The 114,360-nt window shown below is 58.3% G+C and carries 101 protein-coding genes, 5 tRNA genes and 2 pseudogenes (2 of these 108 running past the window's edge); 58 read left to right on the forward strand and 50 right to left on the reverse strand.

The annotated features are described in order from the left end of the window. The 6 genes from aceE to BQ9846_RS09285 form a co-directional block, all read left to right on the forward strand. On the forward strand, positions 1-211 hold the 3' end of the coding sequence (gene aceE, locus BQ9846_RS09260; RefSeq protein WP_075880700.1) for a pyruvate dehydrogenase (acetyl-transferring), homodimeric type. The gene continues 2,462 nt to the left of window position 1, outside the view; 211 of the gene's 2,673 nt are visible here — the last part of the coding sequence; its start codon lies off the left edge, out of view; its stop codon occupies positions 209-211. Positions 212-267: 56 nt separating this feature from the next. After that, positions 268-2,310, forward strand: a complete 2,043-nt coding sequence (gene aceF / locus BQ9846_RS09265) for a pyruvate dehydrogenase complex dihydrolipoyllysine-residue acetyltransferase (RefSeq protein ID WP_075880701.1) — start codon at positions 268-270, stop codon at positions 2,308-2,310. A gap of 282 nt (positions 2,311-2,592) precedes the next feature. Next, on the forward strand, positions 2,593-3,249 hold the full coding sequence (gene adk / locus BQ9846_RS09270) for an adenylate kinase (RefSeq protein ID WP_075880702.1): 657 nt from the start codon (positions 2,593-2,595) through the stop codon (positions 3,247-3,249). 118 nt (positions 3,250-3,367) lie between these two features. Further along, a complete protein-coding gene (gene tsaB, locus BQ9846_RS09275; protein WP_075881717.1) occupies positions 3,368-4,066 on the forward strand; it encodes a tRNA (adenosine(37)-N6)-threonylcarbamoyltransferase complex dimerization subunit type 1 TsaB in 699 nt (232 codons plus the stop codon). Continuing rightward, positions 4,063-4,767: a class I SAM-dependent methyltransferase gene (locus tag BQ9846_RS09280; RefSeq protein ID WP_075880703.1), complete on the forward strand. Its 705-nt coding sequence runs from the start codon at positions 4,063-4,065 to the stop codon at positions 4,765-4,767. Before tsaB ends, BQ9846_RS09280 begins: the two co-directional genes overlap by 4 nt. 38 nt (positions 4,768-4,805) lie before the next feature. Then, positions 4,806-5,930, forward strand: coding sequence for a phospholipase D-like domain-containing protein (locus BQ9846_RS09285; RefSeq protein ID WP_075880704.1), 1,125 nt, complete (start codon positions 4,806-4,808; stop codon positions 5,928-5,930). Positions 5,931-5,932: 2 nt separating this feature from the next. Here BQ9846_RS09285 and BQ9846_RS09290 read toward each other — a convergent pair whose 3' ends face one another. Continuing rightward, positions 5,933-6,589 carry a UPF0149 family protein gene (locus tag BQ9846_RS09290; protein ID WP_075880705.1) on the reverse strand — a complete coding sequence of 219 codons (657 nt, stop codon included), beginning with the start codon at positions 6,587-6,589 and terminating at the stop codon, positions 5,933-5,935. A 119-nt stretch (positions 6,590-6,708) separates the two neighbouring features. On the opposite strand from BQ9846_RS09290, the gene BQ9846_RS09295 reads away from it, so the two are divergent. From BQ9846_RS09295 to BQ9846_RS09305, 3 genes are all read left to right on the forward strand, one after another. Next, a complete protein-coding gene (locus BQ9846_RS09295; RefSeq protein WP_083651606.1) occupies positions 6,709-7,221 on the forward strand; it encodes a SprT family zinc-dependent metalloprotease in 513 nt (170 codons plus the stop codon). 163 nt (positions 7,222-7,384) lie between these two features. Further along, positions 7,385-9,334, forward strand: coding sequence for an acetate--CoA ligase (acs, locus tag BQ9846_RS09300; RefSeq protein WP_075880707.1), 1,950 nt, complete (start codon positions 7,385-7,387; stop codon positions 9,332-9,334). A 257-nt stretch (positions 9,335-9,591) separates the two neighbouring features. After that, positions 9,592-10,254 carry a response regulator gene (locus BQ9846_RS09305; protein ID WP_075880708.1) on the forward strand — a complete coding sequence of 221 codons (663 nt, stop codon included), beginning with the start codon at positions 9,592-9,594 and terminating at the stop codon, positions 10,252-10,254. A 113-nt stretch (positions 10,255-10,367) separates the two neighbouring features. Here the strand turns inward: BQ9846_RS09305 and BQ9846_RS09310 are convergent, their stop codons facing one another. The 4 genes from BQ9846_RS09310 to BQ9846_RS09325 all read right to left on the reverse strand — a co-directional run bounded on the left by BQ9846_RS09310 (position 10,368) and on the right by BQ9846_RS09325 (position 17,171). Further along, positions 10,368-14,333, reverse strand: coding sequence for a hybrid sensor histidine kinase/response regulator (locus BQ9846_RS09310; RefSeq protein ID WP_075880709.1), 3,966 nt, complete (start codon positions 14,331-14,333; stop codon positions 10,368-10,370). Positions 14,334-14,469: 136 nt separating this feature from the next. Beyond that, positions 14,470-14,979, reverse strand: coding sequence for a hypothetical protein (locus tag BQ9846_RS09315; RefSeq protein WP_075880710.1), 510 nt, complete (start codon positions 14,977-14,979; stop codon positions 14,470-14,472). 128 nt (positions 14,980-15,107) lie between these two features. Beyond that, a complete protein-coding gene (locus BQ9846_RS09320; RefSeq protein ID WP_075880711.1) occupies positions 15,108-16,904 on the reverse strand; it encodes a sodium:solute symporter family protein in 1,797 nt (598 codons plus the stop codon). 6 nt (positions 16,905-16,910) lie between these two features. Further along, positions 16,911-17,171 (reverse strand): DUF4212 domain-containing protein, encoded by a 261-nt coding sequence (locus BQ9846_RS09325; RefSeq protein ID WP_075880712.1) that lies wholly within the window; start codon positions 17,169-17,171, stop codon positions 16,911-16,913. Positions 17,172-18,015: 844 nt separating this feature from the next. Here BQ9846_RS09325 and BQ9846_RS09330 point away from each other — a divergent pair. The 3 genes from BQ9846_RS09330 to ttcA all read left to right on the forward strand — a co-directional run bounded on the left by BQ9846_RS09330 (position 18,016) and on the right by ttcA (position 21,501). Next, the gene (locus BQ9846_RS09330) at positions 18,016-19,836 is read left to right on the forward strand and encodes a putative nucleotidyltransferase substrate binding domain-containing protein (protein ID WP_075880713.1); all 1,821 of its coding nucleotides are present in this window, start codon (positions 18,016-18,018) and stop codon (positions 19,834-19,836) included. Further along, positions 19,833-20,507, forward strand: coding sequence for a 3'-5' exonuclease family protein (locus tag BQ9846_RS09335; RefSeq protein WP_235818946.1), 675 nt, complete (start codon positions 19,833-19,835; stop codon positions 20,505-20,507). The genes BQ9846_RS09330 and BQ9846_RS09335 overlap by 4 nt, the downstream gene beginning before the upstream one ends. Before the next feature lie 76 nt (positions 20,508-20,583). Next, a complete protein-coding gene (gene ttcA, locus BQ9846_RS09340; RefSeq protein ID WP_075880714.1) occupies positions 20,584-21,501 on the forward strand; it encodes a tRNA 2-thiocytidine(32) synthetase TtcA in 918 nt (305 codons plus the stop codon). Here the strand turns inward: ttcA and fnr are convergent. The 11 genes from fnr to ccoN all read right to left on the reverse strand — a co-directional run bounded on the left by fnr (position 21,488) and on the right by ccoN (position 32,601). Next, entirely contained in the window at positions 21,488-22,240 is a 753-nt protein-coding gene (gene fnr / locus BQ9846_RS09345) for a fumarate/nitrate reduction transcriptional regulator Fnr (protein ID WP_075880715.1), read from the reverse strand. The genes ttcA and fnr overlap by 14 nt on opposite strands. A 93-nt stretch (positions 22,241-22,333) precedes the next feature. Beyond that, on the reverse strand, positions 22,334-23,761 hold the full coding sequence (hemN, locus tag BQ9846_RS09350; RefSeq protein ID WP_075880716.1) for an oxygen-independent coproporphyrinogen III oxidase: 1,428 nt from the start codon (positions 23,759-23,761) through the stop codon (positions 22,334-22,336). A gap of 143 nt (positions 23,762-23,904) precedes the next feature. Then, on the reverse strand, positions 23,905-24,603 hold the full coding sequence (locus BQ9846_RS09355) for a sulfite exporter TauE/SafE family protein (RefSeq protein WP_075880717.1): 699 nt from the start codon (positions 24,601-24,603) through the stop codon (positions 23,905-23,907). Then, on the reverse strand, positions 24,600-24,848 hold the full coding sequence (gene ccoS, locus BQ9846_RS09360) for a cbb3-type cytochrome oxidase assembly protein CcoS (RefSeq protein ID WP_075880718.1): 249 nt from the start codon (positions 24,846-24,848) through the stop codon (positions 24,600-24,602). The genes BQ9846_RS09355 and ccoS overlap by 4 nt, the downstream gene beginning before the upstream one ends. Continuing rightward, the gene (locus tag BQ9846_RS09365; RefSeq protein WP_075880719.1) at positions 24,845-27,325 is read right to left on the reverse strand and encodes a heavy metal translocating P-type ATPase; all 2,481 of its coding nucleotides are present in this window, start codon (positions 27,323-27,325) and stop codon (positions 24,845-24,847) included. Before BQ9846_RS09365 ends, ccoS begins: the two co-directional genes overlap by 4 nt. 11 nt (positions 27,326-27,336) lie before the next feature. After that, a complete protein-coding gene (locus BQ9846_RS09370; protein WP_075880720.1) occupies positions 27,337-27,843 on the reverse strand; it encodes a FixH family protein in 507 nt (168 codons plus the stop codon). 4 nt (positions 27,844-27,847) lie between these two features. Further along, positions 27,848-29,287, reverse strand: coding sequence for a cytochrome c oxidase accessory protein CcoG (ccoG, locus tag BQ9846_RS09375; RefSeq protein WP_075880721.1), 1,440 nt, complete (start codon positions 29,285-29,287; stop codon positions 27,848-27,850). Between the two features lie 111 nt (positions 29,288-29,398). After that, positions 29,399-30,328, reverse strand: coding sequence for a cytochrome-c oxidase, cbb3-type subunit III (ccoP, locus tag BQ9846_RS09380; protein WP_075880722.1), 930 nt, complete (start codon positions 30,326-30,328; stop codon positions 29,399-29,401). Further along, on the reverse strand, positions 30,325-30,543 hold the full coding sequence (locus BQ9846_RS09385; protein WP_075880723.1) for a cbb3-type cytochrome oxidase subunit 3: 219 nt from the start codon (positions 30,541-30,543) through the stop codon (positions 30,325-30,327). The genes ccoP and BQ9846_RS09385 overlap by 4 nt, the downstream gene beginning before the upstream one ends. Before the next feature lie 3 nt (positions 30,544-30,546). Further along, entirely contained in the window at positions 30,547-31,155 is a 609-nt protein-coding gene (gene ccoO, locus BQ9846_RS09390) for a cytochrome-c oxidase, cbb3-type subunit II (protein WP_075880724.1), read from the reverse strand. An 18-nt stretch (positions 31,156-31,173) separates the two neighbouring features. After that, positions 31,174-32,601, reverse strand: a complete 1,428-nt coding sequence (gene ccoN, locus BQ9846_RS09395; protein WP_075880725.1) for a cytochrome-c oxidase, cbb3-type subunit I — start codon at positions 32,599-32,601, stop codon at positions 31,174-31,176. A gap of 577 nt (positions 32,602-33,178) precedes the next feature. Here ccoN and BQ9846_RS09400 point away from each other — a divergent pair. The 5 genes from BQ9846_RS09400 (at position 33,179) to BQ9846_RS09420 (ending at position 33,776) form a co-directional block, all read left to right on the forward strand. Beyond that, positions 33,179-33,254: transfer RNA gene (locus BQ9846_RS09400), tRNA-Val, on the forward strand. 108 nt (positions 33,255-33,362) lie between these two features. Then, positions 33,363-33,439, forward strand: a tRNA-Asp gene (locus tag BQ9846_RS09405). Between the two features lie 41 nt (positions 33,440-33,480). Continuing rightward, a tRNA-Asp gene (locus BQ9846_RS09410) sits at positions 33,481-33,557 on the forward strand. Positions 33,558-33,575: 18 nt separating this feature from the next. Further along, positions 33,576-33,651 (forward strand) — tRNA-Val (locus tag BQ9846_RS09415). 48 nt (positions 33,652-33,699) lie between these two features. Continuing rightward, positions 33,700-33,776 (forward strand) — tRNA-Asp (locus BQ9846_RS09420). Positions 33,777-33,950: 174 nt separating this feature from the next. Here the strand turns inward: BQ9846_RS09420 and BQ9846_RS09425 are convergent. The 6 genes and pseudogenes from BQ9846_RS09425 to BQ9846_RS09450 form a co-directional block, all read right to left on the reverse strand. Beyond that, complete coding sequence (locus BQ9846_RS09425) at positions 33,951-34,355, reverse strand: GlcG/HbpS family heme-binding protein (protein WP_075880726.1); 405 nt, start codon at positions 34,353-34,355, stop codon at positions 33,951-33,953. Positions 34,356-34,421: 66 nt separating this feature from the next. Further along, positions 34,422-35,671, reverse strand: a pseudogene (gene glcF / locus BQ9846_RS09430) (glycolate oxidase subunit GlcF). Positions 35,672-35,700: 29 nt separating this feature from the next. Continuing rightward, on the reverse strand, positions 35,701-36,801 hold the full coding sequence (gene glcE, locus BQ9846_RS09435; protein ID WP_075880727.1) for a glycolate oxidase subunit GlcE: 1,101 nt from the start codon (positions 36,799-36,801) through the stop codon (positions 35,701-35,703). An 18-nt stretch (positions 36,802-36,819) separates the two neighbouring features. Then, the gene (glcD, locus tag BQ9846_RS09440; RefSeq protein WP_075880728.1) at positions 36,820-38,319 is read right to left on the reverse strand and encodes a glycolate oxidase subunit GlcD; all 1,500 of its coding nucleotides are present in this window, start codon (positions 38,317-38,319) and stop codon (positions 36,820-36,822) included. A 212-nt stretch (positions 38,320-38,531) separates the two neighbouring features. Next, positions 38,532-40,211, reverse strand: a complete 1,680-nt coding sequence (gene dld, locus BQ9846_RS09445; protein WP_075880729.1) for a D-lactate dehydrogenase — start codon at positions 40,209-40,211, stop codon at positions 38,532-38,534. A gap of 260 nt (positions 40,212-40,471) precedes the next feature. Continuing rightward, positions 40,472-42,175: an L-lactate permease gene (locus BQ9846_RS09450; protein ID WP_075880730.1), complete on the reverse strand. Its 1,704-nt coding sequence runs from the start codon at positions 42,173-42,175 to the stop codon at positions 40,472-40,474. 366 nt (positions 42,176-42,541) lie between these two features. On the opposite strand from BQ9846_RS09450, the gene BQ9846_RS09455 reads away from it, so the two are divergent. The 19 genes from BQ9846_RS09455 (at position 42,542) to BQ9846_RS09540 (ending at position 61,903) form a co-directional block, all read left to right on the forward strand. Then, positions 42,542-43,243, forward strand: coding sequence for a glutathione S-transferase family protein (locus BQ9846_RS09455; protein WP_075880731.1), 702 nt, complete (start codon positions 42,542-42,544; stop codon positions 43,241-43,243). Between the two features lie 161 nt (positions 43,244-43,404). Next, complete coding sequence (locus BQ9846_RS09460) at positions 43,405-43,797, forward strand: phasin family protein (protein ID WP_075880732.1); 393 nt, start codon at positions 43,405-43,407, stop codon at positions 43,795-43,797. Between the two features lie 166 nt (positions 43,798-43,963). Continuing rightward, positions 43,964-45,445 carry a pyruvate kinase gene (gene pyk / locus BQ9846_RS09465; protein WP_075880733.1) on the forward strand — a complete coding sequence of 494 codons (1,482 nt, stop codon included), beginning with the start codon at positions 43,964-43,966 and terminating at the stop codon, positions 45,443-45,445. Between the two features lie 22 nt (positions 45,446-45,467). Next, a complete protein-coding gene (gene modA / locus BQ9846_RS09470) occupies positions 45,468-46,256 on the forward strand; it encodes a molybdate ABC transporter substrate-binding protein (RefSeq protein ID WP_075880734.1) in 789 nt (262 codons plus the stop codon). Between the two features lie 27 nt (positions 46,257-46,283). Continuing rightward, a complete protein-coding gene (gene modB / locus BQ9846_RS09475; protein WP_235818947.1) occupies positions 46,284-46,964 on the forward strand; it encodes a molybdate ABC transporter permease subunit in 681 nt (226 codons plus the stop codon). Continuing rightward, a complete protein-coding gene (locus BQ9846_RS17335; RefSeq protein WP_268874676.1) occupies positions 46,957-47,469 on the forward strand; it encodes an ABC transporter ATP-binding protein in 513 nt (170 codons plus the stop codon). Before modB ends, BQ9846_RS17335 begins: the two co-directional genes overlap by 8 nt. Further along, on the forward strand, positions 47,363-48,103 hold the full coding sequence (locus BQ9846_RS17340) for an ABC transporter ATP-binding protein (RefSeq protein ID WP_268874677.1): 741 nt from the start codon (positions 47,363-47,365) through the stop codon (positions 48,101-48,103). The genes BQ9846_RS17335 and BQ9846_RS17340 overlap by 107 nt, the downstream gene beginning before the upstream one ends. A gap of 15 nt (positions 48,104-48,118) precedes the next feature. Beyond that, a complete protein-coding gene (locus BQ9846_RS09485; RefSeq protein WP_075880736.1) occupies positions 48,119-48,649 on the forward strand; it encodes a DUF192 domain-containing protein in 531 nt (176 codons plus the stop codon). Between the two features lie 116 nt (positions 48,650-48,765). After that, on the forward strand, positions 48,766-49,767 hold the full coding sequence (locus BQ9846_RS09490) for a DctP family TRAP transporter solute-binding subunit (RefSeq protein WP_075880737.1): 1,002 nt from the start codon (positions 48,766-48,768) through the stop codon (positions 49,765-49,767). Positions 49,768-49,842: 75 nt separating this feature from the next. Beyond that, complete coding sequence (locus tag BQ9846_RS09495; RefSeq protein WP_075880738.1) at positions 49,843-50,322, forward strand: TRAP transporter small permease; 480 nt, start codon at positions 49,843-49,845, stop codon at positions 50,320-50,322. Further along, entirely contained in the window at positions 50,312-51,619 is a 1,308-nt protein-coding gene (locus tag BQ9846_RS09500) for a TRAP transporter large permease (protein WP_075880739.1), read from the forward strand. The genes BQ9846_RS09495 and BQ9846_RS09500 overlap by 11 nt, the downstream gene beginning before the upstream one ends. Before the next feature lie 91 nt (positions 51,620-51,710). Beyond that, entirely contained in the window at positions 51,711-51,950 is a 240-nt protein-coding gene (locus BQ9846_RS09505; RefSeq protein WP_075880740.1) for a DUF2798 domain-containing protein, read from the forward strand. A gap of 167 nt (positions 51,951-52,117) precedes the next feature. Then, positions 52,118-53,506, forward strand: coding sequence for a KamA family radical SAM protein (locus tag BQ9846_RS09510; protein WP_075880741.1), 1,389 nt, complete (start codon positions 52,118-52,120; stop codon positions 53,504-53,506). Positions 53,507-53,863: 357 nt separating this feature from the next. Further along, a complete protein-coding gene (locus BQ9846_RS09515) occupies positions 53,864-54,841 on the forward strand; it encodes a TAXI family TRAP transporter solute-binding subunit (protein WP_075880742.1) in 978 nt (325 codons plus the stop codon). Positions 54,842-54,977: 136 nt separating this feature from the next. Continuing rightward, positions 54,978-57,572 carry a TRAP transporter permease gene (locus BQ9846_RS09520; RefSeq protein ID WP_075880743.1) on the forward strand — a complete coding sequence of 865 codons (2,595 nt, stop codon included), beginning with the start codon at positions 54,978-54,980 and terminating at the stop codon, positions 57,570-57,572. Positions 57,573-57,585: 13 nt separating this feature from the next. Next, complete coding sequence (locus BQ9846_RS09525) at positions 57,586-58,014, forward strand: universal stress protein (protein ID WP_075880744.1); 429 nt, start codon at positions 57,586-57,588, stop codon at positions 58,012-58,014. Between the two features lie 238 nt (positions 58,015-58,252). Continuing rightward, a complete protein-coding gene (locus tag BQ9846_RS09530; protein WP_075880745.1) occupies positions 58,253-59,074 on the forward strand; it encodes a DUF2189 domain-containing protein in 822 nt (273 codons plus the stop codon). 122 nt (positions 59,075-59,196) lie between these two features. Further along, positions 59,197-59,712, forward strand: coding sequence for a putative pterin-binding protein (locus BQ9846_RS09535; protein ID WP_328585367.1), 516 nt, complete (start codon positions 59,197-59,199; stop codon positions 59,710-59,712). Beyond that, positions 59,702-61,903: an ATP-binding protein gene (locus BQ9846_RS09540; protein ID WP_075880746.1), complete on the forward strand. Its 2,202-nt coding sequence runs from the start codon at positions 59,702-59,704 to the stop codon at positions 61,901-61,903. Before BQ9846_RS09535 ends, BQ9846_RS09540 begins: the two co-directional genes overlap by 11 nt. A gap of 66 nt (positions 61,904-61,969) precedes the next feature. On the opposite strand, the gene betT is transcribed toward BQ9846_RS09540, so the two are convergent. Together betT and BQ9846_RS09550 are read right to left on the reverse strand one after the other, a co-directional pair. After that, a complete protein-coding gene (gene betT, locus BQ9846_RS09545) occupies positions 61,970-64,021 on the reverse strand; it encodes a choline BCCT transporter BetT (protein ID WP_075880747.1) in 2,052 nt (683 codons plus the stop codon). A 204-nt stretch (positions 64,022-64,225) separates the two neighbouring features. Continuing rightward, the gene (locus BQ9846_RS09550; protein ID WP_075880748.1) at positions 64,226-64,657 is read right to left on the reverse strand and encodes a hypothetical protein; all 432 of its coding nucleotides are present in this window, start codon (positions 64,655-64,657) and stop codon (positions 64,226-64,228) included. Positions 64,658-64,830: 173 nt separating this feature from the next. Here BQ9846_RS09550 and BQ9846_RS09555 point away from each other — a divergent pair, with 173 nt between their 5' ends. Further along, on the forward strand, positions 64,831-65,790 hold the full coding sequence (locus tag BQ9846_RS09555) for an alpha/beta hydrolase (RefSeq protein ID WP_235818948.1): 960 nt from the start codon (positions 64,831-64,833) through the stop codon (positions 65,788-65,790). A 3-nt stretch (positions 65,791-65,793) separates the two neighbouring features. Here the strand turns inward: BQ9846_RS09555 and BQ9846_RS09560 are convergent, their stop codons facing one another. Both BQ9846_RS09560 and BQ9846_RS09575 read right to left on the reverse strand, forming a co-directional pair. Then, on the reverse strand, positions 65,794-66,486 hold the full coding sequence (locus tag BQ9846_RS09560; RefSeq protein ID WP_075880749.1) for a response regulator: 693 nt from the start codon (positions 66,484-66,486) through the stop codon (positions 65,794-65,796). 1,710 nt (positions 66,487-68,196) lie between these two features. Further along, positions 68,197-68,949, reverse strand: a complete 753-nt coding sequence (locus BQ9846_RS09575; protein ID WP_075880750.1) for an SDR family NAD(P)-dependent oxidoreductase — start codon at positions 68,947-68,949, stop codon at positions 68,197-68,199. Between the two features lie 181 nt (positions 68,950-69,130). On the opposite strand from BQ9846_RS09575, the gene BQ9846_RS09580 reads away from it, so the two are divergent. The 5 genes from BQ9846_RS09580 (at position 69,131) to BQ9846_RS09600 (ending at position 72,643) form a co-directional block, all read left to right on the forward strand. Next, positions 69,131-69,901: a 5-oxoprolinase subunit PxpA gene (locus BQ9846_RS09580; protein ID WP_075880751.1), complete on the forward strand. Its 771-nt coding sequence runs from the start codon at positions 69,131-69,133 to the stop codon at positions 69,899-69,901. Next, entirely contained in the window at positions 69,898-70,641 is a 744-nt protein-coding gene (gene pxpB / locus BQ9846_RS09585) for a 5-oxoprolinase subunit PxpB (protein ID WP_210433184.1), read from the forward strand. Before BQ9846_RS09580 ends, pxpB begins: the two co-directional genes overlap by 4 nt. Further along, a complete protein-coding gene (locus BQ9846_RS09590) occupies positions 70,641-71,576 on the forward strand; it encodes a 5-oxoprolinase subunit C family protein (RefSeq protein ID WP_075880752.1) in 936 nt (311 codons plus the stop codon). Before pxpB ends, BQ9846_RS09590 begins: the two co-directional genes overlap by 1 nt. Positions 71,577-71,687: 111 nt before the next feature. Then, on the forward strand, positions 71,688-72,128 hold the full coding sequence (gene trxC, locus BQ9846_RS09595; protein WP_075880753.1) for a thioredoxin TrxC: 441 nt from the start codon (positions 71,688-71,690) through the stop codon (positions 72,126-72,128). A 128-nt stretch (positions 72,129-72,256) separates the two neighbouring features. Then, a complete protein-coding gene (locus BQ9846_RS09600) occupies positions 72,257-72,643 on the forward strand; it encodes a thiol-disulfide oxidoreductase DCC family protein (protein WP_075880754.1) in 387 nt (128 codons plus the stop codon). An 85-nt stretch (positions 72,644-72,728) separates the two neighbouring features. On the opposite strand, the gene BQ9846_RS09605 is transcribed toward BQ9846_RS09600, so the two are convergent. From BQ9846_RS09605 to BQ9846_RS09620, 4 genes are all read right to left on the reverse strand, one after another. Continuing rightward, positions 72,729-72,947, reverse strand: coding sequence for a hypothetical protein (locus tag BQ9846_RS09605; protein ID WP_075880755.1), 219 nt, complete (start codon positions 72,945-72,947; stop codon positions 72,729-72,731). A gap of 128 nt (positions 72,948-73,075) precedes the next feature. Then, a complete protein-coding gene (ftsH, locus tag BQ9846_RS09610; RefSeq protein WP_083651547.1) occupies positions 73,076-75,061 on the reverse strand; it encodes an ATP-dependent zinc metalloprotease FtsH in 1,986 nt (661 codons plus the stop codon). Positions 75,062-75,167: 106 nt separating this feature from the next. Further along, positions 75,168-77,195 carry a CocE/NonD family hydrolase gene (locus tag BQ9846_RS09615; RefSeq protein WP_075880756.1) on the reverse strand — a complete coding sequence of 676 codons (2,028 nt, stop codon included), beginning with the start codon at positions 77,193-77,195 and terminating at the stop codon, positions 75,168-75,170. After that, a complete protein-coding gene (locus BQ9846_RS09620) occupies positions 77,192-78,496 on the reverse strand; it encodes an ATP-grasp domain-containing protein (protein WP_075880757.1) in 1,305 nt (434 codons plus the stop codon). Before BQ9846_RS09620 ends, BQ9846_RS09615 begins: the two co-directional genes overlap by 4 nt. 164 nt (positions 78,497-78,660) lie before the next feature. Between BQ9846_RS09620 and BQ9846_RS09625 the strand changes: the two genes are divergently transcribed. Continuing rightward, positions 78,661-78,870 (forward strand): zinc ribbon domain-containing protein, encoded by a 210-nt coding sequence (locus tag BQ9846_RS09625; protein ID WP_075880758.1) that lies wholly within the window; start codon positions 78,661-78,663, stop codon positions 78,868-78,870. Positions 78,871-78,968: 98 nt separating this feature from the next. Here BQ9846_RS09625 and BQ9846_RS09630 read toward each other — a convergent pair whose 3' ends face one another. Next, on the reverse strand, positions 78,969-79,457 hold the full coding sequence (locus tag BQ9846_RS09630) for a pyridoxamine 5'-phosphate oxidase family protein (protein WP_075880759.1): 489 nt from the start codon (positions 79,455-79,457) through the stop codon (positions 78,969-78,971). A gap of 222 nt (positions 79,458-79,679) precedes the next feature. Here BQ9846_RS09630 and BQ9846_RS09635 point away from each other — a divergent pair, with 222 nt between their 5' ends. Further along, positions 79,680-80,645, forward strand: a complete 966-nt coding sequence (locus tag BQ9846_RS09635) for a zinc-binding metallopeptidase family protein (protein ID WP_075880760.1) — start codon at positions 79,680-79,682, stop codon at positions 80,643-80,645. A gap of 87 nt (positions 80,646-80,732) precedes the next feature. Then, the gene (locus BQ9846_RS09640) at positions 80,733-81,659 is read left to right on the forward strand and encodes a YihY/virulence factor BrkB family protein (RefSeq protein ID WP_075880761.1); all 927 of its coding nucleotides are present in this window, start codon (positions 80,733-80,735) and stop codon (positions 81,657-81,659) included. Here BQ9846_RS09640 and BQ9846_RS09645 read toward each other — a convergent pair. The 5 genes from BQ9846_RS09645 to BQ9846_RS09665 all read right to left on the reverse strand — a co-directional run bounded on the left by BQ9846_RS09645 (position 81,656) and on the right by BQ9846_RS09665 (position 86,570). Next, the gene (locus tag BQ9846_RS09645) at positions 81,656-83,437 is read right to left on the reverse strand and encodes an ABC transporter transmembrane domain-containing protein (protein WP_075880762.1); all 1,782 of its coding nucleotides are present in this window, start codon (positions 83,435-83,437) and stop codon (positions 81,656-81,658) included. The two genes, BQ9846_RS09640 and BQ9846_RS09645, sit on opposite strands and share 4 nt — an antisense overlap. A gap of 416 nt (positions 83,438-83,853) precedes the next feature. Continuing rightward, positions 83,854-84,195 (reverse strand): carboxymuconolactone decarboxylase family protein, encoded by a 342-nt coding sequence (locus BQ9846_RS09650; RefSeq protein ID WP_075880763.1) that lies wholly within the window; start codon positions 84,193-84,195, stop codon positions 83,854-83,856. 93 nt (positions 84,196-84,288) lie between these two features. Continuing rightward, positions 84,289-84,885, reverse strand: coding sequence for an ankyrin repeat domain-containing protein (locus tag BQ9846_RS09655; protein ID WP_075880764.1), 597 nt, complete (start codon positions 84,883-84,885; stop codon positions 84,289-84,291). Further along, positions 84,885-85,220, reverse strand: coding sequence for a hypothetical protein (locus tag BQ9846_RS09660; protein WP_075880092.1), 336 nt, complete (start codon positions 85,218-85,220; stop codon positions 84,885-84,887). Before BQ9846_RS09660 ends, BQ9846_RS09655 begins: the two co-directional genes overlap by 1 nt. Positions 85,221-85,238: 18 nt before the next feature. Further along, the gene (locus BQ9846_RS09665) at positions 85,239-86,570 is read right to left on the reverse strand and encodes an FAD-dependent oxidoreductase (RefSeq protein ID WP_075880765.1); all 1,332 of its coding nucleotides are present in this window, start codon (positions 86,568-86,570) and stop codon (positions 85,239-85,241) included. Between the two features lie 449 nt (positions 86,571-87,019). On the opposite strand from BQ9846_RS09665, the gene BQ9846_RS09670 reads away from it, so the two are divergent. Genes BQ9846_RS09670 through BQ9846_RS09680 form a run of 3 tightly spaced genes read left to right on the forward strand, consistent with a single transcriptional unit; the run spans position 87,020 to position 89,313 of the window. Next, the gene (locus tag BQ9846_RS09670; RefSeq protein WP_144049407.1) at positions 87,020-87,445 is read left to right on the forward strand and encodes a hypothetical protein; all 426 of its coding nucleotides are present in this window, start codon (positions 87,020-87,022) and stop codon (positions 87,443-87,445) included. Further along, a complete protein-coding gene (locus BQ9846_RS09675) occupies positions 87,442-88,560 on the forward strand; it encodes a GGDEF domain-containing protein (protein WP_235818949.1) in 1,119 nt (372 codons plus the stop codon). The genes BQ9846_RS09670 and BQ9846_RS09675 overlap by 4 nt, the downstream gene beginning before the upstream one ends. A 57-nt stretch (positions 88,561-88,617) precedes the next feature. Then, a complete protein-coding gene (locus BQ9846_RS09680) occupies positions 88,618-89,313 on the forward strand; it encodes an aspartate/glutamate racemase family protein (RefSeq protein ID WP_075880766.1) in 696 nt (231 codons plus the stop codon). 34 nt (positions 89,314-89,347) lie between these two features. On the opposite strand, the gene BQ9846_RS09685 is transcribed toward BQ9846_RS09680, so the two are convergent. The 3 genes from BQ9846_RS09685 to BQ9846_RS09695 all read right to left on the reverse strand — a co-directional run bounded on the left by BQ9846_RS09685 (position 89,348) and on the right by BQ9846_RS09695 (position 91,396). Beyond that, entirely contained in the window at positions 89,348-90,040 is a 693-nt protein-coding gene (locus tag BQ9846_RS09685; RefSeq protein ID WP_075881725.1) for a DUF6064 family protein, read from the reverse strand. A gap of 15 nt (positions 90,041-90,055) precedes the next feature. Next, positions 90,056-90,985: an aldo/keto reductase gene (locus BQ9846_RS09690; protein ID WP_075880767.1), complete on the reverse strand. Its 930-nt coding sequence runs from the start codon at positions 90,983-90,985 to the stop codon at positions 90,056-90,058. A 144-nt stretch (positions 90,986-91,129) separates the two neighbouring features. Continuing rightward, positions 91,130-91,396, reverse strand: coding sequence for a hypothetical protein (locus BQ9846_RS09695; protein ID WP_075880768.1), 267 nt, complete (start codon positions 91,394-91,396; stop codon positions 91,130-91,132). 220 nt (positions 91,397-91,616) lie between these two features. Between BQ9846_RS09695 and BQ9846_RS09700 the strand changes: the two genes are divergently transcribed. Both BQ9846_RS09700 and BQ9846_RS09705 read left to right on the forward strand, forming a co-directional pair. Further along, a complete protein-coding gene (locus BQ9846_RS09700) occupies positions 91,617-92,576 on the forward strand; it encodes a GlxA family transcriptional regulator (RefSeq protein WP_075880769.1) in 960 nt (319 codons plus the stop codon). Positions 92,577-92,776: 200 nt separating this feature from the next. Beyond that, positions 92,777-93,658, forward strand: coding sequence for an ABC transporter substrate-binding protein (locus BQ9846_RS09705; protein WP_144049439.1), 882 nt, complete (start codon positions 92,777-92,779; stop codon positions 93,656-93,658). 3 nt (positions 93,659-93,661) lie between these two features. Here BQ9846_RS09705 and BQ9846_RS09710 read toward each other — a convergent pair whose 3' ends face one another. Genes BQ9846_RS09710 through BQ9846_RS09725 form a run of 4 tightly spaced genes read right to left on the reverse strand, consistent with a single transcriptional unit; the run spans position 93,662 to position 96,795 of the window. After that, complete coding sequence (locus BQ9846_RS09710; protein WP_075880771.1) at positions 93,662-94,480, reverse strand: alpha/beta hydrolase fold domain-containing protein; 819 nt, start codon at positions 94,478-94,480, stop codon at positions 93,662-93,664. Then, on the reverse strand, positions 94,473-94,934 hold the full coding sequence (locus BQ9846_RS09715; RefSeq protein WP_075880772.1) for a thioesterase family protein: 462 nt from the start codon (positions 94,932-94,934) through the stop codon (positions 94,473-94,475). The genes BQ9846_RS09710 and BQ9846_RS09715 overlap by 8 nt, the downstream gene beginning before the upstream one ends. Further along, on the reverse strand, positions 94,934-95,890 hold the full coding sequence (locus BQ9846_RS09720; RefSeq protein ID WP_075880773.1) for an L-carnitine dehydrogenase: 957 nt from the start codon (positions 95,888-95,890) through the stop codon (positions 94,934-94,936). The genes BQ9846_RS09715 and BQ9846_RS09720 overlap by 1 nt, the downstream gene beginning before the upstream one ends. Further along, positions 95,887-96,795, reverse strand: coding sequence for a beta-keto acid cleavage family enzyme (locus BQ9846_RS09725; protein WP_075880774.1), 909 nt, complete (start codon positions 96,793-96,795; stop codon positions 95,887-95,889). Before BQ9846_RS09725 ends, BQ9846_RS09720 begins: the two co-directional genes overlap by 4 nt. A gap of 284 nt (positions 96,796-97,079) precedes the next feature. Here BQ9846_RS09725 and BQ9846_RS09730 point away from each other — a divergent pair, with 284 nt between their 5' ends. From BQ9846_RS09730 to BQ9846_RS09740, 3 genes are all read left to right on the forward strand, one after another. Beyond that, positions 97,080-97,487: a YidH family protein gene (locus BQ9846_RS09730; protein WP_075880775.1), complete on the forward strand. Its 408-nt coding sequence runs from the start codon at positions 97,080-97,082 to the stop codon at positions 97,485-97,487. Positions 97,488-97,704: 217 nt separating this feature from the next. Next, positions 97,705-99,843 carry a PhoX family protein gene (locus BQ9846_RS09735; RefSeq protein ID WP_075880776.1) on the forward strand — a complete coding sequence of 713 codons (2,139 nt, stop codon included), beginning with the start codon at positions 97,705-97,707 and terminating at the stop codon, positions 99,841-99,843. Between the two features lie 148 nt (positions 99,844-99,991). Further along, positions 99,992-102,028 carry a TonB-dependent receptor domain-containing protein gene (locus BQ9846_RS09740; RefSeq protein WP_075880777.1) on the forward strand — a complete coding sequence of 679 codons (2,037 nt, stop codon included), beginning with the start codon at positions 99,992-99,994 and terminating at the stop codon, positions 102,026-102,028. A gap of 42 nt (positions 102,029-102,070) precedes the next feature. Here the strand turns inward: BQ9846_RS09740 and BQ9846_RS09745 are convergent, their stop codons facing one another. Both BQ9846_RS09745 and BQ9846_RS09750 read right to left on the reverse strand, forming a co-directional pair. Further along, positions 102,071-105,337: an efflux RND transporter permease subunit gene (locus tag BQ9846_RS09745; RefSeq protein WP_075880778.1), complete on the reverse strand. Its 3,267-nt coding sequence runs from the start codon at positions 105,335-105,337 to the stop codon at positions 102,071-102,073. Beyond that, complete coding sequence (locus BQ9846_RS09750; protein WP_075880779.1) at positions 105,337-106,347, reverse strand: efflux RND transporter periplasmic adaptor subunit; 1,011 nt, start codon at positions 106,345-106,347, stop codon at positions 105,337-105,339. The genes BQ9846_RS09745 and BQ9846_RS09750 overlap by 1 nt, the downstream gene beginning before the upstream one ends. 166 nt (positions 106,348-106,513) lie before the next feature. On the opposite strand from BQ9846_RS09750, the gene BQ9846_RS09755 reads away from it, so the two are divergent. The 3 genes from BQ9846_RS09755 to BQ9846_RS09765 are packed head-to-tail and all read left to right on the forward strand — an operon-like array spanning position 106,514 to position 108,692. Beyond that, entirely contained in the window at positions 106,514-107,113 is a 600-nt protein-coding gene (locus BQ9846_RS09755) for a GbsR/MarR family transcriptional regulator (protein WP_075880780.1), read from the forward strand. Further along, positions 107,100-107,780, forward strand: a complete 681-nt coding sequence (locus BQ9846_RS09760) for a cysteine hydrolase family protein (protein ID WP_075880781.1) — start codon at positions 107,100-107,102, stop codon at positions 107,778-107,780. The genes BQ9846_RS09755 and BQ9846_RS09760 overlap by 14 nt, the downstream gene beginning before the upstream one ends. Positions 107,781-107,810: 30 nt before the next feature. Continuing rightward, on the forward strand, positions 107,811-108,692 hold the full coding sequence (locus BQ9846_RS09765) for a glycine betaine ABC transporter substrate-binding protein (RefSeq protein ID WP_075880782.1): 882 nt from the start codon (positions 107,811-107,813) through the stop codon (positions 108,690-108,692). Between the two features lie 169 nt (positions 108,693-108,861). On the opposite strand, the gene BQ9846_RS09770 is transcribed toward BQ9846_RS09765, so the two are convergent. The 3 genes from BQ9846_RS09770 to BQ9846_RS09780 all read right to left on the reverse strand — a co-directional run bounded on the left by BQ9846_RS09770 (position 108,862) and on the right by BQ9846_RS09780 (position 111,409). Beyond that, on the reverse strand, positions 108,862-109,752 hold the full coding sequence (locus BQ9846_RS09770; RefSeq protein ID WP_075880783.1) for a DMT family transporter: 891 nt from the start codon (positions 109,750-109,752) through the stop codon (positions 108,862-108,864). Positions 109,753-110,000: 248 nt separating this feature from the next. After that, positions 110,001-110,393 (reverse strand): hypothetical protein, encoded by a 393-nt coding sequence (locus BQ9846_RS09775; RefSeq protein ID WP_075880784.1) that lies wholly within the window; start codon positions 110,391-110,393, stop codon positions 110,001-110,003. A 503-nt stretch (positions 110,394-110,896) separates the two neighbouring features. Next, positions 110,897-111,409 carry an Hsp20/alpha crystallin family protein gene (locus BQ9846_RS09780; RefSeq protein ID WP_075880785.1) on the reverse strand — a complete coding sequence of 171 codons (513 nt, stop codon included), beginning with the start codon at positions 111,407-111,409 and terminating at the stop codon, positions 110,897-110,899. A gap of 341 nt (positions 111,410-111,750) precedes the next feature. Between BQ9846_RS09780 and BQ9846_RS17010 the strand changes: the two are divergent. Next, positions 111,751-112,281, forward strand: a pseudogene (locus tag BQ9846_RS17010) (transposase); the annotation flags it as partial. A 202-nt stretch (positions 112,282-112,483) separates the two neighbouring features. After that, complete coding sequence (locus BQ9846_RS09790; protein ID WP_075880787.1) at positions 112,484-113,002, forward strand: hypothetical protein; 519 nt, start codon at positions 112,484-112,486, stop codon at positions 113,000-113,002. A gap of 22 nt (positions 113,003-113,024) precedes the next feature. Here the strand turns inward: BQ9846_RS09790 and BQ9846_RS09795 are convergent, their stop codons facing one another. Next, complete coding sequence (locus tag BQ9846_RS09795) at positions 113,025-113,837, reverse strand: metal ABC transporter permease (RefSeq protein WP_075880788.1); 813 nt, start codon at positions 113,835-113,837, stop codon at positions 113,025-113,027. Next, positions 113,827-114,360 carry the 3' portion of an ATP-binding cassette domain-containing protein gene (locus BQ9846_RS09800; protein ID WP_075880789.1) on the reverse strand. Its footprint extends 228 nt past the window's final position, so only the last 534 of its 762 coding nucleotides appear in the window; its start codon lies beyond the right edge, outside the window — the gene reads right to left on this strand; it ends in the stop codon at positions 113,827-113,829. The genes BQ9846_RS09795 and BQ9846_RS09800 overlap by 11 nt, the downstream gene beginning before the upstream one ends.

Genomic DNA, 114,360 nt, shown 5'->3' on the forward strand with positions numbered 1-114,360 from the left:
CACCGATTACAGCGTGCTGGGTACCGATGGTTTTGGCCGCTCGGACACCCGCGAGAAGCTGCGCTACTTCTTTGAAGTGGATCGCTACTTCGTCACCGTGGCGGCGCTGAAAGCGCTGGCGGATCGGGGCGATCTTGAGCGTAAAGTAGTGGGCGAGGCGCTGAAAAAGTACGGTATCGATCCGAGCAAGCCCAACCCGCTGACCAGTTGATTCGCTATCCGGCGGGGAGGCCCGCCGGTGTGTGACGAGTTGAGAGGAGCGCGACCTTGAGTAGCGAAATCATCAAAGTCCCCGATATCGGCGGCGACACCGATGTCGAAATCATCGAGATTGCGGTGTCACAAGGCGATGTCATCGAGGCGGAAGACACCTTGATCACGCTGGAATCCGACAAGGCCAGCATGGATGTCCCGGCGCCTAAGGGCGGCAAAATCATCAAGGTGCTGGTCAAAGAGGGTGACACCGTCTCGGAAGGCGACGACATCGTCGAGATCGAAGCCGAAGGCAGCGGTGAGACAGACTCATCCGAATCAACGTCAGAGCCTGAGTCTGCGTCTGAGCCGGAGAAGTCGTCATCGCAAGAGTCGTCATCGTCCAAGCAAGAGGCGCCCAAGAAGGCTGCCGGCGGCGGGGGTAAAAAGACCGTGGACATCAAAGTCCCCGACCTTGGTGGCGCGGAAGACGTCGAGATCATCGAAGTGGCCGTCAGCGAAGGCGATGAGGTCAGCGCGGAAGACCCGCTGATTACGCTGGAGTCTGACAAAGCCTCGATGGACGTACCCAGCCCCCATTCGGGCAAGATCGTGTCGTTGACGGTTAAAGAGGGCGATACCGTCTCCGAAGGTGACGTCATCGGCCAGATGGAAGTCAGCGGCGAAGGCGGCGATAGCGAGCCAGATGATAGCGCAGAGAGTGAGGCGCAAGCGTCCGATGACCAGCGTCAGGATGCCGAGCCGCAGGAGCCAGAAGAGGAAGAGGCTTCCAGCGGAGAGCCGGAGCGTAAGGAGATTCGCGTGCCGGATCTTTCCGGCTCCTCGGACGTGCCGGTTATCGAAATCGGCGTGGCCGAAGGCGACGAGGTCGATGAGGAAGACCCGCTGATTACCTTGGAGTCCGACAAGGCGTCGATGGACGTGCCAAGCCCCTATAAAGGCAAGCTTCTGGAACTCACGGTGAAAGAGGGTGACACCGTCTCTGAAGGCGATGTCATCGGCTACATCGAAGTGGCCGGGGCCAAGAAAGCGGCACCCAAAAAGTCCACGTCGGAGAAGTCGGCCTCCTCGGGTGCCTCGTCAGCTAAAAAGGAATCATCGACACCGGCAAGCAGTGGCGGCACACCGAGCCCCGAAGCGCAGATGGCGTCGCATAAGCCGCGCGATGGTAAATTGGTCCACGCCGGCCCCGCGGTGCGGATGCTCGCCCGCGAACTGGGTGTGGATCTTGCGCTGGTCAAGCCCAGCGGCCCCAAGGATCGCGTGCTCAAAGAGGACGTGCAGAACTACGTCAAACAGGCGCTGGCCGATAAAGGCAGCACCCAGGCGGCGGCCCCCGCCGCGGCGGCGGGGAGCGGTGCCGGTATTCCGCCGGTGCCGGAAGTCGATTTCAGCCAGTTTGGCGAGATCGAAGAGAAGCCGATGGGCCGCTTGCTCAAAATGGGCGCGACCAACCTGCACCGCAGCTGGCTCAACGTGCCGCACGTCACGCAGTTCGACGAGGCGGATATCACCGAGCTTGAAGCGTTCCGCAAAGCGATGAAAGCCGAAGCGGAAGCCCAAGGGGCCAAGCTCACGCCGCTGCCGTTTTTGGTGAAAGCGTGCGCCTTTGCGCTGAGGAAGTTCCCGCAGTTTAACGTCAGTCTGAAAGGCGACGGTGAAACGCTGGTATGGAAAAAGTACGTCCATATCGGCATCGCCGTGGACACGCCGGACGGTTTGATGGTGCCGGTGCTGCGCGACGCGGATAAAAAGTCGCTAATCGAGATCGCCAAGGAGATGGCGGAGCTGGGCAAAAAGGCGCAGAGCAAAAAGCTCAAGCGCGACGACATGACCGGCGGCTGTTTCACTATTTCGAGTCTCGGCTCGATCGGTGGCACGGCGTTCACGCCGATCGTCAACGCGCCGGAAGTGGCGATTTTAGGGGTCTCCAAGTCGCAGATGAAGCCGGTATGGGATGGCACCGAGTTCCAGCCGCGCTTGATGATGCCGCTGTCGCTCTCCTACGACCACCGCGCGATTAACGGTGCCGACGCGGCGCGCTTCACGGCCTTCTTGGCCGATGTGCTGACCGACATCCGGCGTTTGCTGCTGTAATTCGGTCTGGCGTAAAAGCCTCTATGCACGAGCTCAACGGCGCCTTCGGGCGCCGTTTTCTGTTTGCCCGGCGAAGCCGAGCAGAGGAGCGCGCCTGTGGATGAAGAGAGGGCGTCACCAACAGCACAGCGACGAAAGTGCAAGGCAGGAAACAGCGTGTTGTTTTAGCGGCAAAAAACAGAGAAAAACCGCTCTCTCAGGCTTTTGGGGAGTTGTGTCGCCTGATTGGCGCGGGTATTGTCGTGAATCTTATTTTTTCTTTTTCATTCAAGGAGCAGTGCCATGCGTTTGATCCTGTTAGGCGCCCCGGGCGCAGGCAAGGGGACTCAGGCTCAATTTATTTGCGAGCAGTACAACATCCCGCAAATCTCCACCGGGGATATGCTGCGTACGGCAATTAAAGAGGGTAGCGAGCTCGGCCTTAAGGTCAAAGAGATCATGAACACGGGTGGCCTGGTCTCGGACGATATCATTATTGACCTGGTGAAAGAGCGTATTAGCCAGCCGGATTGCGAGAATGGCTTTTTGTTTGATGGTTTCCCCCGCACCATTCCCCAAGCGGATGCCATGAAAGAGGCGGGCGTTAAGCTCGATCACGTACTGGAAATCGCCGTACCCGACGAAGAGATCGTCAGCCGTTTGGCCGGTCGCCGCGTTCACCCAGCCTCGGGGCGCGTCTACCACGTGGATTACAATCCGCCCAAAGAGCCGGGTAAAGACGATGTGACCGGTGAGCCGCTGATCCAGCGCGAAGACGATCAAGAGTCTACCGTGCGCAACCGTTTAGCGGTTTATCATGAACAGACCGCGCCGTTGGTGGATTACTACCGCCAGTGGGCAAAAGAGGACCCGGAAGCCGCGCCGAAATATCATCGCGTGGAAGGGGTGGGCAGCGTCGACGAGATCACGCGCCAGGTAAAAGAAGCGCTAAGCGAGTAAGTCGCGACACTCCGTTGCAAGCGTTAGCGTTTGATCGATGGCCCGCCTTGTGCGGGCCATCGTCGTTAAGCGCTGGCGCGGGTATAATCGCGCTTATTTGCTTTCACTGGGTAATCGAATGTCGTTACATCTATTGGCGCTAGACGCCTCTTCCAGCGCGTGTTCGGTGGCCTTGCTGCGCCGTGAAGGGGAGCACGAAAGCTGCCTTGCACGCTTTGAAATGACGCCCCGCGCGCATCCCCGCCGCTTAATGCCGATGGTCAATGACGTGCTGTTTGAGGCGGGGGTGACGCCCGCTCAGCTTGATTCCGTCGCCTTTGGCCGCGGGCCTGGCTCTTTTACCGGGCTGCGTATCGCGGCGGGTACCGCGCAGGGCCTGGCCTTTGGCTTGGCGTGCCCGCTTGTTGGCATTTCCACGCTACAAGCGCTCGCGCTGCAGGCACACCGCCGCTTTCATTGCCGGTACGTCGTGACCGCGCTGGATGCTCGGATGGGCGAAATTTACGCCGCCACCTGGCACTGCGCCGATGGCAATGTCGTGGCCCAAAGCGATGAAGCGGTACTGCCGCCAGCGCGCTTTTCGCTACCGGGTCACGATACCGACTGGGTCGGCGTGGGGTCGGGCTTTACACTCTGGGAGCAGTTTAACCCGGACGTGCAGGTGGCGATGTCGCAGCACCTAAGCGATTTAGAGCCTCGCGCTGAAGAGATGGCGTGGCTCGCCGCGCGCGACATTGACGCGGGGCTTGGGCAGGCGGCGCATGAGGCCCAGCCGATCTACCTGCGCAATGACGTTGCCTGGAAAAAGCCCGCATGAGCGATAGCGACATCCCATTACCGCCTGGGCTTGCGCTTGAGCCGCGCGAAGAGGGCCTGGTGCTGGTGGGCGATGAAGCTCGCTACGGCAAGCCGCTGCAAGTGGATTTTGTCGGCGGTAAGGCCGGACATCGGCGTCGGTTTGGCGGTGGCCGCGGCCAACTGGTGGCGAAGGCGTGTGGCTTGGTCAAAGGCGTGACGCCTAACGTGGTGGACGCCACGGCAGGGCTTGGCCGTGATGCCTTCGTGTTGGCCAGCCTAGGCGCGCCGGTACTGCTCATTGAGCGCGTGCCGGCCATTGCGGCGCTGCTGGCTGACGGCTTGGCGCGTGCGCGCGAAGACGCGCAGACCGTCGACATTGCCACGCGTATGCAGCTATGCGCAGGCGATGCCACCCAAGAGTTGGCGGCTATCGTGGCCCGCGCCGGTTTTACCCCCCATGTGGTTCATCTCGATCCGATGTTTCCCCACCGTGATAAATCGGCGTTGGTAAAAAAAGAGATGCGTATTTTTCGCGAACTGGCCGGTGACGACGCCGATGCCGGTGCGCTTTTAACGGCAGCGTTAGCAGTGGCCACTCACCGGGTCGTGGTCAAGCGCCCGCGCAAAGCGCCGCCAATCGACGGGCCGGCGCCTCATCACACCCTCGAAGGCAAGACGAGCCGCTATGATGTGTATGTACACCGTTCGTTATGGCGCTAAGTTGACGAGCGTTCGCCAAGAGGGGTCGGGAGCCCGCTATGCGCCACCGCTGGCATGTGCATAACCACTTTACACTGCTGCCGGAATCCAAGCGGTTTTTACCCGCCATGTTTACCGCGATTGAGCAGGCGCAGCACTATGTGTTGGTTGAGCTTTATCTCATGGAGTCGGGAGACTTGGCCGACCGGTTTATCGACGCGCTGATTCAAGCCGCTCACCGTGGCGTGTGCGTGGCGCTGTTGCTGGATGGTTACGGCGCGATGGGGCTTTCCAGCGCCGATCGCAGGCGGCTACACGCCGGTGGCGTGGCGCTGCGCTTTTTTAATCCCCTTGGGTTTCATTCACTGGCGCGGAATTTGAGCCGCGATCATCGCAAAATCCTGGTGGTGGATGGCGACAGCGCCTTTATTGGGGGGTTTGGCGCGGTGGATGCGTTTTTAAGCGCTTGGTATGAAATCGCCGTGCGCGCCGAAGGCCCCGTGGTGGCGGATTGGGAGACGCTGTTTCGCCAGCTTTGGGCATCGCGCTTAACCCGCGATTACGACAGCGACACCCCCGCCATGACGCTTCCGGCATCGCGTGAACAAGCGCAACGCCCGATGGGCGAGATGCGCGGGCGCGCTATGGCCGGGCGTGGCTATCGTTATCAGGCGATTCGCCGCTCGCTGCATAAACGCGTGGATAGTACCTCGCAGCGGTTGTGGCTCTGCACGCCCTATTTTGTTCCCACCTTTACCCTGCGACGGCGTTTGGCCAAGGCTGCCCGGCGCGGCGTGGATGTACGCTTACTGCTACCGGGCAGGCTGCATGACCACCCGGGCGTTCGCTATGCGGGGCAGCGTTTTTATCACGCGCTGCTGAAGGCAGGCGTGCGCATTTATGAGTTTCAGCCGACCTTTATCCATGCCAAATTTGTCTTGGCGGATACCTGGAGCAGCATTGGCTCGTGCAATTTTGATCACTGGAATCTGCACTGGAATTTAGAAGCCAACCAGGAGGTGGATGATCCGTACTTCGCCGAGGAGGTACGCGATCTTTTCCAGCGTAACTTCGCCACCAGCGCAGAAGTGGATGCCGCCGCATGGGCGGCGCGCCCATGGGCGCAGCGCGCCAAAGAGTGGTTATTCGGCACGCTCGATGGGTGGGTAACGCGACTTAAATAGCGTTAGCGCTTTTTGCCCTTGGCCGGGGTTTTCTTGCGCGGTTTAGGCTTGGGGGTTTCGGGGGGGACGCGGTAATGCAGGTAAAGGTCAAGCAGCAACTCGGGCAGTTGCGCCACCAAGGTTTCCTGGCGCGCGGTGTCGCTTGCAAGCTCGGCCATGTCGGGCTCGTTGTCAAACAAGCCGGAGAGCAGCATAAACGGCAGCAAAAGCGTGGCGGCGGCTTCCTCATCGTCGGCAAACCAGGCACTCTCATCGCAGAAGACGCCTTCCATGAAGCCCGCGCACCAGTCGCCAATGGGCGTTTCTTCCGCGGGAAGGCCGTCGAGGGTGAGTTCAAACGGAAGCTCCGGCAGCCCGCCCTGTTCAAGCACGGCCATGGCGTTTTCGCGCAGGGCATTGAGTAGGCCGATGATCTCGTCGCGCTCGGCATCACTGGCGAAGCGCGGTTCGCCTTGAAAGAGTTCGGCGAGCCATTCGGCATCGGGCAACTCACTGGGGGCCACGGCAAGCGCAACCAAAAAACCGTGGGCGGAAATCAGGTCGAGGGCGTCCTCATCCACCTGCTCGGAGTCGAGAAAATCATCGAGCCGGTCGAGCTGTTCGTCATCGAGCAGTGGCTGTGGGGGCGTCGCTTCAGGGGCGGTGTCGCGCGGTGACATACAGAGCCTCAATCGCAGGAAAATCCAAAGGGTAGGGTGTGAGCAGTTTATCATCAAATGGCTATGATCAAGCCAAAGCAGCGCCGTTGCCTCCCTGGCCGGAAGCGTCGCTTACCGCCATGAGTGAGCCGGCCCTTATCGAGGCGGCGAAAGCGCGGGTCGATCAAGCGTGGCAGCGCTGTCGCGAGGTCTATCCGGCGTTGCCACCGCCCAAGGTGTGGTTTGATCTAAAAGGTGCATCCGCCGGGCAGGCGCATTTGGGTCGTGGCGGGCTGCGCTTTAACCCCGTGCTGCTCAGTGAGAACCGCGCTGCGTTTTTTGATCAGGTGATTCCCCATGAAATGGCGCACTGGTTGGTCTTTCATCTTCAGGATGGTCCACGACTGAAACCGCACGGGCGGGAATGGCAAGCCGTGATGCGCGACCTTTTTGGCTTGTCGCCCGATGTCACCCACCGCTTTGATATAAAACGCGCCCAGCGCGCGCCTTACCGCTATGCGTGCGCGTGTCGCGAGCATGCCTTTACCGCCAAGCGCCACGCGCTTGCCTGCGGTGGGCGGCACTATCGCTGCCGTCAATGCGCTCAGACCTTGGTCTACAGTGGCTGCGAAACGCCTGAAAATCCAGTATAAGTCTTTGTTATTTAAATAAAAAATGTTAATACCAATGTCTAAAGGGAAGGGCGTGCCGGGAGGTTTATGCTAGGGGTACATTCATCAGTGGTACCGGTGCAATAAATAAAAATACCGGCTACATTCCTATAGAGAGTGCATTTCCACGGACAGAGGCAATTTCATGAGTGAACAACAGAGCGTCTATCCGGTGCGCGAAGATATCGCCGCCACAGCCTGGGCCGATGAAAAAACCTACGCGGCCATGTACCAGCGGTCGATCGACGACCCGGAAGGCTTCTGGGCCGAACAGGCCAAGCGTCTTGACTGGATCAAAGCCCCTAACAAGATCAAAAGCACCTCGTTTGACCGTAATAACGTGGATATTCGCTGGTTTGAAGACGGTGAGTTAAACGTTGCGGCCAACTGCTTGGATCGCCATCTGGAAAAACGTGGCGATCAAACCGCGATCATTTGGGAAGGGGATGACCCGGACGACGCTAAGCACATCACCTACCGTGAACTCTACGAGCGCACCAATCAGTTGGCGAACGCGCTCAAAGAGCTGGGCATTGACAAAGGCGATACCGTCACGCTCTATATGCCCATGATCCCCGAAGCGGCCATGGCGATGCTGGCCTGCGCCCGTATTGGCGCGGTGCACTCGGTTGTGTTTGGTGGTTTCTCGCCGGATGCCGTGGCGCAGCGCGTTATCGGCGCCAACTCCAAGCTCGTCATCACCGCCGATGAGTCGGTACGCGGCGGTAAGCACGTGCCGCTTAAAGACAATGTCGACGCGGCGCTGACCCGCGATGGTACCGACGTGTGCAAGAACGTCTTGGTCGTTAAGCGCACCGGCGGCGATATCGATTGGAACGAGAGCCGCGATCTGTGGTTCGAGGATGTGGTTGATAAGCAGTCCACCGAGTGCGAGGCCGAAGCGGTGGGCGCGGAAGATCCGCTGTTCATTCTTTACACCTCGGGCTCTACCGGCGCGCCGAAAGGCTTGAAGCACACCACCGGCGGGTACCTCACCTATGCCGCCATGACGCATCAGTACGTGTTCGACTATCAAGAGGGCGAAGTCTACTGGTGTACCGCCGACGTGGGCTGGGTGACCGGGCACAGCTATATCGTGTACGGCCCGCTCGCCAATGGCGCCACCACGCTGATGTTTGAGGGCGTGCCGAGTTATCCAAGCCACGGCCGGATGGGCGAGATTGTCGACAAGCACAACGTCAATATTCTCTATACCGCGCCAACCGCCGTTCGGGCGCTGATGGCCCACGGCGACGACGTCATGAGCACCAGCACGCGCGAAAGCCTGCGCATCCTGGGCTCGGTGGGTGAGCCCATCAACCCAGAAGCGTGGGAGTGGTTCTACCGCGTGATCGGTAACGAGAAGTGCCCGATCGTCGATACCTGGTGGCAGACCGAAACCGGCGGCATCATGATTGCGCCCCTGCCGGGCGCCACGCCGCTGAAGCCGGGTTCCGCAACCAAGCCGTTTTTCGGGGTCAAGCCCGCGCTGGTGGATAACGAAGGCAACAAGCTTGAAGGCGCCACCGACGGTAACCTAGTAATTCTCGACTCCTGGCCGGGTCAGGCGCGCTCCATTTGGGGCGATCACGACCGCTTCGTGCAGACCTACTTCTCCACCTACGACAACATGTACTTTACCGGTGACGGCTGCCGTCGTGACGAAGACGGCTACTACTGGATTACCGGCCGTGTGGACGACGTGCTTAACGTCTCGGGGCACCGCATGGGCACCGCCGAGATCGAGTCGTCGCTAGTGGCGCACGATGCGGTGGCCGAAGCTGCCGTGGTGGGTTACCCGCACGATATCAAAGGTCAAGGTATCTATATCTACGTCACGCTTAACGATGGCGTTGAGCCCACCGACGAGCTAAAGAAAGAGCTGACGAAGTGGGTGCGCAAGGATATCGGCCCGATTGCCTCGCCGGATGTGATCCAGTGGGCACCGGGTTTGCCGAAAACCCGCTCGGGCAAGATTATGCGCCGTATTCTGCGCAAAATCGCCGCCAATGAGTGCGATGGCTTGGGGGATACCAGTACGCTGGCGGACCCCAGCGTGGTCGACGAGTTGATCGAGCACCGGGTGAATAAGTAACCCATGCCCAAACGCCTTATCGTTTAGCGAGAAGGCGTTCAGCAAGACATCGTTGCGAACGTCAGTGTGCCGGCTATCAAGCCGGCACACTTGTTTCTGTTCTATCTCAGTTAATGTGACAAATTGTGCACGCGAGGCTTGGGAATAGAGAAGGGCATGGGGTACCATGCTGCCAATGTATACGTTGCAAGCGTATGCCCTAGCGTCGCGGCGGGTAGCGTGTTGTGACTGCTGCTTAAGGAACCGGAGGAACATCCATGGCAATCGCCCACAAATTTATCGTCGCAGACGACCATCCCCTGTTTCGTGCTGCGTTGACCCAAGCGTTGCGTCAACTAGCACCACAGGCGGAAATTGTTGAAGCTGACACCATGGAAGCGACGACGGAAGTGGTGAACCGTCATCCAGACGCCGATTTGATTCTTCTGGATTTGCACATGCCCGGCGCTCATGGCTTTTCGGGCCTAATTCAGCTGCGTGGCCAGATGCCTGATATTCCTGTTGCTGTGGTCTCCGGTAGCGACGAGCCCTATGTGGTGCGTCGTGCGATCGATTATGGTGCCTCGGGCTTTATTCCCAAGTCCTCCTCACTGCAATTGATCGCCGAAGCGGTCGGCGAAATTTTAGACGGAGAAGTCTGGTTGCCGGAGGCGCTCGCGGGCGTGCTTGAGGAGACCAACGAAGAAGAGACGCGCTTTGCCGAGGCGATTGCGTCCCTTACGCCGCAGCAGTTTCGCGTGCTGAACATGCTCACCGAGGGGCTGTTAAATAAGCAAATTGCCTACGAGCTGAGTGTCTCCGAGGCGACCATCAAAGCCCATGTGACGGCCATTCTGCGTAAGCTCGGCGTGCATTCGCGCACCCAGGCCGTGATCGCAGCGCAAAAGCTTGAAGTGGAGCCGCCCAAGGTGGAATCCTGAGCGGCGCCGCCGCTGGCCGCTTTAAGAAACCCCAAACGGCGCACCCTGAGCTTGGTGTACGGCAAGCCGATATGGAAAACCGTTCACCCTGAGCCTGTCGAAGGGTGCCCTCCTTAAGGCTCCTGACGCCCCGAGTCCTTCTGCGCTGCCCGGTTGGCTTGCAACGTGCGTGTCAGTAGGGCACGCAGCGCCGCCGGGCGCACCGGCTTGAGCAGCAGCTGGTAGCCGGCGCGCTTGACCTCCTCGGCGACCGCCTCCGTCCTATCGGCAGTGATCACGATGCCTGGTACCGCCCCTTCCAACCGTTCACTTAGCGCTTCTAGCGCCATTAACCCCGTCACTTCGTTATCGAGGTGGTAGTCGGCGAGAATGGCGTCGGGGTCGCCGTCCATATTACGCAGAATCGATTTAGCGCCGCCGATGCTGGTCGCGGTAAACACTTCGCAGCCCCAGCCGCTGAGCATTGCCGTCATGCCTTCCAGTATCAGTGTCTCGTTGTCGATGCAGACAATACGCGTGCCGGCGAGTTTGTTGCTGGCGCGGCGAGCCTTCGGCTCCTGCTCAGCCTCGCTGATTGCTTTGGCCGCGACGATGGGCACGCTGACCGCAAAGACGGTGCCAACCCCCTCCCACGAGCGCACTTTGATCGGGTGATCCAGCACACGGCTCATACGGTCAGCAATCGATAGGCCAAGCCCCAAACCTTTCTCGCTCTCTTTATGCCGTGAGGCTTGATCCAGGCGCCGAAACTCCTGAAAGATTTCCGAGAGCTTGGCTTCAGGAATGCCGGGGCCTGAGTCCCACACCTCGATGCTCAAGCGATCGCCACGGCGACGACAGCCAAGCAGCACGCGTCCCTCTTGGGTGTAGCGCAGCGCGTTAGAGAGGAAGTTTTGAATAATCCGCCGCAGCATTTGCGGGTCGGAATCGACCCACTGCTGGGTCGCGACCACATCCAGATCCAGTCCGCGGTCATCCGCCATGACGTCGAACTCTGCGCGCAGCGGGCGGAATAGATCGGCCAGGGCGAAGTGGCTGCGCCTTGGTGTTAGCGCACCGGCATCGAGTTTGGAGATATCCAGCAGCGTGCCCAGCAGTTCTTCGGCGGCTTGCAGCGAGTTATCGATGTGGCCAATGGTGCGCTGATGGTTTTCGTCGCCCATGTTGTGCAGCAGTGCCGAGGTGAATAGCCGCGCGGCATTGAGCGGCTGGAGTAAGTCGTGGCTCGCGGCGGCGAGAAAGCGGGTTTTCGATGCGTTGGCATCCTCGGCCACCTGCTTGGCTTGGCGCAGGGCCTGCTCCGCTTCAGCGCGCACGCGGTTCTCCTGGCGCAGCGCCGCGTTGGCTTCCGAGAGCGCTTGGGTGCGCTCGCGCACGCGCTCTTCCAGCGTTTCGTTAGTCTCTTTTAGCGCGATTTCGGCCTGACGGCGTTCGGTGATGTCCTGATAGAGCGCAAAAAAACCGAGAATCGACTGGCTATCGCCAAAGTGCGGCGTGTAGGTCACCAGCATGTAGCGCATGATGCCGTTGATGCGCAGCGAAACCTCGAAGCTGACGCGCTCGCCTTGCAGGGTTCGCGCCACCCACGGTGCGCGCTCCTCGGCTTGTTGCAGGGGGAGGACGTCTTCATAGCGCTTGCCGATCACCGCGTTGCGGTCAATATTGAAGGCCTGCTCGTAGGCGCGGTTGGTGAACAGGTAGCGACACTCTTTATCGAAATAGGCGATCAGCGCCGGTACGTTATCGGTGTAGATCCGGATGTTGTTTTCCGAGCGAATCAGCGCCTCTTCGATGCGCTTTTGCTGGGTAATATCCTGGTAGGTATAGACAAAGCCACCGCCCGGCATCGGGTTGCCCTGCACCTCAAGCACGCTGCCATCCTGACGGTAGCGCACGTAGCGGTGGGGCTGACCGTCGCGGATATTATCCAGCAGTAGTTGCACGTGCTCTTCCGGGTCGCCGGGGCCGTATTCGCCGTTGTGGGCGTTGTAGCGGAAAATGCGATCCACCGGGGCGCCCACGCGAATCAAGTGATCGGGAAAGCGGAACAGCTCCAAATAGCGCTGGTTCCACACGACCAGGCGCAGGTTTTGGTCGACCACGCTGATGCCCTGATTGATGTTCTCGATCGTGGCTTGCAGCAGCGCACGGTTGAACTCAAGTACCTGGGAGGCCTCGTCAACGATCGAGATCACATCCGAAATGCCAATGCCGCGCCCCTGAAGGGCTGAGTTGACCACGATGCGAGCGGAGGAGGCGCCGAGCACCGAGGCCAAGAAGCGCTCGGTAAACTGGATGATGTCGATAGAGGCGCGCGTGCTCTCCTCCAGGGGTTTGCCGATGCGCCTGGCATAGTCATCGAAGGCGCGCTCCACCTGGCCGGCGCCTAGAAAGCGCTCACACAGCACTTTCAAATCGCCCACCGTTGTTGCCCCCGTCCACGGGCGATTCACCGAGGTCTGGCGCGTCTCCACGCTGTCGACAAACAGCGACGCCTGAATGCGCTCAATGACGCGCTGGGAGGTTACCTGGGAGACGAAGATATAGCAGAACAGATTGACGCCCAGGGAGAGCATCACGCCGTGGGTGAAGCTGTCGCTCAGATTAAGGCCAAACAGCGATGTTGGGGTCAGCCACGTTAACCCCAAAGGCCCGCCGTTCAGCCAATCGCTGGGCAGTACCCCGGCGTTAATCATGGCGGGCATCAACAGGCTATAGGCCCAGATGGCAAAGCCGGCGTTCATTCCCGCGATGACGCCCAAACGGTTGCCGCGCTTCCAGTAAAGTCCGCCGATGATGGCGGGAGCGAACTGCGCTGCCGCGGCAAAAGAGAGCATGCCGATAGACGCAAGCGAGGTGAACTCGGCGATTAGTTGATAGAAGCCGTAAGCCATCGCCAGCACGGCGATAATAGTCAGTCGCCGGGCGCGTAGCACCAGGCGACCGTAGTCGCGCGCCTTGGTGTCAAACCAGCGCAGGCGAAATAGCGCCGGGATCACGATCTCGTTGGAGATCATGATCGACACCGCGACCGCTGCCACAATCACCATGCCGGTGGAGGCGGAAAAGCCGCCGATAAAGGTTAACAGCGTGAGCCAATCGTGGCCCGAGGCCATGGCCAGCGAAAGGACGTAGGCGTCGGGTTCCACCGCCGTGTCGGCGAACATCCAAAGGCCCGCCGAGGCGAGCGGCACGACAAAGAAGGCGATCGCGACCAGATAAAGCGGGAAGAGCCAGCGCGCTTTGCTGGCGTCGTCCGGATGAGTGTTCTCCACCACGGCGACATGGAATTGACGCGGCAGGCAGAGAATCGCCAGCATGGCGAGTAGGGTCTGCGCCCAGAAGCCTTGGCCGAAATCCTGATTGGCCAGCTGGCGCTGAAGCTCCAGCTGGGTTTCGGCGAAGCCCATCAGCTCGCCGAGTCCGCCAAACATACCCCAGGTGACGAATGCCCCCAGCACCAGAAACGCCACGAGCTTAACCAGCGACTCAAAGGCCACGGCGTGAATCAGCCCTTCGTGATGTTCGGTGGCATCGGTATGACGCGTGCCGAAAAGAATCGCGAAGGCCGCCATGACGATGGCGATGTAAAACGCCGTATCGCCGAAAAGCGGCGTATGGGTGACGTCCGTGGCTTCGGTCAACACGTTAAAAGAGGTGGAGACGGCTTTTAGCTGTAGAGCGATGTAGGGCAGGGTGCCCACTAAGGCAACGAGACTGGCGAAGGCGGCAAGCGACTGGGTTTTACCGTAGCGCGAGGCGATGAAGTCGGCGATGGACGTCACGTTCTGGTGTTTGGCGACGCGGATCATTTTGGCCAGCACTGGCCAAAAGAGTAAGAAGGTGAGAATGGGGCCGACAAAGATGCTGGCAAACGACCAGCCTGCCGTCGCGGCCTGGCCTACCGCGCCGTAAAACGTCCACGACGTGCAGTAAATAGCCAGTGCCAAGCTGTAAATAATTGGCCGGCGGCGGCTAGCACCGTGGAGGCGTGCCCGGCGGTCCCCGTACCAAGCGATGCCGAAAAGCACCGCAATGTATAAAAGCGATACCGCGACCAGTAGCCCACCATGAAACATAAGACGCTCCCGCACAAAGCCTTACCGCAATCGTTTGCGTTGCCGTTTGCCGCACAAAAAGGCTTATTCTAGGGCAAATTGCCCCAAGCGTCAGCGGCGGGGCGGAGGCAGGGCGTCAGCGTGTGGTGGTTGAGGGCTAAGCGTTGCAAATGAAGGTATAAATGCCTGAGTCGCGACGCAGCGTGCGCATGGCCTCGACATCGGGCTCATTGGTTTCGCTATCAAGCGGCAGCATTTCGCGTGAACGGCAGTTGAGCACATAGGCTTGCGGGGTCACCACATCGGCGTGATGGCGCTCAAAGTGGTAGAGCATGAATTCGGCCACGGGGGGTGTGCTCTCGCTCATGCGCACGCTATCACGGTCGATCACGGTAAACTCTTTGGTGATCGGGAAGGCAAAGGTCCAGGGGCGCCACACCGCGCTACTCGTTTGGCTGGCGACAACCTCCGCCGATGCCGGAAGCTGCTGCTGTTTGTGCTCAAACCAGCTGTATTCGGTGTAAATCTGATAGCTGAGCATCCCCAGTCCGCCAAACACTGGCACGATCCATTTGGGTAGCCGCTTAGCGCTTAAGGTGCGTAGCAATAGGCCTATCCCTGCGGCGGCGAGACCAGCAAAGACGGCGGCAATTAAGTGCCAGATCATACTCTATCCTTTCCGAGTGGGGCTTTCTGAAAGCAATCGGGCCTCCCTAGGGAAGCCCGAAGCGTTACCGAACCGGCGCGGTATATATACCGCGCCGGCTACGTTGGTGGCGAGGTCACTAAGGTGAATTAGTGATCCACGGCCACACCAGCACCTTTCGGATAGCGAACGCTTTCCACCAGGTCCTGAATCTCTTGCGGAGGCTCTTCAGTGGCATTGGCCACGGTGAACGCTACCGCGAAGTTGATGATAGCACCGATCGCACCGAAGGAGAGCGGCGAGATGCCGAACATCCAGTTGTCCGGTGTGTTGGGCAGCATGTTGGTTTCCGGAATAAAGAACCAGCCCAGGTAGGTGAAGATATACAGCAGGGTGGTCAGCAGGCCAGCCAGCATACCGGCAACGGCGCCCTTGTTATTGATGCGCTTGGAGAAGATACCCATCATCAGCGCCGGGAAGAGCGAGGCACCGGCGATACCGAAGGCAAGCGCTACGGTTTGCGCGGCAAACCCGGGTGGGTTGAGGCCAAGGTAGGTTGCCAGCAGGATCGCACCTGCCATGGAGATACGCGCGGCCAGCATTTCGCCTTTCTCGCTGATCTTCGGATTGATCATGGTCTTGATCAAATCATGGCTGACCGCCGAAGAGATCGCCAAGAGTAGACCGGCAGCGGTTGAGAGCGCGGCGGCGATACCACCGGCGGCAATCAAACCGATCACCCAGCCCGGCAGGTTAGCGATTTCTGGGTTGGCGAGTACGAGGATGTCGTTGTTGACGGTCAGCTCGTTGCCTTCCCAACCACGATCTTCAGCGGTAGCGGCAAAGTCTTCGTTGCCTTCGTTGTAGATCTGTACGCGACCGTCGTTGTTCTTGTCCTCAAATTGGATCAGGCCGGTTTCTTCCCAGGTGCGGATCCAGCTGGGACGCTCTTCGTAGACCAGTGCCTCACGCGCGGCGGCATCGTAATCTTCCACTTGGCCCGCCATTTCCGGGTAGACCGTGGTGGCCAGGTTCAGGCGCGCCATGGAGCCAACCGCCGGGGCGGTGAGGTAGAGAAGCGCGATGAACACCAGTGCCCAGCCTGCTGACCAGCGTGCGTCAGCCACTTTCGGTACGGTGAAAAAGCGAATGATCACGTGCGGAAGACCCGCAGTACCTACCATCAGCGACAGGGTAAACAAGACCATGTTGAGCTTGTTGTCCACGTCGGCGGTGTAGTCGCGGAAGCCAAGCGCATTCACCACGTCATTCAGCTTGGTCAGCATCGGAACGCCAGATTCCGTGTGCGTGCTGAACATACCGAACATCGGGATCGGGTTGCCGGTCAGCTGCATGGCAATGAACACGGCCGGAATGGTGTAGGCAATGATCAATACGATGTACTGCGCTACCTGGGTGTAGGTGATGCCCTTCATGCCACCGAATACGGCGTAGAGGAAAACGATCAGCGCGGCAATCCAGATACCAGCGGTGTTGGGGACTTCCAAAAAGCGCGAGAAGGCAACACCGGCACCGGTCATCTGACCGATAACGTATGTAACCGAAGCCACGATCAAGCAGATAACGGCCACCAGGCGCGCGGTACGGCTGTAGAAACGGTCGCCGATAAAGTCGGGAACCGTGAACTTGCCGAACTTACGCAGGTAGGGCGCGAGCAGCATCGCCAGGATGACGTAGCCGCCGGTCCAGCCCATCAGGAAGGTTGAGTTGGCATACCCCCCAGAGGCGAGAAGACCCGCCATGGAGATAAACGACGCCGCGGACATCCAGTCAGCCGCGGTGGCCATCCCGTTGGTGATCGGGTGTACACCGCCGCCGGCGACATAGAAGTCTTTGGTTGAGCCGGCGCGCGCCCACACGGCAATGCCGATGTAGAGGGCGAAGGATGCGCCGACGAACAGTAAGTTAATTGCAAACTGACTCATGTTGGCTTACTCCCCCAGTCCATATTTTTCATCGAGTTTGTTCATCTTCCAGGCGTAGAAGAAGATCAGCACGATGAACGTCAGAATGGAGCCTTGCTGAGCAAACCAGAAGCCCAGATCGGTTCCCCCGACAGGGATGCCAGCGAGCAGCGGACGAAACAGGATGGCACAGCCATACGAGACAAATGCCCAGACGGCTAGGCATCCGAGGATCGTGCGGACGTTAGCCTTCCAGTATTCAGCAGCATTAGATTTATCGTCTGCCATTGTGTTGCTCTCCACTTGTGATTTTTAAGGTTTGGAAAGTTAACCCAAAATAGCGTATGACCCACCAGGGCAATCGCACGTTTGGAAGTCACTCATTGATCACATCAACTGCCGGCGTGTCTCCGCCAATGGCTTTTTACGTTCAGTCTGATGGCACCGAGGTCGTTAGTGACGTGCGATTACCCTGAATGACTCAGGAATCATAGTGGGCAATAAATACTCAAATTAAATCCCAGACTTTGGTATCAAAGTGGAGGTGAAGACGGTTGTTGTTCAATAACATCATGAAAAATATTGATTTTTGTTATTTTTGCCGCGATGACACAAGGGCTTGTTAGCACTATGGGATAATAGCTTTTTGGGCACGTCTAGGCCCATTGTTGCTGTACCCGCTGTGCATGGGAGTTTTTAAAGTTTGTCTCAAGGCTTTCAAGCCATCGGGCGACTAACATTGTACTTTTGTTTTATTGCGCTCCGTTGTTTTGTTTCTTGTTGTCTTCAAATTGCCAGGCGTTAGTGCGGCTTTCATGTATTCAACGTTAAGCGAAACGAAAGGATAATAGCGCAAGGTATAAAGGAATTAGGCTTGCCTAGTGCAAGATAAAGTCGGTATACCCCTAGTATCGGGGTCAATACCGTGTTGGCATCAATGTCGCACTGCAACATCTCGCCTCATAAAAGCAATAACTAGGCGCTGAGTTGATCTCCTGAGGGAAAACCCTGTCACTCTCTCGTTTCGGATGGCGTTAACAAGCGCACGAAAGAGCGTATGAAAGAGCGAATTAAAGAGAGTGTAAAAGCTACCACGCGCTAACTGCAGCGCGCTAAATAAGAGGTGACCGCCATGGTCGAAGTGGATCTTTCACAACCCCCGTTTACGCTGCTCGATGAAGCGGGTCGGGAGCACGTGCGTCGCGGCATGGACATGGCGTACTTCGACCGCGACGAAGTGATTCTGGAAACCGGCCAGGCGGGTGAGTATGTATTTTTGATCCACAAAGGCGAAGTGGCGGAGGTCGACCCGACGATGCCGTCATCGACCGCGCGCATTGGCCACTACACGGCTGGCGATCTGTTTGGCGCGATCAGCATTATCAACGGTAAAAGCCGTTACCGCTTTATCGCCGAGCAGGAGTGCCTGTGCTATTTACTCCCTAAAGTGCTGTTTCAGCAGTTATGCCGCACCTACCCCGAATTTAACGACTTTTTCCGTCAGTCGCTTGCGCACAAGGCAAGGCTGCTGACGGAAAAACGCGCCGAAGGGGGCGTGACCATGGCGGGCTTTATGCTGGCGCGGGCAAGCGAGTGCATGCGTGAGCCGCTGTTGATGGAGGCTGACACCGACATTGCCGGCGCCGTACGCGAGCTAAATGCCAGCCACGCTGACAGCCTATTGGTTCGCCGTGACGATGCCTTGGGGGTAGTGACCAAAACGGATCTGTTAAATGCCTTGGTACTCGAAGGCTTGCCGCAAGACTGCCCGGTCGTGGATATCGCCCACTTCTCTCTCGTCACCGTGACGCCGATGCAGTACTTGTTCGAAGCGCTGGTGCAGATGACGCGGCATAAAGTTTCGCGGGTGGTGGTGATGGAGCGCGAGTCGGTCAAAGGGGTCGTCGAACTCACCGATGTGCTGAGTTACTTCTCCAGTCGCAGCTATGTGGTAAGCCTGCAAGTGGAGCAGGCCAATGACCTTGAAACCCTCTCTGCCGCGAGTCATCGCACGCCGGAGCTTGTCGATGCACTCATGGCCCAGGGGGTTAAACTGCGCTTTGCGATGGATCTACTGGCGGCGCTCAATGGCCGCATCATCAACAAAGCGTGGCAGTTCACGGTGGACGAACGCTATTTTAGCGACAGCTGCATGATGGTGATGGGCAGTGAAGGGCGCGGCGAACAGATTCTGAAAACCGACCAAGATAACGGCCTGATTCTCGATGATGACCTGGAGTGGCCCAGTTTACACAACGACATGCAGCAGCTCACCGACACCCTGGTGAAGCTGGGGTATCCGCCCTGTCCGGGCAATATTATGGTGTCAAACCCTGAGTGGGTCGGCACCGTGAGCCAGTGGACTCAGCGCATTGCACGCTGGGTAGAGGTACGCGATGGCGATAGCTTGATGAAGCTCGCGATTATGCTCGATGCCCACGCCGTGGCCGGCAATCCGGTACTGCTGGAGCGCGTGCGTGATGCCCTGTTTGAGTACGCCTCAAAAGATGAGCTGTTGCTCTCGCTTTTCGCGCGGACGGCGCTACGCTTTTCCACCCCGCTGACGCTCTTTGGCTCGTTGAAAAAGCCCCAGCACGGTATCGATATCAAAAAAGGCGGGATTTTTCCCATTGTTCACGGCGTGCGGACCATGGCCTTGGAGCGGCGCATCAAGGCCACGTCAACGTTGGACCGCTTGGATGCCCTGGTGGAAGATGGCCGCTTAAAGCGCCGTTTTGCCGATGATTTAGGCGAAGCGCTGTCGCTGTTCACCGAGCTGCGTCTCAAGCAGCAGTTAGCTCAGAATGAGAGCGCGAGCGTGGGCAAGCGCTCGGATCGCGTGGTGGTGCAGGAGCTCTCATCGTTGGAGCGCGACCTTCTGCGCGAAGCGCTGCACATTGTTAAAGATTTCAAACAGCGGTTGTCGCATCGCTACCACCTGGAGTATTCATGACAGGGGCGTTGATGGGCCATGTTGCCTTGCTGGATCGGCACGTGCCATTTTTTAGTGGCTCGCTGCGCACGTTTTTGCGCCGCGAAAGCGATCGCCGCCGCTGCGCCAACTCTCCCTATGCGTGGCTGTTTCAGCCCTACATGGGCGAAGAGACCATTGCGCTTGCCTGCCATATCGATCAAAGCGGCGTGTTCAGCGTTGCGGCCGTACCCTTTTCACCGCAGGCGATCAAAACCAGCGCCGCCTACGTGATGACGCTGCTGCCGGCTAAGGAAATCACGCGTCAAGGTTCTCTTACCTCACCCCAGCGCCAGCATCGGCTCCAGCACGCCCCGCAGGGCGTAAAGCGTGTGGATGAAGCCAGCCTCAGCGAGCTTGTCGCGCACATAGGTAACCGCCCACTACTCGGCTGGGGGTTACCCCGTCAGCTTGAGGTGCTCAATCGCGCGTTAAACCACCACCTGGGGTTTGCCTTGCCCAATGCGCAGGTTGATCTTGGCCTGCTTTGTCAGCGCGAGTGGCGCCGCCGCCAGCCCTTCATTGACCCGCCCGTTAGCCTTTGCCACGCCGCGGCGCGCTGGCGCATCCCCCTTAGCCCCTTCAGTGGCGTATTGGATCAAGCTACCGCCAGTGCCCTGCTGTATCAACGCTTGCAGCGTCTGGCGGATTAGCCGCTAACGCCTGCGTTTGGCGTTGAGTGCTGTTAGAATAGCGGCCGCTTTCTTCCCATCGGCGGTGCTATCGCTTATGCAACACGTTGACCATTTTGATCCGACCGTTTCCGCGACGCCCTTAAAAACGCCCCCGGTGGCACTGGGCGAGCCCACTGTGGCGGACGCCAAGCAGAAGCGTGAATTCAATAAGCTACAAAAGCGTTTGCGCCGCGAAGTCGGCAACGCGATTATCGATTATGGCATGATCGATGAAGGCGATAAGGTCATGGTGTGCCTAAGCGGTGGTAAGGACAGCTACACCATGCTGGAGATTTTGCGCAGCCTGCAGCGCAACGCACCGGTTAACTTCTCGCTGGTTGCGGTGAATCTGGACCAAAAACAGCCCGGTTTTCCTGAACACGTCTTGCCGGATTATTTGGATCAATTAGGCGTTGATTACCATATTTTAGAGCGCGATACCTATTCGGTGGTCAAGGAAAAAACCCCCGAAGGCAAAACCACCTGTGCGCTCTGCTCACGGCTGCGGCGTGGCTCGCTGTATGGCTTTGCCGAAGAGATCGGCGCGACCAAGGTCGCTTTGGGGCATCATCGCGAAGATATTCTGGAAACGCTTTTTTTAAATATGTTCTTTGGCGGTAGCCTCAAGGCCATGCCGCCGAAGCTATTGTCCGACGATGGCAAAAACATCGTGATTCGCCCGCTTGCTTACTGCAAAGAGGCCGATATCGCCGAGTTTTCCCGCTTGATGGCGTTTCCGATTATTCCCTGCAATCTTTGCGGCTCGCAGCCCAATATGCAGCGTCAAATCGTCAAGGAGATGCTCGCCGAGTGGAATAAAAAACATCCGGGCCGTTTGGAGAGCATGTTTAAGGCAGTGACGAACGTGGCGCCTTCTCAGCTTGCTGACCGTGAGCTATTCGATTTTACCGGCTTGGAAGCGAAGCAGGCCGACCTAATGGCCGACCGCATTCGCGCTTTTAATGTGAGTTAGCTTCGACCTCTTCTTCCTCGGAGAGGCTGATCAAACGCGGCATGTCGAGAATATTCACCTCGCGACCCGAGACGGCGACCACGTTTTGGCTCTGAAAGCGGCTCAAAATGCGGCTGACGGTTTCTACGGCAAGTCCTAAATAGTTGCCGATATCGGCCCGCGACATCGACAGCCGAAAGCTATAGGGCGAGTAGCCGCGGCGGCGAAAGCGCTCGGACAGCGTAATCAAAAAGCTGGCTAAACGCTGGTCGGCGGTTTTGCGCGAAAGCAGGCGCATCATGCGGCGATCGTCGCGCAGTTCCTTGCTCATGCTGCGATAAAGTTGGCCCCGCAGTTCCGGCAGCTCTTCTGAAAGTAAATCCAAGCGGTCGAAGGGGATTTCGCACACCGTGGTGGTTTCCAGCGCCACCACGCTGCCGGGATAGTGCTCCTCGTCGATACCGTCTAGCCCAACGAGCTCGCTGGGTAGGTAAAAGTTGGTGAGTTGATCGTTGCCTCCACCTTCCGTGGTGAGCTGTTTGAGGCTGCCTGAGCGAACGGCAAAAACACTGGTAAAAGTATCGCCTTGACGAAATAGCGGTTCGCCTTTTTTGAGCGGAGCCCGGCGTCGGATGATGGCGTCGAACTGATCGATATCATCGAGCTCAAGCGATAGGGGCAAACACAGCGAGCTCAGGCTACACGTTTGGCATCGCGCCTCATGTAAAACGGGGCGCCGACGGCTGATGGATTCCGGCATGTGTTCCTCCATGAATGGTGACCTGCCTCATTATGGGAGGAACAGCCTGCCGACGACAAGCGTAATCCGTGAATCGCCGGTTCCGCATATCGTCTATAGAATTCGCGAGTAGCGCTGAGTGGCATCGCTTGGCAAGTGTGCGTCAAACGCCATGGCGAGGTGGCGAATCAACAGACGCCCGATAGGGGTGGCCCGCAGCATATCGCCCTCTTGTACTACCAAGCCGTCGCGCTGCGCGCCTTTCAAGCGCGCGAGCGCATCAGCGAAGTAGCGCGGCGCATCGATCCCCCAGCGCTGGCTGACAGCGGCAAAGTCGATCTGCATGTCGCACATCAAACGCTCAATGACGTCGCGACGAATTAAATCGTCCTGGCTTAAGCGCAGCCCTTTCACCGTGGCGAGCTGCCCCGCATCGAGTGCTTGCTCATAGCGGGCAAGGTCGGTGGGGTTTTGTGCGTAGACATCGTTGACCCGTGAAATGGCTGAGACGCCAAGGCCCACTAGGTCGCACTGGGCGTGGCTGGAGTAGCCTTGGAAGTTGCGCTGCAGGGTGCCTTCGCGCTGGGCAATGGCGAGGCTATCGTCCGGACGGGCGAAGTGATCCATGCCGATATGCACATAGCCGGCCTGGGTCAGCATGTCGATAGTGGTGTGCAGAATCTCAAGTTTCTCTTCCGCGCTTGGCAGGTCCGCGTCGTTGATACGCCGTTGCGGGGCAAAGCGCTGGGGCATGTGGGCATAGTTAAACACCGAAAGGCGTGCGGGATTTAACTCAATCACCTGCTGCAGCGTGTCGGCAAAGCTCGCTTGCGTTTGATGCGGCAAACCGTAAATCAAATCCAGGTTCAGCGAACGAAAGCCCAGTCGATGCGCTTCATCCATCAGCGTTTCGGTGAGAACGCGCGGCTGAACGCGGTTGATGGCCTTTTGCACCGTGGGGTTTAGGTCTTGAACCCCGAGACTGATGCGATTGAAGCCCAGCGTCTGCAAATGGCGCAGGGTGAAAACATCCGCTTCGCGCGGATCGATTTCGATGGCGTAGTCGCGATCGGGCGAGGAGGAGAGACCAAACCGGGCGTCTAACCGGTCGATCAAGTCGCTCATCTGATCCAAGGTCAAAAACGTAGGCGTCCCGCCGCCCCAGTGCAGCTGCTCAACGCTACGCGACGTATCAAGATGGCGCGCGGTGAGCACCATTTCGCGATCAAGGCGCGAGAGATAGGGCTCGGCTAGCTGGGTATTTTTGGTCGCGATTTTGTTGCAGGCGCAGTAGAAGCAGATTTTGCGGCAAAACGGGACGTGGACGTAGAGCGACAGCGCGCGATCGCTCTGGTTGCTGCGCTCAAGCGCGGCGGTAAACTCCTCGGTGCCGAACTGCTCATGAAACGAGAGCGCCGTTGGGTAAGACGTATAACGCGGGCCGCTTTTATCATAGCGGCGCAATAACGCTTCATCCCAGGCAGCGTGTTGGGGCGCTGCGGTGTCAAAAGGAGAAGAAGCAGCGTGAGCGTGAACGGCCATGAAGAGGCTCCAGTGCAGGGTAGTAACGATAGCGTTATCCTAGCGCTGCCCCGCCATGAAGGAGTTGAGCCACGTCAAAGAAGCGTTGAAGTGCAACGTCTTTACACACGCTCGCGTACGCTTTGGTGAGCGTTGAGACGCGGCTAATGGGCGCTACCCGGCGTATAAAGGGTAAACAGTTGCCACAAGGCGAACGCTATAATGCTTAGCGCGGCAATGGTGCGCGTGGTGGGATGGCGGATCAAATCTCTTAGCTGGCGCGCGGCAAGGCCGGTGGCGAGCAGCGCGGGAAGTGTGCCGACGCCAAACGCCCCCATTAGCAAGGCGCCGCGTAGCGGGTCTGCGATGGCAAGGCTCCACGCCAGCATCGAATAGACCAGCCCGCACGGCAGCCACCCCCAAATCGCCCCCAGCGCAAACGCCTGTGGCAATTTGACCACGGGCATTAAACGCCGCCCGAAAGGCTCGATAAAGTGCCAAAAACGCCGCCCCACCGCTTCCACTTTAAGTAGGCCCTTCCACCAGTTGGCGATGTAGAGCGCCATTAAAATCAGCATCACCGCAGCAAACGCTTGCAGCGCCACGCCGGCGCCAGGGGAGAGCGACAGGAGCGTGCCGAGGGAGGCGACCAGTGCACCGGCGAGCATATAACTCATCACGCGGCCAACGTTATAGCTTAAAAGCAGCCCGCCTAAACGCGCCGGATGACGCATGCTCGGGGGGACGGCAAATGTCAGCGCGCTCATGATGCCACCGCACATGCCGATGCAGTGCGCTCCGCCCATCAGGCCGAAGACGAAGGCAGCGAGCAGCGGCGGCAGGTCAAGGCCGGTGGGGTTCATCGGGTGTCGCTATCGTTATGGGAGGCATCGTCATCGGCGGCTGTTGTGGTTTTTCGCTCGCGGGCCTGCTGGCGGCGCTGGCGCTCTTCGGGTGGCAAGTCGTTCTCATCTTCATCAAACAGGATGCGGTGCGCCGGTCCCTCTAAATCATCGAACTGATCATTTTTGACCGCCCAGAAAAAGGCCCATACCGCGAGGCCCAGCAGCACCAGAGAGAGCGGGATTAGCAGATAGAGAATTTTCATACGGACACCGGTTTAGCGGTTGGAGCCTTGACGGTGGCGCCTGCTCGGCGCTTCCAGCGGGTTAAGCGCAGGGCGTTGGTCACCACCACCAGCGAGCTAAACGACATGCCTATGGCGGCCAGCCAAGGCGGCACCAAGCCCAAGGCCGCCAAAGGCATGGCGGTGAAATTGTAACAGACCGACCAGATCATGTTTTGGCGCATCACGCGCCGTGTCGCGCGGGAAATTTCCACCGCGTCCGCGATACGGGTCAACCTCGGGCTAAGCAGGACCGCATCAGCACGAGTGCGGGCGAGGTCGGTGGCGCTGTTCATGGCGATGGCCACATCCGCGCCGGCGAGCACCGGCACATCGTTAATGCCATCGCCCACCATGACAACGCATTCACCTTCGGCCTGGAGGGTTTGGATCCGCGCGAGCTTGCCTTCGGGGCTGGTGCCCGCATGCCATGTCGTAATGCCAAGCTGCTGGGCAAGCTCTTCAACGGCGTCGGGGGTATCCCCCGAGAGTAGCTCAACCGCCAAGCCGCTCTCCCGCAGCGCCGCAATGGTCTGCGCAGCATCGTCGCGCACGCCATCGTGCAGGCGAAACCAGGCGCGCGGCGTGTCATCCTCACTCAACAGCAGCCACTGGCCTTCGCCCGGGGATGCCGGCGGCTGCGAACAGGCGAAGTGGGGTTTACCCAGGCGCCAGCGTTTACCCATTAACGTGCCTTCAAGCCCTTGGCCGGTCACGCTACGCAGCGCTCGCGCCTGAAGCGTGGCATCGCGAAAGGGACGAAACGCACGGGCGATAGGGTGCTCGGAGTGGGCTTCAAGCGCTGCCGCTATCGCGCGGGCACGTTCGGCGCTTAGGGTGCTGTCAAAGGAGTGGGTGTCGATCAGCTGCATCTCACCCCGAGTGAGGGTGCCCGTTTTGTCAAAAATGACTCGGGTGGCGTTCGACAGCGACTCCATGGCATCGGCGCGGGTAATCAGCACGCCGCGCTTTCTTAGCTGCCCGTGCCCGGCGGTGAGCGCGGTGGGCGTAGCAAGCGCCAGCGCGCATGGGCAGGTGACGACTAACACAGAGAGCATCACCCATAGCACCCGCGATGGGTCAATCCACCACCATACCGCCGTGACGCAGACCGTGACGATCAACAGGCGCAGCACAAAAAGGTGCGCCATGCGGGCGGCCATCTGGGCCAGGCGCGGGCGGCTGGCGAAGGCGCGGTCGGTGAGGTCGACAATATTGGCCACCCGAGCGTCATTGCCCGCATGGGTAACGCGCATGACCAGCGGGTTCTCCATGTTTTGGCTGCCACCGACAATGCGCTCGCCCACGCCACGGGTAACGGGAAGATACTCGCCGGTGAGCATTGATTCGTCCAGGCTGGACTGGCCATCCTCGATCACGCCATCGGCGGGGACACCGTGCCCCGGTTTGATCAAGACGCGGTCGCCGGCATGCAGTTCGCTGGCCGGCAGAATGCGTTCGCTGCCGTCGTCATCCAAGCGGGTCGCGTAGACCGGCAGCACGCCGCTCAAAGCGTTGCCGCTCTGGCCGTTTCGCCGCCGCGCGCGGGCTTCGATATAGCGGCTAAAAAGCAGAAAGAAGGTGAACATCGCCACCGAGTCGAAGTACACCTCGCCGACATTAAAAATCACCGCGTAGGCACTGGCGGCATAGGCGCAGCCAATCGCCAGCGATACCGGGACATCCATCCCGAGCATGCCGGATTTCACATCGCGCAGGGCGTTGCGGAAAAACGGCAGCGCGGAAAAAAACACCACCGGTGTGGCCAGTGCAAACGAGAGCCAGTGGAACAGGGCGTAGAAATCCTCCGACATGCCCTCTGGCCCCGCCACGTAAATGGGGATCGAGAACATCATCACCTGCATCATGCCGACGGCGGCGATAATCAGGCGCCGCACGTTCATGCGCTCTTCTTGCTGCAAGCGGGCTTGGGCTTTATCCGGCTCGTAAGGCTGCGCGGTATAGCCAATTGCCGCTAGTTCGGCGAGAAGCTGGGAAAGCTTGATCACTGCTGGGTCCCAGCTGATACGCACGCGGTGGTGGGTGAGGTTGACGGCGCTAGATTCCACCCCGTTTAGCGCATTGAGGCGGTGCTCGATCAGCCAGGCACAGGCGGCACAGGTAATGCCGTCAACTGCAAGGGTGGCGTGAACATGGCCGCTATCGCCCTCGGGATGCACAAATTTGGCTTGCAGCCCCGGGTCATCGAAGACTTGCCAGGTGTCGGCATTCGCGGCTTGGCGTTCATCCGGGCGCTCAGGCAGTTCGGTGCGGTAGCGGTAGTAGCTTTCAAGGCCGCCTTCGACGATCGCGTGGGCAACCGCCTCGCAGCCCGGGCAGCAGAGAGGGTGCGACGTATCGTCAATCTCAATGCGCCACGGTGCCCCAGAGGGCACCGGGTTGCCACAGTGGTAGCAGAAGGTGGGCGTTTGGGAGACTGCTGCGGTGTTCGCGCTCATCTGTCAGCGGCCTAAATGCCGGGAATCAAGTTGGCTTTCTCCTCGCTAGGGAAGCGCGCCTCGCCGGTGAGGCGCCACTCGGCTTCGTCGCCGGCCTCAGGCTGTAGCTGCAAGTACCAGCGATACTGCAGCGGTTCTTCCAGGGTGCCGACATAGCGCCCATTGCGGACGTGATTGAGCGTTAACTCGCGATCAAAGTCGCTGTCGGTAGGAAAAATCAGCGCCAGGTGTAGCGTGTCTGGCTGGCGCTCGCCGGCCAAGTCAATCACCACGTCACCGGTGAGATTGTCGACCATCAGCGTCGCCGATAACCCCAAGTCGCTGGCATGCTCCTGTTTAGCTAACTGCTCGTTGATGCCCAAGCCGCGCTCATAGTAGTCCCCTGAAATCGACCCGTCGTAGTGGCGAATCGAAAAGAACAAAAAGAGCATGCTAAACGCGATGGAGGAAAACAGCAGCCCAAGTAAAAACCAGGGCCAGAACTGCTTATACCAAGGTGTCACCGAAGAGGATGACATAGTGCTATCTCCTAATATCGCCGATAAAGCGCGAATCGCGCTCTAAGCGAATGCTGTTGTCGAGTTCAGACTCAATGGTTAATACGATTTCATGGCTGGGTTGGGTAATCGAGTCAGCGTCAGCTGTCACGGTGATGGCCTCGGAGCGCGACTCGCCCGCCGGCACGCTAATAGTGTCTTGATCTAAGCGCAAGCCCTCAAGGCCAGAAGCACTGATACGGTAAGTGTGATCGCGGTTATCGAGGTTGCGCACCGTCAAGTTGTAAGCGTTGCTAATGCGGCCATCGCGGGTGACTTGGTAGAGCTGAGTACGCTCACGCTCGGCTTCGACATCAAGCGGCATACGATCGTTCACCGCCCAAGCGAAGGCGCCAATCATTATGATCAGTGCGGCAAAATAGCCCATTAAACGGGGGCGAAGAATATGCGTCGGTTTACCCTCCAGGGCATTTTCCGTGGTGTAGCGAATCAATCCGCGTGGATACCCCATTTTGTCCATCACGCTGTCGCAAGCGTCAATACAAGCGGCGCAGGTGATGCACTCATACTGCAGGCCATCGCGGATATCGATGCCGGTAGGGCAGACTTGTACGCAGAGGTCGCAATCGATGCAGTCGCCATGTCCGGCGGCGCGCGCCTCTTCATGGCTTAGGCTTCTTTTGCGCTTGCCGCGCGGCTCCCCACGATTGGCATCGTAGGAAACGATAAGAGTGTCGCGGTCGAACATCACCGACTGGAAGCGGGCGTAAGGGCACATGTAGATGCACACCTGTTCGCGCAGCCAGCCAGCATTCAGGTAAGTGAAGACAGTAAAAAAGCCGACCCAAAAATAGGACCAGCCGTTAGCTTGTAGAGCGGCCAGGTCGGGGAGCAGTTCTCGTATAGGCGTAAAGTAGCCAACAAAGGTGGCCCCTGTGGCGAATGCGATAAATAGCCACGCTGCGTGCTTTGCACTCTTGCGCGCGAGCTTCTCTTTTGTGAGGGGCTGTTTGTCGAGCTTGATACGCTTGTTGCGCGGGCCTTCGATACGGTGCTCAAGCCAGATAAACAGAAAGGTCCAGACGCTTTGTGGGCAGGTGTAGCCGCACCAGACACGCCCGGCGAACACGGTGATTAAAAAGAGGCCGAAGGCACAAATAATCAGTAGCCACGACAGCAGCACAAACTCCTGGGGATAAAACGTCGTGGTAAAGATATGGAACTCACGGCCGGGGAGGTCGAACCAGATCGCTGGTCTTCCGCCAATATTGATCCAAGGGAGCAGAAAAAAAGCGAGCATCAACGCCCAGTTGGCGCTGCGCCTTACCTTCTGAAAGAAGCCCTTAATTTCGCGCACGTAGATATGCTTACGCTCGGCGTACATATTTTGGGTGACGGCTTCACCTTGATGGGAAGACTGTTTTTTCGGCTTAGGCGTGACGTCTTTGCTGGGTATCTTTTCCATAGCGAAATCGCAGCTCAAGGAAGCGGGAAGGGGCTACAGTTTAACGGTTCGGCCGTCAAAAAAGGGTGCGGCCTGCGGCCGCACCCTTATCAGCGCTGCTTAGGCTAACGCTTAGTCATCAAAGCGTAAGCTGTAGACATACGCGGCGACAAGGTGAACGCGCTCTTCACCGATGTAAGCCGCCTGCGCCGGCATGTGGCCATTACGGCCGTTACGCAGTGTTTGGCGAATAGAGTCAGCCACCGTCTGGCCTGGCGCCAAGTAGAGCCAAGTATCGTTGGTCAAATCAGGCGCCCCCAACGACGTGTTGCCCGTGCCTTGTGGCGTATGACATGCCGCACACACGGACATAAAGGTGCTTTCACCCTGCTCGGCACGCGCTTCGTCATGCTCTAAATCGGAAAGAGCGAGAACGTATTGGGTGAGATTTTCGATGTTGTTTTCACCCAGCTGCTGCCAAGATGGCATTAAACCGTTACGGCCATTGTTGAGAGAAGTGAGGATGTTCTCCGGTTCGCCGCCGTACAACCAGTCGTCGTCGGTGAGGTTGGGGAAGCCGTAGCCGCCCTGAGCGTTAGAGCCGTGACAAACCGCACAGTTGTTCTGGTAGATACGCTCAGCGACTTGCATGGCCTCCTGGTTTTTGGCCAGCTCAGGAATGGGAACTTCCTGGTACTGGGCAAAGATAGGTGTAAAGCGCTCCTCGGCCCGCTCGACTTCCTCTTCCCACTGCGACTCTTGCGACCAACCCAGCACGCCGGCAAAGTTGCCAAGGCCAGGATAGAGAATCAAGTAGCCGATAGAAAAGATTACCGTGGCCACAAACAGTTGGAACCACCATTTGGGTAGCGGGTTGTCATACTCTTCAATTTCATCGGCAGCGTGGCCAGTGGTTTCTACATTGCCTTCGGCATCGGGCGTTTTATCGGTGCGACGGTTCGCGAATAAAAGCCAGGTGCTGATGGCAATGGTGCCGAGTGTGATAACAATGATCCAGGCACTCCAAAAGCTGGATAAGGAGTCGCCCCATAAATTATTCATGTGTTTTTATCTCCCCTGTCGTGGCGGGAATCTGCTTCATCTTGCGATGAAGCAGGCTTGTCACGGGACGGTTGCTCATCGTCATCGGCGAAGGGCAGGTTGGCTGCTTCATCGAAGTCCGGTTTGCGACGCTTCGAATAGGCCCACCAAGTGATCCCTAAGAAAGCGATAAGCAGTACCAGCGTAATGAGACCGCGAAAAGTTCCCGTATCCATAACTTAACGAGTGCCCTCGAGCACGGTTCCTAACTGCTGCAAATAAGCGATCAGGGCAGTAATTTCCTGGGTGCCGCGTACTTCAGCCGTTGCGTTGTCGATCTGCTCATCGGTGTAGGGTACGCCTAAGCTTTTTAGCGTGCGCATCTTAGCGGGCGTATCTTCACCGGTGAGGGTGTTCTCGAACAACCAAGGGTAAGCCGGCATGATCGACTCGGGGACGACATCGCGCGGGTTGTACATGTGCGCGCGGTGCCAGTCATCGCTGTAACGACCGCCGACACGGGCAAGGTCCGGGCCGGTGCGTTTGGAGCCCCACAGGAAGTTGTGCTCGTAGACTTGCTCGCCGGCTACGCTGTACGGCCCGTAGCGTTCGGTTTCCGCACGGAAGGGGCGAACCATCTGCGAGTGACAGCCAACGCAGCCTTCGCGACGATAAATGTCACGCCCTTCAAGCTCCAGCGCAGAGAGAGGCTTAAGCCCATCAACGGGTTCCGTGGTCTGCTTTTGGAAGAACAGCGGAACGATTTCGGCCAAGCCGCCAAAACTGATCACTACCAAGATCAATACGGCAAGCAGGCCAACGTTTTTTTCGACAATCTCGTGTTTCATTGGTCTCAGCTTCCCTGATTAAGCGGCTTGTGGTGCCGGCTGCTGGCTAACAGCTTCGCGGCGTTGCACAGTCTGATAGACGTTGTAGGCCATAATCAGCATGCCGGTGACCCAGAATAGTCCACCGATCAAGCGAACAAAGTACCCTGGTGCACTGGCTTCAACCGCTTCAACGAAGGTGTACATCAGTGTGCCGTCGGGGTTGATGGCGCGCCACATCAGGCCCTGGAGGATACCGTTGACCCACATGGAGGCGATGTACAGCACGGTGCCGATCGTGGCCAGCCAGAAGTGAACCGCAATCAGATTGACCGAGTGCATTTCCGTGCGGCCGAACAAGCGTGGAATCAGGTGATACATGGAGCCGATGGTGATCATGGCTACCCAGCCGAGTGCGCCAGAATGCACGTGACCAATCGTCCAGTCGGTGTAGTGCGACAGGGCGTTGACGGTTTTAATCGCCATCATGGGGCCTTCAAACGTCGACATACCGTAGAAGGAGAGGGCCACGACCAGGAAGCGTAGCGTCGGATCGGTGCGCAGCTTATGCCAAGCGCCGGAGAGCGTCATCATGCCGTTGATCATGCCGCCCCAGGAGGGAGCCAGCAGGATGATCGACATGATCATGCCCAGCGACTGTGCCCAGTTGGGTAGCGCGGTGTAGTGGAGGTGGTGCGGGCCGGCCCACATGTACACCATGATCAGCGCCCAGAAGTGGACGATAGAGAGGCGGTAGGAGTACACCGGGCGCTCTGCCTGCTTCGGCACGAAGTAGTACATCATGCCCAAAAAGCCTGCTGTGAGGAAGAAGCCCACCGCATTGTGGCCATACCACCACTGAACCATCGCGTCGATGGTGCCGGCGTAGATGGAGGTGGAGTACATCGCGGTGACCGGGATAGCGGCATTATTGACGATATGCAGCACGGCAACCGTGAGAATAAAGGCGGCAAAGAACCAGTTGGCAACGTAAATATGCGAGGTTTTGCGCTTCTTAATGGTCATCAAGAAGACCAACGCATACGTGACCCACACGACGGCGATCAAAATGTTGATCGGCCACTCCAGCTCGGCATATTCCTTGGTTGTGGTATAGCCCAGCGGAAGTGTGACCACCGCGGAGAGGATAACGGCTTGCCAGCCCCAGAACGTAAAGGCCGCGAGCTTGTCACCCCAAAGACGGGTCTGACAGGTACGCTGCACCACGTAGTACGAAGTGGCGAAAAGTGCCGAGCCGCCAAACGCGAAGATAACGGCGTTAGTGTGGAGAGGGCGTAAGCGCCCAAAGCTAGTCCAAGGCAAGTTCAGGTTGAGTTCCGGCCATACCAGCTGTGCGGCAAGGATGACACCCACGGTCATCCCGATGATGCCCCACACAACAGTCATGATCGCGAACTGCCGAACTACCTTGTAATTGTAGGTCGGGTGTTCAAGTGCTGTGCTCATTTCATGTTCCCATCGAACGCGGTTTAGGGGGTAACCCGAGCCAATTCTGCCCGGGTGCGGCCACCCGCTTGATGATGCAGGTCAAGATCCGGCTAGGATTCTAGCGCAGCCAACGCCTAAGCTGAACACACCAATTGGTTTAGCTCGTATCGCTGCGGGATCCCATGCGCCATTAGGCCTAGCAAGGTTACGCTGAAATTGAGCGTACTGCATTCCTTCGAGGCCCTCTTGAAGGGGGTAGTGCGGCGTTTTATGTCCAAGATCATGCTCCTACGCGCTTTCTCTCTTTAGTCATCAGATATTTACTACCCGCCATGCTCGCAACGCGCTTCCATGCGTCAATTTGTCACCATCCTGGTCGCCTGCGGTGCTCACGTACGCTGCCGGTCAAAGCGTTAAGCGCGGCACTAGCACCCGATATGTCAGCAAGTTTTCATTGACGCGCCGTGTCACTTGGGGCATTCTGCCGTCCGCGCTGAACGAGGCGGTCTGCGGTGGATGAGAAATCCACTCCTCGATAAGAAATAGGGTTGACTTATCGAACCGCTTAGGTAGAATGCAGCGCCACGTGACCAGCGGGTGGTTAGCTCAGTTGGGAGAGCACCAGCCTTACAAGCTGGGGGTCACTGGTTCGAACCCAGTACCACCCACCACATCAAGTGGCCCACTGATCGCGTAAGTCTCTGAAAAGAGACGTTAGAGAAAGATGCAGTAAAGCTGCAATGGCAGTTAGAGAAAACAAACGCCGTTGATGTATATGTGGACCGGTAGTTCAGTTGGTTAGAATGCCGGCCTGTCACGCCGGAGGTCGCGAGTTCGAGTCTCGTCCGGTCCGCCAACATCAGATGCGCATTGTTATTTCTCACCTTATCGTTACGTGGACCGGTAGTTCAGTTGGTTAGAATGCCGGCCTGTCACGCCGGAGGTCGCGAGTTCGAGTCTCGTCCGGTCCGCCACGATAATCTGCATACCCTGGGTGGTTAGCTCAGTTGGGAGAGCACCAGCCTTACAAGCTGGGGGTCACTGGTTCGAACCCAGTACCACCCACCACTTAAAAGCACACCGCTTGCTTTTAAGTCGCAACAAACGCTTTTCTGCGGACCGGTAGTTCAGTTGGTTAGAATGCCGGCCTGTCACGCCGGAGGTCGCGAGTTCGAGTCTCGTCCGGTCCGCCATTAAGCACTATCAGCCTTGCTGAAAAATTTCTAAAACCCCAGGCACTCGCCTGGGGTTTTGCGTTTGTAGTGCCTATGTTTGTAGTGCCTATGTTTGTAGTGCCTATATAGTCCCTTAGTCTTCATGCAAAAGCGGCCCGCAGGCCGCTTGTCTCAAGGGTAACCATCAAGGGATCAGCCGGTAATAGCGCTGACCGCCGCCTTGGCCACCTGGACATCCTGGTCGGGCTTGACGCCAGAAATGCCCACGGCGCCGATAACATAGCCATCCAGGGTGACGGGAACGCCGCCCGAGAGCAGGCCTTGCATCGGCGCGGAAACAAAGGCGGTGCGGCCGCCGTTGATCATCTCTTCAAACACCTGGGTCTCCTTACGCCCCATCGCGGCGCTGCGCGCTTTTTGCGTGGCAACTTCCGCAGTGAAGGGGGCCGCACCATCAAGACGACGCAGCGCCAGCAGATGGCCGCCGTCGTCGGTCACGGCAACGGTAATCGCCCAGCCCTCGCGCTCGGCTTCTTGTTGGGCGGCATCCAGCAGTTTGGTAACGTCGGCTTGGGCTAGGATAGCTTTGGTTTGCATGGTGATGTCCTCTTTTGGGGTTTCAGGGGCTTGGTTAATGTTCAGGGTTAATCGAGGTTGTTGATATCAGGTCAGCGACGCATCCACGACTTCGATCCAGTGGCGTACCGGCGTGCGGTTGGCGCCGGCCAGATGGGTCTGACAGCCGATATTGGCGGTCACGATCATTTCGGGATTGCCGGCTTCCAGCGCGTTGAGCTTGTTGTCGCGAAGCTCGGTGGCAAGCTCTGGCTGCGTGATGGAGTAGGTGCCTGCCGAGCCACAGCATAGGTGCGCATCCTGCACTGGCGTTAAGGCGAAGCCGAGCTGGGTGAGTACCCCTTCCACCGCGCCGTTGAGCTTCTGGGCGTGCTGTAGCGTGCATGGGCAGTGAAAGGCCAGGCGCTGGCTGGACTTGATCTGCAGCTCGTCGAGCGATTCGTCGCGCAGCACTTCGACCAAGTCTTTGGCCAGAGCGCTGATTTTTTCTGCCTTCTCGGCGTACTCAGGGTCGTCCTTGAGCATGTGGCCATACTCTTTGACGAAGGCGCCGCAGCCGCTCGCGGTCTGCACGATGGCTTCGGCGCCCTGTTCGACGTGGGGCCACCAAGCGTCAATGTTGGCACGAATGCGCTCGCGGCCCTCTTCCTGGGCGTTCAAGTGAAAATCAATCGCCCCGCAGCAGCCGGCTTCGGGCACCGGTGTCACGCTGATACCCAAGCGGTCAAGTACTCGGGCCGTCGCGGCGTTGGTGTTGGGCGAAAGCCCGGGCTGCACGCAGCCTTCCAGCATCAATACCTGGCGGGTATGACGCTTAGCGGCGGGGCGCTTGCCCGCGTCCACGGGGGCGGGCGGCATCTTGTCGCGGCACTTACCCGGCCCGAGCGGCTTAAACGTTTGGCCGAGCTTTAGCAGCGCGGCGAAGCGCTTCGGCTCCACCAGCATTTTGCGCAGCCCCTAGCCTCGCTCTTTTTAACACCTCGATGTGGTTTAGAAAAACGCGAACGAATGCTGACCCCGATTTCGGCGCGGCCAATATTGAGCAGCTTGTGGTACTCCACCCCCGAGGGGCAGGTGGTTTCGCAGTTCTGGCACGTCAGGCAGCGGTCGAGGTGCAGCCGCGTCTCTTCGGTGACCTGGTCATTGTCTTCGGCGCTTTCTAACAGCTCCTTCATCAAGTAGATGCGCCCGCGCGGGCCATCGCGCTCGTCGCCCAGCAGCTGATAAGTGGGGCAGGTGGCGTTGCAAAAGCCGCAGTGTACGCAGGTGCGTAGAATGCGCTCCGCTTCCTGAATATGCGGCTTCTGGCGGTCGGCGTCGGTAAAGTTCGTCTGCATGTCAGCTCTCCTCAGTAAAGCGCGCGGGATTAAAACGCCGCATAAAGACGACCGGGGTTGAAGATGCCGTGGGCATCAAGCTCCGCCTTCAGGTTGCGGTGGTACTTCTCCACCACCGGGTTGAGCGGGGTGAAGGGGTTGGCCGCGCCGCCGTAGGCCGCGGGCGTATAGCAGGTGGCATGACCGCCTGCCTGTTGGCACGCCTGGCGCAGTGTCTCGGCGTCGAGCGAGGTTTTGACAAAGCGTTGGCTGCCGGCCCAATCGTAGAAGATATCGCTTTCGGGGATATCCAGCGCTAGCGGCGCGGTGTTGGGGGGCAGCGACAGCCGCCATAGTGCCTTGTCGTTATTCTGGGTAAAGAAGGCGTGCTCCAAGTCGCGCAGCTCCTGCCAGAAGTCCGCGTCGAGCGCTTCACCACCCAGCCGGTCGCGGGTTGCGTTGACCGAGCTTTTGCCGCCTTCCAGGCGCAGGAATAACTCGCCATCGTGCCAGGCGGCGGCGGTAATCGGCAGCGGCTGGCGGCCGAGTTCCGCGAGTTTTTTAAGCGCATCGTTCAAGGGCAGCGAAAGCTTCAGACTGTGGCTCGCGGTGGGCTTGGGCAGCACCTTAAAGGAGATATCCGCCAGCACGCCAAGCGTGCCCTGAGCGCCAGCCATCAAGCGCGACATATCGTAGCCGGCGACGTTTTTCATCACCTCGCCGCCAAAGCGCAAGAGCTTGCCTTCTTGGGTGATCACGTGGGAGCCGAGAACGAAATCGCGCACGGCGCCGGCCCAGGGGCGCCTAGGGCCGGAGAGGCCGGTGGCCACGGCGCCGCCGATGGTGCTGGCTTCGCCAAAGCGCGGCGGCTCAAAAGCGAGCATCTGATGATGCTCGGCGAGCGCGGCGTCTAGCGCGTTGATGGGGGTGCCGGCGCGCACGGTCACCACCAACTCCACCGGGTCGTAGTGCACGATGCCGCGATGCTCGGCGATGTGCAGAGGCTCTCCCTCCACGGGGCGGCCGTAGAAAGCGCGGGTGTTGCCCCCGACGATGCGCAGCGGCGCGCGCTCGGCGTGCGCCTTTTTTACCTGCTCGCACAGCGTCTCGGCGATGTCGCGATCAGCGGTTTCAGTCACGGTGTTAGTCATACTCTTTCCTACGGCCAGTCAGAAGCGGGGCAGTTCCGGGTGCGGAAGCTCATTATTATGGACGTGCATGGCACCAAATTCGGCGCAGCGGGCAAGCGTGGGGATATTCTTGCCGGGGTTCAGCAGGCGATCCGGGTCAAACGCCGCCTTCAGCGCGTGGAACACGGTGAGTTCATCGGGTTGGAACTGGCTGCACATCTGATTGATCTTCTCGCGGCCAACGCCGTGTTCGCCGGTGATAGAACCGCCGGCGGCCACGCAGAGTTCCAGGATCTTGCCGCCGACGTCCTCCGCGAGCGCCAGTTCGCCTTCGCGGTTGGCGTCAAACAGAATCAGCGGGTGCATGTTGCCATCGCCGGCGTGGAAGACGTTGGCCACCGGCAGGCCGCTCTCCTCCGATAGCGCGGCGATGCCTTTGAGCACGCGGGGCAGCTCGCGGCGCGGAATCGTGCCGTCCATGCAGTAGTAGTCTGGCGACATGCGGCCCACCGCGGGGAAGGCATTCTTACGCCCGGCCCAGAACTTGGCACGCTCGGCCTCGTCGCGGGCCTGCTGAATATCGGTCGCGCCGGCTTTTTCCAATACCGCGCGAACGGTGTCGCAGTCGTCGTCGACGTCGGCTTCAACGCCGTCAAGCTCGCAGAGTAGAATCGCCTCGGCTTCGACCGGGTAGCCCGCCTTGACGAAGTCCTCAGCCGCTTTGATCGCGAGCTTGTCCATCATTTCCAGCCCGCCGGGAATAATGCCCGCGGCGATGATGTCGCCCACGGCGCGGCCGGCTTTCTCGACGTCGTCAAAGCTTGCCATCAGCACCTTGGCGGTTTCCGGCTTGGGCAGCAGCTTCACCGTGATCTCGGTGACCACGCCGAGCATGCCTTCCGAGCCGTTCATCAGCGCCAGTAGATCGAACCCCGGGGCGTCGAGTGCTTCTGAACCCAGCGTCATGGTCTCGCCTTCGATGGTGACGATATCCACACGCATGACGTTATGCACGGTAAGGCCGTACTTCAAACAGTGGACGCCGCCGGCGTTTTCCGCCACGTTGCCGCCGATCGAGCAGGCGATTTGCGAGGAGGGATCCGGCGCGTAGTAGAGCCCGTAAGGGGCGGCGGCCTCGGAGATCGCCAGGTTGCGCACACCGGGTTGAACGCGCGCCACGCGGGCGTCCGGGTCGACGCTTAAAATCTGCTTGAAACGGGACATCACCAGCAGCACACCGCGTTCAAGCGGCAGCGCGCCACCGGAAAGGCCCGTGCCGGCACCTCGGGTCACCACCGGCACGCCGAGGGCATGGCAGCGTTTGAGCAGTGTTTTTACCTCGTCGAGGGTTTCCGGTAGCGCGACCAGCATAGGCAGAATGCGGTAGGCGGCAAGGCCATCGCACTCGAACGGGTGCAGGTCCTCTTCGCGATGCAAAAGCGTCAGTGGCGGTGCCGCCTCTTGCAGATCGCGTAAGACGTCGGCTTTTTCAAACGCTTGCAACTCGCCGTCAAGGCGCTCGTCGTAAAGAATGTTCATAAAAGCTCCCGAGGAGGTAAAGGGCAAAAAAACGCCACTGCGATAGATTCTATGGAAAACGTTTTCATAAATCTATTCTCACGCTGTAAAAGCCGTTTTTTCACCCGAGTGATGTGCCATGGCTGCCTATAACATAGCTGTTTTTTGACACTGCTGTTTTTGGCACTGCTTTTTTGCGACATGGCCACTTGTAAATAGCTACTTTTAAATAACTACTTGTAATAAGCCGTGCGTGGCATCTTGCCGATGCCCGGGTTAAAGCGGTTGGTGGGGTCCAGTGAGCGATAAAACGCCGCCAGGTCTTGCTTCGCCGGATACAGATGGCCGACATTGTGCTCGGCGGGGTACTCCGCGCCGCGCTGATCGAGAATGTTCAGCATCGCCTTCTTCAGTGCAGCGACATCGGCACCGCGGCGGAAGATGTAGTCCTGATGGAAGACGTGGCAGAAAAAGTGGCCGTAGTAGAGCCGGTGCACAATATCCTTCGCCACGCTTTCCGGTAACTGCTCAAACCATTCGGGATCGTTGCGGGCCAGGGCGATATCCAGCGCCAGAATATCCTCCACCTCCTTGTGGTGAATGGTGCGGTAGCGCACCGCCGCGCCAGCCGCGGCAAAGCGGTGCAGCATGGCGCGTTCGGCCTCATCCGCGGTGCAGCGAAACCAGGCGTCGTGGTCGAAGCACGCATCCAAAAAGCGCTCGGTCTCCTCGACCATGTCGCCATTGACGCGAATGATCAGATGATGCTCATAGGCATCGCGCCACGCATGCAGTCGCTTGGGCAGCGGCGAGGGGAGGAGTCGCGAACATGCCTGCAGCACGTGATCGGTGATCGGGGCTGGCAGCAGCGGCAGCTTGCGAAAGGCCGCGTCAATGCGGTTTTTGAGCCGGAACGCCGCCGGCAGCCGCTGCGTACCCAGCCATTTGATCAGCAGGAAACTGTCCTTGCCGTAGCGTTTGGCGACGTCGAACAGATCGCGATGGAGATACTCCGTGGTAATCGGTAACCGCGTGGCCTCGCTGAGGAAGCGAAAGCGAAAATCCGCGAGCGCTTGGGTGTCATTGGTACCGACGTAATAGGTGGTGACATCCTGCTCCTGTTCGAAGGTGTCCAGGCGAACGGCAAAGACCACCACCTTGCCGGCACTGCCGGACGCGCCAGACAGCAGGCGTGGGTCGTTGTTGTAACGCGCGGGGCTCGACTTATCCACCCCGCGAATGATGTTGTGATAATCATCATCGGAGGCCTTGCCGGCATCATGGTGCACGCTATCGGCGGGGAAGTGACCCTTTTCCACGCGCGGCAATATCTCTTCGGGCGTCTCGCCCAGATCGATGCCCAGCTCGTTAATGAGTTCGAGTTCATCGTTTTCATTGATGCGGGCGTAGAGGGCAAGTTCGGTATACGCCGGCCCACGTCGGCACAGCGCGCCACCGGAGTTGTTGCACACACCGCCGATCACGGTGGCGCCGATCGAGGTCGAGCCGATGACCGAGTGCGGCTCGCGGCCGATGGGCGCGAGCTCCTGGCTGAGCTCGAAAAGGGTGGCACCGGGGAGGGCGACGACCTGGCGGCCTTCATCCAGCAAGTGCAGGCCTTTTAAGCGCATGGTGCTCAAAATGACGGCCGGGCGCGAATACTCGTCTTTGGGCGTCGAGCCCTCGGTCAAACCGGTGTTGGCCGCTTGCGCAATCATGATGGCGTCGTGCTGATGACACGCTTTAAGCGTCTGCCATAGCGCCAGCAACGTCTCGGGATAAACCACCGCGGCGGCCTCGCCGGATCCGGAGCGATACCCGATTTCGTGAGGCCGTTTGGCGACCGTATCGGTGACGACATTGTTCGGTCCTACCGCAGTAGAGAGCGCATCAATGAGGGAAGAAGAGGGCATAGCAAGCTCCTGGGTCTACCGGTCAACGCTGTATCGCAAGGGTCGTCGAGTGGGCAGAAGAAGTTGTTGAACGAAGGAAGTATGGCAAGGAATGCCGGATGAGGCGAAGAGCAGCACCCAAGGCGGTAAAGCAGGAAAGTGTCGAAAGCGATGGGTCGGCGATATGGGTGCCATTGCGCGAGTACCTGTCGCAGCATGCCTTCGGTACGGTAACGACTTTCGCCGGGATTGCCCCGGCGAAAGGGTTCGATAGGCGAGGTTTATCCGCCCAGCGCGGCGACAAGCGGATCGCTAATGCCGATGACATAGAAGCCAATCAGTGCGATCAAGCCGGCTGCGACAAGGTAGTAGATGGTCGGCAGGATCGTTTTGCGAATAGTGGTGCCTTCGCGGCCCAGCAGGCCAACCGTTGCTGACGCGGCCACCACGTTGTGAATGGCGATCATGTTACCGGCAGCCGCACCCACGGCTTGCAGCGCCACCATAAAGGCGGTGGAGACACCGAGCTGATTGGCGACGTTGAACTGGAAGTCCGACAGCATTAGGTTGGAGACGGTGTTCGAGCCGGCGATAAAGGCCCCTAGGGCACCCACCATCGGCGCGAAGAACGGGTAGACACCGCCGACGCCTTCAGCCACGAATCGCGCCATTGCCACTGGCATGGAGACAAGGTCCGAGCCGTTAACGCCGGAGTTGATCAAGATACGCACCATCGGAATGGTGAAGATCAATACAAAGCCGGCGCCTAAAATGGTTTTTGACGAGTCGCTGAACGCCGCTTTGAGTTCGCCAAGTTTCATGCGGTGGAGTAACGCGGTCACCAATACCACGGCCAGCAGGATGCCGCCCGGTAGGTAAAGCGGCTGAATGCTACCGCCAATGCCTTCACCGAGGATGTCACTCCAGCCAAACGCAAACGAGGTGAGGGCGTTTTTCAGCGGTTCGATCACGCGCGAGGCGACCAAGAAAACCGCGAGCAGTACATACGGCAGCCAGCCCATGAAGGTGGAGATCGGCGCTTTACCGGCGATATCGTCCATCTTGATTTCGAGCTTGCCGATCCACTCATCCGGCCAAGACGTCGACTCGGGGAAGTCCCAGGTATCTTTGGGGATCAAGAAGCCACGACGCGCGGCTGGCACGACAATAGCGAGGCCGACCATGGCGCCGATCATCGACGGGAATTCCGGCCCTAGCAGCACGCCCGCCAGCATGTAAGGCACGACGAAGGCCACACCGGCGAACAGGGCGAAGGGCGTGATCGAAAGGCCTTCTTTCCAGGAGCGGTTAGCGCCAAAGAAGCGCACCATGATGACGACCATGATCAGCGGCATCAACACGCCCACAAGGCCGTGGATCACCGCCACTTCACCGGCGACCAGGCGGAAATACTCCATCCAGGTGTAACCGCCGGCTTCCAGCGCCTCGGTAATGCCGTTGCGGTCCAGGCCGCCAGTGACACCCACGACAATCGGCGTGCCGACCGCACCAAAGGAGACCGGGGTGGACTGAATCATCATGCCCACGACCACCGCCGCCAGCGCCGGGAAGCCCAGTGCCACCATTAGCGGTGCGGCGACAGCCGCCGGGGTGCCAAAGCCCGAAGCCCCTTCGATAAAGCAGCCAAACAGCCAGGCGACGATAATCGCTTGCACGCGACGGTCAGGGCTGATGCCCGAAAAGCCTTTACGGATAGCCGTAATGCCGCCGGAGTGCTTAAGCGTATTCAGCAGTAAAATGGCCCCGAAGATAATCCACAAAATGGAAACCGTCAGGATGAGCCCTTGGAACGTTGACGCCAAAACACGCGAAAACGTCATGTCCCAAGCGAGCAGGCCGATCAGCGCTGTGACCACAAAAACAATCGGCATGGCCGTTTTAGCCGCCATCCGAAAGCCGATCAACAGCACGCCTGCCAGTACCAGCGGCACGAAAGCAAGAAGTGCAAGTGTTGTTTCATTCATGGGAGGAACTTCCCCTGGTGATTGATGATGTGCTCCAGAAAGACCTTTGGCCGCCAAGGCGGCACGAATGTCGCAGCGAAAGATACGGAGTCGTTGTGGGATTGACCACTGTTGGAAAATTGGTCTTACCAAAACATAGGCAGAAAAAATCGCGGCGTCTGCAAGTGAAACTGCGCTAATAAATTGTTTCTTAAAAGTATTCGGTCAGTCACGGAAAATGATAGTGAGCGAACCCGTTAGACTAATAGATAAGCTTGGGTCATCGCGCTACACAGCGAGCGGGCCAAGGTATACGCGGCACTTGCTAACCCTGCCAACTGCGGCCATGGTAATGCCGTCACTGACAAGAGCGATAAGGATACCGTGATGACCCGTACTCTCTACGATTTGTATGGCCGCGACGAGCGGTTGCGTTTTTCCCCTTACTGCTGGCGCGTACGTATGGCGCTGGCGCACAAGGGCCTGGATGTCACGCTGAAGCCCTGGCGTTTCAGCCAAAAAGAGGCGCTCGCCTTTGCCCATCACGACCAAGTGCCGGTGCTGTGCGACGGCGATAAGGTGGTGACCGACAGTTTCGCGATCATGCGTTACCTGGATGACGCCTATCCCGAAGTGCCGGTTTTGGGTGAGGGCGTGAGCTATCAACGGGCGCTATTTTTTAAGCATTTTGTCGAGCGTAGTGTCGCGCCTTCGCTATTTCGCATCGTGGTGCTGGATTTGCTCGCCGCGATTCATCCCGGTGATCGCGACTATTTTCGTGAAACCCGTGAAGCCCGCTTTGGCTGCACGCTGGAGGAGTTTCATCAGCCCGAACAGGGGCGCGAGGCGCTGCAGAAAACCTTGGCTCCGGTGCGCGGTGTGCTGCGCGAAACGCCTTTTCTTGATGGCGAGACACCCAGCGGCGCCGATTACCTGCTATTTGGCAGCATGATGTGGGCGTACTGCGTCTCCAAAGAGACCCTGGTGCCGCCAGACGATGAGGTCGCGCACTGGTTTGAGCGCATGTTGGCGCAGCACAATGGGCTCGCTGCGAACGCTTTCACCGTGCGGGACTTGCCGGCAGAGTAAGCGATGAGAAAAATCATGTTGCACTGCACAATAAGCCCTGCTAGCTTTCGGGTGAATAGAGGTCAGTGCCGTTGAAAGCGGCTAAGGCCTCTTAATACCGTTAGCAGCCGCTGCTGCTAACGTCATTAACTTGGCCCGACTGCAAAAGCAGGAGAAATATCATGACAAAAGCCGCTGAAAAGACGTCCCAAGAGCTCAATACCATATTTGTTAACCCCATGCGCAGCTATGCCACCGCCGCGCTTGATTACTACGATCAGGTAGTGGGCGCGCAGATCGATGCTGCACGTGCGTACTCCGATATGTCGGTAGCACAGATGCGCACCTGGCTGGATGTCAATGACGCCGACAGCTTGAAAAAAGCGGTGGATCGCCAGCAAAAAACTGCCAGCGACATGCTTGAGCGCTTTAAAGGCGATGCAGAAAAACTCACCACCCTGGGGCAAACGTTCATGCAGGAGAGCCAAAAAATGGCCGAGCAGAACATGCAAAACGCCACCGACGCGACACAGAAAGCCGCTAACGAAGTGACGCAAAAAATTGTCAAACAGTAAGCGACTTCGCGAGTCCCTTGACGCCACGGCAACCGCCGTGGCGTTGTTGTTTCAGGCGTATGGATTTTGGCGCACACAAATATCCTACCTCTGACTGTCATGTAACGCGCCGTATACTGTTAAGCTGTTAAGACCGTTACGTTTACTTGTCTGGCCTGGGAGCACTATGAACGCACTGCACTACTCTTCCATTCGTCGTACGAAAATTGTGGCCACCCTTGGCCCCGCCAGCGACCGCGAGGGCGTACTCGAAGCGATGCTGGCGGCCGGGGTCGATGTGGTGCGTCTTAACTTCTCCCACGGCACGGCCGAAGACCATCGCCGGCGCTTGAACGCCGTGCGCGAAACCGCCGCCAAGCTCGGGCGTAGCGTTGCCGCGCTGGGGGATTTGCAAGGCCCTAAAATTCGCATTGCCCGTTTTAAAGAGGGCGCGGTAACCCTCAAGGAAGGGCAAGCGTTTATTTTGGATATGACGATGGATGCCGAAGCCGGCGATGCCGAACACGTGGGGTGCGACTATAAAACGCTCGCCAATGACGTCGTGGCGGGCGACCGCCTGCTGCTCGACGATGGCCGCGTGGTACTCGATGTCACCGGCGTTGAAGGGCAGCAGGTACACACCAAGGTGGAGGTGGGGGGCAAGCTCTCCAACAACAAAGGCATCAATAAGCAGGGCGGCGGCCTCTCGGCGCCGGCACTGACCGAAAAAGATAAAGCCGATTTGAACACCGCCGTCGATATTGGCGTGGATTATCTGGCAATCTCCTTCCCGCGTAACGCCGAGGATATGTGGGAAGCGCGGCGCCTGCTGGGTGATGCCGGCAAAGAGATCGGGTTAGTGGCCAAAATCGAGCGCGCCGAAGCGGTGGCCGATGAGGCGACCATGGATGCGATTATCGAAGCCTCGCAGGCGGTGATGGTCGCCCGCGGCGATCTTGGCGTGGAGATTGGCGATGCCAAGCTCGTCGGCGTGCAGAAGCGTCTGATCAAGCGCGCACGCACGCTCAATCGCGCTGTGATTACCGCCACCCAGATGATGGAGAGCATGATTACCGCGCCACTCCCCACTCGGGCAGAAGTGTTCGACGTGGCCAACGCCGTGCTCGACAGCACCGACGCGGTGATGCTCTCCGCTGAGACGGCCGCGGGGGAGTACCCGGTGGAAACGGTGGAGGCGATGGCGCGTATCTGCCTGGGCGCCGAGCGCGAAAAAGTCGCCCAGGAGTCCGGTCATCGCATCCATGAAGGTTTTACCCGTCCCGATGAAACCATCGCGCTCTCGGCGATGTACGCCGCGAATCACATGGAGGGCGTGGCCGCTATCGCGTGCATGACCGCTTCCGGCTACACGCCGCTTATCGCCTCGCGCATTCGCTCGGGTTTGCCCATCGTGGGGTTGGCGCATAACCCCATCGCTCAGCGCCGCATGGCACTCTACCGGGGCGTGGTCTCGCTGCCGTTTGACACCTCCGACCTCACGGCGACCGAGCTTAACGACTGTGCGCTGGCGCTGCTCGTGGAGCGGGGTATCGTCGCGCCGGGGGATCACGTGATGCTCACCCGTGGTGATCACATGAACGCCCACGGCGGCACCAATACCATGAAGATAATGACGATTACCGAAAAGCACGCAAGCCGTGTCGCGTAACCGCGCCACCAGGGAGTCAGGCATGCGCATACTGCGCTGGCTAGGCGCGTTCGCGCTAAGCACCGTATTAATGAGCAAGGCGCTCGCCTCCGCGCCGGTGGTGGCGGCGGCGTCGAGTTTGCAGTTTGCATTGACCGAGGCCGCCCAGCAGTTTGAGCAAGAGACCGGTGAGCGCCTCCGGCTTAACTTTGGTTCATCGGGTAACTTGCAACGCCAAATTACTCAGGGCGCGCCCTTTGAGCTGTTTCTGTCCGCCGACGAGGCGAATGTGCTCGCGCTCGCCGCCGAACAGGGTGTCGTCGCCGGTAAGGGCGTGATTTATGCCACCGGACGGTTGGTATGGCTGCAGCCGCAAGGCGCTGGCCCGCTGCCGAGTGAAGACGCGCCGTTAGCGGCGGTAAAAGCCGCGATTGCCGCGCACGCCTCGGGTGAGCGCCAGCGTATCGCCCTGGCCAACCCCGAGCATGCGCCCTATGGCATAGCCGCCAAGCAAGCGCTGGCGCGCGCCAACCTGTGGCAAGCGACGGCGCCGCTACGGGTGCTGGGGGAGAATGTCTCCCAGGCGGCACAGTTTGCGCTCTCAGCGGATACCCGGGGCGGGCTAGTGGCGTATTCACTCGCGTTAGCGCCGGGGCTTGCCGAGCGCAGCGAGTACGTACTCATTCCCGCAAGCTGGCACGCGCCACTCAATCAGCGCATGGTGCTGACACACAGCGCCGGCGAAACGGCCACCGCCTTTTACCACTGGTTGCAGGGTGACAAGGGGCGTGCCATTTTGCGCGACTATGGTTTTGATGTACCCGGGTTTTAATCTATCGAGCTTTAACGTACCGGAGCCGTGACAGCACTCATGGATTGGGCAGCGCTTTGGGTTTCATTGCGCCTGGCGACGTTGACCTGTTTGGTTCTACTGCCGTTGGGCATCTGGGTAGGGCGCACGCTTGCCTATGCCCGTTTTCGCGGCAAAGGGCTTTGCGAGGCGCTGGTCGCGCTGCCGCTGGTGCTGCCGCCCACGGTGCTGGGCTTTTATCTCTTGATCAGCTTTAGCCGCGATGCCCCGGTCGGCGCTGTCTGGGCCGAGCTGACCGGCAGCGGGCTGAATTTTACCTTTAGCGGCATTTTAATTGCCTCGTTGATCGCCAATATCCCCTTCGCCGTGCAGCCTATTCAGCGCGCGTTTGAAAGTGTGCCCCGTAACCTGCGTGAAGCGGCGTGGTGCAGTGGGCTGGGCCCGTGGCAGACGCTTTGGCGCATTGAGCTGCCGCTGGTGTGGCCGGGGCTGCTCTCGGCGTTTGCGCTCACCTTTGCCCATACGTTGGGCGAGTTTGGCGTGATCCTGATGGTAGGGGGCTCGATTGACGGCGAAACCCGCACCCTGGCCATTGCCATTTACGATCGCATGCAGGCGTTCGATGAACAGGGCGCGGCGCTGATGTCGGCGGCGCTGCTGGCGGTGTCGTTTATCAACCTGGGCATCGTGTATGGGCTGGCCGGTCGCCGGCGGGGGGCACATGGCTGATTTGCGCGTTGAGCTCGCCCAACGCGGGCCGATTCCGCTGGCCGCGGACTTTACCTGTCGCCGTGGCGAGCTGCTGGCGCTGGTGGGCCCTTCCGGCAGTGGCAAAACCACGCTTTTACGCGCCATCGCGGGGCTCTATCAACCCGCGCAGGGGCGTATTCGTTGTGGCGAAACCGCGTGGTTTGACGCCGAACGTAAGCACTCGCTTTCGCCGCAAAAGCGCCGCGTGGGCATTGTGTTTCAGGACTACGCGCTATTTCCGCACCTGACGGCGCTGGAGAATATCGCGCTCCCCCTGCGCCATCTTCCTAAGCCGACGCGGCGCGACCGCGCCGAGCAGTGGCTTTCGCGGGTGCGCCTAGAAGGGCTTGGGCAGCGCTACCCCGATGCGCTCTCCGGTGGCCAGCGCCAACGCGTGGCGCTGGCGGCTCTCCGGTGGCCAGCGCCAACGCGTGGCGCTGGCGCGTGCCCTGGCGCGCGACCCCCAGGTGCTGCTGCTGGATGAGCCGTTCTCCGCGGTGGATCAAGTCACTCGTCGGCGCCTGCAGCGCGAGCTGGCGGTGCTGCGCCAGCAAATCGCCATTCCCATTGTGCTGGTCACCCACGACCTGGAAGAAGCCACGGCGCTCGCCGACCAAATTTGCGTGCTGCATAACGGCGAAAGCCTGCAACAAGACCGGCCGGAACGGCTCTTTCGCCAACCCGCCACGCCGGCGGTGGCCCGCCTTCTGGACCGGCATAACCTGTTTAACGCCAGCGTCGTCGCAAGCGGCGGGCAGCGCTATTTGCAGTGGGGGCGTTTTCAGCTTGAAGTGGCCGAAAGGCTTGACGACCTAGCCGTCGGTGAGCCAGTCACCTGGTACCTGCCCCCGTCGGATATCGTCCTGCACCGGCGCGATCGCCCCTCTAAAGGCGAGCGCGAAAACCCAATTCCCGCGCTGGTCAGTGAAGTGGTGGCGCTGGGAGGGATAACGTCGGTGACGCTGCGCGTGGCGCACGGCGATATGCTACGTTTTGATATGGCCACTCACGCCGCCCGACGTAATCATCTCGCGCCCGGCGCCATGGTGACGGTATCGCTACTCGCGGCCGGAATTCATATCATGCAAGGAACCCACGCCCTGCCGCGTGCCGATTAAAAGAGGGAATTAGCCATGAACACAACGCGTCGCGCGCTACTCACCGCTTCGCTGGCACTTCCGCTGGTGGCGCTAGTGCCTTTCGCTTGGGTGAACAAGGCGCTCAGCAGTGAAGAGGAAACACCGCCTTTAAAGCGGGTTTCGCTTGCCGTTCACAGCGCGCAAGGCCCCCACCGGCTGAGCGTGGAGGTAGCGCAAACCCATGCGCAGCGGCAAAAGGGCTTGATGGGCCGCGCCGTGCTGCACGCCGATCACGGCATGCTGTTTACCTATGAGCACGAACAGTCCGCCTATCATGGGTTTTGGATGTATCGCACGCTGATTCCGCTGGATATCGCCTTTATCGACGGCGAGGGTGTCATTGTGGCGATCAAGACGATGCTACCCTGTGAATCCTCTTCGCCCAGCGCCTGCCGCTCCTATGCCCCAGGCAAGCCCTACCGCGCCGCCCTTGAAGTTAACGCCGGTTACTTTGCAAAGCGCGGCATCGCGGAGGGCGACTGCGTAACGCTGCCCGGCGTCGCGGGGGCTTGTCGTTCGTCGTAGCGTTCGCAACGCACATCTTTCTTTAACGGTCGCGACGCGCCTAGAATGGAGCGCCGAGCTTTTTGGGCTCGCTTGGCTTAGGCCATCAAAAAAATGATAACGCAATAGGACTTGTTATGACGCTGACACGCCAAATGGTTCATATCGCCGCCGGTGCGGTACTGCTTTCCGCTGCCTTCTCCGCGCAAGCGCGCGAACTTTCGGTCTCCACCGTGCTTTCCGATGCCTTCCCCTGGGGGCAAGCGGCAGAAAAGTGGGCGGAACTGGTGGAGGAGCGTAGCGATGGGGAGCTCACGCTGCGGGTTTACCCCAACTCGCAGCTGGTCTCCGGCGATCAAACCCGCGAATTTTCCGCCATGCGCTCGGGCTTGATCGATGCCGCCGTGGGCTCAACGATCAACTGGTCACCCCAGGTGCCGGAACTCAATCTCTTCTCGCTGCCGTTTTTTATTCCCGATGAAGCCGCGGTGGACGCGGTCACCGGCGGAGAAGCCGGAGAAATGGTGTTCGAGGCCATTGAGTCGCGCGGCGTGATTCCCCTTGCCTGGGGCGAAAACGGCTTTCGCCAGCTCTCCAACTCCCAAGGGCCCATCAGCACGCCCGCCGATTTAGAGAACCTTAAAATCCGTGTGGTGGGCTCACCGCTGTTCCAAGATACCTTCAGTGCCCTCGATGCCGATCCTACGCAAATGAGCTGGGCCGATGCCAAGCCGGCGCTCACCACCGGCGCGGTGGACGGCCAGGAAAACCCGCTTTCGGTGTTTGACGTGGCGCGCATTGATCAAGTCGGGCAAGAGTACTTGACGCTTTGGAACTACATGAACGACCCGCTGATTTTTGCTGTGAACCAGCAGGTGTGGCAGTCGCTAAGCGAAGACGAGCGTAGCCTACTGCGGGAAACCGCGGTGGAGGCCGGCGAGTGGGAGATCGCCATGACCCGCGAACAGGAGAGCGAGCGCCTCGCCGCGATTAAAGAGCGTGGGGTGACGGTGACCGAGCTAAGCGATGACGAGTACCAAGCGTTTGTCGACGCGACCCAGTCCGTCTACGAAAAGTGGGCGCCGCGGATTGGCGATGAGCTGGTAGAAGCGGCGCAAGTCGCTATCGACGCGCGTTAAGTCGACATTCGCCGTTGTGATCACCGCCCTTGAAGAAGGGCGGTGACGTTTGTTGGTTCATAAAAGGTACGTCAGATGCAAGGTACGCCCGATGCGCGCCCAGAACGCTGGCTGGGGGCTGTCGCCCTGGTCATTATCGCCTTGATCAGCTTGGCGAACGTGGTCACGCGCTACGTGACCGGCGGTTCGTTCTCGTTTACCGAAGAGTTCTCGGTCTTTCTTCTCGTGGTGCTCACCTTTGCCGGCGCGTCGGTGGCCATGCGGCGTAACCGTCATATACGCATTGGCCTTTTAGAGCGTGCCCTGCCGCCGGGGCCGCGCAAAGCACTGATCGTCTTTCAAGCGCTGTGCGGGGTGATCGTGCTGGGGCTTATTACCGGGTATGGCGCTAAGCTTGCCTGGCAGGAGTATCAGTGGGAGTCGCTGTCGCCCGGGCTTGGGTTACCGCAGTGGTGGTATATCGTGTGGCTGCCGCTGCTGTCCGCTGCCATGCTGTGGCGCCTTATTCAGCAAACCCGCGACCGTTTGAGCGGGAGACTCACCGATGAGCCCTGATCTCTGGATGATTCTGGCCTTTGCTGGCTTTCTGATCGCGGGCGTGCCAGTGGCATTTTCGCTCGCGCTCTCGGGAGCGGTGGGCATATTGGCCGGGCTGTCGCCGGATATGCTGGCAACACTCGGCACCAATACCTACAACAGCATTGCCAAGTACCCGCTGATTGCGATTCCGCTGTTTATTTTAACGGGGCTGATTTTTGAGCGCGCCGGGGTGGCGCTGCGCCTGGTGCGCTTCGCTCAGGCGCTGATTGGCCCGCGCCACGGTGGGCTGGCGCTGGTGGCGGTGCTGGTGTGCATGATCATGGGGGGCATGAGCGGCTCAGGCCCGGCGGATGCCGCCGCGGTGGCGATGGTAATGCTGCCGAGCATGACCAAGGCGGGGTATCCCAAGCCGTTTTCGGCCACGCTGATCGCCGCCTCCGCCTCAACCGCCATTCTCATTCCCCCTTCGGTGGCGCTGATTCTCTATTCGATTGTGGTGCCGGGGGTGGATTTGCGCGCGCTGTTCGCTGCCGGTCTGTTTCCCGGTGTGCTGGCGGGGCTCGCGCTATTAGTGCCGGCGCTGTGGGTTTCCAAACGCTACGGCTGGGGAGGGGGGGTTCAGGGGGAGGGCGCTGCCGAACGGCTGAGCGTGCGGGGTACGTTTAGGCAAGCGCTACCGGCGCTGTTTGCCCCGGGACTGATACTGGGTGGGCTGCGCTCGGGGCTATTTACCCCTACCGAGGCGGCCGTGGTCGCGGTGGCCTACGGGGCGCTGGTGGGTCTTTATCTCACCCGCGAGCTATCGTGGCGTGGTCTGTGGCAGCTTCTGGGCGAGGCGGCCATTATCTCCGGCGTGGTCATGCTGATTATCGCCTTGGCGGGTATTTTTGCCTGGGCCGGCACCCTGTTAGGCACGTTTCGCCATTTGGCCGAGTGGATTATTGGCTTAACCGACAACGGTGTGCTGCTGCTGGTTTTCGTCATGCTGGCGGTGCTGGTCGCGGGCATGCTGCTGGATGCCATCTCGATCTATTTGATCATGATGCCGATCTTGATTCCGGTGATGCAGCACTTTGAGTGGAACCCGGTGTGGTTTGGCATTCTGCTCGCCATGAATATTGCCATCGGGCAGTTCACTCCGCCGGTGGCAGTTAACTTGATGGTGACCACCGAAGTGGCGAAAATTCGCCTGGAGCACACGCTGGGCTGGGCGCTTGTGTTTGTGGTCGCGATGGCGTGCGCACTGGCGCTGGTGGCGGTTTTCCCCGCGATAGCGCTGTGGCTACCCACGGTGCTGGGCTACAACGTCTAAGCCTAGCCGTTAGCATTGCATTTTGCGCATGGATAGGTAGATTAAGACTTAATATATTCTTTTAAGTTATTTTCTGCTTCTGGAGTTCTTTATGCTGTTTCCGCCGCGTTACGCTCGCTGGGTGTTTGCCGTGTTGATGTCCATTTACATGGTGACGCTGATGACGTTTGTGATCACCTGGGCGAATACGGGCCTTTCGCCCGGTTTCGGTGGGCGCTGGTGGCGTGCCTTCTACATCGCTTGGCCGATTGCGTTTTGCTTGATTTTGATTGGTGCGCCTAGGTTGCAAAAAGTCACCGCTAAGCTGCTCAAAGAGCCCAGTGGCAGTTGAACCGTTTGTTTCGATGTCTTTTGTTTTTGGCGACGATCGTTGCAAATGGCGACGAAAACTTGCAACTCCCGCCCTAGGTCTGTACCAATAGCCATCCCTTATTTCCCGTGCATGCAGGCTCCGCTCCCTTGGCGCCTGCGCTAGCGGGCCATGTCGAGGAGATGGTTATGAATCAGCGTGTCAATATTGAGCTGGGCGATCCCGGTGCCGAGGCGTTTGAAGCGCGCCAATTCAAGGTCTACACCCATCGCCAGCTGGACAAGATCGAGGCGCTACAGTCTCTGCCTGAGGACCTGCAGTTTGATATGCGGGTGGTCAGTCAGGTGCTGCCGTTTCGCGTTAACGAGTACGTGATCGACGAGCTTATCGACTGGAATAATATCCCCGCGGACCCGGTCTTTCAGCTCACCTTTCCCCAGCGTGGCATGCTGCTCCCGGAGCACTATGACGAGGTCGCGGCACTGGTGCGCCAAGGCGCCTCAGCCGCCGAGATGAAGCCTGTCATCGAGCGCATTCGCAGCGAGCTTAACCCGCACCCGGCGGGGCAGATGGATCTCAACTTGCCGCTGCTCGACGGTGAGCCGCTGCCGGGCATGCAGCACAAGTATCAAGAAACCGTGCTGTTTTTCCCCAGCCAAGGCCAGGTGTGCCACAGCTACTGCACTTTCTGCTTCCGCTGGGCGCAGTTTGTGGGCGACAAGGACCTGAAGTTCGCTTCCAGCGAAGCCGATTCACTGCACCGTTATCTCGCCGAGCACACCGAGGTCACCGATCTTTTGATGACCGGCGGCGACCCCATGGTGATGAAGGCCAAGCACCTGCGCATGTACCTGGAAGGGCTGATGCAGCCCGAGCTGGATCATGTTCAGGATATTCGTATCGGCTCCAAGAGCTTGACCTTCTGGCCCTACCGCTTTGTCACCGACCCCGACGCCGAGGAGATTCTTGCGCTGTTCCGCGAACTGGTCGCCGCCGGTAAGCATGTGGCTTTTATGGCGCACTTCAACCACTGGAAAGAGATGGATACGCCGATCTGCCGCGAGGCGATTCGCCGCATCCGCGCCACCGGGGCGGAGATCCGCACCCAGGCGCCGCTTTTAAAGCACATCAACGACGATGCCGCGCAGTGGGCGAAAATGTGGACGCAGCAGGTGCGTTTGGGGATGATTCCGTACTACATGTTTGTCGAGCGCGACACCGGCGCGCGCCACTACTTCGAGGTGCCGCTGGTGCGCGCCTACGAGATCTACCGTGAGGCGATGAAGCACGTACCGGGCTTGGCGCGTACCGCCCGTGGGCCGTCGATGTCCGCCGACCCGGGCAAGGTGGAGATTCAGGGCGTTGCCGAGATCCACGGCGAGAAAGTCTTTGTGCTGCGCTTTATTCAAGGCCGCGACGCCGACTGGATTCAGCGCCCCTTCTTCGCCAAGTACAACGAAGACGCGACCTGGCTGCACCATCTTGAGCCGGCCTTTGGCGAGAGCGAATTCTTCTATGAGGCCGAGTTCGCCGCCATGAAGGGCGAAAAACAGCAATTGATCATGCAGGCGTCGTGATATTTCAGGCCCAAGCTCCGCGCGAGTAAAGTGTGGAGGCGTACTTGGGTATGCCTTATGTCATTTGCGTATAGTCGTAAACGCCTCCTAAACGCTATTAGCCGCTAGACTGCTTGAACGTTGTTTATTAAACGTTGCTAAGCACTAGCGGCTCTTTGCGTTTGGGCAGCGAAGCGTTAAGAATAAACAGCGGCACATTTCGCTAATACACGTTTTTTTCGCTAAAGTAGGGAATGCGTGTAAAGGATTGTCTTGAAAAGGCTTTGGTGCCCTAGCTGGGAAAATCCTACCGATAGGCATTGCTAACGGTTACCCGGCGCACAGCGCTCATAACATCCAGATAAAAGAGGTGTATCCATGAATCGTCATGTATTTTCTACCGCGGCTTTCTCCGGCGCGTTGTTGGCGGCTGCCAGCTTTGCCTCGCCGGCCATGGCGCAGGACGAAGAGTTCATCACCATCGGTACCGGTGGCCAGACGGGTGTCTACTACGTGGTAGGCCAGTCGATCTGCCGTTTGGTCAATCGCCTGGAAGACGCCAACATCAAGTGTAACGCGCCCTCCACCGGCGGTTCGGTGGCTAATATCAATGGCATCAAGTCCGGTGAGCTGGACATGGGCGTGGCCCAGTCCGACGTTCAGTATCAGGCCTATAATGGCACCGGTAACTTCGAGGGGGATGCCTATGAAGACCTACGCGCCGTTTTCCGTGTCCATGGCGAGCCGCTGACCCTGCTGGCCCGCGCCGATTCAGGCATCGAAGAGCTTGACGACCTAGAAGGCAAGCGCGTCAACATCGGTAACCCGGGCTCCGGCCAGCGCAACACCATGGAAGTGGTCATGGACGCTAAGGGCTGGACCGAAGACACCTTTGCGCTGGCGTCTCAGCTGGATGCCGCCGAGCAGGCCGCCGCCCTAGCGGACAACAACGTCGATGCGATGGTCTACGTCGTGGGCCACCCCAACGGCTCCATCCAGGAAGCGACCACCACCGTCGATGCGCGCTTGATTCCGCTGAACGACGAGGATATCGAGGGCATCGTTGAAGAGTATCCCTACTACTCCAAGTCCGTCATTCAAGGTGGCCTCTACAAAGGCAACCCCGATGACGTCGAGACCTTTGGTGTGGCCGCGACCTTTGTGACCACCGCCGAGGCCGATGATGAAATCATCTACCAGACCGTTAAGGCCGTGTTCGACAACTTCGATCGCTTCAAGCGTCTGCACCCGGCCTTTGAGAACCTCGATCAGGAAGAGATGGTTACCTCAGGCCTGTCAGCACCGCTGCATGAAGGTGCCGCGCGCTATTATCGCGAGCAGGGTTGGATTGAGTAAAACGGCTCTTCTGAGGTGAATTCACCTCGGTGAAGAATGCGCGGTCACCTGAGGGGGCCGCGCATTCTGGTTTGGGGTGTCGGATGGCATCACCCAAGGGAACCCTAGGTCAAACGTTACAGAGCAGAGCACGCTTATGACTGAGGATAATAAGAAGGCCTCGGGATCGGAGATCGATCTAGAGGATATGGTCGCCTCGACCGATTCGGGGGCCCGCAAGCCGGCCGGTATGCCCGGTAAAATATTGGTAAGTATCGCGGCAGCGTGGTCACTCTTCCAGCTGTGGATCGCTTCTCCAATACCCTTTACGTTGGGTTTTGGGGTGTTCAGCGCCACCGAAGCCCGCTCTATCCATCTCGCCTTTGCACTTTTTCTCGCTTATATGGCCTACCCGGCCCTCAAGCGTTCGCCGCGCGACCGTATCCCTCTTCAGGATTGGATTCTGGCTGCTGCGGCCGCTTTCTGCGGCGCCTATATATTCATGTTCTATGAGCAGCTATCCCAGCGTCCCGGCGCGCCGATTCTACAGGATGTGATTATTGGCGTAGCCGGGATTCTGCTGCTGCTAGAGGCCACGCGTCGAGCCCTGGGGCCGCCGTTAATGATCATCGCCTCAATTTTTATTCTTTATTCCCTTGCCGGGCCCTATATGCCGGGCATCCTGTCCCACCGCGGGGTCAGCCTCTACGGGCTCATCAATCACCAGTGGCTGACAACCCAAGGGGTCTTCGGTATCGCGCTGGGGGTTTCGACCAGCTTTGTGTTCCTGTTTGTGCTCTTTGGCGCCCTGCTCGACAAGGCCGGCGCCGGTAACTACTTCATCAAGGTCGCCTTCTCGATGCTAGGCCACTACAAGGGCGGGCCGGCCAAGGCCGCCGTCGTGGCCTCGGGTATGACCGGTTTGATCTCGGGCTCCTCTATCGCCAACGTGGTGACCACCGGTACCTTTACCGTGCCGATGATGAAACGCGTGGGTTTCTCCTCCGAGAAGGCGGGTGCCGTCGAAGTGTCGTCATCGGTCAATGGCCAGATCATGCCGCCAGTCATGGGGGCTGCGGCCTTCTTGATGGTTGAGTACGTGGGCATCTCCTATGTGGAGGTCATCAAGCACGCCTTCCTGCCGGCGCTGATCTCTTATATTGCCTTGATCTACATTGTCCACCTTGAAGCCCTCAAGGCCAACTTGCAGGGGCTGGAGAGCAGTAACCCGCCAAAGCCCCTGGTGCGCAAGGTGATTGGCTTTCTCGGCGGCCTGTTATTGATGATGGTGACCGCCTTGGTGGTCTACTACGGTCTCGGCTGGCTCAAACCGGTGCTAGGCAGCGCTACGCCATGGGTCATCGCGGTCGCGCTGTCGGTAGTTTATGTGGCGCTGCTCAAACTGGCAGCGGGTTATCCCGAGCTTGAACTCGACGACCCCGACACTCCTATCTATAAGCTCCCCGAGACGCGGCCCACAGTGCTGGTGGGTCTGCAGTACATCCTACCGGTGATTGTGTTGATCTGGTGTCTGATGGTTGAGCGTCTCTCCCCCGGGCTCTCTGCCTTCTGGGCCACGGTGTTCATGATTTTCATTATTTTGACGCAGCGTCCCATTACCTCGATCTTTCGGGATCGCAGCGACATGGCCGCGGATCTGCGTGAAGGGGCGATGGACCTGTGGAACGGCTTAGTCACCGGTGCCCGCAACATGATCGGCATCGGTATCGCTACCGCCACCGCCGGCATTATCGTCGGGGCCGTATCGCAAACCGGCGTAGGGCTGGTACTGGCGGATGTGGTGGAGATTCTCTCCATGGGCAACCTGATGCTGATCCTGCTGTTCACCGCGGTGCTCAGTTTGATCCTTGGCATGGGGCTGCCCACCACGGCCAACTATATTGTGGTATCGGCACTACTGGCCCCGGTCATCGTACAGCTAGGCGAGCAAAATGGCTTGCTGGTGCCCTTGATCGCGGTGCATCTGTTTGTGTTCTACTTCGGCATCATGGCGGATGTCACACCGCCGGTGGGGCTGGCGTCCTTCGCGGCGGCAGCGGTGTCGGGTGGCGACCCGATTCGCACCGGTTTCCAGGCGTTTTACTACAGTCTGCGCACCGCGGCGCTACCGTTTTTGTTCATCTTCAATACCGACCTGCTGCTGATCGATGTCACGCCCCTGCAGGGCATACTGATCTTCGTGGTATCGACCATTGCCATGCTGATTTTCGCCGCGGCAACCCAGGGCTTCATGATCACCCGTAACCGCTGGTACGAGTCTATCGTACTGCTGCTGATCGCCTTTACGCTGTTCCGGCCCGGGTTCTGGATGGACATGATTCACGACCCATACGAGTCCGTTCCTCCAGCGCAAATCGTCGAGGCCCTAGGCGAGGTCGATGATGATAGTACGCTGCGTCTGCAGATCAGCGGTGAGGATGATTTCGGCGACCCGCTGACTACCTACATGACCCTGCCCGTCCCGGAGGGTGAAACCGGAGAGGAGCGCCTGGCGAACCTGGGTCTGGAGTTGATCATCGAAGATGAGCGGGTTGTGGTCGACATGGTGACCTTCGGCAGCCGGGCCGATGATCTCGGCTTCGACTTCGACCAGGAGATCATCGAGGTATTGGCCCCGGTGGACCGCTGGACTAAGGAGCTTATGTGGATTCCGGCCTTTTTAGTGTTTGGTCTGATCGTAATGATGCAACGCCGGCGGCGTGATCGCAGTGCCGCGACGGCATCGGCCTAAAGGAGAGCGCGTCATGTATCAAAAAATCATGTTGCCGGTGGACCTAAACGAGGAGGCGTCGTGGGAAAAAGCGTTGCCCACGGCGATCACCCTGTGCCAGACCTTTGGCGCTTCGCTGCACGTGGTCACCGTGCTGCCAGACTTTAAGATGCCCATCGTGGGCGCTTATTTTCCCAAAAATTTCTCGCAAAAGGCCCACGAAAGCATCAAAGAGGCGCAGCATGAGTTCATTAAAAAGCACGTACCGGAGGATATTCAAACCCAGAGCGTGATTGTGGATGGCTCTCCATGGGAGGCGATTATCAAAGCCGGCAAGCAGCTTGATGTTGATCTTATTGTGATGGCTTCGCACAACAAGCGTAAGTTCGTCGACTATGTGATCGGCCCAAATGCCGAACACGTGGTGCATCACGCCAAGATGTCGGTGATGATTGTGCGTTAACGCAACGCGCTACATCAGCGTTACTCACGCTTTAAAGCAACACACGCAAAACCCCAGGCCTTGCCCTGGGGTTTTTTACCTTTTTCTAACGCATCAATTTTATTGTCGCGAATGCCCCGTCTGGTGGATTTTTTGTACGCAAGGTGCTCATCAGCCTTTTTGCCTGACATAAGTCAACTACAGTAAGAAAAAGCCGAGATTAAGGCAGCATTACGGCGCTGACAGAAGGAGTCATGCGATGAGCACCGCAACAACAAAAACGCGCAAACCTGTGGCTGATTTACCTACGGTGAAAATCAGCATCAACCAGATAGGCATGGACCGCCCCAAAGCATGGCTAACCGCCGGCATTGAGGACTTTCGCCGCGCCCCGGTGGTTAGCCTTACCTATGGTCTGTTTTGGGTGGGCTTAAGTATTGCCGTCACCATCGGCGCATTAAGATTAGGTTACTGGCACTGGTTATTGCCGCTGATCGCCGGCTTTATGTTTATCGGCCCGCTTGTCGCGGTGTGCTCTTACGGTGTCAGCCAGGCAATTGAAAAAGGTCGCCCGCCCCATTTGGGTGATGCGTTTGCGAGTTGGCAGCCACACGCAGGGCAGTTGGCGATGATGGGCGTGATGATGATGATCTTCTTTCTCGCCTGGATTCGGCTAGCGACGCTGCTCTTTGCGCTGTTTTTTGGCATGGAAGCCCCGGGGGCTGACGTGTTCTACGCCTCGCTGCTGACAACCTCTGAGGGGCTCGGCATGCTTGCGGTGGGCACGGCCGCCGGGGCGGTATTGGCGTTTGGCGCCTTTGCCATTAGCGTGGTGGCGATTCCGACGCTGATGGACCAAGACCTAACCTTTATGGAAGGCATTGAAGCGAGCGTTCGCAGCGTGGCACGCAACTTCCGCCCGATGCTGCTGTGGGCGATGATGCTCACCGGCTGTGTAGTCCTCGGCGTGTTGACCTTCTACATTGGCTTAGCCTTAATCTTGCCGGTGCTGGGTTACGCCAGTTGGCACGCCTACGGCGACTTGGTGCGCTGCGAATCGACAGAAGCGCCCGATCACTGATTCCCTCGCTCAACGAATCACCCTATTATCTAACTGAATTGAATCACGAGATGGCGTACGCTTAACGCCATCTCGTTTTTTTATCGTTAGCTCGTTGAGCATCAAGAGTGGGGGCGTTGGTGGTGAAAGCGTTATGGATTGGGGTCATGGTGGTGCTGTTCAGCATTTTTCAACTGGGGTTGGCAGGCGAGGGAAGCGACATGCTTGCGCAGCCTCGGGGTCCGGTTATTTTAAAAATGGGCGGTGCGATAACCCGCACCAATGTCGGCGACGAGGCGCATTTTGACCGCGCCATGCTTGAGGCGCTGCCCCAGCACGAGGTGCGCACGGGCACGCCGTGGACCGATCACCCCCACGACTATCGCGGCCCGCTAATGCGCGAACTCTTAGCGCATGTGGGTGCCCAGGGCGAGTATGTGCATGTGGTGGCGCTGAACAGTTACGAAGCGGAAATCCCCATTGAGGATTTTGTCGAGTACGACGTACTGCTGGCGATGGACCGCGACGGCGAGGCGATGCCGATCCGTGAATATGGCCCGCTCTGGGTGCTTTACCCCTTTGATCATGACGAGGCACTCCTAAGCGAAAAAATGCGCTTTCGTGCGGTATGGCAAGTCATGAGGATTGATGTTCACTAACGCCGCTCTCCCGCGCTCGGCCAAACTGTTACGCTACCCACGGCGATTAACCGTCGTGGCGGCAGTCGCTGTGCTGCTGCTGGCCTCCGCGCTGGTGGTCGCCACCCTCGCGGCATGGCGCCAGGACAATTTGACCCAGAGTTTGCGCGAAGATACCTCCTGGGTCGTCTATAAGCTCGACCGCGATACCATGCAGCTGTTGAATCAGCTGCTCGCCTCCACGCGCGGCCCACTGAACCCGGAAGCGCAAGATGCCCTTAATCTTCAGTTTGAGCTGCTTTACAGCCGCTTAAAGGTGCTCGAAGAGGGCGAGGCCGGCGAGCTGCTGAATCAAATACCCATCGCGCGCGAGCTGCTAAACCGCATTCAAGCGCAGCTTGATGTGCTGGACCCCATGGTCGAGCCCCATGAGCGCAGCGCGCAGCTCCCAATAGTGGCCATTGAGGAGGAGCTGCAGGTCCTCTCGCATCTGACCGAGCGGCTTGTGATTAACATCAACGGTTACTTGGCCGAAGCCGCGACCGAAGAGCGCGCCCAGCTTAGCCAGCTTTATCCGCTACTGCTGGCGCTTATTGTCGGGATGAGCTTGGCGGCGCTGCTCATCATCCTTTTTTTAGTGCGCGAGATGCGCGAGAGCACCGCGGCGCGGCGCGAGCAAGAGCAGCTAAGTCGCCAGCTTGAAGTGACGGCTAAACAGGCCCAGTCAGCCAACCAGGCTAAGTCCGATTTTCTGGCCATGGTCAGCCATGAGATCCGCACGCCGCTTAACGGCGTGCTGGGTATGAGCGAACTGCTGTGCCAGCCGTTGCCCCGACCGCAGTTAGCAGACTACGCGCGCACCATTCACGATAGCGCCAACCAGCTTTTGGAGATGATCAACGAGATCCTCGACTTCTCCAAAATTGAAGCTGGCCACCTTACCCTTAGCCCCGCCCCGACCGAGCTGGCCGCGCTGGTGGATGGCGTTGTGGCACTCTTCGCGCCGCGAGCCAAAGCCAAGGGAGTGGCGCTTAAAACGCATATTGCCGCTGATGTGCCCGCCTGGATCCACATCGATGCCGCGCGGTTACGGCAAATACTGCTCAACTTAATCGCGAATGCGGTCAAGTTCACCGACCAAGGCAGCGTGACGGTTGAGATCGACGCCACCTACCAACGCTTATTCATCCGCGTTATCGATAGCGGCTGTGGCATCAGCCGCGCGCAGCAGCAGCACCTGTTTGAGCCGTTTCAGCAAGCCGATGCCAGCGTGGCCCGGCGCTACGGCGGCACCGGGCTCGGGTTGGCGATTTGTAAACGGCTTTGTAAAGCGATGCAGGGGCGCTTAGGCGTTGAGAGCGCCCTCGGCGCGGGCAGCACCTTCTGGTGCGAGCTGCCGCTGTCGCCCGCCACCCCGGTGGATGTGGCCATGCCGGCCGCTCCTCGAGATAACTTTAGCGGCTTGCCGCTTCTGCTGGTGGAGGACAACGCCGTCAATCGCAAAGTCGCCGTCGGTATGCTGCAGCATTTGGGCGCCGAGGTGCGCTGTGCCGAGAGCGCCGAGCAGGCGCTGGAGCAGGTGGAGCAGGGCGGCGGGGTCGCAGCGATTTTGATGGATATTCAGCTGCCCGATCAGGATGGCATATCGCTCACCCAGGCCCTGCGCGCGCGCGGCGGCTGGCTAGCCGAGGTGCCGATTGTGGCGATGACCGCGGGCGGTATGCAGGGCGATCGCCAGCGCTGTTTAGCCGCAGGTATGGATGACTACCTCACCAAGCCGTTAACCCTTGACGCCTTAAGCCAGATGCTCAAACGCCATGTGAGCGATGACACCCACTCAGACGTTGACGAAAGTCCACCCCCGCGCCGTGAATCACCCGCTTCGCCGCTGGTCGATGAGCCGATTCTCGCGCAGCTAGAAGCTACCCTTGGGCGGGAGAGCGTGGTGCAACTGGTGGCGCTGTTTCAAGATCAGGCCAATGCGTATCTGCAACAGCTTCGCGCCTCGCTGGATAATCCTCCCCGAGTGGCGCACTTAGCCCATCAGCTTCGCGGCGAAGCCGCAAGCATCGGGGCAAAGGCCCTGGCCGACGCCGCCCTGGAGCTTGAGCGACAAGCGGTGGCGCAAGCCCCCCTCACCGCTGTTTGGCAAACGCTGTCCCGCCTCGCCACCCAGACCCGAGACGCCCTGGCGAGGCGGTACGAAGGATAAAAAAATCCCGGCTTTTTAAGCCGGGATGGTCAGTTTTAAAAGCGGCTTTCGTGTTCGTAAGCCCCCTTATATCGGCTGCGCCTGTTCGGGGGGCTCGCCGATGGTGCCGGGCATGGCTTGGATGCTCCCTAGCTGCTGACCCGCTAGCGCCAGAAAGTGCAGATGGCGCTCGTACTCAGCCACCAAATCGCCGATGACTTGCCCGCGCGTGTAGCCATTGAGGTCTTTATCCTGGCCGCCTTCGGCGAGATGCACATCCAAACGTACATAGAAGTCATCGTCGGCGGGGATAAAGCTCGGCGTGCGCATGCGGTGCGGGCATATCTGGTAGACGAAGCTGGCGGCCTCTTCTAGATCCACCTGCAGGGTTAAACGCGGCAGCGGCTCATTTTCCAGCCTCTCTTCGGTAACGCTGGCGCTCTGGCCGCGGCTCTCGAGCTCCTGGGCGAACTGCTTCATCGCCGGGCGAATCGCATGTTCGATGGTCGCTTCGGCACCGGCGCGCGAGGACGTATCCAGCGCCCGATCCAGCCGCTCGCGCCAGTCGCCACCCGGGGCGCTCCCGGCGATCATACGCCGTGCATCGGCTTTGCTGCCCTCAAGCTTCAGTGCCTTGTACATGCCCACCATGATGGCGAAAATCACCACGGAGAAGGGCAGCGCCGTTATCACCACCGCGCTTTGCAGCGCGGCAAGCCCGCCGGCCATCAGAAGCGCAACGGTGATCAAGCCAATCACCGCCGACCAGAAGATCCGCAGCTTCACCGGCGCATCGTGGTTCACATCGCTCAAGATGGAAGTAAAGTTGGCCAGTACCAGCGCGCCGGAGTCAGCCGAGGTAATAAAGAACACAATCCCCAACACCGTGACCACGGCGGCGGTGATAGAGACAAACGGGTAGTACTCCAGCAAGGTATAGAGCGTGGTTTGCGGCGTGTTCAGCGCTTGTTCGCCGAGTTCGACAACGCCGTGATTGGCGACAAGATCGATCCCGCTGTTACCGAATACCGACATCCACACCATCATAAACGCCAGCGGAATGAACAGGGCGCCCGCCACGAACTGGCGAATGGTGCGACCCCGCGAGATACGCGCGAGGAACAGGCCCACAAACGGCGTCCAGGCGATCCACCAGCCCCAGAAGAAGATCGTCCACCACATTTTCCACTCCTGGGCACCTTCATCGGCAAACGCGTAGGTGTCGAAGCTGGCGGCGACAAAACCGGCAAAGTAGTCGCCGGCGTTGTTCACGACTTTATCCAAAAGCCCCAAGGTGTTGCCGGAGAAGAGCACAAACAGCATCAGACAAAGCGCCAACAGCATGTTGAACTCCGAGAGGCGACGGATGCCCTTCTCGACGCCGCTCACCACCGAAATCGTCGCCAGTACCACCACCAGCGCGATCAGAATGATCTGCACGGTGAGGTTTTCCGGCACGTCAAACATGTAGTTCAAGCCGTAATTGAGCTGCATCACGCCGATACCCAGGCTCGTCGCGATGCCGAAGACGGTCGAGATCACGGCGGTAATATCCACGGCGTTGCCGATCGGCCCGTGAATGCGCTTGCCCAGTAGCGGATAGAGCGCGCTGCGGATCGCCAGCGGCAGGCGGTGGCGATAGCTGAAGTAGGCCAGCGCCATGCCCATCAGAACGTAGAGCCCCCAGCCGGAAAGCCCCCAGTGCAGGTAGGTTTGCACCACGGCGTTACGCATCGCGGCTTGGCTTTCCGGCGGGAGATCCGGCGGTGCCAGGTAGTGGGCCACCGGCTCGGCGACGCTAAAAAACAGCAGGTCAATGCCGATACCGGCGGCGAACAGCATCGCCGACCAGGAGAGCAGCGAAAACTCCGGCCGCGCGTGGTCCGGCCCCAAGCGGATGCTGCCAAAGCGCGACATGCCGATGAGCGCCACAAACACCAGGTAAGCCACAATCGCCAGCATGTAATACCAGCCGAAGGTTTTACTGACCCAGGCAAGGCCCGCATCAAAGAAGGCCCCCGCCTGCTCGGTGAAGAGCATCGTGAGAACCAAAAAAACCAGGATCCCCGCCACGCTGCCGTGGAATACCACGGGGTTCAAGCGATCGCGTGCGGGGAGTGTTGACGTGTCGTGCGCCATGAAAGGCGGCCTCCTTTAAGCCCAATACGTTTGCGAATCTATTTTTGAATGAACGTTCAAATAAAATACGCGGTTTACGCAGGCGCTTCAAGTGGCGATAGGCGGACACGCGCCGGACAAAAGCCAGGATTGGGCGGACATTAAACGCAAAAACGCCCGGAAAACCGGGCGTTAGTTAAAGACGAAGCGAGAAGTGAAACGCGATTACTCGGCGGCTTCAGGAGCCCGGTTATCGCCGTGATAGCCACGATGCCCCTGTTTACCGCGATACGTTTCGTGCATGTCACGCATGGCCTCTTTTATCGCGGTTTGCTCTTCCTCGGTGAGAATCTCCTGCATCCGCGCGTAGTGATCCTCGCGCAGTTCGCGCATCGCATTGAAGTGTTCGTCGCGGGCAGCGTTGATCTCGGCCTGCTTCTCTTCGCTGATGCCCGCCTGCTCGTAAACCGCTTGGCGGCGCTCTTGCATGCGCTCTTGCAGTTGTTCCGACTTATTGCTGTATTTGCCGGCGTTACCGCCGTGGTGGTCGGCCTGCGCGGTGGCAGCGAAAGAGAGCAGAGATGCTGCAAGCAGCGTGCTGGTGAAAAGCGTGTTGTTGAAAAGAGGGCTGGCAAAAAATCCGCGTGTCAGTTTCATGGGGCATCTCCTAGGTGTTGACGCTGACAGTATTGCCGACAGAGGTGCAAACCCTTTGCAGAGAGTGTGCAACAAACGTGACCTTACGCCCGTCGACCGTAAAGGTGACGCCAGGGTTCCCGACATGGATACTGGCTGTCAGGGGAGGGGGAACGATTCAGGAGTCGAGACGGATGAAACATCACCATAGTCCCATGGCGTTAGTGAGCGCAGCGCGGAATGCCTGGCGGTGCCTACGCCGCTATATAAGCCTTGGTGCGCTTATGCTGGCGCTTAGCGGCTGCGGCACGACCCATCGGGTTAGCGAAGGAGAGCCGGCGGTGACAACGGATGCCCTGCGCGAGCCTATTGGCTTTAGCCGCCACCTGGGCCAGCGCTATACCCCTGAAGACTGGCCGGAAGTGCTGCGTGCCGATGTCTACCTGCCGCAAACCGCGGGCATGGAAAAGCGTCCGGCGGCGCTGGTGGTGCACGGCGGTGGCTGGCGCAATCCCGGTCGCGACGACATGACGGCGATTGCCGAGAAACTCGCCGCGCAGGGCTACGTCAGCGTTAATATCGAGCACCGCTTTGCCCCCGATTATCGCTTTCCGGCGCAGCTCCACGATCTTCAGCAAGCGATGCGCTGGATTCACGCCAACGCCGAGGATTGGCGCGTGGATACCGATCGTATCGCCGGCGTCGGCTTCTCTTCCGGCGCGCATCTGGTGAGCTTACTCGCCTTGGCAGGGGCCGAAGGGCCGCTGGCCAAGCCCCATGGCGGCGAGCATGCGCGGCTTGCGGCGGTGCTGGCAGGTGGGCTGCCGAGTGATTTGCACAAGTTCGACGATGGCCGTTTGGTGGTGAATTTCATCGGCGGCACGCGGGCGGAAAAGGGAGACGCCTACGCGCTGGCCTCTCCCGCGCGGCATGTCACGGCGTCGGCGCCGCCGCATTTTCTCTACCATGGCACCTGGGATCAGCTGGTGCCGGTGGATCACGCCACCGATTTCTATGCTGAGCTCATCGCCCACGGCGTGGAGAGCGAGCTTTACCTGCTGCACGGGCGCGGGCACTTCGCGAGTTTTTTGCTCGACGGGCGCGCCATCGAGGCGGGTATCGCCTTTCTCAATCGAGCGCTTTATCACCCCTAAGCGTCACGCTTCGGGGTGGTACTTGTAACCCACGCCGTACACCGAGCGGATAATGTCGCGCTCGGGCAGCGCGTCGGCGATTTTCTTGCGCAGCTTCTTGACGTGGCTGTCGACGGTGCGCTCGGAGACGATGCGGTTATCGCGATACATGTGATCCATCAGCTGTTCGCGGCTAAAAATGCGCCCCGGCGCGTGCATCATCACGCGCAACAGCTGAAACTCCACGGCGGTCAGGCCGATGTCTTGCCCGTTAACGAGCGCTTGCCAACCGTCGTCGTTCAAGGTGACCGGCGCCGGGTTTGTCGGTGCATCGGCGTCGGCCGCTTGAATGCGCCGCAGCACGGCCTTGACGCGGGCGACCACCTCTCGCGGGCTGAACGGTTTGCAGATGTAGTCGTCGGCGCCGAGTTCAAGCCCGAGTAGCCGGTCCACCTCTTCCACCTTGGCGGTGACCATGATGATGGCGATGTGCGGGTAGCGCTGGCGGATTTCGCGGCACAGCGTCAGGCCATCAACGCCGGGCAGCATTAAATCGAGCAGAATCAGCGCGGGCGCGTGCTGTTCAAGCCAGGGCATCGCCGCCTCGCCATTCTCCAGGGTTGTCACTGCAAAGCCGTGTGTTTGCAGGTAATCCGCCATCAAGCGGGCAATCTTGGGCTCGTCTTCGACAATCAACAAAGAAGCATCGTTGGGCATACGGGGTGTATCTCTATGGCGATAAAAGCGGAAAGCGCAGCGTCCAGCGCAGCCCGCCAAGCGTTGATGCGCTGGCCTCAAGCGTGCCGCCGTGGGCGTGAACCAAAGCGCTGGCAATCGAGAGCCCCAGGCCGCTGCCGCCGCTGGCGCGATTACGCGAACCCTCTACCCGGTAGAGACGCTCGGTAAGGCGGGAAAGTTCGCGCTCCGGCACGCCGGGGGCGCTATCCTCCCAGGTGAGCACCGCCTGCTGCCCGCACTGTTTCAGCGTGATGCGAAGCGCGCCAGGTGCCTCGGTATAGGCGCAGCTATTGTCCAACAGATTACTCCATAGCTGGCGCAGACGCTGGGCGTCGCCTTGGATCATCACGCCGCTTTCCAGCTCGGTGGTTAGCCCAAGCCCCTTGTCGTTAAGCCAAGGCTCGGCGTTGGCAAGGCGTGTTTGTAAGTGCTCGCTTAGCTTCAGCGGCGCCAGGTGAATGTCCAGCGCCCCCGCGTCGCTTTGCGAGAGCAGGCGCAAATCAGCCACCAGTCGCTCTAGCTGCTCGACTTCCTGGGCGAGTGAGTGCAAATTTTCCTGGTTGAGCGCTCGGATGCCATCCTGCATGGCTTCGATCTCGCCGCGCAGCACGGCGAGTGGCGTGCGCAGTTCGTGGGCGGTGTCCGAGACCCAACGGGCGCGGGCGTCGCGGCTGGCTTCCAGCGTCGCGGCGAGGACGTTAAAGTCCCGCGCCAAGCGAGATAGCTCCTGTCTCTTATACACATAGATCGGAAGAGCACACGTCTGAACTCAGTCACAGTTCCGTATCTCGTATGCCGTCTTCTGCTTGAAAAAAAAAACAAACCACACTCTACCGTGCCGTCCGCACTCCTACGGTGTTAGCCCCTGTCCCTGATACACAGCTCTAGCCACCAGGAGAGCCCGCCGGCGAGCAGTAGCGACGCAAGGCCCAGCGACACCACAATCATCAACAGGTTACGCTGCTGGCGCTCCAAAAAACGGCTCTCCATGCGCTCCATCATCTGTTGAGGCGGGCGAAACCCCAGCGTGCCGATCACGCGCTCCTCCGCTGTCAGCGGCATCCAGTGCCAGTTGCTGGGGGCGCCACGCCGACGTTCGGGGGAGACAATAAAGCGGCCATCGGGGGCGCGTAAGGCAAAATCCCGCGCCTCTCCCAGCGGTGAAGGGCGGTCGCGGTGCGATTGCCCCAGCGCATGGCGCACCACCGCCGGCCAGCGCTCGGGCTCGCGCTCTAGCCACTGCCAGCCTTGATGGTACTGCCAACGGTCAACCAGCCCTTCCGCCAGCACCCGGGCGCGGCGCTCCTGCGCTTGGTTCAGGTAATCCAGAAAGCCGCGGTCGATGCTGTAGGACGCGGCCAGGAAGACACCTGCGGAAATCGCCACGTTGACGCTTAAAATAATCGCAAAGAGTTTAAGCCCGAGCCGTGTCGGGCGTGGCAGCGCGAATCTCCAGGCACTTTTGCCGCTCATGGAGTGACATCAATGGTGTGGCAAGTGCGAGGCGAGCGAGCGTCGATCATGAACGTGGCGAGGTCCCCATGGCGTCAACCTAAGTTGGCTAAAAAGCGCGCGATGCGCCGCGCAAGAGTCAAAGCATAGCATCGCGGGTTCTAGCGCAGCGATTGGGCACGCAATGTGCAAAGTGTGTGCAATTCACGCCGCCCCGCCGCCAAAATCAAAAGAAAATTAGGATTTTCCGGCGGTAAAGCCTCCATCGACGAGCAGGTGAGCACCGGTGACAAAGCTTGCCTCGTCGCTGGCGAGGAAGAGAAACGCGTTGGCGATCTCCTCCGGCCGGCCGAGACGCCCCATGGGGTGTAGCGCGATTAGCCCCTGAAGCATCTCGTCGTCGAGTTCATCAAGCAGTGGCGTGTCGATATAACCGGGGCCGATGGCGTTCACGCGGACGCCCTTGGGGGCGGACTCAATGGCGAGGGTACGCGTCATATTGACCACACCGCCCTTGGCCGCGGTATAGGCGGCGGTTTGCGACTGCCCGAACACACCGAGAATAGACGCGCAGTTGACGATGCTGCCGCTGCCCTGGCGGTACATTACCCTCAGCGCGGCACGCGCGACGCGAAAAACGCCGTTTAAGTTGATGTCGATAATGCGCAGGTAGTCATCGTCGCTGAGTTCATCGGAAGGGCATAGCCCGCCGATGCCGGCGTTGTTGAACACGGCATCGACGCTGCCAAGCTCGGCTTGTGTGTCGTTAAAGAGCGTATCGACCTGGGTCGTATCGGTGACATCGCAGACCTTGAACAGGCAGCGGCCGCTGTGTTCGGCGTCGAGCTTTTGGGCGAGGGCCGCGCCGTCGCTCTCTTCTATATCGGCGATCACCACATTGGCGCCCTCTTCCAGGCAGCGTTTAACGCTTGCCAAACCAATACCGCTAGCGCCACCGGTCACGATGATATTTTTATCTTGTAGTCGCATATCGGGTCTCCTGCCCATCAGAGAAGGCGTTTTACATTGGTAAAAGGGTACTTATCAGCATAGACAACACAGCATTTGTACGCTTCGCTATTTCAAGCGCTGTCTTGATGCACGAATTTTCACGATAGGCGGTATTGTGGTGCTATTTTTGAAACCGTGAGTTCAAGACTAGGAGATCCGTATGCCCTCACGTTCGTTACTGCTCAATGCCGACATGGGGGAGAGCTTTGGCCCCTGGGTGATGGGAATGGACCACGAGGTGATGCCGCATATCGATCTGGCCAACGTGGCCTGCGGCTTTCACGCCTCCGACCCCGATGTGATCCGTATGACGGTACGCCTGGCGCGTAAGCACGGTGTTACCGTGGGCGCACACCCGGCGTATCCGGATATGGTCGGGTTTGGCCGCCGCTCGCTGGCATGCTCGGCGGATGAAATCGAAAACCTCGTGCTCTATCAGCTTGGGGCGCTTGCGGGGGTCTGCCGCGCGGAGGGGATCTCGGTGGGCTACGTCAAACCCCACGGCGCGCTCTATAACGACATGGCCCGCGACCCAGAGGTCATGAGCGCGGTGATACGGGCGATTCTGGCCTTCGATGCGACGCTCCCTTTGATGACCATGGCAACCCGCGAGACGCACGCCGTTCGTTCACTGGCTGCGGAACACGGCGTCACGCTGTGGTTTGAGGCGTTTGCCGACCGCGCCTACGACGAAGAGGGGCGCTTGGTCTCTCGGCGCGAAATGGGCGCGGTACACCACGACCCGGACGTGATTGTCGATCAGGCGGTGCGTATCGCCCGCGGGCAGCCATTAATCGCTCGCGACGGCAGCGAACTGATACTCGAGGCGGATACGCTCTGCGTTCACGGCGATAACCCCGAATCCATCGCCGCCGTGAAGGCCATTCGCCAGGCGCTCACCGATCACGCGCATCAGGAGGCCGCCCAGTGAGTGTTAACGCTCCCCCCTTGCCGCGTATTGAAGCGGCGGGCCTGGATGGCTGGATGGTGCGGCTGTTCGAGCGTATCGATGAGGACAATCTCGCCTGGATCAGCGCGCTTTCGCGCGAATGCGAATCGGCTTTCGGCGCAGCGCTTATCGATCTGGTGCCGTCCTACACCACGTTGCTCGTGGTGTTCGACCCCTTGCAGCTCACCCCGCAAGCCGCACGGCAGCGGCTCTCTGAGCGACTTCACCAACTGCAACCCGATGAAGCGGCGCTTGCAGGCGAAGTACATGAACTGCCGGCCTGGTACGACACAAGCGTCGGGCCTGACCTTGCGCGCGTCGCGGCGCATGCGGGATTAAGCGTTGAGCAGGTGATCGAGTGCCACGCAAGCGTCACCTATCGCGTCTTTGCGCTGGGTTTTGCGCCCGGTTTCGCGTTCATGGGGCTTTTGGATGAAAAACTCGACGTGCCGCGACTCGATACCCCGCGTCAGCGCGTGCCGGTGAACAGCGTGGCGATTGCCGGACGTCAGACGGCGGCGTATCCCACGGCCACCCCCGGCGGCTGGAATCTGCTCGGGCGCACGGCAGCCAAGCTCTTCGATCGTGAGCGCGAGGGGTTTAGTCTGCTTAACGTCGGTGATCGCGTGCGCTTTGTGCCGGTGGAACGGGATACCTTCGTCAACGAGGGCGGCGACACCACGCCCGTGAACGACACCACGACGACCCGGGAGGCGAGCTAATGAGCGTTGAGGGGTTGCGTGTTGAGCGCGCCGGCCCGCTGGCGCTGTTGCAGGATGCCGGGCGTTTCGGCGTGCGCCGATTGGGGGTGACTCAAGGCGGCCCCGCCGACCTGCATGGCTGGGCTTGGGCCAACCGCCTGGCGGGAAACCCTTGGGGGGCTGCCGCGCTTGAAATCACCTTTGGGGGGATGACGCTGTCAGCGGTACGCGATGTAACCCTCGCGGTGGCCGGCGCCGACCTGGGGGCGACCCTCGATGATACACCGCTTCCGCTTTGGCAGCCGGTTGCCGTGCATGAAGGGCAAACGCTGCGTTTTAGCGCTCCCGTGAACGGCCTGCGCGCCTATTTGGCGGTGCACGGCGGCTTTCAGGCCGAGCCGGTGCTCGGTAGCGTGAGCTGCGTGGCTCGCGAGGGGCTCGGCGGCTTCGACGGACACGGCCACAAACTCGCCGCTGGCGATCGTTTAACGGTGGGCGACGCGGCCAGCAAGAGTGTAGAACCTTTCCAGGCGCCTGAGATCGAGCGCATCGACTACCGCGCACCGGCAACGCTTTCACTACTGCCCGGCGCGCAGGTGAGTGATTTCACCGGCACAAGCCTCTATGCCGCGTTCAACCAGGCGTGGCAGGTGGACGACCGCGCCGACCGCATGGGCGTGCGCCTTACAGGCCCGCGTTTGGAATGCCGCGTGGGGTCGATGATCTCCGAAGGCATTGGCCTCGGGGCCGTTCAAGTGCCGCCGGATGGCCAACCGATCGCGCTGCTCAACGACCGCCAGACCATCGGCGGTTACCCACGCCTAGGCGCGCTGACGCCGCTTTCCGCCGCGCGCTTGGCGCAATGCCTTCCTGGTCAGGAGGTGCGTCTCAGCGCGACCGCTAGCGAAAGCGCACTGAGGGCCTATCGGTATTTCAGGAGCCACTTCGATGTGTAGACGAACTCGCAGCGCATGAATTGACACCGTATTTGCATTTGGGTATATGTTTATTCATTTTTTATCGGTCCAGCTCCTGGGTTTTGGGGCGGTATGCATGTGGAGGTTGTTATGTCTGAAGCGCTCACGCTCGGTTGCCCAAACTGCCTAGCCATCAACCGTGTTAATCCCACACGGCTGACGGATAACCCGGCGTGCGGGAAGTGTAAAACTGCGCTTTTCACCGGTGAGCCAATTACCTTGACGTCGGCCAACTTCCCCGCGCTGGTCGAGCGCAGCGAAATGCCAATTGTCGTGGACCTATGGGCGAGTTGGTGTGGCCCGTGCAAAATGATGGCGCCGATTTTTGCTGAGGTCGCCCGCGAACTGGAACCGCGCATGCGTTTTGCCAAGCTCGATACCGAAGCGGAGCAAGCCCTTGCCGGACGCTTCAATGTTCGCAGCATTCCTACGCTGATCGTCTTCCAGAATGGTCGCGAAGTGGCGCGCCAAGCGGGTGTAATGCAGCAGGCTCAGTTGCGTCAGTGGCTAACCCCGCATCTTGTTGGGTAGGCTTGGAGACGTACGCTCGTTGCCGGCGATAACAGGGAAATAAGCTACCCTAATACGGAGCACTGCCTGGATGTTCGTCTCATCTAGGCGGTTTTACATTCGTTTGCAACGAAAAGGGTCGTGACGATATGCCGGAAGAGTCCCGCTTAAAGGTCTATTACGATGGCGCCTGCCCTAGCTGTCGGCGCGATCGCGCCCGCTATGAGCAATGGGCGGGGGAGGTCGGTCGTCAGGTGGCGTGGTGCGATCTCAATGAATACCAAGATACCTTGCGCGCCAAAGGTATCGACCCTGAAGCGGCGCTGCTTTCCCTGCACGTGGAAAATGAGCGGGGCGAAATACGCGAAGGGATAGACGCCTATATGGCCTTGATGCGCCGTGTGCCCCGGTTGAAACCGCTTGCGTGGCTGATGGGGCTGCCGGGGCTTAAGCAAGTGCTGCGGTTTTTCTACGATAGCTGGGTAAAAAAGCGGCTCAAGCGCCAAGGGCGCCTACCGGGAGACGAGGGTAAATAGTGGGCAACGGAGAAAAGTAAGGTGGTGTAAGAGGTGAGGGGCGCGGCGCTCTCGGCGCTGCGCCCACGTGGTTAAGGCCTTCGACTTAATCTTGGTAAGGCTTAGCCTCAACGTTATCGGGTTCATGGCGATTGAGGATCTCTTCCGCCTCACGCTGACCAGGGTCGGGAACGATCACCTTGACCACGTTGGTATCCCTATCGAGGAACAGCTTCTCCCGGGGAAAGTCCTTGGAGATAAGCTCGTCATAGGCGTTAACGGCTTTCATGCTGTCGTTGTAAGTCGCGGTAACGGTTTGGGTCATGGCGTCCTCCACTGGCATTGATATTGTAAGAGCTGCTATCCACACAGCCTGGTTGTTAATGGCGGCAGGGAGGCGTGGCCTCCCTGCCTATTTTTAGCGTAGTTCAAGTTGCAAAAGCCTGCCTAAACTCAGCTCTCGTCCTTTTGGTGGTGGTCCCTTTCGGTGACTAAGTCTTTGAGAACCTCACGAATTTCGTCGGTTTCCAAGGTCTCGCGCTCTTCAAGGGCCGAGGCCAGCGCATCCAGCGCCTTGCGATTTTCTTTGAGCAGTTTGCGTCCGCGATCTTCAAGGCTATTGAGCAGTTCGCGGATCTCTTCATCGACAAGACTCGCGGTGGCATCGCCGAAATCGCGCGACTGCGCGATCTCTTTGCCCAAGAAAACATGCTCCTGGCTCTGGGCGAACGTGACAGGGCCGATTCGCCGGTTCATGCCCCAGCGGCCCACCATGCGACGCGCGAGCTGAGTGGCCTGCTGAATATCGTTTTCAGCACCGCTTGAGACTTCGTCAAACACCACCGATTCGGCGAGACGGCCGCCGAACATGACGGTAATCCGATCGCGAAGGTAGGCTTCGCCCATGTTGTAGCGCTCTTCGTTGGGCATCTGGGCGGTTACCCCCAGGGCTTGGCTACGCGGCAGCACCGTTACCTTTTCCAGAGGGTCGGCCTTGGGCAGCAGGTAGGCGAGCAGGGCGTGGCCCGCTTCGTGATAGGCGACGATGTGGCGCTCCTTGTCGGATAGGCCTACGTCCTTGGCTTCGCCCAGTAGCTCGCGGTCGCGGGCATCCGAGAAGCACTCCCAGTCGATTTTCTCCTGTTTGCGCCGGCCTGCCTGCAGGGCGGCCTCGTTAGCTAGGTTGGCGAGATCGGCGCCAGAGAAGCCCACGGTCATCTCGGCAAGGCGCTGGAGATCCACGTCGTCGTCGAGTGGCATGTTGCGGGTATGCACCTCAAGAATCTTCTTGCGGGCATCGCGGTGGGGGTTCTCCAGGGTGACCTTGCGATCAAAACGACCCGGGCGTAGAAGGGCTTTATCCAGCACATCGGGGCGGTTGGTGGCGGCGAGCACGACGACCGACTCATCTTTCTCGAAGCCGTCAAGCTCGGCGAGAATCTGGTTGAGGGTCTGCTCGCGTTCGTCGTGGCCGCCGCCCATGCCCGCGCCGCGTGAACGGCCGATGGAGTCCAGCTCGTCGATAAACACCACCGAGGGCGCCTGCTTCTTGGCTTCTTTGAACAAGTCGCGCACCCGAGAAGCCCCCACGCCAACGAACATCTCGATAAATTCGGAGCCGCTGATGGTGAAGAAGGGTACCCCGGCCTCGCCGGCGACTGCCTTGCCTAGCAAGGTTTTACCCGTACCCGGTGGCCCCATCATCAGCACCCCTCGGGGAATCCGCGCGCCCAGTGAACGGTAGCGATCGGGCTTTTTGAGAAAGTCGATCACCTCGGTGACCTCGCGCTTGGCGTTCTCGGAGCCGGCCACGTCATCGAGGCGGACATCGCTGTCCTCGCTTTGCACCTCGCGGGCTTTGGATTTGCCCATGTTAAGCATGCCGCCACCGCCGGCCATCATGCGCTGCTGCATGCGTCCCCAGAACCAGAACAGAAGCCCCAGAATCAGTATCCAGGGGAGGGCGCTGATGAGCAGTTCTTGCCACCAGGGCGGCTCTATCGGGCGGGCGGATATGTGTACGTCGTGACGCTCTAGGTGCTCAAGCAAGCGGACGCTCTCGATATCCGGGCGCGTGGTTTCGAAGGTGTCGGCTTCGCCCACGTCGAGTGCCTCACGGCCGGACTCGGTAAAGCGCCCCTCAACCGATTGTCCACGCAGCGTTACCTCATTGATGTGGTCGTTTTCCACCGCCTCAATGAAATCGGTGTAGGCCAGGTCGACTTGAACCTGCTGCTCGATGTCCTGCAGGTAGTAGAACACCAATAAAATGGCGAGCGTCATCCAGAGAAACATCACCCATTTATTTGGCTGGGGCGTCTGGGGTGGCTTGCGCACGGAGAAGGGGTCTTTCGAGCGGTTGGCGTTATCCGAAGAGCGGTTGGCATCGTCGGATGAGTGACTTGAGGTAAGGTGTGAAGCAAGGTTGGGTCGGGTCATCGCGAGCTCGCATTAAAAAGTGTGGTGCTTTTCAAGGTGGGCCCATCAGTGGCTGATTGCAAGGTTGCCCCTGAGCCAAGCTCAGGGGGCCTTTCATTTGACGTTGCTACACCAGTCGCCGGGGAATGGTGTAGTTCCAGGTGTTGCAGAAGACACGCTTGCAGCCCTCATAGGCATCCAAGGTGGCGTGGATATAGAAGTTCTCGGTATCCGAGGTGAGCACGGTATACGTCACCGTACTGATCTCCCATTCGCCCCGCTTGAGCGACCTATCCCAACGAGTCTCGCCGCGGATGGATTCGAAGTCGTCATCCCAGGAGCTGTAGCGCTCCTCGGCCCGGGTTTGCACTTCAAGCCCTGAATCCTCAAGCCGTATACGCCCCGCATCGTTAATCACCTCAAGCGTCGAGACATCCTCGGCAAGATCCCGGTGCACGTACCAGTTGTGGTGCGCGGGCTCCAGGCGGGTGGACTCGATGGGGGGCGCGCCTTCCGGCTCTTCGAAGGGGCGCACATCGGTATCCTCGGCTCTTGGCTCGCGCACGGGCAGGTTGAGCGCACTGCCGCGATCTTTGATCGAGAGGCGCACGTGCTCGGGTGATGGCCAAGCCATGGGCCAGTAAGAGGTCGAGAGCGACAGGCGTAGCCTATGCCCTTGGGGGAACACTTGCGCCACGTCGTTGAGCTGTACGCGCACGGAGTAGAACTGCCCGGGCTCCAAAGGCTCGGGATTCTCATGTCCGTTGCGATGGGTCAAATTGAGCAGACCGTAGGTCACCCGGGTGGCCTTGCCATTCGGTGCCACGTCGGAGAGCCGAACGGCGATCATGGCCACCGGCTTATCCGCGGCGATTTCGAGGTTGACCGCTGGCGCACCCATCATCTCAATGTCTTGCTCAAGAGGCAGGGTATCGAAGGTCAGTGCCCCGCCGTCCTCCTCGCGTTGATCGTGGGCAAGGTCGGGGCCGGCGGCATAAGAGCACCACTTACCGGCGTAGAGGCCGCAGCTAAGCGGCGACTGCACGTTCATGATCAGCGGCTCGCTGTCGTCGGCGGGGGCCTCTTTCAGCAGCTGCCCCGGTGCTAAGGGAAGCCGCCAGGTGTGAATATTAGGCGACGGCCAGGCGGGTTCGGTGACCCAGCGGCCCGGCCGCCTGGCATAGCGGGTGGTGGGCGGCACGCTGTCTTGCATCCATACCCGCAGGGCGGGGTCATTCTTCACCCCGGTATCCTTACCTTTGAGCCACTGGTCCCAAAAGCGCAAACACTCCTGCAAAAAGCCGATGGCCGGCCCCGGCTCGCCGATGTGGGGATATTTATGGCTCCAAGGGCCAATCAGCCCCTTGCACGGCCCGGGCAATTTCTCCACCAAGCGCGTGACAGCGTTGGAGTAACCATCGGCCCAGCCGCTGGCGGCGAGCACCGGTACCTTCACCCGGGAGATATCCTCGCATACCGAGCCGTGCTGCCAGTAGGCATCGCGGTGCGGGTGCTCAAGCCAGGTGGCAAGCCAGGGGCGTAGGCCCTCAAGGCGCTCCTGCCACATGGCCCGCCAGCGGTCGCCCACGATGGTGGGGTCTGGCGGCAGAGAGTTGTAGGCGAACATGGTCGACGCCCAGGAGAGGTTGTCACCCAGCATGCAGCCGCCCATGTAGTGGACATCGTCGGTGTAGCGGTCATCTGTCGAGCAGATGGTGACCACCGCCTTGAGCTCGGGGGGCTGACGATAGGCCATTTGCAGGCCGTTGAAGCCACCCCAGGAGATGCCGATCATGCCCGCACTGCCGTCGCACCAGGGCTGGTCGGCAAGCCAGGCCAGGATGTCCTCGCCATCTTGCAGCTCCTGCTCGATGTACTCGTCGTGGAGCACCCCTTCGGAGTCGCCGCTGCCGCGGATATCCACTCGCACCGAGGCGTAGCCGTGGCCGGCGAAGTAGTGATGGTGAATGGCATCGCGCAGGGCCGAGCCATCGCGCAGGCGATAAGGGATGTACTCAAGAATGGCCGGTACCGGCGCTTCATCGGCGCCCTCCGGCAGCCAGATACGGGCATTGAGACGGGTGCCGTCGCGCATGGGTATCCATACCGGATCAATGCACTCCACGGCATGGGGAAACTCGCTCACTACGTTCATGATGTCTCCTCGTCTATCGGGTCGATGTCAAAGGGCAGCATCTCAAGGCAGCGGTCGATATTGTCGTCGAGCTGCGCTTTGTCCTCGCCGCCGATAAAAACCACGGCAAGCTCATAGGAGAAGGAGTCCTGGAAAAGCAAATCGGAGAGGCGGTCGCCTTCTTTTACTTCTAGGTTCACTTTCGTGCCGGGGAATGTCTCTTCCACCTTGCGAATCTCTTCCTCGTTGGGCACCCGCTTGACGATGCCATCTTTCTCAAATACCCGGATCATCTTTTTGGCGGCGATGTTATAGCGCCCTTCGCCTTTAGGCATGCGCGTTTCGATACCCAGTGCCACATCCACCATCACTTGGAAGTGGGGCGCGCCGTCGACCAGCTGGAAGATGGCCGCATGCGAGCGCGACAGCCGTGAATTGACCTCGAGCAGGCGCAGCGTGTCGTTATCGGCGTGGTAGTAGTACTCGATGTTGAACGGCGAGTCGTCGAAGCCGAACTGGCGCATCACCTGGGTGGAAAGCGCTAATATGCGCTCCTGCACTTTCTGCGGCAGCCGTGAAGGGTAGTGGTATTGCATCAGCACCGAGCGGTGTTTCTCGTCGCGCACGGTGTCAATCAGCCCCGCCATGTGTACCTCGCCATTGTGCACGTAGCCCTCGATGGTGCACTGCTCGCCTTGGGAGATAACCTGCTCGGCGATGCAGTGATACCCGGTCACCTTGGCGATCTCCTCGGGTGGATCAGCGTAGGCCATGACCTCTTCAAAGGGCCTTGCGAAGCTGCCGATCTTTTCGCGAATGGTGGGGATGACCTTGCGTAGCTGATCGGCGTTCTCGATCATAAACCCCAGGTGCGAGGAGTGGGCCTTGATGGGCTTGAGCCAGAAGGGGTAGTCAATGTGGATCTGCGCCACCGGGTCGTCGGCAAAAGGGTCCACGGCCTGAAAATCCGGCACGCACTCGGGCACGACCTTGGCTTGCTCGACCCGGCTCCAGTATTTGTGCTCGCACTTGAGCACGGCTTCAAGGCTTGGCCCCGGCAGGTTGAAGCGCTGACGTAGTACCGGCGCCAGGGCGGTGGTGGGAAAGTCCCAGTAGCCGACAATGGCGTCTGGCGCGACCTTGGCGTCGTTGATCTCCTTCACCGCATCCTCCACCAGCTGGTCAAAGTGGTAGTCGCGGGCATAGACCACCTCGTCGAGGGGGAGCAGAGGGTAAAACGTGTAATCATCCACGTACTTGAAGTCGGGAAATAGCCGCTTACCCAGATCGTCATAACCGATCACGAATACATTCCAGCTCATGGGAGTGCCTCCTTTGGACTCGCTTCTAAACAAAAGGTGGTTGATGAGCGTAAATGCATCAAGTCGTGTCGCGAGATGGCGATACACCGCAGCGCTGATAGCCTGCTAGAGTGTAAGGTGGAAGCTTGAACTGACTCGTTTCACCGCCGTTTCAAGGAGACCACATGGACGATGATGCGTTGGTTCCCTACGACTTTCACTGCCCCTATTGCGACAGCCCTTTGACCTTTCTGATCGACACCTCGCAGGGCAGTCACGTCACCTGGGAGGACTGCCATCAGTGCTGCGCGCCGATTCAAGTCGCCGTCGATATTTCACCGGTTAGCGGTGAACTGGAGAGCGTGCGTACTGGCAGCGATGACGATGTGCTCTAATCATGACAACCGGTATGCCGTTCGCTAGCGGTATTACCTAAGCGTATCGACAAAAAAGCCGCGCCCTCTCAGGGCGCGGCGCCTTCTTAGCCATCGACTCAGCCACCAAACTTTTCATTTTCACCCAAATCGGGGGTGGCATCCTTCTTGATGTTGGCTTTGGCGAACTCATAAATCTGGAAGGCCTTGCTCTTCTTCGCTTTCCAGTGCTCGCCCATCTGTACCTTGACTTCCAGCATCGCCACGTCGGGGTCGTCCTTGCCTTCGGGGAACCAGGCGGCGATGAAAGGGTTCCAGTATTTCTCGATCAACTCCTGGTCATCGGTGACGTTGGCCGTGCCCGAGAGCGACACGTAAACCCCCTCTTCTTGATCGGAGAAGCTGATGCAAACGTCGTGGTCCTGGTGGGTTTCTGAGACTTTTTCGGCGCTGCGGCGAGTGAAGAACCAGAGCGTGCCGTCGTACTCATCCTGAACCAGGTGCATCGGCCGAGCACGTGGCATATCGCCGTCGAGCGTCACCAGCATGCCGACTTTGATGTCCTTGATCATTTGCCAGATTTTCTGCTTATGCTCAGGGCTGGACATGGTTTTAAACTCCTTGAAATACGCCATGGTGAAAATGACGGTGCGAATGTCCTAATGTGCATCTGCCCGTATCAGCCTAGTTACCATGGCCAACATCGGCAAACGCATGATGGCTTAGCCACACAGAGAGCCTTGTTCTGGCGCCAGCCGTGAAAGCTCCTGGACTTTCCACGGCTGGCGCCCCCAAACTGAGGTGACATATCTGCTGGGAGTGTCTGGCTTATGCGCGTTTTTACCAATCCGGTCGGTTCCGGTTCACTCTGGTTTGATAACCTCGTGACCGCCGATGGTTTCCCGGTTGCTTACGACCCACAGGCACGGGCCTTTCTGCCGATGCCGCCTTTCTGCGTCAACCGCGAGGTGATCGGTTGCAACTGGATCGCGCCCGAGCAAGGCGCCTTCTGCCGCTCCTGCGCCATGACCGCGCTGGCCCCGGATCCCGCCATCCAGAACGCGATTCCCAACTGGTCCAAAACCGAAGCCGCCAAGCGCTGGGTGATCGATAACCTAGGGCGCTGGCACTGGTTTCGGCCGGAGGACCCCGGTGCGCCTCCGGTGTTCCACATGCTCGCCGAGGGAGCGACCCCGGTGCCCATGGGCCATGTGGGCGGCGTGGTGACCATCAGCGTGGCCGAGGCCGACCCAGTGCTTCGCACCATTCGTCGCGAGGCGCTGGAAGAGCCTTATCGCACCATGATCGGGCATATGCGTCATGAAATCGCGCACATGCTATGGTGGCGCCTGAGTCTGCGCGACGATTTTCTGGAGGCGTTCAGGGGGATGTTCGGCGATGAGCGCGCGGACTACCCCACCGCCTTGCAGCGCCACTACCACGATGGCCCGCCGCAAGACTGGCGACAGCGCTTTTTAACCACCTACGCTTCTGCTCACCCCCATGAGGATTGGGCGGAAACCACGGCACACCTGCTGCACCTGACCGACATTACCGATAGCTGTGTGGCCGCCGGCCTCTCCACGCCCGAGTTGCCGCATCCCGGCTGGGATGCTTACGCCGAGCCCGATGCCGAGCGCCTGATTCACATCGCTGCCTCGCTGGTGGCCGGGGTCAACCATGTCAATCGCTCCATGGGGCTCTCAGACCTTTACCCCTTCGCGCTGTCCGATGCCGCACTAAAGAAGCTCGCTTTTGTGCATGACTGGCTGCGTCGCGGGGCGCAGGGGCGTTAGGCTGAGACGTCAGCGTACAAACTCTTGGCGGCTTTTGAGACGTCCGGTTAGGGTGGCGCAATAAGCGAACAAGGAGAGTGGCCTGCCATGATGGACAAAACCGCGTTACGTAGCGCCTTGTTCTTGCTGATGCCGCGACTGGCTCGTTTTGCTTGGCGCGTACTGTGCCAGTTCCTAAAAAACCGCGGCATTCTGCTCGCCGGCGGGGTGGGGTACAACATTCTGCTCTCCATCGTGCCGCTCTTCGCGCTGCTGGTGGTGCTATTAACCCAAGTGGTGGATGAGCAGCATCTTCTTAGTGTGCTGTCGGTACAGGTGCGCCATTTGGCCCCGGCTCATGCCGAAGTGCTGCTGGAGTCTGTTCGTGGCCTTTTGGACACCCGCGATGTGATCGGTATCTTGAGTTTTCCCGTGCTGCTGCTCTTTAGCTCCTTCGCCTTTCGCATGCTCGAAGACGCCTTGGCGATTATCTTCCATGCGCCGGAAACCCCGCATATCAAGCGCAGCGCCTGGGTATCGGTGATGCTGCCTTACGCCTTCATGCTGGTGTTAGGGGCGGGGCTGATGGTGTTGACGCTGGTGGTCACCCTGGCCAGTTCGCTCAATACCCTGGTGCTGGCGATTTTCGAACGTGAACTGCCGCTGGCGGGGTTTTCCGAGCCGGTGCTTAATCTGGCCAGTTTTGGCGGGGTTTTCCTTCTCTTCAGCGCCATTTACAAGGTACTGCCGGTGGTGCGCATCGCCTTGCGCCGTGCGGTGGTGGGTGGTTTCGTGGCGGCGCTTTTGTGGGAGGGCGTGCGGCTTTTGCTGGTCTACTATTTCGCTAATCTCTCCTTCGTCAATGCTGTCTACGGCTCTTTGGCGACGCTAGTGGTGGTGCTGCTGAGCCTGGAAGTGGGCGCGATTATTTTGCTACTGGGCGCCCAGGTCATTGCCGAACTAGAGCGCAATACGCGCTTGGGCCTGCCTTGGCATGCCGATCCCAACCACCAGGCGGTTACCCGCGTTGATTAAGCCCCTGTGTCGTTGGGCGCTTCAGCGTCAAACTGTAAGGCCGCTAGGTGACGATAAAGCGAGCTGCACTGGATGAGCTCAGTGTGGGTGCCCGAGGCCACGAGTTGCCCCTCTTTTAGCACTAGCAGACGGTCGGCGCTGATCACGGTGGCCAGGCGATGAGCAATCACGATGCTGGTTCGTCCGACCATCAACCGGTCTATCGCCTTTTGCACCAGACGCTCGCTTTCGGCATCCAGGGCGCTGGTGGCTTCATCCAGCAGCAGCACGGCGGGGTCTTTCAACAGGGCACGGGCAATGGCCAGGCGCTGGCGCTGGCCCCCCGAAAGTTGTACGCCACCCGGCCCAAGGGGAGTGTCAAAGCCTTGAGGCAGGGCGTGGATAAAGTCGAGCGCGCTGGCGTCCCGGGCGGCGGTGCGCAGTGTGTCGATGCTCGCCTCGGGGTCGCCATAGCGCAGGTTATCGGCTACCGAGCCGCTAAATAACACGGGCTCCTGCGCCACCAGCCCCATGGCATTGCGCAGGGCAGCGAGATTCAGCGCACGGATATCCACGCCATCCAAAGTGATGCGCCCCTGGTCCGGGTCGTAGAAGCGCAGTAGCAGCCCTAATAAAGTGCTTTTGCCCGCCCCAGAAGGCCCGACAACGGCGACCCGCTCTCCGGCGCGAATGTTGAGGTCAAAACCGTCGAGCGCTGGCGTGGTACGGCCCGGGTAGGTAAAGCGTACCTTTTCCAGCGTGATCGTGCCTCGGGTGGGCTGTGGCAGTGCTAGCGGTTTAGCGGGAGATTGAATGGTCGGCTGGGTATCCACTAGCTCAAGCAGCCGCTCTGCGGCACCGGCGGCGCGCTGCACATCGCCCGCGACTTCCGCCAGGGTGGCGACCGCCCCCGCCGCCAGCAAAGCGTAAAAGATAAACGCCGTGAGCTCGCCGGGGCTTAAAGTGCCCGCCAGGACCGCTTGTCCGCCTTGCCAGAGCATTACCCCTACTGCACTGAACACCACTAAAAGTGCCACGCCGGTGAGCCAGGCACGCTGGCGCGTACGCGTCACGGCGCTGGCGAATGCCTGTTCGACGCGCTGGCGATAATGGTGTTTATCCACCGCCTCGTGGGAAAAGGCCTGGAGTGTCTGGATGCCGCGAAGCGCCTCTTCGGCGTAGCGACCCAGCTCGGCTACGCGGTCTTGGCTCGTGCGTGAAAGCCGCCGCACCCGGCGCCCGTACCACACAATGGGGAGAAGCGTGGTCGGGATGCCGATCAATACCATGGCCGAGAGCCACGGCTGGGTGATTAACATCAGCGCCACGGCACCCACCAGCATCACCAAGTTGCGCAGTGCTAGGGAGATCGACGAGCCGAACAGGCTTTGCAGCACGCTGGTATCGGCGGTCAGGCGTGACGCGATTTCGCCTGCCGCCCGGCCTTCGCTGGCGCTTTCGAAAAAGCTCGGCTCCAGCGTGAGCAAGTGGTCGAATACCCGCTGGCGTAGGTCAGCGGCCAGGCGTTCGCCAATCCAGGTCACTTGGTAGTAGCGCAGCGCCGAGGCCATGGCCAGCACTGTCACCACGCCCAGCATGAAAGCAAGTAGGTTGGCCAGTGCTTGAGCATCTTCGGCGAGAAAGCCATTATCGATGACCAGACGCAGCCCGTTACCTAGCGCCAGCACGCTACCGGATGCCAGCAGCAAGGCCAGCCCCGCCAGGGCGAGGCGTAGACGATAAGGCTTTAGCAGTGTCGATAACCTGAATAGGACGCGGTGGTTAGGGCGTGGGCTCATGGCGTATCCGCTCTCCTGGCTGGTGCATCGCCTTAATGGGTAATAGCACGTTCGACGCGGTAAAAGCGTAAAAGGTATAAAACCAGCGTCAGTTAGTGCAGAGTCGGATGGTGTAACATAGGGTGCAACAATAGATAGTCCAGCGTCTCAAGGATGGCGTTACGCGCAACGCTCCAATGGCGGCGTCATCTTCTTGATACTCAAGTTTTCTAATTATGATGCGAGATGACCATGCCCACCAAGCCCACACCCCCTTCACAATCAACGCGTTTACCCTGCCGTGGCTGCACGGCCGACTGTAAAAACTACCCGACATGCGAGGGTAAACCTTGGAGATAGTGCGATAGTCGCGGATGGAGGGGGAGGGTAGGCACTCCCCCGACGATGCGATAGGAACAGCTTTTGAGTATTAGCTCTTATTTTTGGAAGCTATCAAATGCTTCAAGTGCTTGGGCAGCGTAGGTAAAAGAGGGGCCGCCTCCCATATAGACACACACGCCTAGCATTTCCATCACCTCTTCACGGGTGGCGCCAAGTTCAGCAACCGCCTTGGCATGAAAGGCGATACAGCCATCGCAGCGGATGCTGATGCCGATAGCCAGTGCCATCAGCTCCTTGTGCTTATGGGATAGCGCGCCTTCCTGGTTGGCCCCCTTTGCCATCTGAGAAAACCCTTTAGTGACATCGGGAATGTTCTTGCCGATCTCCTGCATGAGCGCAGAGAGGTCTTGCGTGGTTTTTTGCCAATCTTTATGCATGAAAAAGGTCCTCAGTTACTTGAGAGTGAGTGCGGGGCTAATTGTAAATTATTATATGCTAAGAGTTAATCGGTATGTTCGGGGTGGTAGGCGTCAGGTGTACGCCTGGAGCAAAGCGAGGAGTTGCTGATGCCCCTCCAGGGCGGCCCACTGAACGGCAGTTCTTCCTTCGCTATCGCTTAGGTAGGGATCTGCGCCATGTACCAAGAGCTTTTGGGCACTGACAATATCATTCTGCTTGGCAGCCCAAATCAGCGCTGTCCAACCAAGAGCATCTTGATGGTTAACGTCTGCGCCTTGAGACAACAAGTAGTCGAGAGAGTCTGGCTCTTTGCTGACCACGGCGATCATCAGCGCCGAATAACCGCTTTCATCCTGGTGCTCCAGGTTTGCGCCCGCCTCATGAAGGCGGCGTAAAATCGCTACTTCGCCGAGTGACGCTGCTTTGATGAGAGGTGACCAGCCACAGCTGTCGTCAAGGTCAAGTTTGGCACCTTGCTGGATAAGCGTATTAACACTTGCCGCATTTCGCTCTTCGACAGCGCGAAATAGTGCTGTTCTGCCCAATGGGTCGCGTTCATCAATATCGTAGCTGAGCCACTGGTAGGCGCTGAAAAATGCAGTCAAGACGATCAGCATGGATACTACCCCACTGGCCAGTGGGTAACGCGAGACAACAGCGAGCGACATTACGTCCTCTCACGGACGAAAAAGCTCAAAGGATGCACCACAAGATAGGCAATAACGGCAGTACCTATGATGGCGCTCACCAGCACGGACCAGTCAACCCAAGTGGCAATATAGCTTAACTGGGAGTGCGTCATGGGGGGTATCCACAGCAGTGCAGACAACCCCACCAGTGCGGCGATAGCCACCGCTGGATAGCAGCGGTACCGGGTGATTTGATAGCCCCGTAAATATGCCACGAAATGTAGCGTAATCAGTACGATGGTGCCGATGGTTAACCACCAGGCGAACGGGGCTAGGGCATACATTAAGATAGTGAGCGTGCTGTAGATGGACATCAGGCTGTTTCTCCTCGGTTAAGCTTGCCCTTCAAGTACGGCGTAATACGCGGGCTGAAGCATGCGGTCTTTCATTACCCAAACGGCCCAGGATTCGTCTTTTGGATCGATAAACGGAAAAGAGGGCATGAAAGCGAAGTTATCCTCATAGCCAAACTCCACTAACATCGCTTTACCAATGCCGGTAATCATGGGGCAGGAGGTGTAGCCACGGTGCCGGGCGGGCGGTTCCTTGCCTTGCATGACAGCGATCAGGTTCTCTTCCACCACCGGTGCTTGCGCCTTGACGCTTGCCGCCGTCTTGTTGATCGGCGCGCCAATCACATCACCGATACCGAAGACTTCGGGATAGTGATTATGCTGTAGCGTGTGAATATCGACATTCAGCCACTCACCGGCATGCGGGCCATCTAGCGCAATCAAGTCACTCTCTTTGACGAAGTCATGCGCACTCATAGGAGGGACGACATGGATGAAGTCGTAATCTCGCGTTACCCGCTCGCCGCTATCGCTATCTTCCAGCAGGAATTCAGCCTGTCTGGCCCGAGGGTCAATGGCCACCAAGCGGTGAAAGTGGCGGCGGTTGACGCCCTGCTGATCAAAGCGTTGTTTAACAAAATCGTTGATCCAGGGCTGGGTGAATAGCACCGAACCTGGCGCCATAAAGTCGACGTCGAAAGCACTTCGGCGGCCACTATTTTCCAAATGAGAAAGCGTGGTGAAGGTCATTTTTAGCGGTGCCCCGGCGCACTTCACCGCCGTTGGCGACATGGTGAATAGCCCCTGCCCGCCGCCGCTATCGATCCAGGACTTTATGGTTTGACGCGTTTTTGCCGCCGCATCAATGCTGGCATAGACGCTGCCAATGCCGTGCTGGCCGACTAACTCAGGCGACATTCCCTCAATTAAGTGGTAGTTCAACTGAAGCCCCGTCGCGACAACCAGGTAGTCATAGTTCAGCCTTTCGCCGTTGGCGAGTTCGACGCGGCGATTCTGCGCATCAATGCCGGCGGCGCGTTCGCGTACCCAGTTGATGCCTTGCGGAACAAATTCTGCGTTGGAGCGCATGGTTTTAGCGGCAGGCCAAACGCCAGAGGCCACCATTGTCCAGCCCGGCTGATAATGGTGGGTTTCACTCGGCTCAATGAGGGTGATGGTGCCGCCACGTAGACGCCGCGCGAGGCGGTTGGCCATCGCCATGCCTGATGCGCCACCACCAATGATGACGATATGTGCTTGAGTATCGACGGTGTTGGCGTATAGCGGGGGCGTCAGTAGGGTGCTGGCACCTACGCCCGCGCTCATTTTAAGCAACTGGCGGCGACTCAGTTTGAAAGTGCGATATGACATGGCGGGACCTCTCATGGCAGCATAATTCTTAAATTATATATTGTTATATGGTTATAATTTTATTCTTATTGCGCGATGACGCCATACACATTTTGTCGCAGTCTGAGGGCGGAAAACTTGCACCCGCCCGTAGATCTTCTCGTAAACGATAAGCGCCCGAACTCAATACCCAGGCGCTTGATTGTTAAACGTGAATACTGGCCCGAGTTCGACCCGAGGTAAGAACCCCGAGCTTGCGTATGCCGCCTGTGTGGATGCTGATTAAGCGAAGGTTTCGGCCGTTTGCGTAGCGAGGTCAATCACGCATTAGTGTGAACATGGGGTCCACTTTTGCCGTTATTACGTTACTATCGTTAAAAAACGTAAAGGAGGCGGCAAGGGACATGGCGACAAGAGGGCAGAGGATATCAGCGAGCCTCGTAGGGGCATGCCTCGGGGTGTTGCTGGCCATGAGTCAGGCGCAAGGCCAAAGCTGGCCTGAGAGCATTGAGATTGAGCAGGGCGGGAAGCGTACGACAGTGGCGATGGATACGCTGCGCGCGCAAGCCGACGTCAGTTTTCGTTTTTATGACCCCTACCTCGGCCGCGAGGTGGATCTTCGTGGCTTGGAACTAGGCGACTGGGCGCGAAATACCTTCGGCCAGGAGGTCGAAACGTTGACGCTCACCGCCATGGACGGATTTCAGGTCGCATTTGACGAGCTTCCTGGGGCGAACTGGATCTTGGTCACTCACCTTGATGGCAACGCCCTCGGGCTGCGCGATAAAGGCCCGCTGCGGTTGGTGGAGCGCGACTATGGCGATCGCGATGTCGATAACCTGCGTCTGTTTAACGACTGGATCTGGATGATCGAGCGCATCGAGGGGGCGCCGTGATTCGTCGTCTTTGCCAGATGCGAAGCGGCTGGCTGTGGCTCAGCCTTGCTAGCTTCTCGACGCTAGTGCTGCTGGTTATCTACGATATGCGCCTGGTGACACCCGAGATCGACCGCTACTTCAGCCAGCAAGACAACGTGACCGGGCATCAACTGGCGACGCGTTCGCGTATGTTCTTGCACGATACGCTGGAGGCGTTGCTCACGGAGACGCCCTCGCTGGAGTCGGCGTCAATGTCGCTGGATATCGCCTACGGCTTTCTGGATATCGACGTCTATCGTGAGCGCTATGCGTGCACCGAGCGCTCCCTATCCGATATTGACGCCCTGCAGCGCCAGCTCATGAAGGCCTCTACTCCCGAAATCGCGCGGATCATTGAGGCGCTGCTTCCGGTCCTTGAGTGCTTGACGGATATCGAGATCGCGCAACGGGTGCAGCGTAGCGCGACGGTCAACGCCTTCGTGGACGAGGCGCGCCAACACCAGACGCTTTTATTGATTGGCACTCTGATCGTTTATCTGCTGGGACTAATCTTTTGGTGGTTCCACGAAAAACAGCGTCGCGCCACCGAGAAGGCCTCACGCGAGAGTCTGCGCTGGATGACCAAGGCGCTTCGGGATCCGCTCACGGGGGTGGGCAATCGCGATGCCCTTTACCAAGATATCGCCGAACAGCCCGACGAGCGGATGGGCCTGCTGTTGATCGATATCGATTACTTTAAGCCCTATAACGACTGCTTGGGCCATCCCGAAGGCGATCGCCTGCTTCGACGGTTAACGCACTTAATTGAGCAGGCCATGGGGGAAGAGGCCACGCTTTATCGGATGGGAGGCGACGAGTTTGCCGTATTGATGAACTGCAACACGCGCGAAACGTTGCAGCAGCGGTGCGCCGCCCTGGTCGATGCCGTTACCCGCGAAGCGATTACGCATCCAGACTCACCGATAAGCACGATGGTCACGCTCAGCGGCGGAGGGGTATGGTTCTGTCCAGCCGATACGGGATTTGAGCACGCTTACGCCGCCGCAGACGCGGCACTGTACCGTATCAAACAGGCCGGCCGCGATGGCTGGGAGGTGAGTCATACAGGGACGTCTTCCCAATGCCCCGCATAGACCTTGACCGGTGCGCTTCTGGAGCTGCAAAAATCGCCATAACGGCATGGGGGTTAGATGAAAACGATAGGCCTGATTGGCGGAATGAGTTGGGAATCTACCCAGATCTACTACCGGCTGATGAACCAAAAGGTAAGAGACGAGCTTGGCGGGCTGCATTCAGCAAAGCTGATTCTCTACAGCGTCGACTTTGCCGAGATTGAGGCGCTGCAGCAGCGAGGAGCGTGGCAGGCCGCAGGAGAAATACTCGCCACGGCAGCGTGCGCGGTCGAATCGGCCGGCGCCGACGTGGTGGTTCTCTGTACCAACACGATGCACAAAGTGGCGCCTCAGATTGAACAAGCCATCAGCACTCCCTTTCTGCATATTGCCGATGCCACCGCTAACGTGCTCAAAAAGGGAGGCGTTACCCGGGTGGGACTGTTGGGAACAGCGTTCACGATGGAGCAAGCGTTTTACCGCAGTCGCCTTGAGGAGCAGGGTATCGAGGTGGTGATCCCCGATGATCGACAAAGAGCGCGTATCCACACCGTGATTTTTAACGAACTCTGTCGCGGTGAGATAAAAGCAGCGTCAAAAGCCGCCTATCTGGAGGTGGTCGCGTCACTGGCGGCGCGCGGTGCTCAGGGGGTCATTTTAGGGTGCACCGAAATCGGCCTTCTGATTCAAAGCACCGATACAGATGTCCGTCTGTTCGACACGACAGCAATCCATGCGGAGCAAGCCGTTCAGTATGCGCTAGGCCGGTTTTAGCCGCACACTCCATGCACGACAGTGAGTGTGCGGGTTATTGCCCCTCTCGCTGTTCTCCCGAGCGCTTTCGTTCCGGCCATGCCAGGGCGACCATAAAGAGCACCACCGCGAGCAGCGGTACCGAGGCGCCGGGAGCCTCCAATAGATAGAGCGTCAGGCCGCTTGCCAGGCACCAGAGCGCAGGGATAATGGCAAGTGCCCAGCGCCACCGCGACGGTGTGAGCATGGCGATGGTACCCAGAGTGGCGATGGCCAGCGGGTCTGGTGTGAGCGCGAACACTTCAGCGCCCATAAGGCCACGCCCGAAGGGGAGCGCCAGAAGGGGATGCAGCACCAGGGCATACAGAAAGAGCCCGACCCCGATGACGCGCGACACGCTCCAGCGGTTTTGAAGTTCAAACGCACCCTTAATTGCCCACAGCGCCAGCAGCAGCCCGTGAAGCACAAAAAACGGCACCACGTAAGGAATGCCCAGATTGATAGGCGCATAGCGCTGCCAGAGAAAGGCCCAGGCAACGAATACCCAGCTCAAGGCCAGGGCCGCGAACGCTAAACGAACACGCCAAGCCGTGGGTCGCAGCAGCGCATAAAGGATGGCCACCCCCAGTGCCAGGGCGAAAAACTGCGCCGGCCACAGCGCTTGGTTGTGCATCACGAACAGACGCTCGTAGACCCGCAACGAAAACATCAACAAATCCCCGGGCCGATAGCTCGTCCACTCGCTCATCATCGATATACTCCGTCAAAGACGCTGAACATAGTCGGCCATGGCCCGGCGCCTGGCGGCATCCGGCAGCGGGTTTGCGGCCGCTGCCATGTTCTCGCGCACGTGATCGGGGCGGGTGGTCGCGGGAATGGCGCAGCTAATGTCGGGATGCGAGATGATGAATTTGAGGATGAACTGCGCCCAGTTACCGGCACCGATATCCGACGCCCAAGACGGCAGCGGTTTGCCCTCCAGACGCCGGATCAAGCGCTTTCGCTGAAAAGGACGGTTGGCGATCACGCCGATACCGCGCTCTCGCGCCAGCGGCAGCAGCCGCGATTCGGCCTCGCGATCGACGATGTTGTAGGTCAGCTGCACAAAATCCAACGGATAATCGCGCATGATGCGCTCCATGGTGTCGTGGCGACGCCCATGCGAGGTGGTAATGCCCACATGGCGTATCTCACCGGCCTCTTTCATGGCGAAAAGCGTCTCAAGGTGCTCCTCCCAGGCCACCAAGTTGTGGACTTGCAACAGATCAAAACGGGGAATGCCCCATGCCTGGCGTGACGCCTCGATCTGCGCGGACCCCTCATCCGGGCGGGATGTCCAGACTTTATCGGTGGCGTAGACCTGCTGAGCGGCACCGAGCTTCTCAAGGCCGTGGCCAATGGTGGCTTGGGAGCTGCCGTACATCGGCGACGAGTCGATCATGCGCCCGCTCATGGCAAAGAAAGCCGCCATGACCGCCGTGCACTGCTCAAGAAGCACAGGGTCATTGCCCACGTTGAAGGTGATCCAGCTACCCAGCCCCACCAGCGGCAGAGGGAAGTCGGTGCCGGGCAGCGGACGCTTCAGTGGCGACTTTTCTTGCGCCTCGGCATGAATTGCCGGCATGGCCGCCGCCGCAGCAAGCGAGGCCATGCCCTGTAGTAACCGGCGACGTGTCAGAGTGCGGTGCGTCATGAAGGCCTCCCGAGCCGAGATAACAGTCAGAGTGTAGTTAACTCGGCTGCATTCGAAACCTGAAAGGTCATCCTTCGTTTAGGAGAAGTGACGCAGCTCAGCGGGATTCAGCCCTTGTAGGGTCCCGGGTGATGGCTGATTCGCTCAATCACCACCGTCGCCATCGCCACCACCACCATCGCCACCACCCTCCTGGGAGGAGTGATCAGCGAACGCATGGTGCGGTGACGAGCGACGCCCGCGCTTGCCTGGCCAAAGACAGATAAACGCTAATACCGCACCAAACCAGGCGCCTTCCTCGGGGGAGCTCGCCGTTGTTTCCACCACGGCCAAGTAGCCGCCGATCGCCATCGGCACGGCAAACGCAAGCCGCCAAGGCAAGCTGCGGATATAGTTTCGCCAACGCGACATGAGGGGGCCTCCTCTCTTTGTTGCTCAGCGCTGCTTGGTGAGTACAAGGTAAGAAGTGCTTACATCGATCGCAACCCGCCACTTTTCGATAACGCCGGCAGCAATGCCGATATAGGTGATAAGATCCCTTTCCACATACTGACGATTCTTGCCACAGTGTCTTCAGATAGCTGAAGAACTGGGTCCGATGGAAACACGAAACACGCCTTGAGACTCTCCGATGCGTTTGCAGTACAGCGGGCCTTGGCCTGAAAACATTGGCTTTTTATTGCTGCCACGCTTTTCCATGATGGCGTTTTTTTCGGCCGTTGAGCCGCTGCGCATTGCGAATCGTATTAGCGGGAAAGCGCTGTTCACCTGGACCCTTTTTAGCCCAGATGGTGAGCCGGTCACGGCCAGCAACGGTATGACGCTGATGGCGGACAAGCCGATGGGGAGTACGCTGGCGTTGTCGTCACTGGCAATATGCAGCGGCTTTGAGCCTGAGATGCACTTAAACCGTTCCCTGATCGCTTGGTTACACCGACTGGATCAAGCGGACTGTGCGCTGGGAGGCTTGGATACCGGCTGCTTTCTGCTCGCCGCCGCCGAATTGCTTAAAGGCGAGCGGGTAACACTGCACTGGGAGAGTCTGCCGGCGTTTCGTGAGCGGTTTCCGACGTTAGAAACGTCTGATGAGTTGTTTGAACTTGGCGAACGACGCTTTTCTTGTGCAGGCGGAGCCGCCGCCATGGACATGGCGTTAGAAGTGATCGCGCGCCGGCATGGCGCCAAGCTGGCGGTGGATGTTTCCGAGCAACTGATTCATGAACGATTGCGGAGTCGTAGCGATCAGCAACGCATGACGCTGGCGCGACGGTTAGGCACGCATAACCATCGCTTGGTTGAGGTGGTGCGTTTAATGGAGCGCCATCTTGAGGCACCGCTCTCCCTTGCTGAGGTCGCTAAGCGTAGCGGTGTTTCCTCGCGTCAGCTGCAGCGCCTTTTCGAGCATGAACTGGGGTCAAGCCCCCGGCACTGGTATCTTCAACTACGGCTTATGCGTGCCAAACGTTTGCTAATGGAAACCGATATGGACGTGCTGGCGGTGGGTATCGCGTGCGGCTTCACCTCAAGCTCCAGCTTTGCCCGTGCTTTTCGCGCCCATTTCGGCTACTCACCACGAGAAGCCCGCGGGTAAGCGGGGTTGTGATTCATTATGTCGCTTTTTGATGCTTGAATGTCGCTTTGTGTCATGACTTGCTGGCCCATACCGGCACACTAACAGAGTGTTTTCGCCATAAAAGGACGCTCTGCATGAAAAAGCTATCAAAACGTCATTTCTTATCTTTCTTTCCCCAATCGACCCTATTCAAAACGGCCGGGTTATCGGCGGTATTGATGCTTGGGGCCAGCCCAGCCGTTGCCTCGCTGAAAGACGTACGCTTTGGCGTACCGCCGTGGCCTGGGGTGACCGTCAAATCAGAAGTGGCAGCCCAACTGATGGAGGCCATGGGCTATGACACACGCCAGAATGACTTGGCGGTGAGTGTGATTTTGGAAGGCCTGACGCGTAATGATCTTGATGTTTATCTCGGTGGCTGGTACCCGGTACAGACCGACATGGTCGAGCCATTAATCGCCAAAGGGAAGGTCGAAAAGCTGGTCTCCAACATTCAGGGCGCCACGTCTGGTTTGGTAGTGCCGCAGTATGTCTACGACGCCGGCATTACCTCGGTGGCTGACCTGGATGCGCATCGCGAACGCTTCGATGGCGAGATCCAGGGTATTGAAGCCGGTACCGGGATCAACACCGCTATTCTTGGGGCGATAGAGGGAGATATCGCAGGGTTAGGGGACTGGAATCTTCGCGAAAGCTCAACGGCGGCGATGCTGGCGCAGGCCGAACAGAAGATGGCCAACGAAGAGTGGGTCACGTTCGTCGGTTGGGAACCGCACTGGATGAACGTGAGTTTCGACCTGGCCTACCTGGAAGACGCGGATGAAGCGGGCATTGCGGATATTGAAAGTACGGTGTGGACGGTTGTTCCGGCAAGCCTCGCGCAAGAAGATCCTCACTTGCACCGCTTCCTATCGCAGTTTGTGGTGGATATTGAAGACCAGAACGCCTGGGTACATGGCTACAGCTATGAAGATCGCCCCGCCGATGAGGTGGCGACAGAGTGGATCGAAAACAATCTCGACACAGTGGCCGAGTGGCTCGACAGCGTCGAAGCCCGCGACGGCACGCCTGCGATTGAGGCAGTGCGCGCCGCTTACTAAGGCTTAGCGTGTTAAGCGCACTGCAAGCGCCTGGCAAAAATCCTGCCAGGCGTTTTGCATGTCGGGCAGCAGTGCATGGGCATGCAACGCACCGTGAACCATACTTGAGGCACAGCGGTAGCCCACCTCAGCACCTGCTTTGTGCCACTCTGCCACGGCCGCTTCCAGTGGAGCGGTGAGGGGGTCGTGTTCGACGGCTAGCACCTCCTGCGCTAACGAGGGCGGTCGTCTAGTGGGCTGTGCTTCAGGATAGAGATAGAAGGGGCACAGCGATAGGACATCGGCGCGACTGAGAAGAGGCGCATCTGGGCCCAGCGTGTCTTCGCTGAGCCCCTCAACCGGCGGATAAATCAGACCAAGCGGTACCTTGGCGTTAAGACGTTTGGCGAGATCCATGACCAGCCGGCCCCCGGCGCTATCGCCCGTGAAAGCAATAGGGCTGATCGCATTCGCCACTGCCTGGCAGTCCGATAGCATCTCAGCGTAAGTGGCCTCCGGTGCCAGGCGATAATCCACGCTGATCACTTCATGGCGTAATTGGTCGGCTAGGCTGGCTGCAATACCGTGATGGCTGCGCACCGAGCCAAGCGTAAACCCACCGCCATGCACATAGAGCACAGCCTCGGAGGTCGCTTCTTGGGGTGAGAAGCGGCGTACTGCGACGTTCGCCACCCTCTCATCGCTAACGCTAAGCCCCACCGGGTCCGGTGGCGCGAACTGCTGGCACAAGGTGTCGTAGCGACGACGGGCTTCAGGCCAGCTAACGCCCTTCAGCGCTGCTAGCCCGGCGGCAAAACGTTGAGTAAACGCCAAGCTATTCATGGCGGCGAATCCCTATTTTGCGTCCCGCAAGGTTTGGCCAAGCGTGAGTATTAGCCTTTGGTAAAGCGTCGATGGCGGCTTCGATGGAGGCAGGAAAGGGCGCAGGACGTTCGGCCTGGCTGTCGATACCCATGAGCATCTGCTCGCTAGTGGCCAGTATGTTCCTTGTTTCATCGCGCAACTCAAAGAAGACATGCAATCGCTTGGCGTCGCGATCCAATAGGGTCAGCGCGACGTTGAGCGGTTGGCCTTCGTGGGCCTCGCGGCGGTAGCAGAGGTGTGTCTCCAAGGTGTAGACCGTGAAGGCATGCTCCTCGCGCCCGTTGGCGTCCAGGCCGATATCATCCATCAGCGCTTCTACGGCTAAAGAAAATACCTTGGCGTACTCAGCATCGTTCATATGGCCGTTATAGTCGACCCACGCCGAGGCGACCTGGGTCTCCAGAATGAGCATCAGATGCGTCCCTCCAAGCCTTCGGCTTCGGGCCAGTACTTCTGGACAAGGCCGAGTAATTCGACCAGAAAATCATCGCGGCGCTGGTCAAGCTCGCCAACCGAGCGGCCGGCGGCTTGATACTTACAGCCCTGTACCACGCGGTCGATCAATTCGTCGGTGAGTTCGGGAGCCTCAAGCTTGGTCCAAGGGAGTTTCAGTGCTGGGCCAAACTGCTCAAGCATGTGGCGCATGCCTTGTTCGCCACCGGCCAGGTGAAAGGTCAAAAAGGTACCCATGAGCGACCAGCGTAAGCCACAGCCGTAGACGACCGCCGCATCGATTTCCTCGGTGGTGGCGACACCGTCATTCACCAGGTGCAACGCTTCACGCCAAAGCGCTTCCATCAAGCGGTCGGCGATATGCCCCTCGATTTCACGGCGCACCACAAGCGGGCGCATGGCCAGTGACCGATAGAGCACCTGAGCGCGCTCCGTTTGCGCTGGCTCGGTGGCCTCGCCCCCGACCAGTTCCACGAGTGGCAACAGATAAACCGGGTTGAAGGGATGGGCGACGATGACCCGCCCCGGTGCCTTGATGCAGTCGCGTTGCAGGTCGCTGGGTTTGAAGCCCGAGGTGGCAGAGCCAATAACCACGTTTGAATCCGCCGCCGTGTCGATGGCAGCAAGTACCTCTCGCTTGAGGGCCAACCGCTCCGGCACGTTTTCTTGGATCAAGTCGGCATTGGCGACGGCGGCGTCCAGGTTATCCACGAAGGTAAGGCGCTTAGGGCTTGCTCCCTCGACTAAGCCGCGTTTTATCAGCGAAGGCCAAGCATTCTCGATAAAAGCGTGAGTTCGCTTAGGGGCTTTGGGGTCAGGGTCGAAAGCGACAACATCCCACCCTTGTGCCAAAGCGCGGGCAATCCATCCGTTACCAATGACGCCGGTACCGATCACTGAAAGTTGACGGTTCATGCCCCACCCCCTTCGATGTTGCCATTAGTCGGATTGCGTAGCTTCAAATGAGCCCGTGTCTCGGCCGGCGTCATCACGCTGGCACCGAGGTTTTCGAACAAGGTCGTCGCTTTTTCCACGAGTTGCGCGTTCGTTGCCAACACGCCTTTCTCGAGATAAAGGTTATCTTCGAGACCGACTCGGGCGTGCCCCCCTAGCAAAACGGCTTGGACCGCCATGGGCATCTGATGGCGGCCAATACCAAACGCCGCCCAGTTAGCGTTTGCCGGTAGCTTGTTACGCATGGTAAGCATTGTCTCGGTATCGGCTTCGGCGCCCCAGGGAATGCCCAAGCAGAGCTGATAAAGCGGGTCGCCATCGATCAGTCCCTCTTTTTGCAGTTGGCGCGCAAACCCAACATGGCCCAGATCAAAACACTCTAGCTCCGGCTTGACCCCAGCGGCTTGCACTAACCGGGCATGCTCGCGTAGCCACTCTGCGGTATTCACATAGACCATGTCGCCAAAATTGAGGCTGCCACAGTCCAGCGTGCAGAGCTCGGGGAGTAGCTCGCCCACCGGCGCATGACGCTCAGCTGGGGTCTGGATATCGGTGCCCGGGCCGCCGCGAGTGGGGTCCATGGCATCGGGGATCCAGTCGCCGCCGCCGCCAGCGGTAATGTTCATCACGATGTCGGTATCAGCTTCGCGCACGCGCTCCATCACTTCCCGGAAGTGATCCGTTGAGTGGCTAACGCCACCGGTTTGCGGGTCTCGCACGTGAATGTGCGCCACGCTGGCACCGGCTTTGGCAGCCGCGATGCAGTCGTCGGCAATTTGCTTGGGGGTCACTGGGACATTAGGGTTTTTACGTGTAGTGTCGCCAGCACCCGTGACAGCACAGGTGAGAATGACGTTGCGGTTCATGCTTCGCTCCTTACGCGACTGAATGATATACGGGGCATTTTGACGGCTTGCCGGGGCGGGATATTGTGATAAAACGACACTCGGTATACGTGAAACGACTTTTGGTCATGGTCTAACGGTCAGCGTTGCCTGAGGGGATTGCCTTACGCTTGGCACCGGGGCGGTATTTTGATGACACTGGCCAACAACATGCGCGCCGCTGCAAGGGCGGAGGTGATGGGATGAACTTGACGCCTGATCAAGTCATGTTTTCGATAGATACGTGAAAAGAGCGCCACGAGCTAATGGGCAACAACGACGACAATGGTGACAAGCATATCGGTGACAAGGGGTCGAAGACCGAGCTGGCGGAGAACCGCACTGAATTCGCCGAGGACCGGACGGTGCTCGCCAATGAGCGGACCCTAGCCGGGTGGTTCCGCACGGGGTTGACCGCGGTGGGTGTTGCGCTTGGCTTTCATGCGCTATTTGGTACCGTCTCGCCGCGCTGGGGGGTAAAGCTGATCGCGACCGCGTTCTTATTAGTGGCCGTCGTGATCTTCGTCGCGGCAACGTGGCACGCGGTAGCCGTGATGGGCCGACTGAACACGCACGTGCTGCGCTCTCAACGTCAATCACGGCCCCTTGTCATTGGTGCCACTCTCGCGACGGCGACCTTGGCGCTGACCTTGGTGCTTTGGATCTTGGATTGAAGCACCTCGGCATTCATCAGCAAGATTAAACGGTTGGTGCCAGTCGCCTGAAGGTCACAAGACAAAAATGTCGCAGGAGGGCGGAGAGCCAATGTGGCACCTATACGTCGCATAGGTGTCACAAAACGCCTTGATATCGCCATCAATTCATCATCTTTTTGTCATCCAGGTTGGCTAGTGTCTCTTGAACCAAAACTTGTCGACGAGAGAGACACTGATGAGTCATGAGATCGAAGATCATCGCCTGTTGAACCATAGCGATAACGAACCCTTTGCCAATGTGCTCGCCAAGCGCGTATCACGCCGCGATGTGATGCGGGGCGGGCTTGGGATGGCCGCAGCCTCCATGTTGAGCATGGGCGGCGCCGGCGCGGCGCTGGCGGCCACGGCATCGGATAAAAAACCGCTAACGCTGGCGTTTGAAGCGGTGATGGGAGCCCATCAAGATGCCGTGATAGTGCCCGAAGGTTATATCGCCCAGGTGCTGGTGCCTTGGGGAACACCGCTGAACGAAAGCACGCAATGGAACCCGGCGCACGCGATGAGTGCCGAGCAGCAAGCCGTGAGCGTGGGAATGCACCATGACGGCATGGCGGGCTTTGCGCTGGAAGAGAGCAGTGCCTCGCAACGCTTTGTGCTGGCGTTGAACAATGAGTATATCGATCAAAGCGCGCTGTGGGCGCCGCAAGGCGGCCCGACTCATGCAAAAGAAGGGAAACGTCCCGCAGAGGAGTCACGCACCGAGATCAACGCCCATGGTGTGACGCTAGTGGAAGTCCGCAAGGAAGGCGATGGCCGCTGGTCGCACGTCCCCGGCTCAAGCTACAACCGCCGCCTGACAAGCGCCACGGTAATGGCAATGGCGGGCCCGGTGGCCGGTAGCGATTACGTTAAAACGCGCTTCTCTCCAGAGGGAACCCAAACCCGCGGCACCAATAATAACTGCGGCAACGGCGTGACCCCTTGGGGCACCTATATTGCCTGCGAAGAGAACTGGCCGAATATCTTTGTGAACACAGGCGAGCGGTTTGCCGATGACGCGCGCATTGGCATTCCCACCGAGCGCAGCCGTTACGGCTGGGAAACCTCGGCAGGGGATAGCAGCGAAGTGGATGGCGAGTTTGCCCGGTTTGATATCACCCCGCGTGGTGCTAGCGCCCTTGAAGACTATCGCAATGAGGCGCGCACCTTTGGCTATCAAGTCGAGGTTGACCCCTACACGCATCAGCCGGCGGTAAAACGCACCGCGCTAGGCCGCTTTCGCCACGAAGGGTGTTGGCTAGGTAAGCTGGAACCGGGCAAGCCGGTGACGTACTACTCGGGGCATGACGCGCGCAATGAGTATGTGTACAAATTTGTCTCTGATGCTGCGTGGGACCCTGCCGATGCCAATCGACCCGGTGAGCAATACGACCGTCTAGCGATCGGTGCTAAATACTTGGATCACGGCACGCTTTATGCCGCGCGTTTTGACGCTGACGGTAGCGGCGAATGGCTGCCGTTAACCCCTGACGCCACTACCCTTGACGGGCGTAAGTTACATGCCGCCCTGGGCCTCCCCGCGGACGACTTAGCAGGTATTATCGTGAACACTTGCGATGCCGCCGACCTCATGGGCGCCACGCCGATGGACCGTCCAGAATGGGCCACCGTTGATCCCGCCTCGGGTGAGGTCTACCTGACACTGACCAACAACAGTCAGCGTACCGAGGCCGAAAGCGACGCCACCTATACCAATGACGGTGACGGTATTACCCAGAGCGGTGTGGGCTATGCCACTGCGCCAACCAATGCAGCCAACCCAAGGCCGGACAATGGCGCTGGCCACATCGTGCGCTGGAAAGAGGCGGGTAACGGCACTGCCTTCCAGTGGGAAGTGTTCATTTTTGGCGGCAGTGCCAGCGACGGTAATAATCCGTCGGGGCTAACGGAAATTAACCAGTTCGCCAGCCCCGATGGGTTATGGTTTGATGAGCGTGACAATGGCGAAGGTATTTTGTGGATTCAGACCGACAATGGTTACGACAGCATCGCCGAGTACACCAACGATCAGTTGCTGGCCGTTGTGCCCAGCGCACTCAAAGCCGGTAATGGCGGCAGTGATGCCGTCGTAAAGCGTCACAACCAACACCACATCAAGCGTTTTGCCGTCGGTCCCAATGGCTGCGAAGTGACAGGTATTTTTGCCACGCCGGATAAAACCGCGTTATTTATCAATATTCAGCACCCAGGTAATTGGCCTGCTGATGGCCAGGCACTAACGCAAGACGCCACCCTGGAAGCCTCGGGTAGCGTGCGTCCGCGCGCGGCGACGGTGGTTATCCAGAAAAAAGACGGAGGGCCAGTGGCTGTCTGATAGTGACGCCTCATCATCCTAAAATGCCAGCCAGCTTTAACTGACTGGCATTTGGGGTTACCGCGGCATTTTGCCCCGCGAAATCTTCTCGTCCTCCTCTTATGATCTTTTCGTTTTTTTTATTAACTAAAGATTATAAGAGACTTCCATGCGCCACCTTCCTTTCGCTCCGCTACCACTGACTATACTGGTTTCGCTTGTCGCCATGCCGACTTATGCCCAGCAGAACACGCTCATAGTTGAAGCTCATCGTGGACTACCGGGGGAAACCCTCTTAACACCGCAGGCCTCACCAGCACCTGCAGCAGATGCCGCCGAGTGGCTGCGCCGCGTGAATGGCGTCGAGGCTATCCGTATGGGCGGCCATGGGCTTGACCCCGTGATTCGGGGGCAGCAGGGCAACGCGCTCAATATTCTGGTAGATGGGGGTTACGTGTTCGGCGGTTGCCCTAACCGCATGGACCCACCTACGGCTTACGCGCCGCTGCATAGCTTCGATCGCGTCACCGTGAGTAAAGGCGTGACGACGTTGCAATACGGTGCCGGCGGTAGCGGCGGCACCGTGTTGTTTGAGCGTAATGCGCCTGACTTCACCCGCAATCGCTCCCCTCAAGGCAATGTAGGTGCCACCTATGATGATAACGGTGAGCGTGCTGGAATGTATGCCCATTTAGTGGCCGGCAACCCGCAAGGGTACGTGCGGGTTTTTGGTGAGCGACAAGAGGCGAGTGACTATGAAGACGGTAGTGGGCAGCGTATTCATAGTGGGTTTGAAACCACTAGTGGTGGGCTGACCCTAGGCATGACGCCACAAGAGGGTACCGAGATCGCCTTAGGTATTGAGAGCGTGCGTGAGCGCGATGTGAAATTCGCCGGTGCAGGTATGGATTCGCCTAAAAGTGACAACGAGACAGTGCGGCTGCGTCTTGATCACGCTTTCTCCGATACGCTGCGCATGGAACATCGTCTCCAATACACGACCATCGACCATGAGATGGATAACTACTCGCTGCGCACGCCCCCCACCATGCCTAACGGCATGCCGATGCAAAGGCGTTCACCCACGGAGTCCGACACTTTCACGCTTAAAAGCATGCTGGAGCAGCAACAGGGCGACAGCGATCTTCGCGTGGGCATTAACGTACTGCAGAACGAGCGTGACGCCGACATCATCAACGATGCCAACGATATATTGTTGTTCAACTCTTGGCCGGAAGTGATGACACGCCAGAGCGGTGTTTTTGCCGAGCTTGACCATTACTTGAACGATAGCATCACTGTTAGCGGTGGGGTGCGCGTGGACTATGCCCAAGCCAGTACGAATGCGGCCTATAAAACCAGTGATGCGGGTAATATCGCCGCCAACTTTTACCGCAGTGCCTATGGTGTTGAGGGTGACCTTGACCACGATAGTGTATTGGTCGGCGGGTTTTTGCGTGGCGAGTTACAGCTAAACCCAAGCAAGACACTTTACGCGAGCCTCAGCCGCGCCGAACGCGACGCCGATGCCACCGAGCGCTACTTTGCGAAGGGTGACTGGGTCGGTAACCCTACGCTTGACGCCGAAGCGCATCATCAAGTCGATATCGGCGTGATTCATCAGCAAGAGAACGCGCGCTGGGAGGCGTCTGCTTATGCGGACCGTGTTAATGACTATATTTACCGTGATAGCGCGATAGTTGCTGGCATGAACAGGGGGAACCCAGTCACTCTTTATCGCCACATCGATGCCACGCTTTATGGTGTGGAACTCTCCGGTGAGTGGCGTTGGGCGAAGGTGTGGGAAACCCGCGGCCAGTTAAGCTGGGTTCGCGGCGATAACCTAGACGACGGCGGCGCTCTGGCTGATATCGCCCCGCTACGCGGTCAGCTAGCGCAGTTTTATCAGCGTGATGACTGGGAGGTAGGGCTCACCGCTCGTTTCTCAGACAATCAAGACCGCCTTGGGCAAGGGGAAGTCGCCACGTCGGGCTACGTAGTAGTGGATGCCGAGGCTTCTTGGCAATGGAATGATGTCACGCTGCGGGCCGGCGCAAAAAACCTGCTCGACAAAACCTACCGTGACTTTCTCAATCGTAACCGCAGTGCCGGCGACCCTTTCTTAGCCGGCGAGATGTCGGGCCAAGCGCTACCGCTGAATGAACCTGGCCGGAGTCTTTGGTTAGGGGTGGATTACGCATTTTAGCGCCGCGAGCCACGTTAATGCTGCCACCATCAGCAAGCTATATTATGACGCCTTGCCTTCTTGACCATACTCTTTGGCGTAGTAAAGAAGCGGCACCACTAGAAGCGTCAGCAGGGTGGAAACCGCCAGGCCAAAGATTAGCGAGATGGCAAGGCCATTGAAAATAGGATCGGACAATATAAAAAAAGCGCCGAGCATGGCGGAAACGGCAGTCAAAGCGATAGGTTTGAGACGCACGGCGCCAGCTAGCACGACGGCTTCCTCAAGAGCGACGCCATCATCGCGTAGTTGGCGAATGAAGACGACAAGCAATATGGAGTTGCGCACGATGATGCCGGCAAGGGCAATCATGCCGATCATGCTGGTAGCGGTAAACTCTCGATCGAGCAGCGCATGGCCTGGCAGAATGCCGATGAGTGTTAAGGGAATAGGGGCCATGATCAACAAGGGCAGACGGTAGGAACGGAATTGAGCCACCAATAGCACGAAAATCAGGAAGACGCCCACACTATAAGCCAGGCCCATGTCCCGGAAGGTTTCGTAGGTAATCTGCCATTCGCCGTCCCACTTTATGCTCGCACGTTCAGGCAATACCGGCTGATGGATGAAAAACTGCTGTGGCGCATCGTTATGGGCGGAAAGCTTTTCCACCGTCGCAAACATGCCGTAAAGAGGCGAGTCAATTGCACCAGCCATGTCCGCAGTGACATACGTTACCGGTTGGAGGTCTTTGTGGTAGCGCACTCCCTCCCAATCAACCTCTTTTATCTCAGCGATACTGGATAGCGGTACTTGAGTGCCATCCCGGCTTCGCAGAGTCAGCGAAAGTAGCCGAGCGGGCTGAGCCTTGTCGCCTTCCTCAAGAATCAGACGAATGGGCACGGGGTACTTGGCCTGTTCATCGTGTAGGTAGCTGACCGCACTTCCGTCGATACTGCTCTGAAGTGCCATGGCGACTTGAGCCTGAGAAACGCCCAAACGCACGGCCCGATCACGATCAACGACCACTTGCCACTTGTGAGTAGGCGCATGCAGCGTGGAGTCGATGTCGACCAAGCCTTTGACCTCGTGCATCTGTTCGGCGACTCGGCTTGCCAGGGCAGCACGCTGCTCAAGCGTGACGCCATAGACTTCCGCGACCACCGGCGAGAGCACAGGCGGACCTGGTGGTACTTCAACCATCTTCACGCGGGCTTCATGGCGCTCGCCGATGGCTTGTAACGGATCGCGCAGGGCAAGGGCTATGGCATGTGAGCTGCGTTGACGTTCATCTTTATCTACAAGGGTTATCTGGATGTCGCCTTGATAAGGTGCCTCGCGTAAATAGTATTGACGAACGAGGCCATTAAAATTGATCGGAGAGGCGGTGCCGGCATAACTTTGCCAGTGGGCGATCTCAGGCACTTCCTCTAGGTGGCGACCCATATCCAACAGCACCCGTTGGGTTTGCTCCATAGGGGTGTACTCAGGCATATCCACCACAATCTGCAGCTCAGACTTGTTGTCGAAGGGCAGCATTTTGAGGATCACTATTTGAAAGAGCGGTAGTGAGATGGCACCGAGCAATAGTCCCAGCAGAGCCATTCCCAGTAATCGCCTTCGCCAAGTATGCTTGCCAAGAAAGGGGCCGAGCAGCGCCACAAAAAGCTGTTTAATGCGTGGGTTTACTCCTTCGCCCGCGTGGCTTTTTTCAGTTTCGGGTACCTCCTGGCTCTTCGTATCCTCAATGTCTTTGTTTTGATGCTTTTTAGACAGTAAGCGCATGGCAAGCCAAGGGGCAACGACGAAGGCTACCAGTTGAGAGATGACCATTCCGGCGGAGGCGTTGATAGGAATGGGGCGCATGTAGGGCCCCATCAAGCCAGAGACAAACGCCATGGGAATCAGGGCCGCCATGATGGTGAGACTTGCCATGATCGTAGGAGTGCCGACTTCATCGACGGCCAAGGGGATGAGGCGTCGAGCGGCGCCGTTACTGTTGGCGAGCCGCCGGTTGATGTTCTCGGTGATGACGATACCGTCATCCACCAAAATGCCGATGGAAAATATCAGCGCGAATAGCGAGACCCGGTTGAGTGTGAATCCCCATGCCCAAGAGAATACCAGGGTCAGCAGCAGAGTGATCAGAACAGCCGTGCCGACGATCAGCGCTTGTCGCCAGCCCATGGCGGCAAGCACCAGCAGCATGACCGCCAAGGTAGCTGAAATGAGATCACTGATGAGTGTCTCAAACTTGTCGGTGGCCGTTTTGCCATAGTCGCGGCTAACGATGACCGCTATGTCGGGGGGAAGGATGCGGTTGGTAAGGGCTTCTAGGCGCTCCTCAATGGTGGTCGTGATGTCGATGGCATTTTCGCCGCTCTTCTTGGCGATGGCGAGGGTCACGGCGGGATAGAGGTGACCGGGCACAGCGTCGGGCTGGTCGGACTCGCCTGCCGGGCCAAATCCCATCATCACGCTCTGGTCGGGTACGGTGCCACCGCGACGGATATCAGCAACATCGGAAAGGTGAATAGCAGCGCCCTCGTGCATGCCCACTACCAAGCGGCGTACATCGTCTACTTCCTCGAGCAGGGTGCCGGCCTGAAGCGGCAATGAAAGGCTATCTCGGGTTATCCGCGTTTCGCGGCTGCTGGTGTTAGCGGCAGACAGCGCACTCTTCAGGTCATCCAAGGTCAAGCCAACACCACTTAGTCGCGCCGGGTCAAGGCGCACATCTACGCGGTCAGGGATGCCGCCGATGGTATACACATCCCGGGTACCTGGAATACGTTTCAGAGCCACTTCCAGGGTATGTGCCAGGCGGGTCAGTTCTTCACCGCCATGGCGTTCGCTTGGATCATAGAGGGTCAGCGTCATAACGGGCACATCATTGATGCCGCGTGGCTTGATTAACGGCTGACGCGCACCCAGAGCCGGCGGTAACCAGTCCTGGTTCGAATAGACTTGATTGTAGGTCCTCACAAGGGCTTCCTGCCGTGGAAGACCCACCTCATATTCGAGGGTGATCACAGCTTGGCCCGGTCGCGATACCGAGTAAACATGCTCGATACCCGTAATCTCGCTTAAAACCTGCTCGCCGGGGGTGGCGATTAGGTTTTCTACCTCCGACACGCCAGCGCCAGGAAAGGCCACGATAATATCGACCATGGTGACTTCAATCTGAGGCTCTTCTTCTTTGGGCGTGATGAGAATCGCGAACAAGCCCATCAAGATGGCCATCCCGGCCAAAAGCGGCGTTAGCTTCGCGTCTTGGAATACCCGAGCAATAGCACCGGAAGGGCCGACAGGGTTTGCGGAGTCCTTCATCAAGGGTGGATCCTCGGCTCAATAAGGACACGCTCGCCAGCGTCAAGTCCGGAAAGCACTTCAAGGCGTTCATCCTTTTCAATACCGATCCGTACCTGGCGTAGCCTTGGTTGATCATTCTCGTCGAGCACGTAAACGGCGCGAAGCTCACTACGTTGAATCAAGCTATCGACAGGTATCCATAAAGCATCGCGGCTTGCCACCCCCACCGCGACCTTAGCCAGCATGCCCGGCAAGATGCCGGTACCGGGTGCTAGTAGGCGCAGACGTAAACGGACCGTGTCGCTGCGGGGGTCTGCTTGAGGGTAGATCGTCAATGCACCGGTATTAAGCATTTGCCCCTCGTCCACGCTGACATGGATGCGCGGGTTGTCACGCACTTGAGATAGATATCGACGGGGCAGGGCCGCTTCCACCCGAAGTGGTGACAAGGCCAGCACGTCGAAGAGGGGTTGGCCTGGGCGCACGGCCTCACCCGGCTCCACATGGCGTCGGGTGAAAATGCCATCACTTTTTGCGCGCACTTGTGTATAGGCAAGCTGCTGTTCGGCTTCGGACACCCTTGCAATGCTTCGTTCGCGGCGAGCTTTTGCGGCCTCCAGGCGGTTAGTGGCCTGGTCAAAGGCTTGCTCTGACGCAAGATCACGATTTCGGACGGCTCGGATGCGCTCAAATCGCTGACGTGCATCGACGAGGTTGGCTGCGGCCTCATCAAGACTGGCCTGGGCCTGATTCCATCCGGCGCGTTGCTCGCTATCTTCTAATTGCAGGATGAGTGTGCCAGCAGTAAAGGTGTCGCCGACATCAAAGGAAATTTCGAGTATTCGGCCACTGGTTTGAGCTGAAATGGTGCTTCGGTCGACAGCTTCGACGATGCCATCCAGTACCAAGGTTTCAGTAAGCGGCCCACGAGTCACAACGACCGTGTTGGGTGCGTCGCCAGCCAGACATGTCATGGCGGGTATTGAGATAAAAAAGCCAATGAGAAGCCGCCGTAAGAAAAGCGCCATGTGATGCGATCCTAAACTATTTAAGAATAACCATATACATTTTCGGTTTTCACGTAAAACATTAGCTCAGGACAAAGCGCTCATGTAGCAACATGAAGTTGACGTACTCAATAGATTGTTTTAATTTATTCAAAATATTCAATATAAATTGAATAATGAGGGTGCCATGCAAAAAAACGACGCACAAAGGCTGGAAGAGGCGCGTGATGTGATGATCAGCGCCATTGCCCAGAGCATGGTGGCGTATGGCGTCACCCCTTCCGTAGGGCGGATTTATGCCGTGCTGTACTTCGCCGAATCGCCGTTGACGCTGGACGACATCAAGGATGAAGTCGCTATGAGCAAAGCGAGCGTGAGTACCGGTATTCGCGAATTAATGGATACCGGCATGGTGGTAAAGGTGTGGAAGAAAGGCGATCGCAAGGATCATTACATCGCTGAAAAAGACTTCTTCAAAAACTTTTTGAGCTTCATGGTGAAGATGTTGCGCCTGGAGCGCAGTGTTATCCATAAAGCGATTGAACAGACCGAGCCGGTGATGGATGACCTGGCTGATAACGCCAAAGATCCCGACGTCAGAGCGCTGGCTGAAAAGGACCGGGCGCGGGTGAATGGCTCAAGAGCCTACCTGGATTGGATCATGCAGCTGGCCAATGCCATGGAGTCGGGTGAAATTTTTACGCACTTTCCCCGGCCTGACTATAACGACCCCGCATCGGGCCATGAACCCCAACTGAGAGAGCGTATTGACGATGAAAAAAAGTGAAACCGCCCTGGTGGTCATCGACCTGCAGAAAGAGAGCGGCTTTGGCTTGTTTGGACTGGATGAAGTAGTGAACAACACCCAGCGTATGATCAAGGCGTGCCGCGCGGCCGGCATCCCGGTGATCTATACCCGCCAAATTAATCGACATGATGGCGTGGGCCTCTCGCTTGATGAACCGCGCCACGCCAACGGCGAGCCGCATTTCTACCCGGATAATCGCGACAGCATCGAGATCATGGAGGCGGTTAAGCCGCTGGACACCGATATCGTGATCGATAAATACCGTTGGAGTGCCTTTTTCGATACCAGCCTTGATTTGATGCTGAAAAGCCTTGGGGTGAAGCATCTGATTATTGGCGGGGTCGTGACCGATGGGTGTCTTATGACGTCGGTGTTTGATGCCTATTTCCGTGATTACCGCATTCAGCTCGTACACGACATGTGCACCGCTTCCAATGAAGGGGCCCATATGGCCGCGATGACCATCATGGCCAACTGGGTCTACGCCCTCGAGGTGTTGGATACCGACAACATGATCCAGTGCCTGGAAGGTCAAGACTACACCGCCTGGAACGCTGACGAAGCCGACGCGCTTCAATTTACTCCCGAAACCCTGCGCGACACCTTCGGCAAGCTAACCGCACCGTCCTCGTCCTCGCAAAAGTGAACTCAACTTCAAAACAGGAAAGGAGAGCGTATGAAATTTTCAAGCATATCCAACACGGTATGGGTATCTGCCCTGCTCGCTGCGGGCGCTCATGCCGCCGAGCAGCGGCCATTGACCGGTGAGGGAGTCGATGACACGACTATCACGTTTGGCATGCCAGCCTGGACCAGCACGGAAGCGCCCACCGCGATTGCCGAGCAAATTCTGGAAGAGGCAGGCTATACGGTAGAGAAGAAACTGCTGGCGCAGCCGGCGATTTTTCAAGGCATGCAGGTCGAGCAGATCGACTTCTTCATGGATGCCTGGCTTCCCTACACCGAGCAGGCCCTGTGGCAAGAGTACAAGAGCGACCTGCAGAAAGTGGCCACCAGCTATGAAAATGTGCCACTCGGTTGGGTCGTTCCGTCCTATGTCGAAGAAGAGACGATTGGCGATTTAGCGGGTAAGGCGGAGAAATATGATGGTCAAGTGGTCACCATCGGAGCTGGCGCCGGCATTGTGGATATTTCCGAGCAAGTCATGGCCGATGAAGACTACGACCTTGAGGGCTATGAGCTTGCCTATACCAGTGAAGCGGCCATGATGGGCGTGCTCAGGGATAAAATGCCCAATAATGAGCCGTTCATTATCACTGGCTGGCGGCCGCACTCCATGTTTTCCCAGTACGACTTAAAGTTTTTGGAAGATACGGAAGGTCACTTCAATTACGACAGTGTCTTTGTACTCTCTTATCAAGGTATCGAAGAAAAGTACCCGCGTGCTTACGACATCATGTCTCAGTGGAGCATTAGCGTTGCTGAACTGGAAGCGATGATGGCCGCCTATGAAGATGAGGGCACGTCCTTTAAAGCATCCGCTGCGGCATGGATTGAAGATAACCGCGAGCGCGTGGACCAAATGCTCAAACAGTAAGGCATGCATGCGCCAAGGGCTCTTGAACAGTAGAGCCTTGAGCCGTGTAATTTCAGGTGGCAAGTTAACGCACGCTCCCTTTTTGACATTGCCAAGGCCACCTAGAACGCAGAGCTGCTGTGGCGTCAAAAAGGGGGTGCGCCACGAAACTACCTAAATGTCCGCGATATCAAACTAAACGTCGTTGACTGATCGCAATCCCAAGCAGAATCATGGCCAGGGCAACATAGCGGTCGGCCGTTACGGCTTCGCCCAGAAAAGTCACGCCGGCTGCAAACGCAATCACCGGTATAATGTAGTTGATAATGGACAGGAAGCTCGGCCCCTGACGCTGCACGATAGTAAAGTAGACCCAATTGGCCAGCCCTGATGAGAAAACCCCGAGTATCACCATGGCGACTAGTGGCAGCCAGTTGATCTCCAGTGTCCAAGGGCGATCCACCATCAAGGCCACCGGCCACAGCATCATGCTTCCGGCAACGAGCGTACCAGTGCCTGCCACCAGCACCGACAGCTTCGGTAGTCTTTTGGTGTAGATACTATTGACCGAATAGCAGATCGTGGCTGTGACGATCGCCAACTGAGCCCAGAAGGCATCACCCCCGAGATTGGACAGCGCCTCGCTACCGATCAGTAGCAGTACACCGAGAAAGCCGAGTATAAATCCCGTCGCCTTGCGCACCGACATCGGTTCGTTGGCAATAAAGAAATGCGCCAGGATCATCACGTTGATTGGCATCAAGGCCATCAGAATGCCGGCCAGGCTACTGGAAACGTACAGCTCGCCCCAGGAAATCAGCGAGAACGGTACCACATTGCCGAGCAGTGCCAAGCTGGCGAAACGTTGCCACCAGCCTTTATTACTCGGTAGCCGCAAGCCTGCCGCGCGCATGATGATATACAGCGTCAATGCGCCGAGACTTAGCCGCACTGCCACCAGTGTCAGTGGCGGAAACGAAGGCAACGCCAGCGCGATCAGCATGAACGCCAGTCCCCAGGCCAGCGACAGATACAGTAACAGTGCCCAATCCAGTGGTGTACGTGTTGGCAGGTTTGGCAATAGCGTTTCCGTCAGTCGTTACGAAGAAAGCACCGATTTTAGTGCATCCGCTTATTGCCAACCAGCGATCCCGCTCACCTTGACTGGGGCGGTTTTAGAGAATGTTACGTTTGGTGTTAATAGCGGGGTGGGTTAAATAATAAAAAAGCTTCACTCGCCAACCGGACAGCTAGGCTGACAGAGGGGGAAACTCCTATAGCTCATGTGATCATCAGGGACCCTACAAATATAAATATTGGGAAGAGCCATTAGATTTCTTCCCAAATAGCGCGATGAAAAGCATGATTCATTTCCAACGCCTTTTGTATTCTCATTAAATTGAGTTGCTGTGTGTCTTGCATTGCCTGTTGGAAGTTTCTCTGGGTCTCACCTGATATTTCTGGCATTGGATACGTTATTATAATTCGAATATTTTTTTCATGAATATCAATTATAGCTTGGCAGAGCTGCATTTCAATTTGAAACATTTTTTGAGCATTTTTGTACCAATCTAGTTGTATGTTGATAAGTGGTTGTGTTCTTCGCCAGCTGCTTTTTAACCATTCATTAAAAATAAACTGGCTAATCGAGACCCAAGGAGGCGGAAGCTCTGAGTCTAGTGGGTTAGGCGAAAAATAGGTTTCATTAATTTTATTTTTCATCATATCACCTGTTTTAAAAAATCATGAATATCAATATTTTGTTTGCCCAGAAACGTAAAACGCTCCAGGCTTTCATTTAAGCAAAACATCCATAAAAATTTAAAAAGTGTCCAGCGATAATATCTCATTTGCAAATAAATCACTCATTATCGCCTCGTCAAAAGTTTGTAAAAATAAGATAGATTATTTTGTGTTAAGTGTTGTCATTGCTGGGTTTATTGCTAAAAGAAATAATCTAATTGAGAAAGGTGTTTTTATAAATTTGTTCTAGCCTAGGTCAATAAAAAAAGGCAGGTAAACTAAAGATAGCGTTATTTAGATTCAGCTGTAAACTCTAACGCCACTCGCTGTAAAGCCTGCCTGATATTGGGATAAAGCTCATGTATCAGTTTCGGTAGTTTTTAAATACCATGTCGTATGGATGCCTCTCTCAAATCACTACTGAACCCTAAGTGTTGAAGTTTTTATACATCAATATAGGCTGTCTAAGGCCTTAAATATAATCAGTGTTTGATAGGTATTTCCTGTCGATTCGGTAAAGCCTCCATATCACGAGGAATTCTCACGGTAAGTACACCGTTGAGAAAAGAAGCTTGAATATCTTCTTTACGGACATCTTTGGGTAGGCTTAAAATCCGGCTAAAACTACCATAAGAGCGCTCAACGCGATGATATTGATTTTTCTCAGATGTGTGTTGATGACGTTTTTCACCTTCAATAATCAATTTATCATCTTCAAGGTTAATCTTAATGTCCTTTTCTTCAACACCAGGCACTTCAACGCTTACAACGTATTCATTTTCACTCTCTGCGATATCTACACTAGGACTCAATTGGCTCAAAGGAGTTTCACCAACAGGCGTCATAATACGGTTTATCCAGCGATCAAGTTCTTTATGAATTCCAAGCAATGGAGAGATTTCGTCATCGCTATATTTCGCAGGACTGTAACCAATCTTGTTATCGCCTTCTTCATGCCTAAGCCAGTTCCAAGGGTAAAAATTGTGCGCTTTCACCTTTCGTTGCCTCTGTTCTCTATGTGATAAATCTGCCCTTATGCATTATCGAATAAACTATCAGTTTCCACCAATAAAAAAATCAATATTGGGAAAAAACACTATTTTTTATAGGTTGGATAAGTAGAGGTATAGACAAAAATGATGTGATTGACATATGAAATGTCGTCCCGGAATATGCATGAGGATGACTTAAAAACTGGGTGATCTCCACAAATATTAACAATTTAACCAAAGGATAATATTGAAAGGGTCTGCATGGTTCGGCATATTGTTAATTGAATAGCCCCGGGTTTTGTAGACCCCTCTGGGCCTTATACTGAAGGCGCCCTGGAGGTTCCATGAGCCGTCAACGATACACCGAAGAATTCAAGATTGAAGCCGTCAAGCAAGTGACCGAGCGCGGCCACCCCGTCGCCGAGGTTGCCGCCTGGTTGGGCGTATCCGGCCATAGTCTGTATCAGTGGATCAAGCGTTATGCCAAGCCTACTGAGCAACGCTAGCAGGGTGATGATCTTCAGGCTGAGAACCGGCGCTTAAAGGCTGAGCTGAAGCGTGTATCAGAAGAGCAAGAGATACTAAAAACGGCCACCACGTACTTCGCCAAAGGGTCCGGCTGAGGTACGGGTTCATTCAAGGCCATGCGGACCAATATTCGGTGCGGCGGCTGTGCCGCATGATGGCGGTGCACTCCAGCGGCTACTATGACTGGTGCCGTAGTGCCCTGTCTGACCAGGGTCGAGACAATCAACGCTTACTGGGGGCTCACCAAGCATGCCTGGTTTGAAAGTGGTGGTATTTAAAGTCATAGCAAGATCCATCAGGGCTTGCGAGAAATCGGAGAAGCCTGTGGGAAGCATCGCGTTGCCCGCAGGGCGATTCAGTAAGACAATAATATGAGAAAAAATACCCACCCCACCTAGCAAAAAAGTTTTTTTATAAAAGCGTATTTTATTAATTTTATAAACCTTTTTTTAAAAATTGATTTCTGTCATTTTTTTTTAAAAAGTCGCCTCTACCATGTCGCCTGTACTGCTAAACCACATACGTATAAATAGTAAAATAGAGGGCGTCATGCATAAAACAATAGAGCTAAGTTTTTTACCTCAAGAACAGTTCGAAATTGCTTATTCACACGAAGTGCTCGAGTTAAATCGTTATCGATGGCTAGCGCTTAGATTTCTCCCTATTGATCCGCAAGTCAGTCGGCTTATAGGCGAAATCAGCATGGAGTGCGTAGGCCGTCTTTGTAAAATAGAAGATCTTGCCAGGAAGATGGAGCTGGCGGCTTGTGTTAATGGCCTTAAGCTATGCGTGCCTCCAGCTGCTTTTAATCATAGCAAGCAGCACTTTTTTATTGTCGATGAGGTCATGGGTCGCAAGGCTCTTGAAACAGCCGAAGAATCCGCGAGAGAGACGCACGAATTCTTTGTCTGGATGATAAAAACCAATGCTACGCCAGAATTGCATCCACTCTTACTCAGCTTCTCACACCAGAAAAAAAATGAATACTACGTTCTTCAAGAGTGTCGAAAATCATGGAGAAAACACTTTCTTCACGACGGAAAATACTCGAGTAATTATAAAAAATGAGTTCTAATAAAGCCGGTACGGTTTAGATAGAGAGGTGCTGGCATAAAAAACGCCAACTTTGGGTCACGAACATGGCAATAACAAACAACACAGCGGCCAGACTGACCATGGTGGGGCCAGTGGGCGTATCAAAGGTGTAGGCGGCGCATAGTCCACCGGTCGTGGCGGCCATGGCGATCACGGCGGAAAGTAAGGCCATCTGTTCTGGTGTGCGGCTGAAGGGGCGGGCCGTTGCCGCCGGAATAATCAGTAGCGCCGCAATCAAAAGCGCGCCGATCACTTTCAAGGCCACGGCGACCACAATGGCGAGCGCCACTGTCAGCACCAGCTGCTCTTGGCGCGGGTTGATACCACTGGCATGGGCGAGTTCTTCATTCAGCGTGGCGGTCAGCAAAGCCTGCCAGCGCCAAAGCATCAGGGCGATGACCAGAATGGCGCCGGACCCGATAATCGCAAGATCGGTTTTGCCCACCGCGAGAATGTCGCCAAACAAATAGGCGTGTAGGTCAATGCGTACGCCTGAGACAAAGGATACCGCAACCAGCCCAATGGCCAGCGCAGAGTGCGCCATCACGCCGAGCAAGGTATCCATGGCATAGCCCCTACCACTTAACGTGGATACGCAAAACGCCATGAGCAGGGCAACGCCAATGACGCCGGCAAAAATGGAGATATTCCACAGCAAGGCCAGGGCGACACCCAGAATGGCGGCATGAGCGGTGGCATCGCCGAAATAGGCCATCCGCCGCCAGATAACAAAACATCCCAACGGCGCCGCGGCTAACCCTACGCCGAGCCCCGCCAATGCAGAACGCCACATGAAATCATCCAGCATGGCGCAACGTCTCCTTATCGTGAGAGTCCGTGTGTTGATGACGATAAAGGGCCAGAGTGCTGGCCGTCTGATCGCCGAAAAGCGCACGGTACTGAGGTGATGAGGCCACCCGTTCCGGTTGCCCTTCACAACAGATGTGCCCGTTCAGGCAGATCACGTGGTCTGCCGTGCGCATGACCACATGCAGGTCATGGCTGACCATCAACACCGCACATTGGGAGCGTTGGCGGATCTGTTCGATGCGTTGATAGAACTCGGCAATGCCGCGGTGATCCAGCCCCTGTGTGGCTTCATCCAGCAATAAAAGCGAGGGGCGTGACAGCAGGGCGCGAGCCAGTAACACCCTTTGCAGCTGGCCGCCGGAAAGGTGATTCATGGCGGCATTCAGCAGATGTTCGGCCCCCGCCTGTTCCAGCGCTTCGGCAATCTCATGGCTGGTATGCCGCTTGGGTAGGTTGATGAAGCGGCGTACCGTCATCGGGAAGGTGGGGTCCAGATGCAGGCGTTGGGGCACATAGCCAAC

The sequence above is a fragment of the Vreelandella massiliensis genome, from assembly GCF_900155385.1.
GTDB classification, from domain to species: domain Bacteria; phylum Pseudomonadota; class Gammaproteobacteria; order Pseudomonadales; family Halomonadaceae; genus Vreelandella; species Vreelandella massiliensis.

Excerpts from the sequence above, each read along its gene's own strand:
- adk (WP_075880702.1), top strand. The coding sequence starts at position 2,593 with ATGCGTTTGATCCTGTTAGGCGCCCCGGGCGCAGGCAAGGGGACTCAG.
- tsaB (WP_075881717.1), top strand. The coding sequence starts at position 3,368 with ATGTCGTTACATCTATTGGCGCTAGACGCCTCTTCCAGCGCGTGTTCG.
- BQ9846_RS09280 (WP_075880703.1), top strand. The coding sequence starts at position 4,063 with ATGAGCGATAGCGACATCCCATTACCGCCTGGGCTTGCGCTTGAGCCG.
- BQ9846_RS09285 (WP_075880704.1), top strand. The coding sequence starts at position 4,806 with ATGCGCCACCGCTGGCATGTGCATAACCACTTTACACTGCTGCCGGAA.
- BQ9846_RS09290 (WP_075880705.1), bottom strand. The coding sequence starts at position 6,589 with ATGTCACCGCGCGACACCGCCCCTGAAGCGACGCCCCCACAGCCACTG.
- BQ9846_RS09295 (WP_083651606.1), top strand. The coding sequence starts at position 6,709 with ATGAGTGAGCCGGCCCTTATCGAGGCGGCGAAAGCGCGGGTCGATCAA.
- acs (WP_075880707.1), top strand. The coding sequence starts at position 7,385 with ATGAGTGAACAACAGAGCGTCTATCCGGTGCGCGAAGATATCGCCGCC.
- BQ9846_RS09305 (WP_075880708.1), top strand. The coding sequence starts at position 9,592 with ATGGCAATCGCCCACAAATTTATCGTCGCAGACGACCATCCCCTGTTT.
- BQ9846_RS09310 (WP_075880709.1), bottom strand. The coding sequence starts at position 14,333 with ATGTTTCATGGTGGGCTACTGGTCGCGGTATCGCTTTTATACATTGCG.
- BQ9846_RS09315 (WP_075880710.1), bottom strand. The coding sequence starts at position 14,979 with ATGATCTGGCACTTAATTGCCGCCGTCTTTGCTGGTCTCGCCGCCGCA.
- BQ9846_RS09320 (WP_075880711.1), bottom strand. The coding sequence starts at position 16,904 with ATGAGTCAGTTTGCAATTAACTTACTGTTCGTCGGCGCATCCTTCGCC.
- BQ9846_RS09325 (WP_075880712.1), bottom strand. The coding sequence starts at position 17,171 with ATGGCAGACGATAAATCTAATGCTGCTGAATACTGGAAGGCTAACGTC.
- BQ9846_RS09330 (WP_075880713.1), top strand. The coding sequence starts at position 18,016 with ATGGTCGAAGTGGATCTTTCACAACCCCCGTTTACGCTGCTCGATGAA.
- BQ9846_RS09335 (WP_235818946.1), top strand. The coding sequence starts at position 19,833 with ATGACAGGGGCGTTGATGGGCCATGTTGCCTTGCTGGATCGGCACGTG.
- ttcA (WP_075880714.1), top strand. The coding sequence starts at position 20,584 with ATGCAACACGTTGACCATTTTGATCCGACCGTTTCCGCGACGCCCTTA.
- fnr (WP_075880715.1), bottom strand. The coding sequence starts at position 22,240 with ATGCCGGAATCCATCAGCCGTCGGCGCCCCGTTTTACATGAGGCGCGA.
- hemN (WP_075880716.1), bottom strand. The coding sequence starts at position 23,761 with ATGGCCGTTCACGCTCACGCTGCTTCTTCTCCTTTTGACACCGCAGCG.
- BQ9846_RS09355 (WP_075880717.1), bottom strand. The coding sequence starts at position 24,603 with ATGAACCCCACCGGCCTTGACCTGCCGCCGCTGCTCGCTGCCTTCGTC.
- ccoS (WP_075880718.1), bottom strand. The coding sequence starts at position 24,848 with ATGAAAATTCTCTATCTGCTAATCCCGCTCTCTCTGGTGCTGCTGGGC.
- BQ9846_RS09365 (WP_075880719.1), bottom strand. The coding sequence starts at position 27,325 with ATGAGCGCGAACACCGCAGCAGTCTCCCAAACGCCCACCTTCTGCTAC.
- BQ9846_RS09370 (WP_075880720.1), bottom strand. The coding sequence starts at position 27,843 with ATGTCATCCTCTTCGGTGACACCTTGGTATAAGCAGTTCTGGCCCTGG.
- ccoG (WP_075880721.1), bottom strand. The coding sequence starts at position 29,287 with ATGGAAAAGATACCCAGCAAAGACGTCACGCCTAAGCCGAAAAAACAG.
- ccoP (WP_075880722.1), bottom strand. The coding sequence starts at position 30,328 with ATGAATAATTTATGGGGCGACTCCTTATCCAGCTTTTGGAGTGCCTGG.
- BQ9846_RS09385 (WP_075880723.1), bottom strand. The coding sequence starts at position 30,543 with ATGGATACGGGAACTTTTCGCGGTCTCATTACGCTGGTACTGCTTATC.
- ccoO (WP_075880724.1), bottom strand. The coding sequence starts at position 31,155 with ATGAAACACGAGATTGTCGAAAAAAACGTTGGCCTGCTTGCCGTATTG.
- ccoN (WP_075880725.1), bottom strand. The coding sequence starts at position 32,601 with ATGAGCACAGCACTTGAACACCCGACCTACAATTACAAGGTAGTTCGG.
- BQ9846_RS09425 (WP_075880726.1), bottom strand. The coding sequence starts at position 34,355 with ATGCAAACCAAAGCTATCCTAGCCCAAGCCGACGTTACCAAACTGCTG.
- glcE (WP_075880727.1), bottom strand. The coding sequence starts at position 36,801 with ATGACTAACACCGTGACTGAAACCGCTGATCGCGACATCGCCGAGACG.
- glcD (WP_075880728.1), bottom strand. The coding sequence starts at position 38,319 with ATGAACATTCTTTACGACGAGCGCCTTGACGGCGAGTTGCAAGCGTTT.
- dld (WP_075880729.1), bottom strand. The coding sequence starts at position 40,211 with ATGCCCTCTTCTTCCCTCATTGATGCGCTCTCTACTGCGGTAGGACCG.
- BQ9846_RS09450 (WP_075880730.1), bottom strand. The coding sequence starts at position 42,175 with ATGAATGAAACAACACTTGCACTTCTTGCTTTCGTGCCGCTGGTACTG.
- BQ9846_RS09455 (WP_075880731.1), top strand. The coding sequence starts at position 42,542 with ATGACCCGTACTCTCTACGATTTGTATGGCCGCGACGAGCGGTTGCGT.
- BQ9846_RS09460 (WP_075880732.1), top strand. The coding sequence starts at position 43,405 with ATGACAAAAGCCGCTGAAAAGACGTCCCAAGAGCTCAATACCATATTT.
- pyk (WP_075880733.1), top strand. The coding sequence starts at position 43,964 with ATGAACGCACTGCACTACTCTTCCATTCGTCGTACGAAAATTGTGGCC.
- modA (WP_075880734.1), top strand. The coding sequence starts at position 45,468 with ATGCGCATACTGCGCTGGCTAGGCGCGTTCGCGCTAAGCACCGTATTA.
- BQ9846_RS17335 (WP_268874676.1), top strand. The coding sequence starts at position 46,957 with ATGGCTGATTTGCGCGTTGAGCTCGCCCAACGCGGGCCGATTCCGCTG.
- BQ9846_RS09485 (WP_075880736.1), top strand. The coding sequence starts at position 48,119 with ATGAACACAACGCGTCGCGCGCTACTCACCGCTTCGCTGGCACTTCCG.
- BQ9846_RS09490 (WP_075880737.1), top strand. The coding sequence starts at position 48,766 with ATGACGCTGACACGCCAAATGGTTCATATCGCCGCCGGTGCGGTACTG.
- BQ9846_RS09495 (WP_075880738.1), top strand. The coding sequence starts at position 49,843 with ATGCAAGGTACGCCCGATGCGCGCCCAGAACGCTGGCTGGGGGCTGTC.
- BQ9846_RS09500 (WP_075880739.1), top strand. The coding sequence starts at position 50,312 with ATGAGCCCTGATCTCTGGATGATTCTGGCCTTTGCTGGCTTTCTGATC.
- BQ9846_RS09505 (WP_075880740.1), top strand. The coding sequence starts at position 51,711 with ATGCTGTTTCCGCCGCGTTACGCTCGCTGGGTGTTTGCCGTGTTGATG.
- BQ9846_RS09510 (WP_075880741.1), top strand. The coding sequence starts at position 52,118 with ATGAATCAGCGTGTCAATATTGAGCTGGGCGATCCCGGTGCCGAGGCG.
- BQ9846_RS09515 (WP_075880742.1), top strand. The coding sequence starts at position 53,864 with ATGAATCGTCATGTATTTTCTACCGCGGCTTTCTCCGGCGCGTTGTTG.
- BQ9846_RS09520 (WP_075880743.1), top strand. The coding sequence starts at position 54,978 with ATGACTGAGGATAATAAGAAGGCCTCGGGATCGGAGATCGATCTAGAG.
- BQ9846_RS09525 (WP_075880744.1), top strand. The coding sequence starts at position 57,586 with ATGTATCAAAAAATCATGTTGCCGGTGGACCTAAACGAGGAGGCGTCG.
- BQ9846_RS09530 (WP_075880745.1), top strand. The coding sequence starts at position 58,253 with ATGAGCACCGCAACAACAAAAACGCGCAAACCTGTGGCTGATTTACCT.
- BQ9846_RS09540 (WP_075880746.1), top strand. The coding sequence starts at position 59,702 with ATGTTCACTAACGCCGCTCTCCCGCGCTCGGCCAAACTGTTACGCTAC.
- betT (WP_075880747.1), bottom strand. The coding sequence starts at position 64,021 with ATGGCGCACGACACGTCAACACTCCCCGCACGCGATCGCTTGAACCCC.
- BQ9846_RS09550 (WP_075880748.1), bottom strand. The coding sequence starts at position 64,657 with ATGAAACTGACACGCGGATTTTTTGCCAGCCCTCTTTTCAACAACACG.
- BQ9846_RS09555 (WP_235818948.1), top strand. The coding sequence starts at position 64,831 with ATGAAACATCACCATAGTCCCATGGCGTTAGTGAGCGCAGCGCGGAAT.
- BQ9846_RS09560 (WP_075880749.1), bottom strand. The coding sequence starts at position 66,486 with ATGCCCAACGATGCTTCTTTGTTGATTGTCGAAGACGAGCCCAAGATT.
- BQ9846_RS09575 (WP_075880750.1), bottom strand. The coding sequence starts at position 68,949 with ATGCGACTACAAGATAAAAATATCATCGTGACCGGTGGCGCTAGCGGT.
- BQ9846_RS09580 (WP_075880751.1), top strand. The coding sequence starts at position 69,131 with ATGCCCTCACGTTCGTTACTGCTCAATGCCGACATGGGGGAGAGCTTT.
- BQ9846_RS09590 (WP_075880752.1), top strand. The coding sequence starts at position 70,641 with ATGAGCGTTGAGGGGTTGCGTGTTGAGCGCGCCGGCCCGCTGGCGCTG.
- trxC (WP_075880753.1), top strand. The coding sequence starts at position 71,688 with ATGTCTGAAGCGCTCACGCTCGGTTGCCCAAACTGCCTAGCCATCAAC.
- BQ9846_RS09600 (WP_075880754.1), top strand. The coding sequence starts at position 72,257 with ATGCCGGAAGAGTCCCGCTTAAAGGTCTATTACGATGGCGCCTGCCCT.
- BQ9846_RS09605 (WP_075880755.1), bottom strand. The coding sequence starts at position 72,947 with ATGACCCAAACCGTTACCGCGACTTACAACGACAGCATGAAAGCCGTT.
- ftsH (WP_083651547.1), bottom strand. The coding sequence starts at position 75,061 with ATGACCCGACCCAACCTTGCTTCACACCTTACCTCAAGTCACTCATCC.
- BQ9846_RS09615 (WP_075880756.1), bottom strand. The coding sequence starts at position 77,195 with ATGAACGTAGTGAGCGAGTTTCCCCATGCCGTGGAGTGCATTGATCCG.
- BQ9846_RS09620 (WP_075880757.1), bottom strand. The coding sequence starts at position 78,496 with ATGAGCTGGAATGTATTCGTGATCGGTTATGACGATCTGGGTAAGCGG.
- BQ9846_RS09625 (WP_075880758.1), top strand. The coding sequence starts at position 78,661 with ATGGACGATGATGCGTTGGTTCCCTACGACTTTCACTGCCCCTATTGC.
- BQ9846_RS09630 (WP_075880759.1), bottom strand. The coding sequence starts at position 79,457 with ATGTCCAGCCCTGAGCATAAGCAGAAAATCTGGCAAATGATCAAGGAC.
- BQ9846_RS09635 (WP_075880760.1), top strand. The coding sequence starts at position 79,680 with ATGCGCGTTTTTACCAATCCGGTCGGTTCCGGTTCACTCTGGTTTGAT.
- BQ9846_RS09640 (WP_075880761.1), top strand. The coding sequence starts at position 80,733 with ATGATGGACAAAACCGCGTTACGTAGCGCCTTGTTCTTGCTGATGCCG.
- BQ9846_RS09645 (WP_075880762.1), bottom strand. The coding sequence starts at position 83,437 with ATGAGCCCACGCCCTAACCACCGCGTCCTATTCAGGTTATCGACACTG.
- BQ9846_RS09650 (WP_075880763.1), bottom strand. The coding sequence starts at position 84,195 with ATGCATAAAGATTGGCAAAAAACCACGCAAGACCTCTCTGCGCTCATG.
- BQ9846_RS09655 (WP_075880764.1), bottom strand. The coding sequence starts at position 84,885 with ATGTCGCTCGCTGTTGTCTCGCGTTACCCACTGGCCAGTGGGGTAGTA.
- BQ9846_RS09660 (WP_075880092.1), bottom strand. The coding sequence starts at position 85,220 with ATGTCCATCTACAGCACGCTCACTATCTTAATGTATGCCCTAGCCCCG.
- BQ9846_RS09665 (WP_075880765.1), bottom strand. The coding sequence starts at position 86,570 with ATGTCATATCGCACTTTCAAACTGAGTCGCCGCCAGTTGCTTAAAATG.
- BQ9846_RS09670 (WP_144049407.1), top strand. The coding sequence starts at position 87,020 with ATGAGTCAGGCGCAAGGCCAAAGCTGGCCTGAGAGCATTGAGATTGAG.
- BQ9846_RS09680 (WP_075880766.1), top strand. The coding sequence starts at position 88,618 with ATGAAAACGATAGGCCTGATTGGCGGAATGAGTTGGGAATCTACCCAG.
- BQ9846_RS09685 (WP_075881725.1), bottom strand. The coding sequence starts at position 90,040 with ATGAGCGAGTGGACGAGCTATCGGCCCGGGGATTTGTTGATGTTTTCG.
- BQ9846_RS09690 (WP_075880767.1), bottom strand. The coding sequence starts at position 90,985 with ATGACGCACCGCACTCTGACACGTCGCCGGTTACTACAGGGCATGGCC.
- BQ9846_RS09695 (WP_075880768.1), bottom strand. The coding sequence starts at position 91,396 with ATGTCGCGTTGGCGAAACTATATCCGCAGCTTGCCTTGGCGGCTTGCG.
- BQ9846_RS09700 (WP_075880769.1), top strand. The coding sequence starts at position 91,617 with ATGCGTTTGCAGTACAGCGGGCCTTGGCCTGAAAACATTGGCTTTTTA.
- BQ9846_RS09705 (WP_144049439.1), top strand. The coding sequence starts at position 92,777 with ATGCTTGGGGCCAGCCCAGCCGTTGCCTCGCTGAAAGACGTACGCTTT.
- BQ9846_RS09710 (WP_075880771.1), bottom strand. The coding sequence starts at position 94,480 with ATGAATAGCTTGGCGTTTACTCAACGTTTTGCCGCCGGGCTAGCAGCG.
- BQ9846_RS09715 (WP_075880772.1), bottom strand. The coding sequence starts at position 94,934 with ATGCTCATTCTGGAGACCCAGGTCGCCTCGGCGTGGGTCGACTATAAC.
- BQ9846_RS09720 (WP_075880773.1), bottom strand. The coding sequence starts at position 95,890 with ATGAACCGTCAACTTTCAGTGATCGGTACCGGCGTCATTGGTAACGGA.
- BQ9846_RS09725 (WP_075880774.1), bottom strand. The coding sequence starts at position 96,795 with ATGAACCGCAACGTCATTCTCACCTGTGCTGTCACGGGTGCTGGCGAC.
- BQ9846_RS09730 (WP_075880775.1), top strand. The coding sequence starts at position 97,080 with ATGGGCAACAACGACGACAATGGTGACAAGCATATCGGTGACAAGGGG.
- BQ9846_RS09735 (WP_075880776.1), top strand. The coding sequence starts at position 97,705 with ATGAGTCATGAGATCGAAGATCATCGCCTGTTGAACCATAGCGATAAC.
- BQ9846_RS09740 (WP_075880777.1), top strand. The coding sequence starts at position 99,992 with ATGCGCCACCTTCCTTTCGCTCCGCTACCACTGACTATACTGGTTTCG.
- BQ9846_RS09745 (WP_075880778.1), bottom strand. The coding sequence starts at position 105,337 with ATGAAGGACTCCGCAAACCCTGTCGGCCCTTCCGGTGCTATTGCTCGG.
- BQ9846_RS09750 (WP_075880779.1), bottom strand. The coding sequence starts at position 106,347 with ATGGCGCTTTTCTTACGGCGGCTTCTCATTGGCTTTTTTATCTCAATA.
- BQ9846_RS09755 (WP_075880780.1), top strand. The coding sequence starts at position 106,514 with ATGCAAAAAAACGACGCACAAAGGCTGGAAGAGGCGCGTGATGTGATG.
- BQ9846_RS09760 (WP_075880781.1), top strand. The coding sequence starts at position 107,100 with ATGAAAAAAAGTGAAACCGCCCTGGTGGTCATCGACCTGCAGAAAGAG.
- BQ9846_RS09765 (WP_075880782.1), top strand. The coding sequence starts at position 107,811 with ATGAAATTTTCAAGCATATCCAACACGGTATGGGTATCTGCCCTGCTC.
- BQ9846_RS09775 (WP_075880784.1), bottom strand. The coding sequence starts at position 110,393 with ATGAAAAATAAAATTAATGAAACCTATTTTTCGCCTAACCCACTAGAC.
- BQ9846_RS09790 (WP_075880787.1), top strand. The coding sequence starts at position 112,484 with ATGCATAAAACAATAGAGCTAAGTTTTTTACCTCAAGAACAGTTCGAA.
- BQ9846_RS09795 (WP_075880788.1), bottom strand. The coding sequence starts at position 113,837 with ATGCTGGATGATTTCATGTGGCGTTCTGCATTGGCGGGGCTCGGCGTA.